Below are 115,343 nucleotides of genomic sequence, written 5' to 3' on the forward strand. Positions count from 1 at the left end.
ATCTACAACAGCATCGCCCTGTAATTGTTGCCAATATAATTCCCAAGTGTTCCGAATGACAGATTGATCAATAAACTCAACGTGAGTAGATAATTCTCTAAATAGTTGCACGTGACTTAATAATGCAAGGGAAAAAACAAACAAATAAATCCCAATAAACCGTCGATTCCACATAACAGGAATTTGTCTCTTTAACATTAAGTAGATTGAAAAAATAAACAGAGAAATAGTTAATAAAATATGCCAACTACCTAAAATGAATCGAAATAATTCTATTAATCCTTCTCCTACAATACCTAATGAAGCAAAGGTGACGATAGATATGATAAATAAGAATAGTCCTGTCAATTCAAACGTTAACTGTTTTCGCCACTTTTGTGATTTTCTTCTTTTTTTTGCCATTTCATCACCTCAAAATCAATTTCTCTATAAAAAGCTAGCTCGTTACTAGAGTTTTACTCTTGGAAAAATATTTCTCTACTACTTCTTAAAATGGAAGAAGCAGCCGATCGGACGGCTGCTATTTCCATGATTAACGAACGCTTGTTTCACTAATTATAGCATAGAGAACAGATTCATTACTAGAATTGGCAAAAAATAAATCATGTTAATTTTGCGGATTGTATGATTGACCTGGAGCATATTTCGGATCCAAGAACAAATTTGGATCAGTCGACAAAAGGCGAACGACACGAAATTCTTTACCATCTTGCTCGACCACTAGCTGACCTCCTGGAATGTCAACGACTTGTGGTTCTTGAAATTCTGTTTGATCAGGTGGAAAAACGTGATGAAGGTTTTGATACGTATACAAAATCATTGAATCACATCCTTTTGATGATTCTTCTTACCTTCTTCAATCAGTTCATTTAACTTTTTGATGGCATGTCCTAAACCTCCTACTTCGTTAATAATCCCTTCATGAACTGCGTCAATACCGATTACATTTGTTCCGATATCTCTGGTTAAGTTGCCTTTTGAAAGCATGAGGTCTTTGAAACCTTCTTCAGTAATATTAGAATTTTTTGTCACAAATCCAATGACACGATCTTGCATTTTATCTAAGTACTCAAAACTTTGAGGCACGCCAATAACAAGCCCTGTTAATCTGATGGGGTGAATCGTCATTGTTGCACTCTCAGCAATAAATGAATGGGTACCAGCCACGGCTATTGGTACACCAATCGAGTGTCCTCCTCCTAAAACAAGGGTTACCGTAGGTTTTGACATCGATGCTATCATTTCTGCTAATGCTAGCCCTGCTTCCACATCCCCTCCTACTGTGTTAAGAATCAATAAAAGTCCTTCAATTTTAGGATTTTGTTCCGCAGCTACTAACTGAGGGATGACATGCTCATACTTTGTTGTTTTATTTTGCGGTGGCAATTGCATATGCCCTTCAATTTGACCAATGATCGTTAATACATGAATGTTACTTTGTTCCATTTGCGGTATGTTTGTTTGGCCCAGTTGATTAATTTTATCTACAATACCGTCTTTTTCTGTTTTTTCCTTTTCTGGAGCTTGTTTTTCAGGATTTTGCTGATGTTGATAATCGATTGGTTCATATTGATTGTCGAATGGTCTCATAATAACTCCTCCCTTTTTATTTAGTATGCAAGGAGATTTAGTATTTCATGCAAAAAAGAAAAGTATCTTTGGAACAGATGGTAAAAGTTTGATTGACTAGCTACAGTTACAAGTGTTAGCTCTGTTTTATGCGCTCAATCTAAACGACAAAAAACCAGAAAAGAATCAGTATGCTCACTGTCTTTTCTGGCAATAAAAGAGCTAGCTATTAAGACAACCATACTATTAAACATTCTCACGACAAAGAATAAAGTGGTTGTTTATTATGAGGTAATAGAGGGCAATCTTTGGCCAGACACCCTCGAAAATGCACACGTATTTGCTATTATCACGTTTCCATAATTATCGGCATGATCATTGGACGACGTTTTGTTTTTTCATATAAGAATCGGCTAAGCTGGTCGCGAACTTGCCCTTTCATTTGTGCCCATTCTGTTTGATTCTGTTCAATTGACTTTTTCAATGTTTCCGTAACTAGTTTCTCTGCATTTTTAATTAACTCTTCTGATTCTCTCACGTAAACGAATCCTCTAGAGATAATGTCAGGACCTGATAAGATTTGACTGTGCGATTTATTCAAAGTGACAACAACAACTAAAATACCATCTTTAGATAATAATCGTCTGTCTCTTAAAACAATATTACCAACGTCGCCGACACCTAGACCGTCGATTAACACATGTCCTGCCGGTATCTTATTCGCTCTTTTTCCTTTTCGTTTCGTAAACTCAACAACTTCACCTTTTTCCAACAAGAATATTTGGCTATCGTCTACGCCAACGGATCTAGCTAAATGGCGATGAGCATATTGCATACGGAATTCTCCGCTAACTGGAATAAAGTGCTGAGGCCTTATTAAATTTAGCATGAGCTTAAGCTCTTCTTGATAGGCGTGACCAGAAACATGGACTTTTTTATTTTTTCCATAAATGACTTCAGCACCCGTTCTTGAGAGTAAGTCAACCATTTGGGTGACAAGTTTTTCGTTACCGGGATCAGGCATAGCTGATATAACAATACGGTCATCCTTTTCAATTTTCACAAGAGAATGAGAGCCTTTCGCCATTTTTGCTAGACAGCTCATCGGTTCCCCTTGGCTTCCAGTAGTTAGTACGACAAATTGGTCTCGTTGATATTTTTTTAGATCTTTTTTAGGAATAATCGTTTCTTGTTCATCATTTAAATATCCCAACTCTTTTGCAATCGTTACTGTTCTTTCAATCTCTTTACCAACAACCGCTACTTTTCGTTCTTTTTTATTAGCGGCATTAATTACTTGCTGAATGCGATGAATATGAGAGCTAAATACTGCAACGATAATACTTCCTTTCGCTTCATGGAAAGCATCTTTCAACCCTTCGGCAACCATCGACTCTGACTGAGAATTACCAGGAACTTCTGCATTGTGGCTATCAGATAATAGGCAAAGAACACCTTTATCTCCAATTTCAGAAAGCTTGCCCATTTCTGTTCTCAATCCTCCTACTGGGTTTTGATCAAATTTAAAATCCCCAGTGTATACGATAGGACCTTGTGACGTATGAACAATGACACCTAATGAGTCGGGAATACTATGAGTTGTCCCGAAAAAACTTACTGGTGTTTTACCAATTTTCAACTTCGAGTCAGAATTTATTTCAATAAAGTTTGGTTTATGACCAACTTTCACTTCGTTACACTGATCTTTCACGAGTGCAAGGGTAAATTTCGATCCGTAAACTGGAACTTTTAAATCTCTAAGTACGTATGGCACTGCTGCAATATTATCTTCATGACCGTGACTTAAAATGATCCCCTTGACTTTCTCTTTATTTTCAGTGATATAAGAAATATCAGGAATGACGATATCGACCCCTAGCATATCATCTGCAGGGTGCATACATCCCGCATCAATAATAAGCATTTCGTCATCTAATTCTATAACATACATATTTTTCCCTACTTCACCTAATCCTCCTAGGGAAAAAATGCGAATCTTTTCAGTTTGTTGGTTTGACAATGTTAATCCTCCTATTATTTATCTTTACTTTTATTAAATTTCCCCGTCCCGTTCACCCTCTAATAAACAGTATACCGTATTAATGTTTTGAACTACAAGTAAGAATGAATGAAACGAACAATCATTTTGTCGAACCCAACATTTTCTTTTACATTAATAGTGAATTAATTGTTCATATGAGTCACGATCACATTTATGTAATAAAAAAGGCTGTATGCCTTGATGCATACAGCCTAAACATCCGTTTTATAACAAGTCTTTTACAACTTGTCGTTCTTCCGCAGTTAACGGAAGAAGTGGAAGTCGAACACCGCCTACATCCATTCCTTTGAGTTGAAGAGCTGTCTTTACTGGTGCAGGACTCGGTGCCACAAACATGCCTTTCATTGTCGGTAGTAAACGTTGATGAATCGTTGCTGCTGTTTTAATATCACCTTTTTTGAATGCTTTCACCATTTCTTGCATTTCATTTCCAATGATATGACCAGAAACGGATACAACGCCATCCGCTCCTACTGCTAATGCTGGTAAAGTTAAACTATCATCACCACAATACACTTCAAAATCATCTGGTGTATTCGAAATGATCGTTGTCATTTGATCTAAGTTCCCACTTGCTTCTTTGACAGAAGTAATATTCGGAATTTTTGAAAGAGCAATGACTGTTTCTGGAAGTAAATTGACGACGCAACGCCCTGGCACATTATATAACATGACAGGAAGGGATGTCTTCGCCGCAATGGTTTTAAAATGTTCGTACATCCCTCGTTGAGAAGGTTTATTATAATATGGGGAAACGAGCATTATTCCATCTACTCCAAGTTTTTCTGCTCGAACGGTTAGTTCTGCCGTTGCATACGTGTCGTTCATTCCTGTTCCTGCGTAAACAGGAATTCGACCCGCAGAAGCTTTTACAGCATGCTCATATAGTGCCGCTTTTTCTTCGATGCTAAGTGTTGCTGATTCTCCCGTCGTTCCTCCTACAATAACACCATCTGTTCCATTTTCCATTAAAAAATTCATTAGTTTAGGGATTTTGTTAAAATCAATATTTCCTTTTGAATCAAAAGGGGTCACCATCGCTGTTAAGACATTTCCTAGTGCCATCCTAAATCACTCCTTACTTTCTCTGTTTCTATAGTCTCATTAAAAATTGGACGAGCCTCCATAGGCAAACAATCACTACTTATTCATTGCATGTGCAAGCAACTACAACCAATCAGTCGTGAGCGGAATCACCGATAAGAAACATGTCATGCAGAGCGTTCACCGCATTGATCATATCTTCTTCTTTTACTAAAACCCAAATCGTTGTGTGAGAATCTGCAGATTGTAATATCTTGATGTGACGATCGGTTAGTGCTTCGACAATTTTTGATGTAATGCCTGGTACCCCTGTCATCCCAGCACCCACTGCAGATACTTTTGCACAATCTCTTAAAACGTCAGGCTGTAAATTCATTTCTTCCAATATATCTATCGCTTTATCTGCCAATTCATTGGACACGGTATATGCCACACCGAAAGGATGAATATTAATGAAGTCTACAGAAATGCTTGCATTTGCCATCGCTTTGAAAACTTTCGCCTGAAGGTCGTACTCTCCTTCTTTTGCCGTTACTTTGATTTGCGAAACATTTTTTACATGGGCAATGCCTGTAATTGGACGTTCATCAATATCTCTGCCTAATATAGAAGATGTGCTCGTAGTGATTAATGTGCCTGTACCTCCACCTGAAGTGGAGCGAATTCTTATAGGAATTTTTGCTTGCATCGCTACTTCAACGGCTCGAGGGTGGATGACTTTTGCACCTTGATAAGCCATATTGCAAATTTCGGTGTATGTCACAACAGCTAAAGGTTTTGCTCCTTTGACGATCCGTGGATCTGCGGTCATCACACCGTCCACGTCCGTGAATATATCTACTACTTCTGCTTTTAATGCTGCTCCTAGTGCTGTCGCCGAAGTATCTGAGCCACCACGCCCCAATGTAGCTGTTGTACCTCTAGGTGTCTCTCCTTGGAATCCTGTGACGACAATCACATCGAAGTTTTCAAGTGCAGAAATAATTCCATCCACTTTCATTTCAATGATTTTTGCGTTTGTGTATTCTTCCGTTGTCCGAAACCCAGCTTGGGCCCCAGTCATTGCCAAAGACTTTACCCCTCTTTTTTGTAAAAGTGACGAAAACACAACAGATGAAATCGTCTCTCCACACGAAGCGAGTAAATCTTGCTCCCGATTAGATACAGAGGAAGGAACGCCTCCAACTAAACCTAATAATGTATCTGTGGCATATGGATCCCCTACTCTTCCCATCGCTGACACGACAACGACAACTTTGTACCCTTCTCTAACAGCTTCTAGAACATGCTGAGAAGACTGCTGACGCACTTCTTCTGACTTTAAGGACGTTCCGCCGAATTTTTGAACGACAATTTTCATCTCTATATCCATCTACCTTTACTTCAGGATCTTTTATTTTAATAAACCTAATTTAATTAGCGAAAATGCAATTTGTACAGAGTTTAATGCTGCACCTTTTAATAGATTATCTGCAACAATCCACATGTGGAAGCCTTTTTCTTGATCTAGATCCTGACGAATTCTTCCTACAAAAATATCATCTTTCCCTTTGCAATCAGATGCTAACGGGTACACTTGATTCGCAGGATCATCTTGCAACGTGATGCCTGGTGCGTTCTTAAGCAATTCACGAATCTTTGCAACATCAAGCCCCTCTTTTTCAACCTCAATATACACTGATTCAGAGTGACCTGTTTCCACTGGTAACCTTACACAAGTAGCCGCCACTTTCATCGAGTCATCATTCATGATTTTTTTCGTCTCATTGATCATTTTCATTTCTTCAAATGTGTAGCCGTTTTCTTGGAACAAATCGATTTGAGGAACGGCATTGAAGGCAATCTGGTAATGTTTCTTATCTCCTGAAACAGGTAATACTTCAGGATTGATTTCTTCTTCGTCTAAAATTTGACGAGACTGTTGATACATTTCATCAATCGCATTTACACCTGCTCCCGAAACTGCTTGATATGTAGATACGATTAAACGATCTAAACCAAAAGCTTCGCGGATCGGTTCCACTGCAGCGACCATTTGAATAGTCGAACAGTTTGGATTAGCGATAATTCCTTGATGTTTTTTCAAATCTTCTTCATTCACTTCTGGAACGATAAGTGGTACATCTTTATCCATACGGAATGCGCTTGTATTATCAACGACAATCGCACCACGTTTAACGGCTTCTGGTGCTAGAGCTTTTGAAACGGACCCTCCTGCACTAAATAAAGCCAATTGAATTCCATCAAAAGAATCGGGAGTCGCTTCTTGAACAGTAAGCTCTTCCCCTTTGAACGTAAGTTTTTTACCGGCTGATCTTTTAGAAGATAACAATGTTAATGATGCAATCGGGAATTCCATTTTTGCTAGAGTTTGCAACATTTGTTCCCCTACTGCTCCTGTTGCTCCTACAATTGCTACGTGAAAACCTTGCTGTGTCATGTTAATAGTTCTCCCTTCCTTTTTTGAACAGATAATTATTTCATCTACTTTTACTATTATATACAAAATAGGCGTTGCCGTTAAGGGGTCACCTTAACGGCAAGCACAATAACTACCTCTTTATTTTAGCAACAGTTAGGAAGAATTGCATTACTCTTTATATCTTTCTATTAAAACTGGCTGTATTTGTTCCCCCTTCAAAGCATGTTCAACTGTGTCTGGAATCCTTGTCATATCAGCAACGAGAGAGTTTGGTTTTTTGAAAGGATGATCTTGCCCTAAAGGTACAAAATAAATATTTTTGGACGTCATCAATTTCATAATATTAACACCATTTAGTCCTAATGCATCATTTGTGGAAATGGCAACAACTACCGGTTTCCCTGTGCGCATTGTTGCTTTTGCCCCCATTAAAACTGGAGAGTCTGTTAACGCATTGGCAAATTTACTCGTTGAATTTCCTGTCATGGGAGCAATTATCATACAATCTAGCGGTGTTTTCGGGCCAAACGGTTCTGCCTTCACAATTGTATCGACAATTGGTTCAGGTGTTGCTTCTTGAATTTTATTTAACCAATAAGCTGCTTCTCCAAATTTCGAATCCGTTGTCTGTAAAGTATACGATACGAATGGAGTTACTCTCGCTCCTAGAGAAACAAGTTGTTCTATTTGTGGAACAACTTCATCATACGTACAATGTGACCCTGTCATGCCAAATCCAATATGTTTTCCTTTTAATGACATTACACGTTGCCTCCTTCACTTTCTTCCCATTGCTTTTGCAACAGTGTTGATAAAAGGCTACCAAGCTGAACTCCTGCCGTTTTAGGCGCAACTAACCCCGGTAACCCTGGTGTTAAGATCGCATGAACTGCTCTTTTTTCGGCAAATTCAAAGTCTGTTCCGCCTGGACTCGACGCAATATCAAGAATTAATACGTCATTTGCCATTCGTGAAATAATTTCCGATGTTATGACTCGAGCGGGAATTGTATTGATAATCGTATCCGCATCTTCTACAATATTTTTGAACTCTGATAAAGGGTATGGTTTCAATTTCATTTCATATGCCCTCGCTCGTAACGCGTCCTCATTTGCAATAACTTTTACGTTTGCCCCCAATCCCTCAAAAACCCTTGCAATGGTTTGCCCGACCCGCCCAAAGCCAGATACAATCACATTCGATCCGTGAATCGTCACATTCGTGTGTTGAATCGCCAGAAGAAGTGCTCCTTCAGCTGTTGGAATCGAATTATAGATTGCTAAATCATCTCTTTCCATTAACGTTATAATGTTTAATTCCGCTTTACCGGCCAACTCCTTTAATTCAGCATTGCAAATACCTGTGTAAATTTTCGTGTTTTTACGAACTTTCGCTAACCACGATTCATTAACATAAACTTCACTACTAGAAAAAACACTGTCTACTTCTTTGTTTTTTTTCATGCCATTTATAGGCAAAATAATGGCATCAATATTTTCAGCTTTTAATGCTTCAAACGAAGTCTTTTCTACTCCTAAAAACCCATCATCCAATTGATCGTATCCAATGAGATAAATTGTAGCATCTAATTTACCAAGTATTCGTATCACTTCTAACTGACGTAAATCTCCACCTATAATGACCACTTTCATACCTGTTAACAAAGAACCAATCTCCCCTCTCTGTAAAATTTGAAAGGGAATTAAAGAGCCCTGCGCTTCGCTCATCATATATTATGTAGGCCATAATATTTGGTGAATTGACTATTTAAATTTTTATTTACATTGTATTTCAAGGCAACGCAGAATGGGCTTTCTAGTTACCTTTTATCTTATTTCTATACCTATTGCGCTGCTTTTTGTCGTTATACAAATCAAAACTTCAACTAAAAAAGGCCCTGAACGGATTGTTCAAGGCCCAATAACATTTTGTTTATTTAACTTCAATAATAATCATATCTGCACCAATTTTTTTGATTTGGCTCCAATAGACAGTCACTTCTTTTTCTCGTTTACCTAAACCGAACCACTTCAACGTCGGAATAACGAAAGCATTAATTTGACCAGTTTTGTCATCGATGATTAAATCTGTTTGGCCTAATACACCTAATCTTTCTCCTTTGTGATAATCAATAATTTCTTTTTGACTAATATCACTTAAACGCATCTTTCGCACCACCCTCCACTTTATTACAAGCCTATGCCTTAGTGGTTAGGTGATATGCTCACTTTATTGTAACGATTTCGGCAATTGTCCTTCCGAGCTAATAAGTGTAAGGGAAAAGTCTTTATTAAAAATTTCTTCACTTGTCTGTTTGATATCATTCATTGTCACAGCGTCGATTGAATTCGTAATTTCATCAAGAGTTCTGTGTTTGCCAAGCAACAGCTCATTTTTACCATTTCGGCTCATTCTACTATTCGTACTCTCGAGCGCAAGCATAAGCCCGCCTTTTAATTGCTCTTTACCATTTCTCAATTCTTTTTCTGTTAAACCATTATCGCGAACGGACGCTATTGTATTCATAGTCACGTCAAACACTTCATCTAACTGCTCATGAGCAGATCCTGTGTAGATCGTTAACATTCCAGAATCCTTGAATGATGAATGATAGGAAAAAACAGAATAGGCTAACCCTCGATTCTCGCGGATTTCTTGGAACAATCTGCTACTCATGGAGCCACCTAAAGCATTGTTCATTAAAATTAGCGAATAAACACGATCATCGTCAATTGGATATCCGTCATAACCTAAGCATAAATGAGCTTGTTCCGTATCTTTTTTACGAACCATCTTTTCTGGAATAAATGCTGGTTTATCAAGTGAATTCTTCGACGTATTTCTTTCTAGTGAAGAGAATAACTCTTGAACATATTCAATATAATTTTCGTCCACATTACCACAAATAGAAATGACAACATTTTCAGCATGATAATATTGATCCATATAAGCAAATAAATCTTCAGGTGAAAACGAGGCCAGCGTTTGTTCTGTCCCTAATATTGGATAAGCTAACGGATGTTCACCGTAGCTCGCTTTACTTAACAAATCATGAACTAAATCATCGGGAGTGTCTTCATACATCTTGATCTCTTCTAAAACTACCCCTTTTTCTTTCTCCAACTCTTTCTTTTCAAAAGTCGAATTAAAATACATATCTGCTAGCACGTCTGCCGCATATTTCGCGTGTGTATCTAGCACTTTGGCATAGTAGCACGTGTACTCTTTTGAGGTAAGTGCATTAACGTGGCCCCCGATAGAGTCGAATGACTCTGCAATCTCTTGGGCTGTGCGATCTTTCGTCCCTTTAAAAAACATATGTTCAATAAAATGCGACATACCGTTTTCATTCTTTTTCTCAAAACGTGATCCAGTGCCGATCCAAATTCCGATAGATACCGATCTAACGGTGTGGTTTGGTTCAAACACGACACGTAAGCCATTATGATTAACAAAACGTTTGATCAAAATAAATCCTCCTACAATCTTTCATATAGTGTTATGGTGCCACTCGATTTTCGCTTAGCACATCTGACACTGTGCCTAGTTTTAAATCTTTTTGTTGAATACCATTGATCATTTGCTCTAGTCCATTTACCGAAGAGGCAGTGGGATGCATTAGAATAAGTGAACCAGGTTCAACTTTTGATACTACTTGGTCTGCCATTTGAGACGGATTCGGTTTTTTCCAATCTACCGTATCTACCGTCCATAATACAGTATACAAGTTAAATTCTCTAGCTATCTTTACTACTTGATCATGATAGCTGCCACTTGGCGGTGCAAACCACTTCGGTTCCACTTGAAGGGTTCCATCAATTATTTCGTTCGTTCTAAGGATCTCATCACGGATTCTCTCTCTCGATAATGTTTGCATATCTGGGTGAGAATAAGCATGATTTCCGATTTCATGACCCTCTTCTTTTATCATCATAGCAAGATTCGGGTTATTTTTCACCCATGAGCCATCAAGAAAGAACGTTGCTTTCACTTGGTGTTTATCCAAAACCTTCAGCATTTTCGGAATATATTCGTTTCCCCAAGCGACATTGATCATAAATCCAGCCATTCGTTTCTCTTTATTTCCACGATATATAGGATTTGTAGGCAAATCCTGTAATGTAACTTCAGGAGTAATTTCTTCCAAAACAAGTTGGTCTTGTTGGAATTCATCCTTTTCTTTCATATTTTCAAACGACTGTTGTACATCTACCCGTAAACCATTATATCCTGGAATTGCTTTCCATACAGGGTCTACTTTAGCGTCTATAGCTGCTTCATCATATTTTTGCTTTTGACGAAGGATTTCCATATATAAAGGATTTTCTTCTTTCATCACATCTTCTGCCTGTCCTTTTAATTCAATTATATAACTGTTCGTTATCGGATTTAATCCCGTTGATAACGTCATCATTACTAACAAAAATAACGTCCCCAGTTGAATGGTTACTCTTTTTAGCATATGTCAAACCTCCCTCAGTGTTAGAAATATGCATAAAAAGGACAAGGTAGAACACGGAATCAAACACTAAAAAGGTTATAATCACTTTGCATCGTCTTTAGGGTACCAATACAAATAAAGAAGCATATGATGAGATCATATGCTTCTTAGAGTTATTATTTTTTTTCATCTTCCAAAAGAACTTTGCGTGATAAGTTGACGCGTCCTTGATTATCAACTTCCGTTACTTTTACGAGTATTTCATCACCTAATGATACAACATCTTCGACTTTTCCAACTCGCTCTTTGGCAAGTTGAGAAATATGAACAAGTCCATCTTTTCCTTTGAAGATTTCAACAAAAGCACCAAATTTCTCAATTCGTTTCACTTTTCCTAAGTAAGTAGCTCCTACTTCGACTTCGCGAACGATATCTTCTATGGTTTTCTTCGCTTTGTTGTTCATCTCTTGATCTAATGAAGAAATATACACGATGCCGTCTTGCTCGATATCGATCTTCACACCAGTATCTTCAATGATTTGGTTAATGATTTTACCACTTGGTCCAATCACGTCGCGAATCTTGTCTGGGTGAATTTTCAACGTCAAGATTTTTGGAGCATAAGCATTAAGTTCTTTACGAGGTTCAGGAATAGCTGAAAGCATGTTTTCAAGAATAGCCAAACGACCTTCTCTTGCTTGCGATAATGCTTCTACTAGTACATCTTTATTGATTCCATCAATTTTAATGTCCATTTGAATCGCTGTTACACCTTTAGATGTTCCGGCAACTTTGAAGTCCATGTCCCCAAGAGCATCTTCCATACCTTGAATATCAGTTAAGACAGCTACATCATCTTCAAATTTCACTAAGCCCATCGCAATACCTGCAACAGGAGCTGTTAATGGAACCCCAGCGGCCATCATAGCTAATGTGCTTGCACAAATACTTGCTTGAGATGTAGAACCGTTTGATTCCAACACTTCGGATACAAGACGAATCGTATATGGGAAATCATTTTCGGAAGGCATTACTTTTTCAAGGGCACGCTCTCCTAAAGCACCATGTCCAATTTCTCGACGTCCCGGTCCACGGATAGGGCCTGTTTCCCCAACACTGAATAATGGAAAATTATAATGATGCATAAAACGCTTCGATTCTTCAATTCCAAGCCCGTCCAATACTTGAACATCACCTAGAGCACCTAACGTACAAACACTTAATGCTTGTGTTTGACCACGTGTAAAGAGTCCAGAACCGTGCGTACGTTGAAGAATATCAATTTCAGATGACAACGAGCGAATTTCGTCTTTTTTACGGCCATCTGGTCGAATGTTCTTTTGAGTGATTAATTTACGAACACTCTCTTTTAACAATTTATTAAGAACTTCTTTTGCATCTTTTGTGCGGTCATTTTCTTCGTCAGCATATTGTTCCAAAATTTCATCAAATACATCTTTAATAGCTTCTTCGCGAGCTACTTTTTCGACAATAGTTGCTGCTTGAATAATGCTAGCTTCTGCTTTTTCACGAATTTCTGCCTCAAGTTCTGCATCAATCGTAACAAGCTTCACTTCCATTTTTGTTTTTCCAGTTTTTTCAATAATCTCTTCTTGGAATGCAACAAGCTTTTTGATTTCATCATGACCATACATAATTGCATCAAGAATGATTTCTTCTGAAACCTCATTGGCTCCAGCTTCCACCATGTTAATCGCATCTTTTGTTCCTGCTACGATCAATTCAATATCACTTTTCTCCATTTGATCCGTGCTTGGGTTAATGAGAAATTCACCGTCAACTCGTCCAACAGTGACACCAGCAATAGGACCATCGAAAGGAATGTCAGAAATCGACAACGCGATAGATGAACCTAACATAGCTGTCATCTCTGGTGAACAATTTTGATCATTACTCATAACCATGCTAATCACTTGCACATCATTACGGAACCCATCTGGGAAAAGTGGGCGAACGGGTCTATCAATTAAACGGCTTGTTAAAACCGCATGATCACTTGGTCGTCCTTCACGTTTAATAAATCCACCTGGGATTTTACCAGCAGCATACTTTCTCTCCTCGTAGTTCACTGTTAGTGGGAAAAAAGGCAGATCTTTTGGTTCTTTAGAACCTGTTGCTGTTGATAAAACTGAAGTATCACCATAGCGAATCATCGCAGCACCGTTTGCTTGCTTGGCATATTTGCCAATTTCAACAGTCAGCGTGCGTCCAGCCCATTCCATAGAAAAAGTTTGTTTTTCTTCGTTCATGTTATCAATTGCTCCTCTCAATTTTAAAAATCCATTTTAATGTAAAATATTATTAGCTTTTTTTTATGTACTAAACCTGATGGATAGTCAGAAATGCATAAACAAAAGTATAAATGGCCTATATTTCTAATATTGTCTATTATGACCTTATTTAAACAAAGGTAATCATAACCAAATCCCTAGCTTTTCTATCATATCAGAAAAATTCAGGTTGCGAAATAGCCTATTTATTTCATGAACAGTTCTATCAAGTAAAAGAAAGGTCGGTTGCAGAAGCTTCTATGCCTTTCTTTTAACTATTTCTCTATTCAGATATTAAATGTAAGCATAAGAAAAAGCGGGAGAATCTCCCGCTTTCGAATTTATCGACGAAGACCAAGCTTATCGACAACTTGACGGTAACGAGTAACATCTTTATTACGTAAGTACGTAAGTAGGTTACGGCGTTGACCGACCATTTTTAAAAGTCCACGACGTGAATGGTGATCCTTTTTGTGTGTACGCAAATGTTCATTTAACGTAGTGATTTGCTCAGTAAGGACAGCTACCTGAACTTCAGGAGAACCAGTATCATTCTCATGCGTTCTATACTGTGCAATAATTTCATTCTTTCTTTCTTGAGTTAATGCCATCCTGTTCCACCTCCTTCTTCTTATATCCCCAATTGCTGAGCAAACGTTGGTGAATCGTATTGCCAAGCATTGGTTCCTAACAGTATTCATCATACTAGCTTTTATAGTATATTTCAAGTTTTTTTGATAATGGCCTGTAAAAGAAGACTTTTAGTAGTTAATAGCACTCATTTCTGACTCCGTCTTTAATAGAGCCTCTTGCTTGAGTTACATCTGTACTAATTTGTTGCTTTAATTCTTCGACTGAAGCAAATTTCTTCTCTCCACGTATTCGATTGTAAAAAGCAACAATGACCTCTTTTCCATATAGATCACTTTGAAAATCAAGTATATGAACTTCGATTGTTGGTTTCACCGGTGAATTATTATGAAATGTAGGTTTAAAACCAACGTTACAAACACCAGGGAGCCACTCACCATCTACTTGTATAAAGACCGTATAAACACCAATATCAGGAAAAACTGTACGTTCCACTGGGCTAATATTAGCAGTTGGAAAACCGATCGTTCTTCCTCGTTTTTCCCCATGTTCAACTAAGCCTTCGATTTGGAACATCCTACCTAAATACGTGTTTACCTTATCTATGTTACCTTTCGATAACGCTTTACGAATTTCTGTTGAACTAATTTTTTCTTCTCCGTTGGATATTTCTTTCACCGTTGTTTGTGTGAATTGTTTTCTAGAATGAAAAGGTAACGTCTCCATCGTGCCTTTGCCTAATCTACCATATGAGTAATCAAAACCAGCAACAACATGTTTTACATTCAAGTCGATTAAATACTCATCGACAAATTGTTGTGGAGAGAGGTCTGCAAAATGACGATCAAATGTAACGATAAATAAATAATCTATCCCTAATCCTTCCATCAACTTGATCTTTTCAGGTAAAGGGGATAAATATTGAATCTCCTCTTCATTTCTTAATACTTCTTTCGGATGAGGGAAAAAAGTCATGACAGCTGACTTCAGCCCTCTATCTTTCGCTTCCGTTTTAGCCACTTCAATTACTTTTTGATGTCCTCGATGAACTCCATCAAAAAAACCTAATGCTACTGCGGTAGGCGGTAGTTTTAACAGAGGACGAGGATGTTTTAATCGAACAATTTCCAAAGGTGCCACCTCATTTATGTCATTGCTTGTTCTGAATGGTTCGTATCATTTTTTCTGGTTTCATTTTCCCCTCGCGTTTTACATCTCTTTTATATAATGCGAGACATTCCCCATGTTGATTATACAAAGCCCATATGGATTCGTCTACAGTTGATTGTTCATCTGGGATTGATAAAATCGCTCCTTGTAAAATTCGTTCCTCCATATCTTTGTTTACTTCGATTACCGGAAACATGGATAACGCTTTTTCAATCGGGATAAGAAGGTGATCTTCTTCCTCTTTTACAACGGCCTCGTCCAACTGTTCAAATGTTATACAATCTTTTTGATGAAACTCCCCTGACGATTCTCGGATCAAATGAGACATATGAGCTGGAAAACCTAGTTTTTCTCCAATCGTTACAGAAAGCGTTCGAATATAGGTACCTTTGCTACAAACGGCGCGAAAGGAGAATGAAACAGTTCCATCTTGATTTTTCACAGGAGGTGACAAGAGGTCTAATTCAAAAATTGTAATCATTCTACTCGGTCGTTCTACTTCTTTACCTTCTCTAGCATACTCATATAATTTCTTCCCTTTCACTTTTACTGCAGAATACATAGGTGGGGTTTGTTCTAATGGGCCAATAAGGTTTGATAAGACTGTCTTGGCTTCGTCTTCAGTTATGACACGATCAACAGCAGATTCGTTAACCTTCTCACCTGATGCATCTTCTGTCGTTGTCGTAAAACCTAGCGTTACCTCACCAACGTAAGTTTTATCATTTGCTGTCAAATATTCGACAATTTTAGTTGCTCTTCCTAAACAAATTGGCAAAACGCCTTCCACATCAGGATCGAGTGTTCCCGTGTGCCCTGCTTTTTTTGTTCCAAACCTTCTGCCTACTTCTCTAACCGCTGTAAAAGACGTCATTCCTTTTGGTTTCCATAAAGGAAAAACTCCCATCAATTCTTGCTTCATCTTATGTATGCCTCCATTTTTACATAGCGAAAAGGGGATAGAAATCGCTCTATCCCCTTCAAATACTATTTATCATCTTTGTTAAGATTTCGAAGTAATTCATCAATACGATTACCTCGTTCTATACTTTCATCAAACGTAAATGAAAGTTCAGGGGTTTTTCGAAGCTGAATTCTTTTACCAATTTCAGAACGAATGAAACCATTTGCTGTTTCCAACGCTTGTAATGTCTTCTTTCTTTCATCCTCTTCACCATAAACCGTGATAAATGCTGTTGCTTGTTGTAAATCACCTGTAACGTCTACGGCAGTTACTGTAACAAACCCAATACGAGGATCTTTTAATTCACGTTGAATGATATCTGTTAATTCTTTTTTGATCTGTTCTCCAACGCGATTCGCTCGAACTTTACTCATTTTACGTCACTCCTATCCTAAGAAAAAGAGAAACTTAGCTTTTTTCCACTTGTGATGGGAAGCCATGGATCAACCTTATCTTGTCTTATCCTTAATCTACCCATACTGATTTAAACCAAAATGGGGAATTTCTTCAACGACAAACTCCAAAATTTGACTATAGCCATTCCCATGAAACCTGCGTTATTTCAAGCTCATGATATGTTTCTAACACGGATATTGCTCGTTGAAGTTCTTTTTCAACCTGCTTTTTATCAGATCCTACTGATACAATAGCCCATTCTGTTCGTTGCCAAACATCTTGATGATCGGTTTCAGCAATCGAGACATTTAAACGTTGTTTTATCCTCATGGCGACACTTTTCGTTGTAGAACGTTTTTCTTTTAACGATTGAGCATTGTAAATCTGTGCCTCCACTAAAATAAGAGCTAAAATCAACGCTTAATTTCCTCCATAATGTAAGCTTCAACGATATCTCCTTCTTTGACATCATTGTAGTTTTCAAGAGTAATACCACACTCATAATTTTTCGCTACTTCTTTCACATCGTCTTTAAATCTCTTCAAATCGCGGATGCCACCTTCAAATACGACAACACTATCACGAATTAATCTAACAGACGAATCACGAGTGATTTTGCCATCTGTTACATAAGAACCGGCAATGGACCCAATTTTAGAAACTTTGAATACTTGACGGATTTCCGCTTGCCCAATAACTTTTTCTTCATATTCTGGATCAAGCATTCCTTTCATCGCTGATTCTACTTCTTCAATTGCATCATAGATAACCCGGTGTAAACGAACTTCTACTTTTTCCACATCTGCTGTTCGTTTCGCATTCACATCAGGACGGACGTTGAAACCAATAATAATCGCATTTGATGCAGAAGCTAAGATAACATCTGATTCTGCAATCGCACCTACACCTGTGTGAATAATATTGACTTTCACACCTTCTACTTCAATTTTTTCCAATGAACCTTTCATCGCTTCAGCTGAACCTTGTACGTCCGCTTTAACAATGACATTGAGTTCTTTAATTTCACCTTGTTGAATCTGATCAAATAGATCATCAAGACTCACTGTAGACTTATCTTTTCGATCTGCTTCGCGTTGTTTTGTTGCTCGAGATTCCCCAATTTGACGGGCTTTCTTCTCATCTTTGAAGACTCGGAATTGATCTCCAGCTTGCGGTACTGCATTTAAACCAGTAATTTCAACTGGCATAGAAGGTCCTGCTGTTTTCACTTTACGACCAAGGTCATTAACCATCGCACGCACTTTACCAAAAGCACTTCCAACGACAATTGGATCTCCTACTTGAAGAGTACCTGCTTGAACTAACAGTGTCGCTACAGGTCCTCTTCCACGATCTAGCTCAGCTTCAACAACTGTCCCCATTGCTGATTTGTCAGGGTTTGCTTTTAACTCTTCTACTTCCGAAACGAGTAAAATCATTTCTAAGAGCTCATCAATTCCTGTTCCATTAAGGGCTGATACATTAACAAAGATCGTCTCTCCACCCCATGCTTCAGCAACTAATTCGTGCTCTGTTAATTCTTGCATAACACGATCAGGGTTTGCGCCTTCTTTATCAATTTTATTCACTGCAACAATGATCGGAACGCCTGCTGCTTTTGCGTGATTAATTGCTTCAACCGTCTGAGGCATGACACCATCATCCGCTGCAACAACAAGAATCGTTATATCTGTCACTTGAGCTCCACGTGCACGCATCGTAGTGAAAGCTGCGTGTCCTGGTGTATCTAAAAATGTGATTTTTTTATTGTTCTCTTCTACTTGATATGCACCAATATGCTGAGTAATACCACCCGCTTCTCCGGCAGTTACTTTTGTGTGACGAATCCCATCTAACAAAGTAGTTTTACCATGGTCTACGTGCCCCATGATCGTTACAACAGGTGATCGTTCTTGGAGAAGATCTGGATCGTCTTCTTCAATAATTGATTCAAATTCTGTTTCATCAATGATCACTTCTTCTTCCACTTCTACATCAAATTCTTCAGCAAGAATTGCAATCGTATCTTTATCAATTTCTTGGTTAATGGTTGCCATCACGCCAAGAAACATTAATTTCTTAATAATTTCAGAAGGCTCTTTGTTTAACTTTTCAGCAAATCCACCAACTGTAATAGGGGTAGTGTATGTTATTTTTCCAGGCATTTCTTTATTCACTTCATTTCTTTTTCCACCTGTAGAGACGGTTTTTTGATTTTGCAGTTTATTTTGTTGCTTATTTTTTTTGTTTTTACTCTTATCTGTGTTCGCACGCTTTTTAGACTCTTCTTCTTTTTTAGGACGTTTCTTAAATTTTTCAGTTGTTGATGGCTCTTCTACCGTTTTATCCGAAGGACGTTTTTTCGTTTTTTTAGCAGAATCGGAACTTGTTTTCGCTTGAGTTCCAGTTTTGTTTTGAAGTTTTTCAATTGTTTCATCAGTAATCACACTCATGTGATTCGTTACTTCTATTCCTAACTTCTCCAACTGATTGATGACCTCTTTACTCGTTGTATTATTCTCTTTGGCATATTCATAAATACGCATTTTCTTCATATACATTCCTCCTATAATCGTCACAATGACCGTCCGCAACGTCTGTTATCTATTTATCTCTTACTCCATTAGTGAGAGGAATTTATCTGCAAACCCTTTATCTAGGATGGCAACAGTGACTCGTTCTGCTTTTCCAATCGCCTGTCCAATCTCAAACCGATTATCTAAAACAACATATGGGATGTTGTAAAAAAGGCACTTATCTGTCATTTTTTTCATTGTGTTTTCTGAGGCATCTGCTGCAATGATAACAAGGTGAGCTTTTTTACTTTGAATTGCTTTGATGACTAATTCTTCCCCTGTAATGAGTTGTCTCGCTCTTTGCATTAGTCCTAATAGAGAACTCCAAGCTTGTTTGCTCATGATAAAGACCCTTTACTATGAAAATGTAGTAATTCTTCGTATATCGTATCGGGTACTTTCGTTTTTAAGTGACGCGATAAACTGTCTTTTTTTTGTGCATCTTTGATAACAGAAGCGTCGTTAGAAATGTATGCGCCACGTCCTGATTTTTTAGAAGAAGGGTCAACAAATACTTCTCCTTCAGGCGAACGGACGATTCTGATTAACTCTTTTTTAGGTTTCATATCTTGAGTTATCACGCATTTCCGCAGGGGTATTTTCTTTTTCACTGCCATGTCGCCCCCCTCCTTATTTCTCTTCTGTATCTTCTACATCAGCATAAACGTCTTCTTCATCCATTGAAACGTCTAAATCAAGGTCATCTTCTACAAATACCTGTTCTTCTTCAGGAGCATTCGGGTCATAAAGGCCAAGTTCTTCTGCATCTGTTTGACTTTTAATATCAATTTTCCACCCTGTAAGCTTTGCAGCTAACCGTGCATTTTGACCTCTCTTACCGATAGCAAGGGAAAGTTGATAGTCTGGCACAACAACTTGTGTCATCTTATCTTCAGCATTCACTTTTACTTGCAATACTTTTGAAGGACTTAACGCATTGGCTACATAAACTTTAGGATCTTCTGACCAGCGAACAATATCAATTTTTTCACCTTTTAGTTCATTAACTATTGTTTGAACCCGTTGTCCTCTTTGACCTACACACGAACCTACTGGATCCACTTCTGGATCTTCTGCATGAACGGAAATCTTTGATCGCTCGCCCGCTTCACGAGAAACGGATTTTATTTCAACCGTTCCATCATAGATTTCAGGAACTTCGAGTTCAAATAAACGTTTAAGGAGGCCAGGATGTGAACGAGAAATCATAATTTGTGGACCTTTTGTAGTCTTTTCCACTTTTGTAATAAATGCCTTAATTCGATCATTATGTTTATAGCTTTCATTTGGCATTTGCTCTCCAATTGGCATAAGGGCTTCGACTCTTCCAAGATCAACATAGATAAAACGGTGATCTTGTCGCTGGACAATCCCAGTCATGATATCTTCCTCACGGTCTATAAAATCAGAATAAATAATTCCTCGCTCCGCTTCTCTCACACGCTGGGTTACGACTTGTTTTGCCGTTTGAGCAGCAATTCGGCCAAAGTCTCTAGGTGTGACTTCAATTTCAACGATATCATCTACCTCATAAAGTGGATTGATCGACTTCGATTCTTCCAGAGAAATTTCTAGACGAGCATCAAACACCTCTTCTACAACTTCTTTTCTTGCAAAAACCCGAATCATTCCTGATTCACGGTCAATATCCACCCTTACATTTTGAGCTGAGTTAAAATTACGTTTGTACCCCGTAATTAACGCTTGTTCAATCGCCTCTAAAATTATTTCTTTGTCAATACCTTTATCTTTCTCAATGGTTGCTAACGCATCCATAAATTCGCTATTCATGGAGTTTCGTTCCCCCTTTCGTATTTAAAAAACAATTGCTAATCTTGCTTTTGCCACTTTGTCATAAGGAATTGACTTTGTGACTACTCTCGTTTTCACTTTGGTTTCAATTGTTAACGTCGTTCCATCAAAATCAGTAAGTTTTCCTTCAAAAGCTTTTTCTCCATCGATTGGAGCATACGTGGTTACGTGAACATTTTTTCCTACCGCACTGTAAACGTCCTTTTCTTTCTTCAAAGGGCGTTCTGCGCCTGGTGAAGATACCTCTAAATAATAGGCTTGTTCAATCGGATCATGATTGTCTAATGCTTCACTTAACTTTTCACTTACAGAAGCACAATCATCTAAATCTACACCTTGATCATCTTGATCTCGATCTATATAAACACGTAAATACCAATTATGTCCTTCTTTTTTAAATTCAACATCGACTAGCTCCAATGATAAATCTTCTACTATTGGAATCGCAAGCCGTTCCACTCTTTCTTGCACATTGTCTGACATACTGAACCTCCTTTTCACCTAGAAATACTTCGTTTCATTGCATTATTGTTGTCATATTTCCTTGTTATGGAAAACCATTAAGTGCAAAGAAAAGAGTGGGTTTCCCCACTCTTTTTGCAACCGATATAATCTTAGTCCTTCCCTAATATACCACATACACAAGTGCCTTGCAAACAGGCTTGTCATGTTTGGAATGGATTAAAACAGTGACAGTTGATTTGTATCTGGCATACCTTCTAAACATCCGTGGTCGTCTAGATTCTCTAACACAGTTTTCGTGATTTTGCTTCGTTCTCGTAAATCTTGTTTTGACAAGAATTCTCCACCCTCTCTTGCATTTTCCACATTGATGGCAGCATTCGTTCCTACTCCTGTTAATGCATTAAATGGGGGAATTAATGAATCTCCGTCAACAAGAAATTCTGACGCTTTGGAACGATACAAGTCAACCTTTTGGAATGAAAAACCTCTTTCACACATCTCAAGAGAAAGTTCAAGTACAGTCACTAAACTTTTTTCTTTCGGTGTCGCTTCAAGGCCTTTGCTATAAATTTCTTCGATACGCTTTCTAATCGTTGCGGCTCCTCTTGTCATCGTTTCTAGTTCGAAATCATCTGCTCGCACTGTGAAGTAAGCTGCATAGAACAAAATTGGGTGATGAACTTTGAAGTAAGCAATGCGAATAGCCATTAAAACATAAGCAGCCGCGTGGGCTTTCGGGAACATATACTTAATTTTCAAACACGATCCGATATACCAATCTGGAACGCCGTGTTTTTTCATTTCTTCAACCCATTCTTCTTGCAATCCTTTTCCTTTACGAACAAATTCCATAATTTTAAAAGCTAATGAGTGCTCAACGCCTTTATAAATAAGGTAAACCATAATGTCATCACGACAACCAATCACGTCTTTTAATACACACGTCCCGTTAGCAATTAAATCTGCCGCATTGTTAAGCCATACATCTGACCCGTGAGAAAGTCCGGAAATCTGAACTAATTCACTAAACGTGTTTGGTTTCGTTTCTTCAAGCATCTGCCGTACAAATCTCGTACCGAATTCAGGAATTCCATATGTGCCTGTTTTACACATAATCTGTTCTTCTGTTACCCCTAATGCTTCTGTCCCTCCGAATAGCTTAAATACTTCCGCATCATCCACCGGGATATCTTTAGGATCGATGCCACTTAAATCTTGTAGCATTCGAATCACCGTTGGATCATCATGTCCGAGAATATCTAATTTTAGTAAATTATCATGAATCGAGTGGAAATCGAAATGCGTCGTTTTCCATTTTGACTCCCGGTCATCTGCTGGATATTGAATCGGTGAGAAATCGTAAATATCTAAATGATCCGGCACAACAATGATTCCACCTGGGTGTTGACCGGTTGTACGTTTCACACCTGTACAACCTGAAACAAGTCTGTCAATTTCAGCCCCTCTAAATTGAGCGTTTTCGTCTCCTTCATGACCTTTTACATAACCGTAAGCTGTCTTTTCAGCAACAGTACCGATTGTTCCTGCTTTATACACATAATCTTCACCGAAAAGCTCTTTCGTGTAATTATGGGCAATCGCTTGATAATCACCAGAAAAGTTCAAATCAATATCAGGAACTTTATCACCTTTAAACCCTAAAAACGTTTCGAACGGAATGTCATGACCATCTTTATTGTATTCCGTTCCACATTTCTCACAGTTTTTATCCGGTAAGTCAAAACCCGAACCAACAGATCCATCATTGAAAAAATAGGAGTGATGGCAACTTGGACATACGTAGTGAGGCGGTAAAGGGTTAACTTCGGTTATTTCCGTCATCGTTGCAACAAAACTTGAACCTACGGAACCACGGGAACCAACTAAATAGCCATCTTCTAATGATTTTTTAACTAGTTTTTGCGAGATTAAATAGATAACAGAAAATCCGTTATTAATAATACTAGTTAACTCTTTTTCCAATCGGTCTGTCACTAGTTTAGGAAGGTCGTCTCCGTAAATACTTCTGGCTCGGTTATAACACATCTCTCGCATTTCTTCGTCTGCTCCTTCAATGTGAGGAGTAAACAAATCATCAGGAATTGGTTTGATGTCATCGATTTCATCAGCAATCGCTTGTGAATTAGTTACAACAATTTCTTTTGCTTTCTCTTCCGGCAAAAACGAAAAGCATTCAAGCATTTCATTCGTTGTTCTGAAATGAACTTGAGGAAGCGTCTGTTTATTAAGTGGATTAGCTCCACCTTGAGAAGCAATTAAGATTTTTCGATAAATATGATCCTCTGGATGTAAATAATGAACATTTCCTGTCGCTACTACCGTTTTGCCTAAATTATCACCGATTTTGATAACATTTTTGATCATATCTTTTAATGCAAGCTCATCTCTTACAATCTCTTTTTCAATTAAATGGGCATAGTTCGCAGGAGGTTGAACTTCTAAGTAGTCGTAAAACTCTGCGATTTGTTCCACTTCTTCCGGTGACTTCTGCATAAGTGCATCAAACACTTCCCCTTTGTCACACGCAGAACCAATGAACAGCCCTTCTCTATGTTTCGTTAAAACAGACCTTGGGATTCTCGGCACTCGATAAAAATAATCAATATGAGACATGGACACTAATTTATATAAGTTTTTTAAACCGACTTTTGTTTTTGCATATATAATACAGTGATTCGGTCTCTGTTTTTTATAATCATCCGAGGTCGATTGTTCATTTAACGCTAAATGTGTATAAATCTCTTTTTCATTCGCATCTTTGACCATTTTCCAAAGGAGATGCCCTGTTGCTTCCGCATCGTAAATCGCTCTGTGGTGTGCGACCAGTTCAATATTAAACTTTTTACATAGTGTATTTAAACGATGGTTTTTAAAGTGTGGATACAACAACCGTCCTAACTCCAACGTATCAATGACCGGATTGGGAACTTTCTCATACCCAATTCTCTGATATCCAGCATTTAAAAAGGCCATGTCAAAGCTGGCGTTATGCGCGACGAGAATATCGTCTCCCATCCATTCATGGAAATCACATAATACTTTGTCCACTTCAGGTGCAGTTTCGACCATATCATCTGTAATCCCTGTTAAATCGATAATTAGGGGACTTAACTTTTCGTGCGGGTTAGCAAACGATTCAAATTTATCAATTACTTCGCCGTCTTTTATTTTTACGGCAGCAAGTTCAATGATCGTGTTATATACTGCGGAAAGACCCGTTGTTTCCACATCAAAAACAACATACGTGTCGTCCATAAGTTGTCGATCTGCTGGATTATAGGCAATCGGTACACCATCGTTTACGAGATTTGCTTCGACTCCGTAAAGAATTTTTACACCGTGTTTTGATCCTGCTCCATACGCTTCTGGAAAGGACTGTAAGACAGAGTGGTCCGTAATTCCGATAGCTTTATGGCCCCAGTCTTTTGCTTGCTTCACGTAAGAGCTCATTGATGAGACTGCATCCATTTGACTCATCGGAGAATGTAGATGAAGTTCTACTCGTTTTTCGTCTTCTGATGCTGTATCTTGCTTTAGAGTTGGTGTCATTTGTTGAACATCTTTCGCCATCATTGTTAAATCGCGAATAAACGTATCGTGTTGAACACTTCCGCGAACTTTCAACCACATACCTTCCTTGATTGCTTCTAGCATTGGAACATCTTCTTTATCGTTAGAAAATCGCTTCACTAAAATGGAATCGGTATAGTCAGTGATCTTAAAAGTAAGCAAGGATCGACCACTTTTCAATTCTCTAGTTTCTGCATGAAAGACATACCCTTGAATCGTGATAGAACGCTCTTCTTCTACAATCGTTTCGATCGGTTTTGGTTGATCTTTGATTGCCACTCCGATAGATACTGGACCGTTCGGCATATCTTTTGCTTTCTCTTGCTGTTTTTGTTTCTCAATCATCGCTTCTACGACTTTCGTTTGGTCTTCTTCTTTTTTCTGCTCAACAAATTTTTCAATTGCTTCTTTCGATTCTTTTACCTCTGTTTCTAATTGTAAGGTGCCAAATCCGACGTCAATAAAAAGCTTTTGTAGAGGTTCAAACACACGCCTTTGTATCATCTGTGCTTCCGTATCATTTAGAACAGCAATAACGACTTTGTTCCCTGTTACTGCAGGAACTTGTTCTTGTAAACGGTGGATTAACCCATTTGTTGCACTTCTTAATTTTTCTACGAAGTATGGCCAATAACTCGACAAATGCTTTTCTAGCTCTACGTTATTTTCGTATCGAATCGTTACATCCACTTCCGCAATGTGCTTTAACCCTTGTACGATTCTACTATGGAATAATTCAAATGCTTGAAAAGAAAGAACAGAAGGTAAAACAAATTGAAAATGCCACTTTTTTTGTTTCGTATAAACCTCAAGTTTTTCTATGTATGAACCTTGCAAATGATTTGAAATTAAGTCGCCAGGCATGACTACTTGCTCCATTAATAACTGAAACCGTTCTTGCCTAATTTGTATGTCTTCACTCATTGCTTTCCTCCTCAGAATAACCTAAGAGATTACTAAATAGGAGATGGTACCCCCGCACCTAACGTGAAAAGGGTACCACCAATATTAACCTACATATTTCTCAATTGTTTGTTGAAGATCATCTTTATGCACTTCAAACAGTTCTCCTGTTTTCCTTACTTTTACTTCTACAATGCCTTCACTTGCCTTTTTACCGACTGTTACTCGTAAAGGTAAACCGTATAAATCAGCATCTTTAAATTTCACGCCTGGTCGTTCCGCTCGATCATCGAACAACACATCGTATCTTTTATCATTTAAGGAGTCATACAATGCTTCAGCCAATTCCCGTTGGTCGTCTTGCTTTATATTCACTGGAATAAGATGAACGTGGAATGGTGTCACACTTAATGGCCAAACGATACCGTCATCGTCATGATGTTCTTCAATAATTGCCGCAACGGTTCTAGATACACCAATACCGTAAGACCCCATAACCATCGGTTTTGCTTTTCCTTGATCATTTAAGAATGTAGCACCTAATGCTTCACTATATTTGGTACCAAGTTTGAATACATGCCCTACTTCAATGCCTTCTTTAAACTGAATCATTCCTTGCCCATCAGGGGATGGATCTCCTATTTGAATATTTCTCAAATCTCCATAAGTAGAAACGGTAAAATCTCGATCAGGATTCACATTTTTCATATGTTTATCTTTTTCATTTGCGCCACAAACGGCATTGACCATCACTTTTACTGCATGATCGGCGACAACAGTGACTTCTTTATTTACTCCAATTGGTCCTAAAAATCCAGCTTCACTTTGAAGCGTTTGTTTTGTTTCTTCTTCACTAGCTAATTCAACAATTTCAGCATCAAAATGATGTTTAATTTTAACGTCATTCACTTCATGATCTCCACGAACCAAAGCGAGAACTGGTTTTTCGTCTACAATAAATAGCATAGATTTAATACAATCAGAAGGTGCAACAGAAAGAAAAGTTGAAACTTCTTCAATTGTTTTTGCTCCCGGTGTATCGATCGTTTCTAACTCTGCTTGTTCTTCATCCGATGTTTCATATGTAACGTTCACTGGAGCAATTTCAATGTTAGCTGCAAAATCTGACTTATCTGAGTATGCTATCGTATCTTCTCCAACATTTGAAAGAACCATGAATTCATGAGTATCTTTTCCTCCCATTGCTCCTGAATCAGCTTCAACTGCTCTGAAATTCAAGTCACAACGTGTGAAAACTTTCGTGTAAGCATCAAACATTTTTTGGTAACTTTCATCAAGTCCTTCAAAATCTTGATCAAACGAATAAGCATCTTTCATCAAAAATTCTCGTCCGCGAAGAACACCAAAACGAGGTCTTCTTTCGTCACGAAATTTTGTTTGAATTTGATAAAGCGTCATCGGTAGTTTTTTATAAGATCTAATATCGTCTCTTACAATCGTTGTGATCACTTCTTCATGAGTTGGTCCAAGAGCAAACTCTCGTTGGTGACGATCTTTAAAACGCATTAATTCTGGTCCGTAAGCATCCCAACGTCCTGATTCTTGCCATAGTTCTGCTGGTTGAATCGACGGCATGAGCATCTCTTGTGCTCCGGATCGATTCATTTCATCACGGATAATGTTCTCGACTTTTTGCAACACTTTCAATCCAAGAGGTAGGAAAGAATAAACGCCAGACGTACTTTGGCGAATTAAGCCTGCTCTTAACATTAATTGATGACTTTTCACATCTGCATCACTAGGAATATCTCGTAACGTTGGTGCTAAATAAGTATTTTGTCTCAATCTAAAGCCACCTCTACTTTCCATATTTTCTACCTTGAAAATAAACACACACATAGCAGAGAGAGTTCCAGCTATTTGCCCTCCTTTACCACGGAGGAAAGGAATCGGCAAGCCAATGCACGTCCTATTTCAATTACTAGGACGTGCTATTTTCACCGTTGAAGTCTCATTCCCTACTTTTACATAAAACTAAAATTATAAGAAAAATTTATTAATATCGTTCCATGTCACAACGAGCATTAATAACATTAATAAAGCAAATCCTACAAAGTGCACTATCCCTTCTTTTTGCGGATCAATTGGTTTTCCCCGAATGGCTTCTAATCCAATAAATATCAACCGTCCTCCATCTAATGCTGGAAGTGGAAGAAGGTTAATGATACCTAGGTTTACACTTAAGATAGCAGCCCATTGGAATAACACTAGAATTCCCATTGCTGCCACTTCTCCTGTGTAGTTATAAATGCCAACCGGACCGGCGAGATGATCTAAACTAAACTGTCCAGTGATCAACATACCTAGAGCTTCAATAATGAGCACCGTATATTCATATGTTTGCGTGAATCCAAACATAATTGCCCCACTAACACTTTTCTCCATTGGTGCTGTTACACCAATGACGCCTTGTTCTTCTTCTTCAGGGCCCATTCTTTCTTGGGTTGTCATGGCAACATCAAATTGTTCCCCATCACGCTCCACTTCGAAATCTAGAGTTTCGCTTGGGTGACTTTGAATGATCGATGTCATCTCTAGCCAAGAATCCACTTGTTCTCCGTCTATGGAGATGATTCTGTCACCACTTTCAAGACCCGCTTCAATAGCAACGCCATCGTCTGTGACATCACCAACTACAGGCTCATCTGTTGGCATTCCGGCGATCATTCCATAAGCCATCAATACGACAACAGCTAAAACAAAGTTCATTAATGGACCAGCGAAAATAGCCAACGCCCTCTGTCCAACCGTTTTTGACCCAAATTGACGATTATAGGGTGCGATTTGCGTTGCTAGTTCATCATACACGTACTCTGCTTCGTCATCTATTTCATACCGCACAAGTTCTTCTTGATCATCTACATACCCTTTAACAAACAAGTCATGTTCTAAATCAATTTTTTCTACTTGGATAATTTTAATATTTTGATGTTTAGACTTGTTATTGATAATCATTCGACTTACTTTTCCTGCATCATTGAAAAGGAGACCAATTTCATATCCTGGTTTTATTTGAACCATTTCCGGATCTTCTCCGGCCATTCGTACAAATCCACCCAGCGGAAGTAAACGAATTGTATAGACCGTTTCATTGCGTTTAAAAGAGAAAATTTTAGGTCCAAAACCTATCGCAAACTCACGGCACAAAATGCCTGCGCGTTTCGCAAATACTAAATGTCCCCACTCATGAATAAAAACAAGTAAACCAAAAATAACTATAACCGCTATTAGCGTATTCATTCTTTTCCCACACCCTTTATTAATGGCTTTGTTAAAAACAGTTGTTGATAGTAATTAAACCGACAGGGCGAGATCCAAATTTCATCAGATGAAGATTTGGCGTACCACAACAAAATTCCATAACTAAGCCTAATTTATATTTGATAATACACGATGGCGGGTCTCTTCATCAATAAAAATGATATCTTCTAAAGACGGTTCTGTTATAGGGGAGTGTGCTTGCAAAGCCCTATCTACAACATCTTCAATTTCCAAAAATGAGATTTTCCGAGCTAAGAAAAGAGCTACAGCTACTTCATTCGCTGCATTTAATACTGTCGGCGTAATCCCACCTTGTTTCCCTGCTTGGAAAGCCATATCAAGGCATTTAAAGCGGTCATAATCCATTTTCTCAAAATGAAGTGCGCCAACTTCCCATAATTTTAACCTGTCTCCGCCCTTTAAATCAAGCCTGTTCGGTTCTGAAAGAGCATATTGAATTGGCACTCTCATATCTGGTGTCCCTAAATGAGCAAGTACACTACCGTCAATGTATTCAACCATAGAGTGAATCATACTTTCTTTATGAAGAATGACCTCAATTTTTTCATAAGGCATCTGGAACAACCATTTTGCTTCAATGACTTCTAACCCTTTATTCATCATTGTAGCTGAATCAATCGTAATTTTAGCTCCCATTTGCCAGTTTGGATGCTTCAATGCATCATCTACACTAACACCTTTTAACTGTTCACGAGAATAATCACGAAAACTACCACCAGAGGCGGTTAAAATTAATTTAGAGACTTCTGACTGAGTATTTCCATGTAAACACTGATAAATAGCAGAATGCTCACTATCAACTGGAATTAATCGAACACCTTTTTTACGACTCAATTCGGTTACGATATGCCCTGCTGTGACAAGCGTTTCTTTATTTGCAATAGCAATATCTTTGCCCGCTTCTATCGCTTTTAACGTTGGTTCAAGTCCAATTCTTCCCATCACAGCATTTACAAGAATTTCTGATTCACCATATGTTGCAACTTCAATAATTCCTTCTTTTCCATTTAATACAATAGCGGAATATGTGAGCTGGCTTTTAACTTTTTCCGCTGCTTCTTTTGTTGAACAACTAATGATCTTTGGACGAAATTCTTCGACTTGATTCATCCCAATATCGACATTATTTCCAAAGCTTAAACCTTCTAATTGAAATTGATCACGGTGAGAACGAATCACATCTAATGTTTGAACGCCTATGGAACCAGTGGAACCAATAAGGTTAATTTTTTTCATATTATTAACTCCTCGCTATCATTGGTACTATTACTAGTAACTCGTTTATTATTACAGGCTATTGAGAAATGCCCTTACAAAAATCCGAGTAAATAAATAATTGGCATCACAAATATAAGACTATCAAATCGATCTAAAATACCACCATGCCCCGGTAAAACTTGTCCAGAATCTTTCACTGCATAATGTCGTTTAAAAGCAGATTCTACTAAGTCGCCTAACTGTCCTGTTAGTGATACAGCAAGCATGAATAGGACTGTCATTACCCAAGATGCAAATACAGGCACAAAGAAGGTATACACACTTCCAATAATAAGGGCTAATAGCGTACCCCCTAAAGAACCTTCAATTGTTTTTTTAGGACTTATTTCAGGCCATAACTTGCGTTTTCCAAATCGTCTACCTGCAAAATAAGCCCCAGAGTCCGTAGCCCATACTAAAATAAGAATAAAGATAATTAACGATAATCCATTGTCCAAAAATCGTGCGTACATAAAGTAATGAAAACCTAACCCTACGTATACAGAAGCTAAAATGACAAATCCTGCATCATCGAATGTAAAGGCATTTTTCGTAATAACCGTCAATGCTAATAAAACGACAATTAACAACAGAAAAGTCTCTAACCTCTCTAAATGAATCCATTCAAATGAGATATAATTCTCTGGAAGGAGAAGTAGCCACATGAAAAGCATTCCCATAGCTCCACTTAATGAGAAGGCTGATATTTGCTTCATTCTTAACAATTCCCACATCGCTATGGTTGCTAAGGCTATCATAAGGAGGGTAAATGGAATATTCCCTAGTACAATTAATGTAATAAACCCCGCTCCTGCAATAATTCCTGTTATTACTCTTTGCTTCAAAGTCCTAACTCCTCTCTAAACGCCGCCATACCTTCGTTGCCTATTTTGATAAACTCGAACGGCTTCAATAAAATGCTCTCTAGAAAAATCTGGCCAAAGTACATCTGTAAACCAAAATTCTGAGTAAGCCAGTTGCCATAGCATAAAATTACTTAAACGTATTTCACCGCTCGTTCGTATAAGTAGATCTGGATCATTTAGATTTGCTGTCATTAAATGGTCGGATAATACAGATTCAGAAATTTCATTTATATCCATCTCTCCAGCTTCAATTTCTTTATATAAAGACTTAATTCCATCTATAATCTCTGATCTACTTCCATAATTCAAAGCGAAATTTAAAATAAGTCCATTGTTTTCTTTTGTAGCCTCTACCGCTTTGTTTACTGCTCGTTTTGTGTACTCAGGAAGATTTTCGCGCTCTCCTGTAATTCTAACGACGACATTTTCTTCAATAAGTTTTGGCAATTCCACATTTAAAAAGCGCTCAGGTAGTCGCATTAAAAAGTCTACTTCTGTTTTTGGTCGTTTCCAGTTTTCTGTCGAAAATGCATAAAGGGTGAGGACTTCCACACCGATTTCATTTGACGTACTTACAATTTCTCGAATCACATTCATCCCTTCACGGTGACCTGCGACTCTCGGCAAGCCTCTTTTTTTTGCCCAGCGACCATTCCCATCCATGATGATTGCAATGTGCTTGGGGATGTTCTCGCTTGAAAAATCGAGACTTTTTTCCTTATCAACTTGTTCACTTTTTTTTCTACCCATAAGTTTATTAAGCATAATTTTCCCCCAGGATGTTCAGATGACTGAATATGTTTTGAATAGTGATTCTATTACTTACATACGTTTTTATGTATAAAGGTTTACTCTTTATTCTATCACGAACCTAACAAAGGTATAAGATAGAAATCTTTTTTTCATAAAATCCTTTTTAAAACTTCTATTTATATACTCCTTATTGCTTGATACATCAAGCATTAGCGACATGATGAAAAATATACAGTATAAAAGGCCCCCCCAATAAAGAGAGGCCTTTTAATTATGATCATTGCATTGAATGACTGTCAGGAACATTCGCTCCTTTAAATCTCGCGAATTTCTTCTTCTTTCGTTTTAGCAATATCATCAATAGATTTGATCATCGTATCCGTAAGTTTCTGGACGTCATCTTGCTCACGTCGAAGCTCATCTTCAGTAATATCTCCGTCTTTTTGTGATTTTTTCAATTCATCATTTGCATCTCGGCGAACATTTCTTACTGCTACTTTTGCCTCTTCAGCATATCGTCCAACTAACTTGGCTAATTCATTTCTTCGTTCTTCCGTCAAGGCTGGAATCGTAATACGAATAATGTTGCCATCACTTGTAGGGGTTAGACCAAGATCCGCCTTTTGAATCGCTTTTTCAATATCAGAAATGGAAGATTTATCAAATGGTTGAATGAGTAACATTCTACCTTCAGGAACAGTGATGGAAGATAGTTGGTTCAATGGAGTCATCATGCCATAATATTCGACTTGGATTTTGTCTAAAATAGACGGGTTCGCTCGACCTGCTCTTAGTGTACCGAGTTCTCTTTTGTAAGATTCTATCGATTTAGTCATCTTATCTTTTGCTTGCTTCAATACATCACTAGCCATTATTGTTTCCCCCTTATAATTGTTCCAATATCATCACCTAGGACAGCTTTTTTAATGTTGCCATTCTCGGAGATGGAGAAGACGATCAGTGGAATATCATTATCCATACAAAGAGATGATGCAGTGGAATCCATCACACCTAGTCCATCTTTTAGTAAATCTAAATATGTTAGTCTTTCATACTTAATTGCCGTTTTATCGATAGATGGATCAGCATTATAAACACCATCCACTTTGTTTTTAGCCATTAAAATGACATCAGCTTCGATTTCAGCTGCCCTTAGCGCTGCTGTCGTATCTGTGGAGAAGTAAGGGTTACCTGTTCCCGCCGCAAAGATAACGACTCGCTTTTTTTCTAAATGACGGATCGCTCTTCTTCGTATGTATGGTTCTGCAACTTGTCTCATTTCGATCGACGTTTGAACTCTTGTTTGTACACCTGCATTCTCTAAACTATCTTGTAAAGCAAGTGAGTTCATAACAGTTGCAAGCATTCCCATGTAGTCTGCTGTTGCTCGATCCATCCCTTTCGCGCTACCTGCAATTCCACGCCAAATATTACCGCCACCAACAATAATGGCTACTTCTACATCCAAAGCGATGATCTCTTTGATCTGATTTGCAATAGACTGAAGCATGGCTGAATCAATTCCAAACCCTTGCTCACCCGCTAATGCTTCACCACTTAATTTCAAAACAATACGGTTGTACTTTGGCTCCTCCATAATACCCTCCAGTTTCAAATTGCTATTCGTCATGGTGATTACTCTCCGTTTTCAAAAAAACTTTTCGGAAAAAGGGACACTATGTGCCCCTCCTAAAATAATCATTATTTTTTTACTTGAGACATAACTTCTTCTGCAAAGTTATCTTCTCTCTTTTCCATACCTTCTCCAACTTCATAACGATAAAAAGTTTTGATTTCTGCTCCTTTAGAAGCAACAAATTTCCCAACTTTTTGATCGCTATCTTTAACGAAAGCTTGCTCATTTAAGCAAACCTCTTCGAAGAATTTACCAAGACGACCTTCAACCATCTTATCAACAATCTTCTCTGGTTTTCCTTCATTCATTGCTTGTTGCTTAAGTACTTCACGCTCACGATTAACTTCTTCTTCATTCACTTCTTCACGGCGAACATACTTCGGATTAAGCGCAGCAGCATGCATTGCTACATCTTTAGCTAGTTGCTCATCTGTTGTACCTGTGAGTACTGATAACACTCCAATACGACCACCCATGTGAATATAAGCACCAAATGCTTCATTTTCTCCGCTTTCTAAAACAGCAAAGCGACGAAGGGAGATTTTCTCTCCAATTTTTCCGATTTGTGCATTAATGAAACCTTGAAGCGTATCATCACTACCTTCAAATGTTTGTTCAAGAGCTTCTTCTACTGTTGCAGGTTTATGGTTTAGAATATGTTTTGCGATTTGATCAACCATGTTGATGAAATTTTCATTTTTGGAAACAAAATCTGTTTCTGAGTTAATTTCAACAATAGCTGCTTGATTTCCTTCTGTTACAATATGAGCTAGACCTTCAGCAGCTACACGGTCAGCTTTTTTAGCTGCTTTAGCAATCCCTTTTTCTCGTAGAAAATCAATTGCGTTATCCATGTCTCCGTCTGTTTCAGTTAATGCTTTTTTGCAGTCCATCATACCTGCACCTGTTTTTTCACGTAATTCTTTAACCATCTTAGCTGAAATTGCCATAAGTAATTCCTCCTTGAGTTAGATCAAATAATCTTTACGTTTTTTAAAAAAAGGGTGATAAAGGGTCAAGCCCTCTATCACCCTTTTGGACGAACATTTTAAGCAGTTTCATCTTCGCCTTGATTAGCTTCAATGATGGCATCTGCCATTTTTGCTGTCAATAAGCGAACTGCACGAATTGCATCATCGTTACCTGGGATGACATAGTCAATCTCATCAGGATCACAGTTCGTATCCACAATACCAACGATTGGGATATTCAATTTATGTGCTTCAGCTACTGCGATACGCTCTTTACGAGGATCGATAATAAATAAAGCATCTGGTAGACGGTCCATGTCTTTAATTCCACCTAGGAATTTTTTAAGACGGTCTAATTCTTTGTTAAGAAGTCCAACTTCTTTTTTAGGAAGAACGTCAAATGTTCCATCTTCTTCCATTTTTTCGATTTGAACTAAACGTGCAATACGCTTACGAATAGTATCGAAGTTTGTTAATGTTCCACCTAACCAACGTTGATTGATGTAGTACATACCACAACGCTCAGCTTCTTCTTTAACAGAATCTTGAGCTTGCTTTTTTGTACCAACAAATAACATTGTACCACCTTGCCCTGCTAAATCTCGAACAAAGTTAAATGCTTCATCAACCTTCTTGACCGTCTTCTGTAGGTCAATAATGTAAATACCGTTTCTTTCTGTGAAAATGTAGCGATCCATTTTAGGGTTCCATCGACGTGTTTGATGTCCGAAATGTACCCCTGCTTCTAATAGTTGTTTCATGGAAATCACTGCCATTCCACTCACCTCCTCTGGTTTTTTGATCCTCCGCTTTGCGTCACCTTTTAACAAGACTTTTAGTAAGCACCTTTGTTAAAATCTGCAAGCGTGTGTAGTAACACCGAGAAATAATATACCATAATCTACCCTCGATGACAAGTCATGTCGAATATTTATTTATAAAACTTCAAAAGAAGTTCTACCTCTCCGGCTCCCATTTGTAACCTTTTTGCTATTTCCTTTTGAGAATAACCTTGTTTGCTTAAGGAAAGCACATTAGCTGTGTTAGATGAATCAAACTTTATATTGTTATTTTCATCTGGAGTCGGCGGCGAATAGTCATCGTAATCCGTACCTTCCTCTGTACCAAACTCATTTTTTTCTATTGAATCAAGATCGGAATAGTAGCTATTCCTGTTCGGACTTATCGATTTTGGGTCATGCAACGAGACGTCTTCATGCTCTTTATCATTCGACGGTTGCGGTACGTTTGTAGGAGACATCTTTTTCATTCTTCGGACGAGTCGTTCATTATTTTCTTTCATTTCTGATGTATACGATACGAGTAGATCTTCTATTTCTCTAATCGTTTTGTCTTGATCAAGTGGTTTTTGATTTTCCATCCGTTGATAAAGAAGGATAATGACAAAAAAACTGACTAAATGTAACACTAAACTAATAATAATTAAATATACCATGTTGTACTCCTTTTACCATGACGCGTCAAAACGAATCCCTTTATAAGGGTGCTTCACTAACTCTATTTCATCATATATTATATTCGGTGCTTCTTGACCTTCTTCTACAGAAGCATCTTGCTGACTTTTTGATTCACGATCTTTATCCAACTTATTTTTTTCAGCAGCATCTGATTCCGTTACCGTATTTCTCTGTCTCACTCGCTCCCTTACCTCAGATTGAGCCATTTGTTCTTGCATCACTAATGAACGTTGTTGCATTTGTTCTTGAATTTTTCCCGCTGTTTGAGAACGTGGTAAAGCAACTTGCATTTCAATTGATCGAAGTCCACTCATCACGATTCCTCCTGGAAATTAATAAAAAGTCACCCATATTATAACATGGTTCGCCTATTTACAACGTTTATTAACGAAGAATCAAACCCCTAAAGTGTATTAAATAAAATAGGACGCTCTGCAATGGTAAAGAGCCGCACTCCTAGGAATGTATAAAAAGAAGTACTTCTTTTTATACATTCCTTCTAGCTTTTCATCAATATTAACAATGTTTGCTAATGCCCTAAAGTTATAATGGCTCAAATTTGATTTCACTGTGGTCTATTAGAAACTTAACATTTTCATGTTTAGAAATGACTTTTCTTCTATATTTGCCGAAATGCAAATCTGTATTTGGATAAATAGTTTTATAGATACGAATTTGAGCTGTTTGTTGATTTTCAAATATATCGTGAAATTCTAGTAACTGTTCTTTTGCATTGTTTAATTTATCATTAGTTTCGACTAAAGACTTATGTATTCTCAATTTCATGATCTTTTCTTTCCCTGTTAAAGTCGATTGTTTCTCCTTTTCTGTTAAACGTTTCAATAATACTGCTAACTTTTGAACATCTACTTGCGCTTCATTCAACTGTTGTTTATATTTTTTTTCTGAATGTACAATTCGTTTACTTATCCCTAAAAAGAGAGTAGTAGCTGTGCTCATGTGATTCCCTACTTCATTTACTTCGATTCCTTTTCCCGAAGAAATCGTGCCACCTACAATATTCCCTCTTCCTTGCTTACAAAACACATAACCGTCCGACTCCACATTGCTATGGAGTATTGATTTTGAAACAATAATATCCCCCCCCGCGGCTACACGGGCTTGATTTAGAAAAGCTACCTTAACTTGTCCTTTTGCTTCAATCATCCCACTATTTTGTGCAACAACACCTTGTTGTATAAAAATAGAACCATCGGAATACAAACTTGCAGATTCAACAGAACCGTGAACTCGTATGTCACCTTTTGCTTTTACTTCAAATCCAGACGGTACATTTCCACGAATGTTTACGTTTCCAATAAAATCAATATTTCCTACTTTTAAGTCAAGATCACCATTTACCTCGAATACAGGAAATACATGAATCACTTTTGCTTCAACTGACACTTGGCCATCAATCGTAGAAATGATTTCTTGCCCATTTTTGCTAATACGCGTATTTTTTCCTGGTCTTAATTTGATATCCCTACCTGGTTTTGCAGGAATTCGTTCTCCATAAACAGATATTCCAGGTTCTTCCTCTGTTGCATTAATTTTTTCCCCTACAACCGTCCCTGTTGCTACGGAAGGAATTTCAATCACTTTTCGTAAATTTACTTCTCCACCGTCATCAACATCTATTTCTTCCTCATGTAACGTCCGATCTAAAATGGACCATATATATGCATCTTGCCCTGCAATCGGTCTTTTCCCTTCGGCTATAACGACAGGAAGTTCCGTTTTTTTGGTTATGACTTTCTTTATAATTTCTTCCTTAATCCCATATTGAAGCCCACATTCTTTCACAAAAGCTACTAAATCTTCGAATGTTATCTCTTCAGAAAATGGTTTATATTGTTTTAATGTTGCTTCAAGTTGATCATTTGTCACACTCACTTCAAAAATGTCATGTAAATCTTCCACAAAATCCCCCCTCCACATAAATGAAATTACCTTTTTAATTCAGTACTAAAGAATAGCTCATTCCTTTTTATCTACCCTGAAAATTAAAAATTACGGTAGCCATCCACTCGCTTTCCTGCGGGGCGATCCGCTAGCTTCCTCGGGAGTCTTTTGGAGCCTTCCTCTACTTAGCAGATATCAGATCGCCACCTCTGCATAGCGATTTTCATCCGTCATAGTCCGAAAAATAATTTCATGCGCTCTACCCTTTGAAAAAGGCAGTATCAATATGTTTTAATTTTTGCTGAAGTTTGAACAATGTCTTTGAGTGAATCTGCGATATCCTCGATGTAGACAAGTCTAAAGCTTCTCCGATTTCCGTTAATGTAAATTCTTCAAAATAAAACAAAGATATGACTAATTGTTCATTTTTGTTTAACGTTTTAATGACTTCAGCTAATTCTTCATATTGTGATTTTTTATCGATGCTTTGATCGGGTGTCAATGTTCTGTGATCAACGATCGTTGATGAATACGTATCATTTTTTTGCGAATCTTTTGTCGGTTCATCAATTGATAAGAGATTTGATAAAAAACTTTCGTTCATCGTATAAACAACATCTTCTTCTTTCATCCCTAATTCTTCAGCAACTTCGTTTGGCGTAACAAACCGTCCATGTCTTTGTTCCAAAGATTCGATCATCTGTTCTATTTTTTTTGACTTATCACGAATAGATCGAGGTAGCCAATCCTCTTGCCTTAAACCGTCAATAATCGCTCCTCGAATTCGAAAAGAGGCATACGTATCAAACTTCAGATCTCGGGAATGATCGAATTTCTCAAGTGCATCATATAGTCCAACCAACCCATGACTTCTCAAGTCATCTTGTTGAACACTGCGAGGTAAATTCACACTAATCCTTTGTACGTGATAATCTACTAAAGGTAAATATGCTTCTACTAATCTATCTCCAGCAGATGAGTCTCTCTCCTCTATCCATCTTTTCCAATTATCTTGGAGTAATTTTGTATCATTTACTCTAGGCATAGGAATCCTCCTATTCGTTCATCAAATCTTTGATGTGGTTGCTCGTTTTATTGATTTCTTTTTCGCTTAAGTTCCTATCTGTATCCCTTAGCTTTTCACCGTCTTTTACCTTCGATTGTTCAGAATCTGATGGTAAAACTTTTAAATCCATCCTGATCCACTTCCATAATTCATTAAATAAAACTCCTATGAATAAACCAATAACCAAAGCAACTACTGCTCGAAATAACGACGTTTCCCATTGATTTGTGGATAATGAACTGATGAATACAATCAAAAATGCCGTTGTTGAAAAGAACATCATCCACTTTTGTCTACTTTTATCCATTATACTTGAACCACACCTTTGTTTACGGTTCGTATTTCCAAAATTGAAGTGGCGGGGTTAAATTCAATTGTTCTTCCACTGCTCCCTCCTACATCCTCATAAACAATAGAAATATTCAATCCTTGTAATGTTTCTTTCACTGCTACCACATTTCTTGGACCTATTCTCATTGCCTCAGAATTTGAAGAAAACTTAAACATTTGTGCTCCACCCGCAATTTTTGCTTTTAATCGATACTTTGAAACACCTAAAACTATCATTTTTTTAATTAGGTCTTGGATAGCAGTGTCCGCATATTTTGCACGGTTTAGAATGCCTGATCTTGCAAAAGAAGAATCTGGAAGCATAATGTGAGCCATACCCGATATTTTCGCTTTTTCGTCATAAATAACTACGCCTACACATGAACCAAGACCTGACGTTCGAATTGTTTCCGGTGGAGTTGCCGTATTAAGGTCAGCCATTCCTACCTTGACTAAATTATTCATCCATATTAACTCCTAAAGATCGAAAGATTTTTTCTAATGAATCAGGATCTGGAAGGAGAAAGAAATGACCTTTTGATTGAATCGTGTTATCCTGGTCCTTTTCATTAATTTCTGTGTCTATCACGATCGCATAATCACCTGCTTCAGAAAGTTCTACAAGACCAGCAGATAATAACGCCATTGTCATATCGACCGCAACAGCTGGAGGGGTTGGTTGTAAGTTCAGTTTCGTAAAATCAGATAAAGAAGATAAATAAGATCCTGCTAAAATATTGCCCACTTCACATAGCGCGGATGCTCCCATCTCATCTATCGGCTCTTGCTGTAAATGAAGGGAAGGATCTCCTATTAATTGCCTAATTAGATCATTGGCTTCATTAACAGGTAGCATGAAAAACATATTTCCAGGTGCCTCTCCTTCAATGCGAAGAAAAACGGCAGCAACTACCGCTTCTTCGCCTCCAACCGCATCGCTTATTTCAGTGAAAGGAACAACCTTTACTGCAGGCACTTTCATATCAATGACTTTATGAAGCATTTGCGATAATGCCGTTGCCGCATTTCCTGCGCCGATATTCCCAACTTCTTTAAGAATATCTAGATGTTGAGACTTGATTTCACTTAAATCCTTCATCACAGTTTTCCTTCTATTTCTTGCATTTCATCCAATTCATCTGGATTTAATACTTTATCCAAATTCAGCAAGATGAGTAAACGCTTCTCCAGTTTTGCTACTCCACGAATATACTCAGCCTCAAGTCCACCTACAACAACCGGTGGCGGTTCAATCGCATCTCTAGGAATATCTATGACATCATTAGCAGCATCAACTACTAATCCAACATCCATGGCTCCTACTGTTACAATAATCACTCTTGTTGACTCTGAATGCTCGAGGCCGTCGATACTAAAACGCTTGCGTAGATCGATAATAGGTGTGACAACTCCACGGAGGTTAATAACCCCTTCCACAAAGTCAGGCGTGCTAGGGACACGCGTGATATGCTGAACTCGTTCAATTGAGCGAACTTGCTCTACTTCCACTCCGTACTCTTCATCTTTTAATTGAAAAACAATGACTTTCATATCGTCCAAAACCGTTTCATTCATTCGTAATCACTCCTTTTTAAGTGTGCATTTTAGATTAACGTTTTCTAAACTTATCTTTTATGTCATCGTTAAGATGGCATTTGTCGAAACTACTTAATTAATGCATTACAATCGATGATTAAAGCAACTTGTCCATTTCCGAGAATGGTAGCACCCGAAATAGCAAAGGCATTCGTTAAGTACTTTCCTAATGATTTTAAAACAATTTCTTGTTGTCCAATAAATGAATTAACAACCAAAGCTGCCATTTTCTCTCCTTTACGGACAATAACAATCGATAAGTACTCATCCTCTTCTTTTGTTGTTGGAACATCAAAGAAGTCAGTTAAGTTGAGTAATGGGACGACACTTCCTCTAAAGTCAATCACTTTTTGGTTGTGAGCAGCCATGATATCTTCTTTTTTTATAATAGCCGTTTCAATAATTGACGATAATGGCACAGCATAAATTTCAGCTTGAACTTCAACAAGCATGACGGAAATAATAGAAAGGGTTAATGGTAGTTGGATCGAAAATATCGTTCCTTCATTCGGAGTCGAATTAACCGAAACATTCCCACCCAATGATTCAATCTTATTTTTCACAACATCCAGTCCAACGCCACGACCGGAAACATCGGATATTTCGTCTGCTGTACTTAAACCACTTGAGAACAGTAGCTCATAAACTTGTTTGTCAGTTAGGCTTGTTCCATTCTCTTCTGATACGACCCCACTACTTACCGCTTTTTGTAACACCTTTTCACGGTTAATTCCAGCGCCATCGTCGGAAACTTCTATAAATACATGATTCCCGCTATGGTATGCCTTTAATGTGATATTGCTTTCTTCTGGCTTGCCTATTTTCAAACGATTTTCCGGTGTCTCTACTCCGTGATCCATTGAATTTCTTAATAAATGAACAAGAGGGTCGCCAATTTCATCAATAACTGTTCGATCCAACTCTGTTTCTGCACCAATAATGTCAAGGTTCACTTTTTTATTTAAATCTTTCGCCAATCCTCGAACCATTCTCGGAAAACGATTAAATACTTGCTCTACAGGTACCATCCGCATATTTAATATGATGTTTTGTAAATCACCAGAAATTCGCGACATATGTTCCACAGTTTCCGTCAACTCGCTACTTTTTAAATCCTTAGAAATTTGTTCAAGTCTTCCTCTGTCAATGACTAATTCTTCGAATAAATTCATCAAACTGTCTAGACGTTCAATATTTACTCGAATCGTTTTATTCGCTGATGGAGTGACTTTTTCCTCATGTACTTGTTTGTCGTTATTTACTTCTGTTGAGGATGTTTCTTTATCCTTCTCGGTGTTTTTCTCTTCATTATTTGATGAATTCTCTTGCACATATTTTTGTTCATCCGTGTTAATTGTAGTAATGTTTATTTGGTCTATTTCCGACACTTTCATCACTCGAGCATGAACGTCCTGTTCTGTCTCTTTTGTAACAATCGTGACGGAAAATGTTAGATCGAAATTTTCTTCTTCTAATTGGTCGACCGTTGGAGTGGATTTAATTACCTCACCAACTTGCTCAAGAACTTCAAAGACCATGAACACGCGAGCAGCTTTTAAAATAACATCTTCCCTTAACGAGATATCCAATTGATAAGCATAAAAACCTTGCTCTTTTGATTGAGTTAAGACAGTTAACTCAAAATCATCATAAACGTGAGCTTCGTTCCCATCGATTTTTTCTAGTTCCTTCGTTGCAGCAACCTCATCAACGCCTTCGCCTTTTTCTAATTTCACTAATTTTGCTACGACGAGTTGAACATCTCTTTTTCCTTCGCCACCTTCAGCAATATCATTGACCATTGCTTCCAGATCATCTACTGCTTCAAATACCACGTCTAATAATTCGCTCGACGCCGTTAGCTTGTCATTTCTAATGGCATCCAACACATTTTCCATTTGGTGTGTTAAACTTGCCAAATCTTCATATCCCATCGTTGCTGACATTCCTTTTAACGTGTGCGCTGAACGGAACACTTCATTAATGATCGAAAAATCATCCGGTGTCGTTTCTAACTTTAGTAAATGATCGTTCATCGCTTGAAGATGTTCCGTACTTTCATCAATAAACATCTCTAAATACTGATTTTTTTCCAAATAGACCCCTCCTAATTAACAATACTTCACAATTGTTGCTGCGACTTCTTTTAAATTCACAACTTCATCTACTAAACTCGTTTCTATTGCTGCTCTAGGCATCCCAAAAACAACTGAGCTAGTTTTTGATTCCGCTATCGCAATCACCTGTTTGGACTTCTTCAAATGTACCAGTCCTTTTGTTCCATCTGATCCCATTCCAGTTAAAATAACACTAATAAATTGATCAATATGAACCGAATCAAATGATCTAAATAATACATCAACTGCAGGTCGATGACCATTCACTAACGGTGATTGATCTAATTGAACCGCGACTGAAGTCCCGATAGTCCTTACTTTTAAATGGTATCCTCCTGGAGCGATATAGGCAACACCTTTTTTTAGAACTTCGCCATTTTCTGCTTCTTTCACTGTAATTTGGGAAAGAGAATTCAATCGTTCACTCAACGATTTAGTGAATCCCTTTGGCATGTGTTGCACAATTAAGATTGGATGAGGAAAATTTTCTGGAAGATAGGGTAAAACTTGTTGAAGTGCTTTTGGTCCTCCAGTCGAGGTTCCTATTAATACAACTTTTGAAATACCATTTCTTGAAGCGTGTTTATTATCTCTCATCGTTACATTCGTTTCTTGTTTTATTACTCTTAGTGGTAAGGTTTTCTTTTCTAACAACGAATGATTTTGTAAATTCTTTACTGATACGGTTGAGGCATGCAGAACTTTTTCGATAATATCTGCTTCTACTTTATGTATATCTAACGAGATGGAACCAGATGGTTTAGAAATAAAATCAAAGGCACCATATTCCATTGCTTTAATGGTTGTCTCTGTCCCGATTTTTGTCACACTCGACACCATAATTACAGGTTTAGGGTGTTCCGACATAATTTGTTTTAACGCTTCTAGACCTGACATGATTGGCATTTCAACATCCATTGTAACCACATCAGGATCGTGTTTTTTCACTTTCTCTATAGCATCTTTTCCGTTTCGGGCTTTATCGACAACGGTAATATTATCATCTTTCTCTAACATTTCTGACAGCATTTTTCTCATAAAGGCCGAATCATCTACTACTAGTACATTAACCATCTTATCCACCTCCTTTATATTATGTCTAAGTAACAACCTACTGACGAATAAATCCTTTTAATTTAGAGATAAATGAGTGAATCGTTTTTTCATTATACAAAGGTGTGTCCGCTTCATTTAGGTAATTTTTAACTGCTTTTTCGATTGCATTTGCTGGTTTTGATTTAGGTGAATATAAAATAAAAGGCTGTTGGGCGCGAACCGCTTTCCAAACGATTTCATCATCTGGTAGCGTTGCTAATAGGTGAATTTGTTTATTTAGAAACCGTTTCGCTACGTTTAAGACATTTTGTGACGTATGTTCTCCATCTTTTTTTGAATGGGCACGATTAACAATCATCGAAATTGGTAAGTTTCGATCTTTTAAATCGATATATTTTATCATTCCATATGCATCAGTCACAGATGTTGGCTCAGGGGTCGTAATTAAAAAGACTTCATGAGACGATAATAAAAAATGAAAACTACTATTCGTCACCCCAGCTCCCATGTCAAAGAAAATATAATCAAACTCATTTTCTAAAGATTCTATTTGCCGATAAAAAAAATTAGCCTTTTCCCTATTCATTTCAAATATTTGAGAAAGACCACTTCCACCTGCAATATACGATAACCCTAAAGGTCCTTTTTCTATGACAGACCATATAGACATTTCTCTTTCAATCATATCCACAATAGAATAGGAAGAGCTTTGACCTAATAATATATCAATATTTGCCATGCCGATGTCTAAATCAATAATTAATACTCTTTTATGATTTCTCTGAAGAGCTAACGAAAAATTTACAACAAAGTTAGATTTACCGACGCCACCTTTTCCACTGACGACAGAGATGATTTTTGTATCCATCTTGTCCCGCTTTGCAGATGACGACTTTGCTGAAGTCATTTTGTTTCGCAAAGCATCTGCTTGATCATTCAAAAGACATTCATCTCCTTAATAACCGCTCCGTTATTTTTTCAGGGGAAGCTTCTTCTATGTCATCTGGAACATTTTGACCGGTAGCAATGTAACTACCACCTATATCGAAGTCCAACATGACATTGACCATTGCTCCTATAGAATCCGTTTCATCTAACTTAGTGAAGATAAGCTTATTTATATCGATTAACTGGAATTGTTCAATGATCTTTTTCATATCTCTATATTTAGATGTCACAGCTAACACTAAATGAGTTTCCATCTGTTCATTAAAATCAATTACTTCGTTTAACTGTTTTACATAAAGAGGGTTTCGAAAGTTTCTACCTGCTGAATCAACTAAAACAAAATCGTAATCCTTTAAGTCATCCAGTGCTTCTTTAAAATCTTTGATAGAATAGGCAACCTTAACTGGTACATCTAAAATTTTTGCATACGTTTTAAGTTGTTCAATCGCAGCAATTCGAAACGTGTCAGTCGTAATAAAAGCTACTTTTTTATGATCTTCTAGAACGGCTTTCGCAGCAATCTTTGCGATCGTCGTTGTTTTTCCAACTCCAGTAGGACCTACAACATTCAAGTATTTCTTCTCATAGTTAAAACGTCCGAAATCATAGTTGTTTAAAAGTTGACTCGTTTCGTCTTTGACCCACTTTTCTATTTGACGCGCCCCTTGTTTTTCCCCTTCTTCTTTATACCAACGTTTCAATAGTTCTTTCATCACTTTCATTCGGTAAGAATCTGATAATTCTTGATCTAATAGGATTCCGTTAAACACTTCTAAAGAACTTGGGTAATCATCTCCTCCAAATGAAGTACTTTGCTGCATTCCTTTTACGATCGATTTCAATTCCTTTATATCATTCGACAACTTAACTGTATCTTCATTGTTTGTTGCTTTTGGTTTGCTTGGTGTTTTTGCAATAACAGATGCTGGGGCTTCCTTTTTTGGTCGCTGCAGACTTAGTTCTGGATCAATAGCAGCAATTACTTCAATACTTTTCTTCGTAAACATCCCAAGAAATCCACCAGTTTCCACACGCTTCGAATTGAGAATAACCGCCTCTTGTCCTAGTTCCGTTCGTATTTTTGTCATCGCTTCTGACATATCTTTTGCTAAATACTTTTTCACTTTCATTGACCATTCACCACCCCAACGCTTTGCACTTCTATATGTGGTTCAAGTTCATTATAGGATAAAACTGGAACTTGAGGAATATATCTGTCAATTAAATGACGAATATACATTCGTACTGCTGGTGAGCAAAGGAAAATTGGCATTTGTCCTGTCTCTTGCATCTTTTCTACTTCTCCCATCATGGATTCAATGATCGATTGTGTTGTATTAGGGTCTAAATTAAGAAATGCTCCATGCTCCGTCTGTTGAATAGAATCAGCTACGATTTTCTCCACAGATCCACTGACGGTAATAACAAACAACGGTTCCCCGTCCACGGCATACTGTTTTGAAATTTGTCGTGAGAGTGCTTGACGAACGTATTCAGTAATTAAATCTGTATCTTTGGTCATTTGACCGTAATCAGCAAGCGTTTCAAATATAACAGGTAAATTTCTAATCGAAATTTTCTCGTTTAATAGATTACTAAGTACCTTTTGGATGTCTCCAGTAGACAATGGATTAGGTGTCACATCTTCCACTAATGTTGGGTACGTTTCATTTAAGTGATCTATCAACTGTTTTGTTTCTTGTCTACCTATTAATTCATGAGCATGACGTTTGATTACTTCCGTAAGGTGTGTGGAAACAACAGATGGTGGATCCACAACCGTGTAACCTGAAAGTTCTGCTTGTTCTTTTAGTTCCTCTGAAATCCAAAGGGCTGGTAAACCGAATGCCGGTTCTACTGTTTCTATTCCAATGATGCTTTCATCTTCTACACCCGGACTCATGGCCATGAAATGATCGAGAAGCAATTCTCCCTTTGCTACTTCATTACCTTTGATTTTTATCGAATACTCATTTGGTTGCAGTTGAATGTTGTCACGAATTCGAATAACTGGAACTACCATCCCCATCTCTATGGCCAACTGTCTTCTTATCATCACGACTCTATCGAGAAGGTCTCCACCCTGATTTGCATCAGCTAGTGGGATTAGACCGTAACCAAACTCAAATTCAATCGGGTCAACTTGTAATAGATTTACGACACTTTCAGGTGATTTAATATCTTCTTCCTCGCTACCTGCTGCTTGCTCTTCTTGTTGTTCTTCCAAGTCGAGAACTTTTTGTTCATTTCTACCGATCACAAATCCACCGATACCTAGGACGACTGCAACAGACGTGGTAACAAAAGGATCAATTGGTGTGAAAATACCTAATGCAGCAATCGTTCCACCTGCTACATAAAGCATTTTAGGGTAAGCAAATAATTGTTTAGTAATGTCATGACCTAAGTTCCCCTCTGATGATGCACGGGTAACAACAATACCTGTTGCTGTTGCAATAAGAAGGGCTGGAATTTGACTGACAAGCCCGTCCCCTACTGTTAATAGGGTGTATTTATTAGCAGCTTCAGCTACAGGTAGACCTTCTTGGAGCATACCAATAACTAAACCAAAAATAATATTAATAATAACGATAACAATACCGGCAATGGCATCCCCTTTAACGAACTTACTGGCACCATCCATCGACCCGTAAAAGTCCGCTTCTTGTTCAATTTTCTTTCTTCTTTCACGTGCTTCAATGTCAGAAATCATGCCGGCATTTAAATCAGCATCAATACTCATTTGCTTACCAGGCATCGCATCTAACGTAAAACGAGCTCCAACTTCCGATACACGTTCGGCACCTTTTGTGATAACGACAAACTGAATAACAACTAAAATAACAAACACAACAAAACCAACTAGTGCGTTTCCTCCAACAACAAATTGACCAAACGTTTCAATAACGTTACCTGCGTCCCCTTGGTTACCTAGAATCGCTCGAGTTGTCGAAACGTTTAAACCTAAACGAAATAACGTAACGAGTAAGAGTAATGTTGGAAAAATGGAGAACTGTAAAGGTTCCCTCGTATTCATCGAGACTAAAATAATTAACAGCGCAAATGATATATTGATAATAATCAAAAAGTCTATCATCCCTGTTGGTAACGGGATAATTAACATAATGACGATTAAGATGACTGTTAATAATATGCTAAAATCTTTTAATGGCATTTGCGCTTCTCTCCTTTTACTAGTAAGACAGCTCGAAACAAATTATATTTTCCTTTGAATCCGATATACATAAGCTAAAACTTCCGCTACAGCCTTAAATAAATCTTCTGGCACTTGATCTCCAATTTCTGCCTGAGCATATAAGGCTCTAGCCAAAGGACGATTTTCCACCGTCATTACTTCGTTATTTTTGGCCACGTTAATCACTTTCAAAGCGATAAAGTCTACCCCTTTGGCGATAATGACAGGAGCATCCATGTTTGAATCATCATACTTTAAAGCAATAGCATAGTGTGTTGGATTTGTGATGACCACATCTGCTTTTGGTACTTCTTGCATCATTCGACTCATTGCCATTTGCCGCTGCTTTTCTTTAATTTTTGATTTAATTAGAGGGTCACCCTCTGTTTTTTTGTATTCATCTTTAACATCTTGCTTTGACATTTTAATGTTTTTTTCGTGATCGTATTTTTGATACATATAATCTAATATAGATAAAAATACGAGGAGTAAAGCAACAGCTAATCCCATGAGAACGATCAAGTTACCTATCAACCCCATCCCATCTTCTATTGAGAATAAACCTAGTTTTAATAGATCCTCCATGAAAAACCACATAACCCCACCGGTAACCAAACCAACTAAAAGTATTTTCAACATTGATTTAAGAAACTCAACCAGTGCTCTTATGGAGAATATCCGCTTAAAACCTTTGATAGGATCGATTTTACTTAGTTTGATTTTTATCGCTTCAGGTGCAAATAGAAAACCAACTTGTAAATAATTACTGAAAAAAGCAGCTAATATTGTCACAAGCATCATCGGTGCAACTGTAATAGCTAATTGATACACAAATTCAACGAGTAGGGAATGAACATTTTCATCGGATAAGTTTAATAATAAATAATCCGTAAACGTGAATTGTGCCATGGTGAACATTTGCTCGACCATATAAGAACCAATAAACATAAAAAACAAAAATACAAACAAAAGGATAAAAGCTGTGTTTACGTCAGAACTTTTGGCTACTTGTCCTTTATCTCTTGATTCTTTACGTTTTTTTGGCGTTGCTTTTTCCGTTTTTTCTTGAGCGAAATATTGTAGATCAAGGGATAAATACATCCTTTACACCCTTCCATATAACTCCATTAACGTCCGCATCGTTAACGTCATCGTTTCAACGAGATGCTCGACTAAAATAAAAAATGGTGCCATTGTTAAAAACAACATAATAAAACCTAAAAATATCTTTAATGGCAAACCAACGACAAAAACATTGACTTGCGGAACAGTTCTAGCAACCATACCTAATGCTACATCTACTAGAAATATGGAACCAACGATCGGCATCGACATTTGAAACGCAATGATAAACATCGTATTAAAACTCGAAATGACATGCTCAATGACGAGTATGTCCCCAAATGGTAAAAAAAGCTGATCTATCGGTACAAACTGATAGCTATAAAAAACACCGTCAATTAAAAGATGATGAGCATCGGTTGCTAAAATAAATAATAGAGAGAACGTATATAAATAACTCCCTATCAAAGGCGATTGGGCCCCTGTTTGTGGATCAATGACGTTCGCTATCATAAACCCTAGTTTTAAATCTATCAGACCACCCGCTACTTGAATCGCGTACAAGAGAATCGTCGCAATGAGACCAACTGATAATCCAACAAGGGCTTCCTTAATTATCAATAGAAAAAATTCATAATTAATTTCAAATACAGGCCAGTCCTCTGTGAAAAAGATGATCCATGACATAAATACCGCAATTCCTATTTTCATTTGAGAAGGAATATTTTGATAAGAAAAGAACGGCATCGTTAACAAAAAGGAACTGATTCGAACAAGAATAAGCAAATAAGCAGGAAACCATTCAAAAATCTCTAGCATACTATCAACCTACAAAGTTGTGTAAATTACTAAATATTTCTTCGGCAAGCGTGATCACTTGGGTTAGCATCCACGGACCAAAAATAACAAGAGCTACTAACACTCCGGCAATCTTTGGAATAAACGCTAACGTTTGTTCTTGAATTTGTGTCGTTGCCTGAAATATACTTACCGATAACCCTATTCCTAAAGCGGTAATAAGCAATGGCCCTGCAACCAATAATACTGTAAATACCCCTTGCTCCGCCCACGATATAACCATTTCAGGACTCATAAGGATCCTCCTCTAAAAACTAAATAATAATGAACGAACAACGAGATGCCATCCATCTACCATGACAAAAAGCAACACTTTAAAAGGCAGTGCGATCATCACAGGAGGCAACATCATCATCCCCATGGACATTAATACACTGGCTACAACCATATCGATAACTAGAAACGGAACAAAAATCATAAATCCTATCTGAAAAGCAGTTTTTAGTTCACTTATAGCAAAGGCTGGAACTAACGACGTTAACGGTATATCATCTAACGTCTCGGGTCTTTCTTGACCGGCATACCCCATAAAGAGGGCTAAATCTTTTTCCCTTGTATGTTCAGCCATAAATTCCTTCATTGGTGAAGCAGCTGAATCGAATGCTTCTTCTTGTGTAATTTCCCCATCAAATAAAGGTTGAAGTGCATTTTCATTCACTTCAGAAAAAACTGGCGCCATAATAAAGAATGTTAAAAATAAGGCTAGGCCTATTAACACTTGATTCGGCGGCATCTGCTGCGTTGCTAGTCCTGATCTCACAAAAGATAAAACGATGATGATTCTAGTAAAACTCGTCATAAGTATTAAAATTGCAGGTGCTAGTGAAAGGACCGTCAACAAGATTAATAACTGAATGGTTGCTGTTAAATTCTCAGGACTTTCACTAAAGATATCTAAGGCTGGAATTTCAATCATTGCAATCATTAATCTTTCTCCTCTAATGCAGAATGGATCTTATTCTGAGATTTCTTTACATCTTTCATTTCATTATCAAGTAAACTTCGAAACGCAAGCTCATTTGAGTTACTATTTTTATCCGATTTTTTCTTTTGCAACCATCCGGTTACCTTTGAAATCGGTTGATCAAAGAAGTCTTCTTGTTGAGTGGATTCTATCATTTCTTCAATTTCATTTGGATCTTCAATCTCTTTTAACAGTTGTACACTATCTCCCACCCCAACAACTAATACACGTTTCCCAACGCGGATAACTTGAACTGACTTATTTGAACCAACACCTGCCCCACCGATATTTTGCACCGTTGAATGGCTATTGAAGTTCTGAGCTCGTTTGTTGATAAATTTCAATAAGAAATAAATAACAAACAATACAGCCCCTAACCCTAAAAACATTTGAAAAATAAGAAACAATAAGTTTTGATTTTGCGCTGGTCCTAATTCCGAATCATCATCTTCTTCTTGATTCTTATTTTCCTCTGTATCTTCCGTTGGGTTGTAGTCTTCCTCTGCTTCGTTTGTATCTTGTAATGGAACATCATTATCTTCATCAGAATCATTCTCAACCGAATCAAGAATTTGATTTACATTACGGTTTCCCTCTCCAAAATCGTTGGCGTATGCTTCATTGGAAACGAATACCGACAGAAAAAGGAGAATAATGAATAATCGTCTTATATCTATCAATCTTGTCACTCCTCTGGAGCCATTAGCCTAAAGTTTTATTAATTGCTTCTAACACTCTCTCAGCTTGGAAAGGTTTCACAATAAAGTCTTTTGCTCCGGCTTGAATCGCATCGATAACCATCGCTTGCTGCCCCATAGCAGAACACATGATGACTTTAGCATTTGGATCGTGTTTCTTAATTTCTTTTAATGACGTTATTCCGTCCATCTCTGGCATCGTAATATCCATCGTTACGAGATCAGGTGAATGTTCTTTGTATAAGTCCACTGCTTGAGAACCATCCCCTGCTTCTGCAATCACTTCAAAATCATTTTTAACTAAAATATCCTTTATCATCATTCTCATAAATGCTGCATCATCTACTATAAGTACCTTTGTCATTACTCATATCCCCCTTGAATTCATCACTATTCGTTTAACGTAAATTATGAAGTCGTTCTTTCTGACTAACGATGTCTGTCACACGGACACCAAAGTTTTCATCGATGACAACCACTTCTCCTTTAGCAATAAGGCGGTGGTTAACCAAAATATCTACTGGCTCTCCGGCCAATTTATCTAGTTCTACAATAGAACCAGGTGCTAATTCTAAAATTTCTTTAATCGATCGTTTCGTTCTTCCTAATTCCACCGTCACTTCTAATGGAATATCCATTAACATGTCCAAGTTTTTCGCTTCGTTACCGCTCAATGACGGTGCTTCAAAATTAGAAAATGCCGCTGGTTGAACATTTGCAGAACGCTCTGCATACCTCGGTCCCGAGGACAAATGTTGTGGTTCTGACCTAGCTTCTTCACGAAACGGTCCTTGGGTATCTTGCCTATAAGGTTGAGCAGGTTCACTATAGGCTTGAGCTGGCGGTGGTGTTTTTTCAATTGTTTCCTCTAGCGTCGCTGCTGACTCTGAATGACTTTGAACTGATTGATCTTGGTCTGCATGTTCTTCTGATTTTTCAGGATTCATTAATTGCTCTACCATGTCTTTTGCAAATGACACTGTAACTAATTGCATGATTCTTGAATCAATTAAGTCGCCAATTTTTAAATCAAACGAAATTTTTACTAAAACGTCTTCTTCAGGTAGCTTCACTCGGTTTGGATTATCTGGTAGATCCAAAAGATCTATTCCTGGCGGTGAAATATCCACTTTTTTATTGAAAATTGTTGACATAGAAGTGGAAGCAGAACCCATCATTTGATTCATTGCTTCTTGAACAGCACTTATTTCCATTTCCCCTAAATTTTCTGACGCATTTTTCCCATCGTTGCCTAACATGAGATCAGCAATAATTGCTGCATCTTTTGTTTTAATAACGAGTAGATTTAACCCTTGAAATCCAGCCGTATATTCTACCGAAATCGCAACATGTGGTTTTGGAAATTCTTTATCTAATTCTTCCTTACTAACGATAGATACTTTTGGGGTTGTAATATCCACCTTTTGATTTAACAATGTTGATAATGCAGTAGCAGAACTACCAAACGAAATATTCCCAATTTCACCAAGTGCATCTTGTTCAATACCGGAAAGATAGTTTTCTATTTGTAAACCGCCTTCACTCGTATCATTTTCTTCGGAATCATCCCCTTGATCCATTCCATTTAATAAAGCATTAATTTCATCTTGTGAGAGCATATCATCGTTCATCCATCTTCCCCTCCTCTTCTATAATATCCGTAATTTGAGCTGCTACATTGTTCTTCATTTTACCTGGTTGAACTTTGTATTTTGGTTCATCACCAATCCGAAGCAAGAGCGACTCTTCAATTAACTGATCTAATTCAATGATATCGTCATTACCTAAATTCAAAAGTTCCTCAATCGTAATGACTGACTTGCCTAACTCCACCGTTAACTCGAGTGGGGCTTTTTTAATATTACTTTCTAGTGAATGAAGCTCACCAGGTTGAAGGTCTTTCTTTTTTGCTTGCATCCACAAATGAACGGATAACTTAGGTAAGATTGACTCGATCACCACATGTGGTAAACAAATATTAATCATTCCGGATGTTTCACCAATCATCGTTGAAAATGAAATGACTACAACCGTTTCATTTGGAGATACTAGTTGAAGAAATTGCGGGTTTACTTCCATGTCATCCATGACAGGATCTAATTCTTCCACCGATAACCAAGCTTCTCGAAATGTTTCTAATGTTCGTTGAAATAGTTGAGACATGATTTTTGTTTCAATTTCTGTTAAATTTTCAACTTTATTATACGCTTCACCTTGACCACCTAACATCCGATCGAGCATGGCATAGGCAATATTAGGATTCACTTCCATGACAAACCTACCGTCTAAAGGATAAGGTTCGAATACATTTAAGATGGTCATTTTCGGCACAGACCGAATAAATTCATCATAAGGTAATTGATCCACTGAGGCCACGCTGATTTGAACAAACGTGCGCAGTTGAGCCGAGAGTTGTGTCGTTAATAAACGTGCGAAATTCTCATGAATCCTCGTTAAACTTCGAACTTGATCTTTAGAAAAACGAAGCGCTCGTTTGAAATCATAAGATCGAACTTTTTTCTCTGTCTCTTCTTTTTTTAGCTCTTCTGCGTCCATCTCTCCAGTAGAAATTGCCGACAAGAGCGCATCAATTTCACCTTGTGACAGAACATCTGCCATCTAACCTCACCTCTCTTTCTATGTAACATTATTATTGAATGACCCTCTGGTTCATATAAACTTGCACAACTTGCCCTTCTTGCATAATCTGATTCACTTCGCTTCTTATACGACCTTCAAGCTCTTTTATCCCTTCAGACCCTTGAAAATCTGCGTCTCGCATATCCGAAAGTTGTTGAATGATTATATTTTCTATTTGGAAATTTCGCTTTTCTAGTTCTTGTTTCGCACCTTCATTTTCTAATTGGAATACAAATTGAGAACGGATAATATGATTGGACAATAAATTCGTCGTAATTTCTTCCGTCTCTACTGAGCGTTCTAAAACTTGATCGATTGTTGGTTCCCCTTCTGCTTCCGCTTCTTGAAATACTTGTGTATATAACACCAAAGCTATTACTCCAATGAGCGTTAAAGCAACGAGAATAATCAGCATAATGTTGATTAGTCGATTTTGAAACACGGTTATCCCTCCTCTTGTTCAAATTGTTTCGAAATAAGAGGAGTTAACCCAATGCGCTTGTAAAAATGCTCAATCTTATCAGTTAGTTCTTGTTCCGTTTCCTTCACAACGATCATCTTGCCATTTGTTAACGTGACCGTCGTATCAGGAAATGATTGAATTTGCTCTATATATATTGCATTCAATGTAAACGTTTGGTTATTCAAGCGAGTTAATGTCACCATTTTTTGCGAGCACCACTTTTATAAGCGTGACTCTTCCTCCTCCGTATCTAAAATGGGTCTGGCTTAGCGTTATTCAACGCTAAGCCAAGCCAGTCTATCGTTTCAAGTTGACAAGCTCTTGCAAGATTTCATCTGACGTTGTGATCATTCTCGTGTTAGCTTGGAAACCACGCTGGGAAACAATCATCTCAGCAAATTCCTCTGAAAGGTCGACGTTCGACATTTCTAATGCGGAACCTACCATTCCACCGCGACCACCAGTACCTGAAGAGCCTAATTCAGCTGGGCCTGAGTTATTTGATAACTCATAAGTGTTATTCCCCACTTTACTTAAGCCACCAGGGTTAGAAAAGTTTGCCATCGCAATTTGGCCTAAAACACGTGTTTCCCCATCAGAGTAAACACCATTTATTTCACCTGATTGAGAAATATTAAAACTCTCTAATGTGGCTCCACTGTCCGGGTCTATCGATCCAGCTAAAATAGTTAAATCTTCTAAATCACCACCATCAATATCACCTGTAAAACTATCTCCTACACCTTGTACTCTTAGACCATCAGCATTAACAAGGGTACCTGCTTCATCTAAGTAGAAATTACCTGCCCTTGTGTAGTAATTTGCATCACCATCTGCAACAACGAAATAACCATCACCCGAAATAGCAATATCTAAATCACGTCCAGTAGATTGAAGTGAACCTTGAGTTGAGATCGTATCAATAGACGACGTACCTCCCCCAAGTCCTACTTGCATTGGGTTCGTTCCACCTCTTTCCCCAGTTGCTGTACTTGCACCAGCCATTTGTTGACTTACTAAATCATTAAACGTTGCGCGGCCTTTTTTATATCCAAATGTATTGACATTTGCAATGTTGTTACCAATCACATCTAGCTTTGTTTGGAAATTTTTCATTCCACCTATACCTGAATATAACGAACGAATCATATTATTTGTTCCCCTTTCAATTCTTGCTGAGAGTAGTTGCTGCTTCATTCGGTCCGCAGCATGTGGCTTCCTTTCGGTCCAGCCGTGTTATTTATTGATAATAATCGCTCCATTGATGTTTGTGAAAAGCTGTGATGCTGCTTCTTCACGATCCATCGCTGTAATCACTGTGTCGTTTTTTGCACTAACGACAAAAGCGGCGTCATTTGTTAATACAAGGGAATCTTGCACCCCTTTTTGTTTTGCTTCTTTCACTTTGGAATGAATTTCATTCCACACATCCCCACTCACTTCAATCCCACGATCCATTAAACGCTGTTCTGCGTGTTTGCTTATTTTCAACTTTTGCTGTTCATCTATCTTCGAAGCCAGCATGTTTTGAAAACTGTTTTCCGCATTGTTTTGCGTGACAGGTCGTTTAACAGGTGGTTTTGGTAAAGGCTGCTGTAGGTGATGGGGCATGATTTTAGGACTCATGTATCTCACCTCACCTTTTATATTATGGGTTTGTCACAGACAAGAGGTCTTTTGCAGATACTTTCTCATCGCCATCAATGACAAGTTTCGCTTGACCATCTTTGAAAACCACGGATGTAACAATTCCGTCAAGTTTCTCTGTTTCTTTAGGTTTTCCTTGATCATCTTTTGAAAGAACCTTCTCCCATTCAACTTTCTTGCCAATTAGATCACTATGGGATACAAAATCACTTCTTTTTTGCATGTCCATAAACTTTTGCAGATTTTCGTTCATATTCGTCATTTGCTCCAAGCTAGAAAATTGGGCCATCTGTGCAATGAATTCCTGGTCTTCCATTGGATTCATTGGATCTTGGTTTTGCAATTGCGTCAACAAGATTTTTAAAAACGCATCTTTCCCTAACTCTTGACTACCTGCGTTTTTTTCTTTCTGTTTTTGCATATATTCAGCATGGTACAAGCTTTCCGTTACTTGAGTATTTATCGGCACAAGTTGCACCTCCTTTATGCTTCAGTATTAATCGTATTCTCTAAGAAGTCAGCGAAGTCTTGCTCTTCTTCCTCATCATCTTCTTGAACATTTGCTCCTTTTGTTCCTTTCTCGTGTTGTTTCCTTGCTTCTTCATGATTAGAGTCTTTTAGCAGTTGTTGTTGATTTTGCTGCTGGGTCACTTCAATTTTATCAATTGGAATGTTTTGCGACTGAAAAGCATTTCTTAGTTGCGTTAATTGTCCTTCGATTAAATCCCTTGCTACTTTTGTTGTAGTCATCAACGTTGCCATCATCACGCCGTTCACTTGTTGGATCGTTATATCCATGCGCCCAAGAGATGCTGGGTGAAGTTTCACGCTAAGTTGTTGATTACCATTCATTAATTGTTGAAACGTACTTCTAGAAAGAATGTTTTGAAACTGACGAACAAATTGCTCTTGAGATGGGCGCTCCGGTGCTGCATCTCCTGTTGTTGGCATAACCATCGTTTGAAATCTAGCCATTTGACTATTTGTCGTATCAAGCATCATCGAATTAGGTAACGGACTTGCATTTTTTGTTTGGCCTTTTTCTCCAGCAAGTTGATTCATATATGCCAACTCTGCAAATCGATTTGTATTAAATGACTGTTGTCCTTGTGGTAATACTCTCGCATCACTTGCTAGATGACGCTCCCCTTTTGAAATAAATTCTGTTAATTGCTTTAGAGTTTGTCGTACAGGTTGATGTTTGTCTTCATTAGTAAACTTCGGAAAATACTGTTGAATCATTTGTTGAAATGCTAGGTTACTTTTATCAGTATCCGTTCGATCATTAGCAGAAAATGAAGCAATCAGAGCTAGTAAATAAACAGGGTCTCCATTCATTTGAAACTCTTCGATTAACCCTTCGAGCGATGTATTGTTTACAATTAACTCCTCCATTTTTTGAGACCAATCGTCAGGTAACACTTCTAATAGTTGTTTTACCTCATCAAATTCAAACAAATCTTCAGAAAGAAAACTTTCGTCTAATGGGAGCTGTTCCAAAATTTCTACTAATTCTTTTAACGGTTCTTCAAGTGTAGAAGCTAATTCTTCTAATGATGAATTTAGTAATAGAGCTACCCACTCACTATCTAATCCGAGTTTGTCTATCAGCTCATCTTTAGAAATATCAGCACCATCGCTTCCACCCATGATCATCATCAACGCTTCCATAAATCCACTTTCTTTATCTCCACTTTCCGATGTCAATGACATTCCGCTAGGAGCTTTGCTCATGCTTACCATTGGCATTAATGCCATCATTCCGTTCATTTTTTTCACCTCCCTTCAATAATTAAATAACTTAGTTAGACATTTGAGTTAATAGTTCTGCTGCCGTTTCAGGTTCGACTCGACTTAAAATATTCGACCTATTCGTGACTCGCATCATTCTTAAATATGTTACTGCTTCGTCTTGTGGAAGTTCACTAATAATATCTGCTGCCTTTGAAGCGGTCATATCCTCTAAGGTTTTCACAATATCGTTAATGTCAGCTGTCACTTCTTCTGATTCTTCTCCAGAGATGTCATCACTATCTATCTCAAACAATTGCTCTTGCAAACTCTCTAATTCACTGTCTTTCTCTTCTAGTTCATTTTCTAGTTGCTGTATTTGTTGAATATAGGATTGATTTTCATGTTCTAATTGAGCGATATTTTCTTCATCTGTTAATTGGACTGCTTCTTCGTCCCCTTCTTCTTGCTGTTCTTCTATGAAAGGCAACATACTTGCAGCTTGTTGAAAAGTCTCTCCAACATTGAATCCAAGATAATATAGCAATACGACTGCTAAGATGACTGCAAAAATTGCTGGTATTAAAATCACCATAAAAAAGATTTGAAATTTACTTTGCCCTTTTTCTTTTTGGATGTTTTTACTCATTTCTTCACCTGATTTCATCGCCGAACAAATTGCTGAACAGAAACTTCATCTAGAAACTTTTGTTCCGTTCGTTTTTCATTTTCTGTGTATTGTTGTTGTTTGATCTCTTTCATCTTTTCATATTTTCTCAAATCGATAGACTTGTACGTTAAATAGCGCTCTTTTTCGTTCATTTTTTTCCTTGCATCTTGTGTATTTGATTGAAGTCTGTCAATCTCTTTTTGCAAATAGGCAATTGTCTTTTCGTTTAGTTGAATCACGGAAATCGTTAATCCTTTTTCTAACTTTTTTTCATTTGCAGCTATTAATTCTTCTTTTCTTTTCAAGAGGTTATAAAGTTTTGTAGCTACATCTTCAAAGTTTTTTACTGCTTCCGTATAAGCAAGTTCAGCATCAGATTTTTCAAAGTCTTTCACTTCGAGAACCTTTTCCAATGTAAATTGAAAGCTCATCATTGCCCTCCTTTACCAAACGATTGAATCATTGATTCAACGTTTTCCGAAAAATCATTTGATTCATTAAGACTTTGCTTTAAAAACGCCATAATTATTGGATACTTCTTGATTGCCTCATCAACTTCTTTATTCGAGCCTTTTTTATACGCACCGATGTTAATTAAGTCTTCCGAGTCGTGATATGTTGCAAGCATGTTCCGAATATAATCTGCCGTTTCACGGTGATCTTCTGAGACGACATCATTCATAACTCTGCTAATACTAGTTAAGACATTGATTGCTGGGAAATGCCCTTTATTTGCTAATTTTCTGTCTAACACAAGATGGCCATCCAATATTCCACGAACACTATCAGCAATTGGCTCATTCATGTCATCACCATCTACTAATACTGTATAAAACGCGGTAATGGAACCTGATTCGTTCATCCCACTTCGTTCGAGCAATCGGGGGAGCATCGCAAAAACCGATGGAGTGTACCCTTTTGTAGTAGGTGGTTCTCCTACCGCTAGTCCAATTTCTCGTTGAGCCATGGCAACTCTTGTGACAGAATCCATCATCAACGTCACGTTGAGACCTTGGTCGCGGAAATACTCGCAAATGGCTGTTGCAGTCATTGCTCCTTTAATCCTCATTAAAGCGGGTTGGTCAGATGTTGCTACAACAACAACCGTATTTTTTAACCCTTCAGATCCTAAATCTCTTTCCACGAAATCTCTAACTTCTCTGCCACGCTCGCCAATTAGTGCAATCACATTCAAGTCTGCCCCTGAGTTTTTAGCAATCATTGCCATTAATGTACTTTTACCAACACCACTCCCGGCAAATATCCCCATCCTTTGTCCTTTACCGACTGAGAAAAGACCATCAATTGCTTTTACTCCAAGGCTCAATGGTTCTTGAATTCTTGGTCTCTGTAATGGGTTTGGTGGCGAATTATCTGTAGAAAACGATTGCGCACCACCAGGTATTTCACTTCCATCAAAAGGTCTCCCTAAGCTATCAACAATCGTACCAATTAAAGCAGAACTGACTTTGATTTGAAGTGGATGGTTCATCGTTTCAACTAAACTACCTGGTGCAATTTCATCCACTCGTTCAAAAGGCATGAGCAATACATTTTGCTCTCGAAATCCAACTACTTCCGCCAATATCTTCCTTCGATTTCTTTTCCCTACAATAATCTTACATAGATCACCAACAGAAGCTTGTGGACCTTTTGATTCAATCATTAATCCAACTACTTGCGAAACTTTCCCATAGTGTTTGTAAGGAGAAATATCATCAACTTCAGAGATTAATTCATCAATGCCCATGGACTTCTCCTTCTTTCAACTTTTCAAATAACACTCGCTTCATTTCTCTTAGTTGGCTATCAACAGATGCGTCAATTTGTCCATAAGGTGTTTCAATGATACATCCTCCGTCATCCAAGGAATCATCCGGAAAAATAAGTAACTCTCTTGTATGTAGAGCAATGCTTTGTAGTTCCTTTTTCTGCTGCAATGTTGTCTCATACCAAGATGGGTGTATATATATTTTCACTTCTTCTTGTTCGCGAATTTCAGTGACAGCTTCTTTCACTAAGGTTAACCAAGCGTCCTCTTCTGATTTTAGAGTGTCCCCAACTATTTTCTTCGCTATCTTCAACGCTAACTCCAACATCACTGGTGTCGATTCATCTAACTTGTTATGATAATCAACTTTTGAATGAGCGATGGTGTCCTTCGCTAATTTAATTGACGAGGTATATTCTTGTTTCCCTTGATCCAATCCATCGTGATACCCTTGGTTATATCCTTGTTCCGCAGCTTGATTAAATCTCTGTTCTGCTTCTTGTTCCATCTCTTCTCTCTTACGATCTTGCTCCATTTTCCATTCGTTTATCTCATCTTGAAAAACTTTCTTACTCTTTTCTAGCTGTTCTTTTTCGTGATGGACGGCTTGTTCTCGTTCTCTATATTGAACTCCAACACCTGAATAGTCTTTCGATTCTGTCTCAACTTCCGCTAAATCTTCTAGTCTCATAGGTTGTTCGACCGTTCGAAGTTTAATTGTCTTTTCGCTTTCGCTAGAATGAGAGGCATAAGCAGATTTGATAAGCTTAGACAATAATATCATCTCCTCCACCGCGTGCGATGACGATTTCTCCCGATTCTTCTAATCGACGAATAACGGCAACAATTCTCGTTTGTGCTTCTTCCACATCACGTAAGCGGACAGGTCCCATAAATTCCATTTCTTCTTTAAATGTTTCTGACATTCTTTGTGACATGTTATTAAAGACAATCTCTTTTACTTCATCACTAGCTACTTTCAGTGATAATTGTAAATCTTCGTTTTCAACGTCTCGAATGACTCGTTGAATCGATCGGTTGTCCAATGTAACGATATCTTCAAAGACAAACATTCTCTTTTTGATTTCTTCTGCAAGTTCAGGGTCTTGAATTTCCAACGCATCTAATATGGTTCTTTCTGTGCTTCTATCAACGCTGTTCAAAACCTCAACAACTGACTCTATACCGCCCGCTTGTGTATAGTCTTGAGTGACTGTAGCCGATAACTTTCTTTCTAATATACTTTCTACTTCATTTACAATTTCAGGTGATGTGCTATCCATAATAGCGATCCTTTTTGCCACATCTGCCTGTACCTCTTGTGGTAAAGCTGATAGTATTTGGCCTGATTGCTCACTATCTAAATAAGATAAGATGAGTGCAATCGTTTGTGGATGTTCATTTTGGATAAAATTAAAGATCTGTGCGGCATCTGTTTTTCTAGCAAAGTCAAAAGGTCTTACTTGCAATGTTGATGTTAGACGATTAATAATTTCCATTGCTTCATCAGAACCTAACGCTTTCTCTAGAACACTTTTCGCATAACCTATTCCGCCTTGAGTAATGTAATCTTGTGCAATAGCTAATTGGTGAAACTGATCAATGATTTCCTCTTTTGTATCTTGTTCTACACGTTTAACCCCAGCAATTTCTAATGTGAGCTTTTCAATCTCTTCTTCAGATAAATGTTTGTAAACTTGCGCCGAGACATCTGGACCTAAAGAGATTAATAAAATGGCGGCTTTTTGTTTGCCAGTGAGATTTTTTCGTTTCGCCACTCTCTTCTCCTCCTTCTAGTCCTCTGACAACCATGTTCGAACGAGTTTCGAAAATTCTTCTGGTTTATCTTTGGCTAATTTTTCTAGTTGTTTACGACGGGCTCTCTCTTCTGTATCAGCCTCTTCATCAATTGGAGGTAAATCATACTGAGAACGTTCATCTAAAGAAAATTCTTCAAATTCTTCTGTTTTTCTTCGGTTTCTCATTAACAAGAAAATTAACACAATTACAGCAAGAATTAACGCCCCAACAATGTAATACCAGAAAGGAGTACCTGTAGCTGGTTCTTCAAACTCTACTTTTCCGAAAAACTCTTGAGAAGAAACAAGAACTCTTTCTTCTATTTCTTCATCTTCCCATTCTGCTGTTACATCAGCATCAATGGACGTTCTTACAATTTGGCCTAACAGTTGTTGAATATCATTTAATCGATCTTGCGGTAATGATGTTGGATCTTCAGGATCAGGTGGTTCAATCATAACTTGAATCCCAATGTCGCGAATTTTATAAGGGCTTTCAACGATGTCCCGTGAAATTCGGTTTACATCATTATTAATTCTTTCTTCAATTCGTTCATAATCACCTTGTCCTCCACCAGCTGCTCCAGGGAAGTTAGGAATGTCATCTTCACCAGCGCCTGCTATTCCGCCAGCTTCCATGTCTTCCCCTTCAAAGGTTTCCGTGATTCTTTCCACACTCACAGCTAAACCTTCCATATTTTCTTCATCTGGGGCTTCAACCAACTCTTCTTGTCTGTTCTCTTGAGTGAAATCTAAATCCGTTGAAATGGATACAAGCACTTTATCAGGACCTACCATGGTACCTAACATTTGTTGTAAATCTCGTTGTATCTCTCTCTCAATATCTCGTTGAATGTTTCTATGTTGCTCATATACAGAAAGGGTTGAATCTGCCATTCCTGGTTGATTATGAAGTTCCAAATACCGAGACATTTGATCCATGATCACAATATTTTCAACAGGTAGATTTGGTACACTTTGAGATATAAGATGATATAGTGAACGCACTTGATTTTCATCTAATGCGTATCCTGCTTGCATATTCAGTAATACGGATGCCGTTGCCTCATTTGGCTCATCCCCTAGCCAAATACTTTCTTCCGGCAGAGTAATCATTACTTGAGATCCCTGTACTCCGTCGACACTTCGAATTAAGTCTTCTAATGATGTTTGAATCGCTGCTCTTTCTAATAGTTGAAATTCACTGTCTGTCGTTCCGAATCCCATATTATCTCTGAATGTTCCATAGTCAATTCTTCCTGTTTGAGGAATTCCTTCTGCTGCTAAACTCACTTTCAAATCATCAACAAGCGCTTCTGGAACAAGAATAGATGTTCCATCACTACTCACTTCGTTTGACACATTACGACTATCTAACGTCGCTTTGATTTCCCCCGTCTCTTGAACGGTTAAGTTCGAGTAAAGAGGAACGTGATTTGTACGAGACCCAAGCAAAGAAAATAACAGGAGTAGAACTAAGATAAGTATGATTGACCCTACTAGCAACCCTTTTTGTTTTTTCGTTCTTGATTGCCAAAATTCAGTTGTTTTATTTTTATATTCAATCAGTTTATCGTTCATTTTTCCTCCCACATCGCCACTTCATTTAAAATAGCTTTCCGTTTGAGAGATTCTCATTAGCTAAGGTAACTTAGCTGGAAACTCTAATAATATCGTTACTAATTAAGTTAAGATGACGGAAACAAGTGTTTAATCTTTCATCTGTTAATTTTGTGCCTTTTTCCAACTTATAAAAATTACATTTACAAAAGTCTTTTATCTTTTTTTTACTAGGACTATTAACATTTTATTTTTTTTACCGATAAAATTTATAATAACCCTCATAAATCAAAAAAACGTTCGAATTTATTGTATGTACTAAATCTTCCGGCTTAGAAAATCCTTCAAGATTAAACTTGCATTCTCATAATCTCTTGATATGCTTCAATTGCTTTATTTCTAACTTCCATAGTAGTTTGTAAGGTCACACTTGCTTTTTCAGCTGTAATCATAACGTCATGTAAATCTACTTTTTCACCTCTAGCCATTTGTTCTGTGATATTAGCTGAATCGACTTGCGCCTTGTTAACGTCTGCAATCGCCTCGTTCATCCAAGTTTTAAACGATTGCTGCGCTTCATGTGGAGTCGATCGATTAGAAGAAATTGGTTGTTGTGGTCTCATAATAGAGTTCATTTGTTGAATTCCATTGATATCCATTTGTTTCCCCCTTTAATTTAATTAGCGACCTATTTCAAGTGCTTTCAATAACATGTTCTTTTGTGCATCTAATGTCGTTACGTTCGCCTCATACGAACGGGTTGTACTCATTAAGTCAACCATTTCTTTAAGAGGATCTACGTTAGGCATTTCTACATACCCTTCGTCATTAGCATCCGGATGATCCGGCTGATACACTTGACGGAACGGCGATTGATCTTCAATTATATTACCTATTTTCACACCTTGACCAATATCGTCATTTGATTTCATTGCTCTTTGTAATTGGTTCCGAAATCCGCCAGATTGGTTTGGTTCCATCGTGACCATCTTTCGGCGATAAGGTTCCCATTCCCCATCCACTAATCTACCTCTTGTTGAATCAGCATTCGACATATTGCTTGAGACAACATCCATTCGTAATCGCTGAGCAGTTAGTGCTGATGCTGAGACATTCATTCCATGAAACATTGACATATGTCATTTACCTCCCTTGACCTAATACAGTACGAACACTATTAAATCTTCCGTTTAGTCGATCTACAAGCGTATTGTAGTAAATTTGATTTTTCGCCAATTCGCTCATTTCATGATCAATATCAACATTATTGCCATTATGGTTATACATTGTATTTGTCCGTCTAGTTACAAAACCTGCGTCATCTGCTGGGCGACCACCAAATTCTATGTGACGCTCATCTAATCGATTAGCATTTAAGCGTTGACCTTCTTTTGCACGATTTAATTCGTGAGAAAAGACTGTTTTTTGCGCTTTATAGTTTGGTGTGTCTACATTTGCAATATTTTGGGAAATAGTGTTCTGTCTTGTAGAAGCTGAAGACATAGCAGTCTCTAATAATTGAGTTGTGGAGTTATTAATCAAATTCATTATTATTCCCCTTTTTATGAATAAATAAACAAGTAATTTTTTCCTCTTTAACCACTGTCTAGATTGTATTTTATATAATAAAGCGAATTTTGTCTAACAGTCTCAGAAATTGACTATACTTCAATGAAAAAGACCTATAAAAAATTGAGGATATAGTCGTGATATGTAGCCCAAAAGACCTTTCGACAAAATTATACAAAATACAAGTTCTTTTTAACTAATAGAACTTTATCATATTTTTACATGTTTCTGTTGCTTTATTTCATAATGCATTAAAAAGAGGCTAATCATTGATTAGCCTCTCCTAGTTATATTCCATTATTTGTATATTAGTTTTTGTGCTTTTCCAACTCTACTAAAAACTTATCATTTAAAACTTTAATATACGTTCCTTTCATTCCTAAAGAGCGAGACTCAATAACGCCCGCACTCTCGAGTTTTCTCAGTGCATTAACAATCACCGAACGGGTAATTCCAACTCTATCAGCAATTTTACTTGCTACGAGTAACCCTTCATTACCATCTAATTCTTCAAAAATATGATCAACAGCTTCTAATTCACTATATGATAATGAACTAATAGCCATTTGAACGACAGCTTTACTTCTTGCTTCTTGTTCAATTTCTTCTGCTTTCTCATGAAGAATCTCCATTCCAACAACAGTAGAACCATATTCAGCAAGGATCAAATCATCATCATCAAATGAATCATCCAAACGAGCAAGGATTAGTGTCCCTAATCGCTGGCCTCCACCTTGAATTGGAACGATCGTCGTCAGTCCGTTTGCAAAAAGGTCTTTATTTTCTACTGGAAATGCAGTGAATTCACTATTAATATCTAAATTCGAAGATGTTTCGTCAAGTTTAAATAAGCCTGCTGTATACTCTTCAGGAAACCGTCTTTCTTCTAGCATTTGTTTCATCCGACTATTTTCAATCTCTTGCTTGATTGAATAACCGAGTAACTTTCCACGACGGCTTACGATAAAAATATTCGATTCAATGACATCACGAAGCGTCACCGCCATATCTTTGAAATTGACAGATTGTCCTGCACTTTTTTGAAGCATTTCATTAATTTTTCTTGTTTTTGTTAATAAATCCATTGTATTTCCTCCTGTTTTATAAAATATATTGACTTAAATCGCGATTTTTCACGACGTCTTGTAATTTTTCTTCTACATATGCTGGCGTAATGAGAATCTCTTCCATCGTAATTTCAGATGCTTCATACGAAAGGTCTTCTAGCAATTTTTCTAAAATCGTATGAAGTCTTCGAGCACCAATATTTTCTGTCTCCTCATTTACTTCCGCAGCAATTTCTGCAATTCTACGAATAGCATCGTCAGAAAATTTCAATTTTATTCCTTCTACTGCCAATAATGCTTGATACTGTTTGGCTAATGCATGTTTTGGTTCTATAAGAATTCGAACGAAATCATCCACATTTAAACTGCTTAACTCTACTCGAATTGGAAATCTACCTTGAAGCTCCGGTATTAAATCGGAAGGTTTTGAAAAGTGAAACGCTCCTGCTGCCACAAAAAGCATATGGTCTGTTTTTACTGGACCGTATTTTGTAACAACTGTCGACCCTTCCACAATAGGTAAAATGTCGCGTTGTACGCCTTCTCGAGAAATGTCTGCAGACTGTTGTTTGCTTTTTCCAGCCACTTTATCTATTTCATCAATGAAAATCATTCCAAGTTGCTCTGCCTTTTGAATGGCTTCTTGAGTAACCTCATCCATGTCAATTAGCTTTTGTGCTTCATCTTCTCTCAATAGTTTCCTAGCTTCTTTCACCTTTAATTTGCGCCTTTTCTTTTTCTTTGGCACCATGCTTCCAAGCATGTCTTGCATATTCATGCCCATTTGTTCCATTCCTGAGCCTTGGAACATATCCATAAAGTTCGACTGTTGCTCATCTACTTCTATATTGACATCCTCATTTTCCAGTTCACCCGCTGCAAGTTTTTGTGCAATTTGTCGTCTACGATCTCTTGTCGATGTCTCTTCTTGTTCGTTCTCTGATTCATCTTGCTCGTTGTCCTGATTCCCTTGGAACAACATTTCAAACGGGTTTCGGTAATTCGATTCTTTTTTTTGTGAAGGAACAAGGTATTCAACTAGTCGATGATTGGCATTTTGTTCTGCTCTTTCCATAACGCTAGCCATCTTCTCTTCTTTTACAATTCGGATCGAGGTTTCGATTAAATCTCGTACCATCGATTCTACATCTCTACCCACGTAACCTACTTCCGTAAACTTCGTAGCCTCCACTTTAACGAATGGCGCTCCAATAAGTTTTGCTAATCGGCGAGCTATCTCCGTTTTACCTACACCTGTTGGTCCAATCATTAAAATGTTTTTCGGCGTAATTTCTTCTTTTAACATATCATCTAGTAAGTTGCGCCTATATCGATTACGAAGTGCTATTGCTACAGACTTTTTTGCTTGCGTTTGACCAACGATCGATTGGTCAAGTCTTTCTACAATTTGTTTTGGTGTTAAAGAACTACTCATGTTACGCATCCCTCACTTATACAATCAGGTTTGATTTCACTTCTACATTAGTCATTTGCTAATTTTTCAACGATAATTTGGTGATTCGTGTACACGCAAATGTCTGCTGCTACTGTTAAACTTTCTTTTGCAATGTCAGCTGCAGACAAGTGATCAGCATGTTTTTTCAAAGCCCGTCCTGCAGATAACGCATAACTTCCTCCTGAACCAATCGCTAAAATTCCGTCATCAGGTTCTATTACTTCCCCTGTTCCAGCAATCAAGTAAAGGTTTGACTTATCCATCACTACAAGCATCGCTTCAAGTTTTCTTAAAACACGATCACTTCGCCATTCTTTTGCAAGTTCTACGGCCGCACGCTGAAGATTTCCATTGAATTCTTCGAGCTTCCCTTCGAATTTTTCATAAAGGGTAAAAGCATCAGCTACTGAACCAGCAAATCCTGCTATGACTTTTCCTCTATACAAACGACGAACTTTTTTCGCAGAATGTTTCATGACTACCGCATTTCCGAACGTAACTTGCCCATCACCAGCAATTGCCGATTCTCCGTTGTGTTGGACTGCGAGTATCGTTGTTCCTTTAATTGGCTCCATTCTTTAACTCCTTTCCCTTCCCATTACTATGCCCTAGGATGTGAAGATCGGTAAACTTCTCTTAAACGATCTTTCGTAACATGTGTATACACTTGCGTAGAAGATAGTTCACTATGGCCTAATAACTCTTGAACTGTTCGGAGGTCAGCCCCCTCATTCAATAAATGTGTTGCGAAACTATGACGTAAAGAGTGAGGACTCATTTTTGACGAAACCGCAGCATCGTTAACTATTTTATTTAAAATTTTTCTAATGCTTCTAGCTTCCAGTTTCCATCCGCGATAGCTTAGAAATATAGCATCTGTAGGTGCGTTTCCTTTTGCTATTAGTTTAGTCCTCGTTTCAGATAGATAAACATCTAATGCGCCAATGGCGTAACTGCCAACTGGTACATATCTCTCTTTGCGTCCCTTCCCTTGAATGAGGAGTGTTCCTAACTCTTTGTCATAATCCTCTATGTTCAAACCTACACATTCGCTCACACGAATCCCCGTTCCATAAAGAACTTCCACTAATGCAAGATTACGTTTTCCTAAATCAGTTTTAACATTTATAGAATCAAAGATCGTTTGCATTTCGTTTTCATAAAAAAAAGACGGGAGTTTCTTTTCCAACTTCGGTGTCGTAACCACTTGGAATGGGTTTTTGTCCACAAGATTTTCTCGAACTAGAAAAGACCAAAAAGAACGGAGAGAAGAGATTTTTCTAGCTACTGTTTTTCTTGCATAACTTTTATTATGTAGTGACGTTAAATAGCTTCGAATGTCTACATACGAAACAACAGCGATTGATTTTCTCAACTGCTGCATTACAAATCGATCAAAGTCTTCAATGTCTTTCTGATAATTATTGATCGTATGGATAGACGCTCGTTTTTCTATTTGTAAATAATCCATAAATTTTTTTACCCAATCATTTGACATTCTCGTCACCTTTTTTGAAAAAGATTATAGTTACTGACTTAATCAAGTTTCCCAACACGTTAAGAGCTACTAAATCTTATCACAGTTTAGTAGCTCTTTCAATAAACTTTACATTTTTTTCATAAAATTCTGAATTGTATTCAATCCTCGATCAACGAATAATCATTCTTTCTTTTAAATATAACTTATTACGGTCAATAGAATCAACTTCCATCATTTGTCCTAGTTGCGCTAGATAGAAACAAGCTCTCTTTTTCAGTCTGTTCTATTAACTGAGCAAATAATTAATCAGAATTCTATAAACAAAATAGCTGAGTTCTTAAAGATAATAGAAGTGATAACGAACAGCAATTTCACTCCCCGTTATCATCGTTTCCATTATAGACTCGTTAATTACCCTCTTCTTTATAATCGCATTCGGTGCATTGAACATGAACACCTTTTTTCGATTTCTTTTCCACTAGTAAGCTTTCACACTTAGGGCATGGTCGTGAAATTGGTTTATCCCAAGAGATAAAATCACACTCTGGATAACGATCGCAGCCGTAAAAAATTCTTTTCTTCTTGCTTTTACGTTCAACGACATTTCCTTCCGAACACTTAGGGCACTTCACACCAATTTCTTTAATAATTGCTTTTGTATTTCTGCAATTTGGAAAGTTGGAACAGGCCATAAATTTACCATACCGGCCCATTTTATAGACCATTTCATGGCCACATTTCTCACAGTCTTCTCCAGCAGGTTCATCTTTAATTTCCACTTCTTTCATTTCTTCTTCCGCTGTCTTCAATCGAATTTCGAAGTCTTTGTAAAAATGATCAATGATGTGAACCCACTTCTTTTCTCCATCTTCTATGGAGTCTAAATTCGATTCCATTTCTGCCGTAAATTCGACATTAAGAATCTCTGGGAAAAATTCTTCGATCAACTCTAGGACAATTTCTCCCAATTCCGTTGGAACGAATCTTTTCTCATCTAATGCGACGTATCCTCTTCGTTGAACTGTATCCAACGTTGGTGCGTATGTTGACGGTCGACCAATACCAAGTTCTTCCATCGTCCTTACTAGTCTTGCTTCTGTATATCTTGGTGGTGGTTGAGTAAAATGTTGATTTGGATCTATTTTAAGACTAGTCGCTTCTTCCCCTTCTTTCAAGTCAGGAAGAAGCCGGTCTTTTTCTTCTTTTCCGTCGTCATTTCCTTCAATATAAACTTTCATAAAACCTGAAAATTTCAACTTAGAACCTGTTGCCCGAAACATAACTCCGTTATTAGTTAAATCAACAGACATCGTATCCATCACTGCTGGAGCCATTTGACTTGCAACCATCCGCTCCCAAATCAATTTATACAATCGATACTGATCACGGCTCAAGTGCGGTTTCATCGATTTAGGATCCATCATCACAGAAGTTGGGCGAACTGCTTCGTGAGCATCCTGTGTCTTAGCCCCTTGTTTAGACTTTAATTCAACTGTGTTGTGGTACTCTTTTCCGTAATGAGTTTCAATATAATCTTTTGCTTCTGCTTTTGCCGTATCGGAAAGTCTCGTTGAATCTGTTCTCATGTAAGTAATCAAACCTACCGTTCCAGATTTCCCAAGGTCAATCCCCTCGTACAATTGCTGAGCTAGCATCATCGTTTTTTTCGCTCTAAAATTCAGTTTTCTAGCTGCTTCTTGTTGCAATGATGAAGTAATAAAAGGTACCACTGGATTTCGTTTTCTTTCTCTTTTCTTCACTTGATCAATCTGAAACTCATCGCCTTTGATTTTTCCGAGAACTTTATCCACGTCTTCTTGTGACTTTAATTCTGTTTTCTTCCCATCTAACGACATAAACTTTGCTTCAAATTCTTGATCGTCTTTTGTCAAAGAAGCAACAATTGACCAATACTCTTCAGGATTAAACGCTTTAATTTCATTTTCACGATCAATAATCATTTTCACAGCTACAGATTGAACGCGACCTGCACTTAAACCTTTTTTTACTTTCTTCCATAGTAATGGACTAATGTTATAACCGACTAATCGATCTAGAACTCTTCTAGCTTGCTGAGCATCGACTAAATTAGTATTAATTGTTCGTGGGTTTTTAAAAGAGTCTTTAATTGCTTGTTTTGTAATTTCATTAAATACAACACGACATTCAGAGTCTTTATCAATATTTAAACTGTCAGCTAAATGCCATGCTATCGCTTCTCCTTCGCGATCCGGGTCAGCCGCCAGATAAACGCGTTTCGCTTTTTTGGCAGCTTGTTTCAATTCTTTTAATATCGGGCCTTTCCCGCGAATGGTAATATATTTAGGTGAATAATCCTGTTCTACATCGACACCCATTTGACTTTTAGGTAAATCAATTACGTGTCCCATCGATGCTTTCACTGAATATTTTTTCCCTAAATATTTCCCAATTGTTTTTGCTTTAGCGGGAGATTCCACGATTACTAAGTAATCGGACATACAGTATTTCCTCCCCTTCAGAGGTAAGTTAAATCTTCCCTATTATTAAACACTCTTTTACCTTTTGTCAAACATACTTTTAAAAAAAGTTGTGTTTTTCAGCTTGAAAAATCTGAAAATACAAGTTATTTAAGTAAATCTCATACGTATTATGAAGCGATTTCATGTCAATCAAAATTTTTTGATTCATTTTATTTACGAGACTTTCTAAAGGATAACACATAGAAGGGAAGAATACATCGAACATGTCCTATACATACTCGTCTAAAATATCTTCTGATGTCAAAATTATTTTCGCTCCTTGCTGAATTAAACGGTTCGTTCCAGCTGATTCTGCTTGTGAAATTCTGCCTGGTATAGCAAAAACATCTCTATTTTGTTGAAGTGCACAATCACTTGTAATTAATGATCCACTTCTTTCTCTTGCTTCCACGATTAGTGTCGCTTGAGCTAGCCCACTAATGATTCGATTACGTTCTGGAAAATTCCATTTTTGTGGTTTTACGTAGGGAGGATATTCGGTGAGTACTAATTGTGTTTGTTCTAACAAGTGTTTTAAATCTTTAAGACTGTTTGGATAAAGGTGATTTAAACCATAAGCCAAAACAGCAATCGTTTTCCCTTTAGAATAAAGGCTTAACTCATGGGCTAATGTATCGATTCCTAACGCCATTCCACTTACGATCGTGATCGGTTTGTTTATGACTGGAGATAGAATAGTCTCCATTTCTTTTTTTATCCACTCAGAAGGGTGTCTCGTTCCTACTACACCTAACCGTTGAGGTGGATGAAGAATAGTCAAGTCACCTTTTACATAAAGAATCCATGGTGGATCATAAATTTCTTTTAAAAGAGTTGGATATTGATCATCAAATACATGGAAGTAGGAAATATTTTGCTGAAAAAATTCTTCCTTTAAATAATCAACATTCACTTGTTGCATATGACTATAAATCGTTGCCGCTTTTTTTGCTGATCGTGGAAATAATTGTTGAAACTCTCCAACACCCATTTCATATAAAGACGTTAAGTTATTATCGTATGTAAAGCACGTTTTTAAAAAAGAGTAATTACCGTAGGAGGAGTAATGGAGATGAAGAAGCCTGTCACCAAATGTTCGAGGGATAAACACGTAGCATGTTCCTTTCTCAGTAAACGTATTTTTTCAGGGTCTACTTTTAACAGCAGACCCTGAGTAGGTTTTAAACGTTATGAGTGAGACATTTGTTATATAAATCTTTTTCTTTTAAAACAGATATGAGCGTTTCGCCCATAACAGCAGGAGTTTCAGCTACTTTCACGCCAGCTGCATTTAATGTTTTGATCTTTTCGTCTGCGGTACCTTTACCACCAGAGATAATTGCCCCCGCGTGGCCCATACGTTTACCTGGAGGTGCCGTTTGTCCACCGATAAATCCAACAACTGGTTTTGTCATGTTTTGTTTGATCCATTCGGCCGCTTCTTCTTCAGCAGTTCCACCGATTTCACCAATCATGATAACAGCTTGGGTATCTGGATCTTCGTTAAACAAATGCAAGACATCGATAAAGTCCGTTCCATTTACCGGGTCTCCGCCAATACCTACAGCTGTCGATTGACCAATACCATTTGTAGATAATTGATGAACCGCTTCATACGTTAACGTACCAGATCTCGAAACAACACCGACGTGTCCTTTATTATGAATATACCCAGGCATGATTCCTATTTTGCACTCGTCTGGCGTAATAACACCAGGACAGTTTGGTCCAATTAAACGAGTTTTCTTGCCTTCCATATAACGTTTCACTTTAATCATATCAACAACTGGGATACCTTCGGTGATCGTGATGACAAGGTCTAATCCTGCATCAGTTGCTTCAATAATGGCATCTGCTGCAAACGGAGGTGGAACATAGACTACAGAAGCATTAGCACCCGTTTTTGCTACAGCGTCTGAAACCGTATCGAATACAGGGATACCTTCAATTTCTGTACCTCCCTTGCCTGGCGTGACACCACCGACAATATTTGTACCATATTCAACGGCTTGTTTCGTATGGAATAAACCTGTTGAACCGGTAATTCCCTGAACAATGACTTTTGTATCTTTATTGATCAAGATGCTCATTTATATCCCGCCTTTCTTACGCTTTAACTAGCGATACGATTTTTTCTGCACCATCAGCCATGGAATCTGCTGCAGTAATATCTAAACCAGACTCTTTGAGAATTTTCTTACCTAACTCAACATTTGTCCCTTCAAGACGAACGACGAGTGGAATCGTTAAGCCAACTTCTTTTGTTGCAGCAACAACACCGTCTGCAATGATGTCACACTTCATGATTCCACCAAAAATGTTGACGTAAATTCCTTTTACGTTTTTATCTGAAAGAATGATTTTAAACGCTTCCGTTACTTTCTCTTTCGTAGCACCGCCACCTACGTCAAGGAAGTTAGCCGGATCACCTGAATAATGTTTAATAATATCCATTGTAGACATAGCTAAACCAGCGCCATTTACCATACAACCAATATTTCCTTCAAGTGAAATGTAACTTAAGTCATATTTGGAAGCTTCAATTTCTTTTTCGTCTTCTTCATCTAAATCACGAAATTCGACAATATCTTTTTGACGGAATAGCGCATTGGAATCAAAGTTGAACTTTGCGTCTAATGCCATGACTTTTCCATCTCCAGTAGTAACGAGTGGGTTAATCTCAGCAATCGAGCAATCTTTCGCTTCAAATACTTTGTATAATCCCATCATAAATTTCACAGCTTCTTTCAACATTTCTTTCGGAATGTTGATATTAAAAGCTAGTCTTCTTGCTTGATAAGGCATTAACCCTGTTACAGGATCAATCACTTCTTTGAAAATCTTTTCGGGAGTTTTTTCTGCAACTTCTTCAATCTCTGTTCCACCTTCTTCAGAGGCCATCATAACGATGCGAGATGTTGCGCGGTCAACGACAAGACCAACATAATATTCATTTTTAATATCACAGCCTTGTTCAATTAACAAACGGTTGACTACTTTCCCTTCTGGACCAGTTTGATGAGTTACGAGAGTTTTCCCTAGAATCTCGCTTGCATATGTACGAACCTCATCAAGATTCTTCGCAATTTTCACTCCACCCGCTTTACCACGTCCACCTGCATGGATTTGGGCCTTGACAACGGTTACATCTGTTCCTAAAGATTTAGCAGCATCAACAGCTTCAGTAGCTGAATAAGCAACCTTCCCATCAGGAACAGCTACGCCATACTTTCTTAACAACTCTTTACCTTGATACTCATGGATATTCATAGCCATCCTCCTTACTGAGTCAAAAATAATGTTTTGTCGCGTGTTTTACTTCGCTACAACTTTCACAAATTCCTTTATTAGAATATAATTTTCTAAAAAAGGGATGCATAAAAAGTCAGAGATATTCGCCCTTATCTTTTCACACAATGTTCATTTTACTATACATTCCGACAATTTTGTGAATAAAACGCTTATTTTTTTTATTTTTTATAAAAATCATTGATTCTTCGAAATGCTGATAATCATTTTTAATTTGCTTCTTGTTAAAATATAGAATGGAAATCCATAAAAAATAGCATAGGAGATTACCTATGCTCTCGTTTTGCACGTTTCATAAATATAACCAATCGTCACTTCATTAAATTGTTTTGGTTGATCAATATTACAGACATGGCCTGAATCTTTAATACAACGAAACGACAAGGTTTGATTTTCTTCCACTAATTTTTTCACAGAGGGTAAAAACAAATAGTCCTCTTCTCCCATTACAAAAAGGGTCGGAATTTCGTTAAAATTATTCTGCAATCTGTTTAAAAGTGGATTCAACGCTTTTGTTAAAGTGAACCAGCGAATGAATTCTTTTTGGCACATCTTTTTTGCTTGATTTACAAAAGCAACTCTTGATTCTAAATGATTACTTTTCGGCATAATTATCCATGCTAGAAAACGATATAACCACATATAAGGAATAAAATATTTACTAATATCACCCAAAGTAATCAAAAACTTTGTTCTAATATTCAATTTAATAATAGCTCCACCTAATATCATTGAATCCATTCTCTCAGGATATTTTTGAGCGATTGTTTGGATAATAATTGTACCTAATGAGATACCAATAAAGTGGGAAGATCGAAGCTTTAAGTGATCAAGTATATGGATTACTTCTGTAGCCACATCAACAAAAGTATCGCCTTTATTCCATGTAATTTCACTAGATTTTCCATGGCCTCTCAAATCTATTAGTAACACATTAAAATGCTTTTTATATTCTTTCATTTGTTTAAACCATGTATTCGAGTTCCCACCCGCACCATGTATAAATGTGACCCATTCCAAAGATGGATCTTTTAAGTATTCTCGATAGTATAACACTGGGTCAACTTCCTTTCTGTATCAACATTAAATATCCTATTTTTACAAAATCTTCACATCTATTCTAGTATTTTTGATTATACCAAACTATGAATATAAAGAATAATTTTTTAACTTTTAATGCCTAAACTTTCTTGTATCACTGATACTCCATTTTTTGAAGAAAGGCAATTGTTTCGGCTGTCGATAGATATACCGCTTCCCTGACTTTGCTTTCCGCGGAGGTGGGAGTCTTCACCAATGCATTGCGCATCTCTGTTCATCTCATTAGGTTTCCATTGAAATTTCATGCGTTTTTTACTACAGCATTTCATTACATTTCTAATTACCGACAATCATTATTTACAAACATTTCGAAAACAACCTAATAAAAAGACCTGTAACACGATCACAGGTCTTTTTCAGAGTTATCATCTTCATTTTTTGTTCTTTTTTTGTTTTTCTTTTTCTGTTCGAGTATTTTCTTAATTACATGATGCACACTTCCGCTCTTCGAAGCTTGATCTGATGAATAGTAAATACCAAATTCATGTGCAATTTCATTCTTATACTTTTCTAAATATTCTTCTACTTTAGGAACAACTAATGGGGATCTTTTTTTCATAACAACAACCTCCTTAACGTTAAGGTTGCCTGATTCTTATTCATTCATGAATCTGATCATTCCTCTTTTTTAATTGCTCTTGATCAACTTTATAAATAAACGCAAATACTTCTGCTACAACTTCATATAAGTTCTCAGGTATACGCTCATTCACTTCAAGTTGAGAAAGGATTTCTACTAAAGAAGAGTCTTCTTGAATAGGGATATTATTTTCTTTAGCTCGTTGGATAATTTCGTCTGCAACGTATCCTTTTCCTTTTGCTTTTACAGTCGGCGAATGATCTTTTGTCACATCATACCCTAAAGCAACCGCTCGCTTTCGTTGATGTTCTTCTTTCTCAAGTCGATCATTATCATTCATATTCGAACATCCACTCCTTTGTAGCCATACTCATCCTTTTGATATCCCTTACCTAATTGTTGAAGAGGTCCATCTTCGTTTTTGGTTGCTGGCTGCTTCCACTTTATCGCCGATAATTGGTAATCAAGCGTAGCTAATTTTTCTTTTAACAAAGGGTACCAGATGGCTTGAACAGAAGAAGGCTTTTCGTTTTCATTATAAATCGTAAGAGTCGTAATACGATTCTGGATTTGCACATCGACGACAGTCTCATCTATCGCTTCTAACGTTAAATAAAACAAAATACGACAGTGTGATTCATCTATAGATCCGTTTTTTGTTTGTCTCCCTTCCCATTGAATTGTCATATCTTCGTATTTACTTGTCATTTTCAACGGGACTTGAAACAGTGTATGTTGCATCGGACCATGCTGTTCAGAAGAGATCAACTGATAACCGGTAAGTCGTTGCAAAAGAAATTCCGCTTGATCTCTTGCTCCTTGCGGAATATTTTGTGGTTGCTGTAAAAATTGTAATAGAGAAGCTTTTAAATTTTGCGTACGGATAGATTCTTGAGCTGCGGACGCTCCTTTAAGGTCACTTTCATGTTGAAGACCTAGCTGTTGTAAAAACATTTTTAATGGGGATTCGCCTTTTTGACTGTTCATCAATGAAAATGAATCCACTCTTGATTCACTCACCATCGTCCAAAGAGCTCTTGAGGCATCTGTTGGTTGATTCGTTAACCATTGATCCAGTTGCCCCGTAACATAGTTTGTTGAAGCTTGTGGATTCATTAAAGATAATAGCTGTTGTGTCGATTGAGGTTGATCTAAACGAACCGTATTTATTAAATATGAGAATAACGCCCTAGATGGAATTTCTTGTAAATTAAAACCTTGGTTCCTTTGAAGTTGCGGCCATAATTGACGAACGGCTTCTTGATTTTCCGGTCGTAAAATAGCTGCTTTAAACTCATTAAAAAACTGTGTTTCACTCATACTCTGTGGCATAACCCCTAATTGTCTAGCCATTTGAACTGCTTGCTGTTGCAGCGATCCATCAGATGAATTCATTTGTTGTAAAAGACCTTGAAGCGTTCCACCTTGTCTCAGTGGATCCGATTGGGCCATCATTTGTGAAAGCACCTGTTGAAGTTGTTGATTTGCTCCGGAGGAATATTGAGCAGTATTTAATTGTGACTGTAACTGTTGCATTGTCTCAGAAAAGCTTCGATTCGATTGGATTGCTGCAAGGGCTTGGAACGTGTCTTTTGTAAGTGGCATACCTCTTTGAATCATATTTGAAATCAAATCAAGTGACGTTTGCCTTGGCAAGGAGGACTGTTGCAAAACCCTTGCACCATCTTCTATGTTATCTCTAGTAAAAGGTTGATTCAGTTGATTTAGCTGTTGTAAAAGTCTTTCTTGCGCACTTCCTTGACTAACGCCCATTCTTTGTAAGATTGATTGTGCATTTGCCGCTTGGTTTGAAGACGATTGCGAAGGTGGGAGGTTTTCGATTACCTTTAATTTAGGAATACCTTCGCCTGCCATTACTCGAAACCAATAACGTTCTCCTTTTTCTAATTGTGCCTCTAATCTCGCTGATAAACTCATATTGCCTAACTTAAGCTGAGCCAATTGGCCAGGATAGAGGTTTGTTATCGTCCCTTGAAATACTTGGCCAGGCCTTAAGTTGATCGTTTTTGAATGAACAGGGTCCAAACCACGAACTAAGTTATTTAGCATTCTTGTTTCAAACATGTTTCGTTCCCCTTCCACCAATATGTGCAAAAACGTTTATAAATGAGCCCTCACCGGCGCAAAACTTCTTCGATGTTCATCTAACACTCCATACTCTTTCATTGCACGTAAGTGAATTTCCGTACCGTAGCCCATATGCTTATCAAAATGATACATTGGGTATTCATTATGTAATCTCTCCATGTATCGATCTCTCGTTACCTTTGCAATAACAGAACTCGCTGCTATCGAAATCGACTTTGCGTCCCCTTTAATTAAACTTTGCTGCGGAATATTCATTGGTAATTCCATCGCATCCACTAATAAGAAATCAGGAGTGACGTCTGATAATTGTTCAATCGCTCTGATCATGGCTTTTTTAGAAGCTTGTAAAATATTAATCTCGTCAATCTCTTTTGCAGAAGCTTCACCAATTCCAACTGCAACCGCACCATCGATGATTTTGTCATAAAAGAGATCGCGATTTTTTGCAGATAGTTTCTTTGAATCTGTTAAACCAAGAAGCTTAAAGTCTTCTGGTAAAATGACACATGCTGCAACGACTGGACCAGCTAACGGGCCTCTTCCTACTTCATCTAATCCAGCAATTTTCATAAAACCTCTCTGGCGATTCTCTCTTTCATAGTGCATCATTCGTATAAATTGATGTTCCAACTGATCTTGTTTCTTTTGTTGGTTATGCCAACTTTTAATCAATTGCTGGACTCCTTTTCTCTCATCTACTAGAAGGTCTTTCATCATTGGATCCTCATCTGAAGATATATTAGTCAGCAATTGTTTGATTTCTTTCATCGTTTTTTTCTTCATATTCCATTCCTCTCTATTAATATCGGAGATAGATCTCCCCATTTCCACAAAAATAAATAAATTGCGATTTTTCTTTCAGAAAAATATAAACATTCACGAAAAAGAAAAGATACGCACCCCTGCGTATCTTTTATCTTTCATCTGGACGTTCTAAGCTAATTTTCCCTAATTTCCCTTGACGGAAATCTCGAAACACAATTTCTGCTACTCTGTCGTAATCGACGATTCCACCCGAGACTAAACATCCTCGACGAGTTCCGATCGCGTCAAATAAGTCTGCCACGTCTTCTGGTAATTCCGTTAAGTTATAACGATGCTTAAGCATCGTTGGATATGCTTCTCTTAAATAATTCAGTAAAAATACGACTGTCTCTTGAAAGTCAAAAATTTCTTCTTTAATGGCTCCTGTAAGGGCTAGTCGAAAACCTACGTCTTGATCCTCAAACTTTGGCCATAAAATTCCTGGGGTATCCAATAATTCTATTTCTTTACCGACTTTTATCCACTGCTGCGCTTTCGTCACACCAGGTCGGTCACCAATCTTTGTAATCCTTTTATTGGCAATACGATTAATAACCGTTGATTTCCCCACATTTGGGATACCTAAAATGAGCGCTCTCAGTGCTCTTGGTCTGATTCCTTTTTTTTCAAACTTATCTAATAGCGGTTGACAGAGTTCTTTCACTTTAAGAGGAATATCGTTCATTCCTTTTCCTTTTTGAGCATCAATGACAAGACTTGCCCAACCTCTTTTTTCAAAATATTGTGCCCACTTTTCTGTAGCTCCAGGGTCTGCTAAATCTGATTTATTTAATAAAACTAACCTTGGTTTTTGCGATGCTAATTCATCTACCATTGGATTTCTTGATGAAAGTGGAATTCTTGCATCAACGATCTCAATAACTACATCGATGAGTTTAATTTTTTCTAACACTTGCCGTTTGGCTTTCGCCATGTGGCCGGGATACCACTGTATTGTCATGCTTATCACTTCCTCCTAATCTACAAGTCGCACATCCTGAACAGGCCAGAAGACGAAGTTTGCTTTGCCTACCACTTCATCATAAGGGATGACACCTATATGTCGGCTATCTTTACTATGTTGACGATTATCGCCTAAAACAAATACATGTCCTTCAGGGATCGTCTCGTAGCCCGTCACTTCAGATAAATCAAAATTACCTGTGAAAGGTTTATTGTCTGTTTCTGCTTTGAAATCGTCTAAATATGGCTCTTCATAAGCCTCTCCATTGATATATAACATATCATCCTCATAGTGAATCGAGTCTCCTGGGAGTCCAATCACTCGTTTAATGTAATCTTTATTTTGAGGGGCATGAAATACAATGATATCAAACCGGTCAGGCTCTGAAATATTATAGCCAATTTTATTTACAATCATTCTGTCATTATGTCCAAGAGTTGGCATCATCGATTGGCCATCTACAACAATAGGAGCAAAGAAAAAATAACGAATAACAATTGCTAAAACGAGAGCTACTACAACTGCTTTTACCCATTCCCATGATTCTGATTTCGCCATTTGTCATCCATCCTTTAAAGATATATATGAAAAGAATTTAGTTTATCTAGTCAATCGAACTTTATTTTACCACACATTATTGATCAAATGTTCTATCACTACTACAATTATCAATGCTGGTCATCAGATCTTTTATGTACGTACGAAAAAAGGAGCTTGAAACCAAGCTCCTTTTAAATCACTTTAATTATGAACGTAAATTATCTCCAAGCCTTTTCTTTAATACGAGCCGCTTTACCGCGAAGTGCACGTAAGTAATAAAGTTTGGCACGACGTACTTTACCAAATCTAACTACTTCAAGCTTATCGATACGTGGAGAATGTACTGGGAATGTACGTTCAACACCAACGCCGTAAGAAATCTTACGAACAGTGAAAGTTTCGCTGATTCCAGTTCCTCGGCGTTTAATGACAACACCTTCAAAAAGCTGAATACGCTCACGAGTACCTTCAACTACTTTTGCGTGTACACGAAGTGTATCCCCTGGACGGAATTCTGGAAGATCAGTTTTCAATTGCTCTTTTGTAATATCACGAATGATTTGTTCCATTATCTGTTCGCCTCCTTCCCTACAGGTCTTCTTGTCTCAAAAAATGGACAGCGGAACACCTTGATCTGGCCAAAGCCACAAAAGATATCATATCATATATACCTTAGGTTCTCAACCATTTTCTTCATTCGATTTCATCTTTTGAAGATAGTCTTTATCATTTTTAGACAATTCTTGTTTTTCAAGCATATCTGGACGTCTATCATACGTTCGTTTGAGCGCTTGTTCATGTCGCCATTCATCAATACGTTTATGGTGACCAGACAAAAGAATATCAGGCACTTTTAATCCCCTAAATTCAGCAGGACGAGTATAATGAGGGTATTCTAAAAGGCCCGTACTATGAGAGTCTGTAATCGAAGACTGTGCATTACCAAGAGCACCTGGGAGAAGTCTCGTTACACTATCAGCTATGACCATGGCGCCGATTTCACCACCAGTTAAAACATAGTCACCAATTGAAATTTCATCGGTAATAACATGCTCTCTAATTCTCTCATCATAGCCTTCGTAATGACCACAAATTAAAATAAGATGATCTTCTTGCGATAGTTCTTCTGCTTTTTTCTGAGAGTAAGGCTCCCCTTGAGGACATAGAAGAATTACCCGTGTTTTTTTACAATCATCATTCATATTATTTTTAACCGAATCAACGGCGTCAAAAATCGGTTGTGGGGTCAAGACCATTCCTCCCCCCCCACCATAAGGATAATCATCTACCCGTTGATGACGGTCCTCAGAAAACTCTCTAAAGTTTATAACTTGATAGTCCACTACCTTTTTCTCTTGAGCTTGTTTTAATATAGATTGAGAAAATACGCCATGAAACATTTCAGGGAATAATGTTAAGATGGAAATTTTCATTAATCTAACAGTCCCTCCATCGGAGTGATAACAACTTTCCCTTCATTGGTATCAACATGCTTAACAACAGAATCAATGTAAGGAATCAATATATCTTTTCCTTTATTAGCTGGTTCAACAACCCAAACATCATTGGCTCCAGGCGAAAGTATTTCTTTCACCTTCCCAATCTGTTCACCGTCATCGGTATAAACAGTTAGGCCAATAATTTCGTGATAATAGAATTCACCCTCTAAAAGGTCATCATTTAGTTTTGCCGAATCAACTTTAAGCACACTGCCTTTGAATTTCTCAACCTCTGTTAAATTTTCGAAACCATCAAAAGTGATTAAATCAAATTGTTTATGTCTGCGCCAAGAAGAAACCTTTACTGGGGTAATGTTCTTTTTATCATCCATGATCATTAATTCATTTCCGGTTGCATATCTTTCATCTGGGAAATCCGTGCTAGATATCACACGAACTTCTCCTCGAATGCCATGAGTGTTGACAATCTTACCTACATTCAACCACTCAGTCATCCTCCATGCCTCCTTGGCGAAGTTCGTAAACTAATCCATCTTTAATGACGATTTCTGTTCCTTTCATAATTTCTTCCCAATTGTCGCCTTCTTCTACTTGTTCAATCATTTGAATTGTACCTTCACGAAGTTCAGCACCTAAATCCAATTCATCTAATTGACCAAGTTTTAACTCTAATTGTCGAAGACGATCTTTTCGCTTTGCTACTTCTTTATTAAAACTTTCTTTCAACGAAGTTTGATAGCTTGTACTTTTATTTTCTTTCATTTTTTTATGTAATACAAATTCTAATTGCTTTAATTCTTTTGTGATTTGATATTGGCGTGAAAGAAATTGCTCTTTCAACTTTGTGCGGCTCTCTTCAGTTAATATTTGCTTAACAACTACTTTTTTAATAATTTCCATAGAAGCACCTCCAAGAATATACTATAGATAGTTTATCATAAATTTATGTTTACATACGGAAAAAGGGAGAGGATCTCCCTCACCCTTTTAACCGATTTCTAGCTGAATACGTTTGTTTTGATTGGCACCTGCTGCGTTAACTACGGAACGAATAGCTTTAGCAATTCGCCCTTGTTTCCCAATCACTTTCCCCATGTCATCCGCGTGTACTTCCAGCTTCAGTGTGAGTGAACGACCGTTTTCCACTTCAGTTACTCGGACATCATCGGGGTGATCTACAAGCGCTTTTGCAATCGATTCAACGAGTTCTTTCATGTCACTCACCTACTTGGATTATTTCCACACGAAGGACTATTTAGCGTTCTTCGCGTTGTGAAGTTTTTCCATTAAGCCAACGTTTGAGAACAAATTACGAACTGTATCGGACGGTTTCGCTCCATCTAACATCCACTTCAACGCTTGCTCTTCATTTACGCTGAATTCTACTGGATTTTTCAATGGGTTGTAAGTTCCTAGTTCTTCAATTAAACGACCATCACGTGGGGAACGGGAATCCGCTACAACCACACGATAGAACGGAGATTTCTTTGCTCCCATTCGCTTTAAACGAATTTTAACTGCCATGTGTTTCACCTCCATAAATCTTTCACACAATTAATTATATTATCATAAAAGGTACAAGGGATCAACCCTAGTAAAGTAAAAAAACTTTACACCTCTTAATTTTTCTTCAAAAGCTGTTACATCAGCTTTGTTTGGCGGATATTTTTACTAAAATGGAAAATTCATTCCACCTAAGCCGCCTTTTTTCTTCCCTTTTCCTTTTTGCATACCAGACATTTGCTTCATCATCTTCTTCATTTCATCAAACTGTTTAATTAATCGATTGACTTCTTGAATCGATGTTCCGCTTCCTTTTGCAATACGTTTCTTTCGACTTGCATTTAATAGTGAAGGTTCATCTCTCTCTGCTTTCGTCATTGATTTGACAATTGCTTCGATATGACCGATCTGTTTCTCATCCACTTGAACATTTTTTAGTCCTTTCATTTTGCCTGCACCAGGCATCATATCAAGGAGTTCATCTAAAGGTCCCATACTGCGAACCTGCTGAAGTTGTTCAAGGAAGTCATCGAAAGTTAAATCATTTGTTCTCATTTTTCGTTCAAGTTCTTTTGCTCGATCTTCATCTACATTCGTTTGGGCTTTCTCGATTAAAGAGAGAACATCTCCCATTCCCAAAATTCTTGATGCCATTCTTTCTGGGTGAAAGGCTTCTAGTGCATCGATTTTTTCTCCCATACCAGCAAATTTAATTGGCATACCAGTAACAGCTTTAACAGAAATTGCTGCACCACCGCGGGTGTCTCCGTCTAATTTTGTTAAAACAGCTCCTGTGATATCTAGTTGTTCATTAAAGCTTTCTGCCACGTTAACCGCATCTTGCCCTGTCATCGCATCAACAACTAGCAAAATTTCATCTGGAGAGGTTGCTTTTTTGATTTGTACCAGTTCATCCATCAACTCGTTATCCACATGTAAGCGGCCCGCTGTATCGATTATCACATAATCGTGATGCTCTTCTTTTGCTTTTTCTAATGCTTTCTTGGCAATTTCTACCGGGCTGATTTGATCTCCTAAGGAAAATACAGGCATATCAAGTTGTTTACCTAATGTTTCAAGCTGTTTAATTGCAGCAGGTCGATAAATATCGGCTGCCACTAACAGTGGGTTTCGGTTATGTTTTTTTCTTAAATGGTTGGCGAGTTTGCCACTTGTTGTTGTTTTACCAGCACCTTGAAGCCCGACCATCATAACAACCGTTGGTGGTTTTTGCGACACCGCTATTTTGCTTTGCTCGCCCCCCATCAATTTTGTCAATTCTTCATTAACAACTTTGATAACTTGTTGTCCTGGTGTCAAACTATCAAGCACTTCTTGTCCGACGGCTCGCTCTTTCACATCGGAAACGAATTTTTTTACAACTTTAAAGTTCACGTCTGCTTCTAAAAGGGCTAGACGAACTTCACGCATCATTTCTTTTACATCTTGTTCATTCACTTTTCCTTTTCCACGCATTTTTTTCAGCGTGCCTTGCAGTCGTTCTGCTAATCCTTCAAATGCCATTTCTTCTGCCCCCTATTCCAGTTTCTCGAGAGATTTAACAATCTGGATGAATCTATCGGGACTTTCATTCTCTTGAGCCATCGACTTCAATGTGGTTAATAATTTACGGCGTTCTTCATATCGAGTGAGTAACTGTAACTTTTGCTCATACTCCTCTAATAAGGCTTCTGTGCGTTTAATATTATCATAAACTGCTTGTCGACTTACATCGAAGTTCTCGGCTATTTCACCAAGTGACCAATCATCTAAATAGTACATACTCATATACTGATTTTGTTTAGTCGTTAATAACGATTGATAAAAGTCATACAAGTAATTCATGCGGATTGTCTTTTCAATCACGAAGCCCACCGCCTTGTTAAGGTATTTTCCTTTACGATTGCTAATGATACAAGAGCAACGAAAGTCTGTCAAGTTTTTATCTTGTCAATTATATTCTATCCAATAAGTTCACCATTCTTCAATCTTCTTCCGCTATCTCCTCTGCCTGTTCTAACACATCGGAAAATAATCCATGGACATATTGATCCGCTTGGAATTCTTGGAGGTCATCCATTCCCTCACCTAAGCCAACAAGCTTCACAGGGATATCTAACTCGTGACGAATGGCGAGGACAATTCCACCTTTGGCTGTTCCATCAAGCTTCGTTAATACAATACCTGAGACGTCCGTAGCTTTACCAAATGTTTTGGCTTGGCTCATTGCATTTTGCCCCGTTGTTGCATCCAACACGAGCAGAACCTCATGAGGGGCGTCTGGTACTTCTCGCGTTAAAACTCTTTTTACTTTCTCTAACTCATTCATTAAGTTTACTTTATTTTGCAAACGTCCAGCTGTATCACATAACAGGACATCCGCTTTTTTAGACTTTGCCGATTGAATTGCATCAAACATAACAGCTGCAGGATCTGATCCAGCTTGTTGTTTAATCACATCAACACCAACTCGTTCTCCCCACACTTCCAATTGTTCAATCGCACCAGCGCGGAATGTGTCTCCCGCAGCTAATAAAACGTGTTTTCCTTCTTGCTTAAATTTATGGGCTAATTTACCAATGGAAGTTGTTTTACCGACCCCATTTACTCCCACAAAAAGAATCACTGTTAAGTCATTTTCTTTCATGTTTAATTTCGTTTCTGCTTCAGATTTCTGTAATAGTTCTGCTAATTTTTCCGAAATGACCGGTTGAATCTGTTTCGCATCTTTAATATTTCTTGTTCTAGCTTCATCTTTCAACTCATCAATCAGTTCCATGACCGTATGAACACCGACATCCGCTGAAATAAGAATTTCTTCTAGTTCCTCAAAAAACTCTTCATCTACGGTGCGGTAATCTTTCACTAAATCATTCATCGCACCTACAAAAGAATCCCGTGTTTTCGACAAACCGTCTCGGAATTTATCAGTCACCGAATCTGTTTGATCCGTAATTTTTTCTTTCAATTTTTTAAAAAAACTCATGTTAACTCCTCCACGTCATTGATTTATGCTTTTACACCTATTAATTCTTTTGTCTCTTCTAATCTAACGGAAACTAAATTGGACACACCTGACTCTTGCATCGTCACACCATATAACACATCTGCTTCTTCCATCGTACCTTTTCGGTGAGTCACGACAATAAATTGTGTCTCTTGACTGAAATCTTTTAAATAATGGGCAAAACGAGCAACATTTGCTTCATCAAGTGCTGCTTCGACTTCGTCTAATACACAAAATGGAACAGGGCGAACCTTTAAGATAGAAAATAATAGGGCAATCGCTGTTAATGCTCGCTCTCCTCCAGATAAGAGAGATAAATTTTGTAAGTTTTTGCCTGGTGGCTGCGCAACAATTTCAACCCCTGTGTAAAGTAGGTCATCCGGGTTCGTTAATTCTAGAGACGCATTTCCACCACCAAATAACTCTTTGAAAACTTCATGGAAATGACTTTGAATGTCGTCAAATGTCTCTTTAAATCGTCGCGTCATTTCATCGTCCATTTCAGAAATGACTTGATGTAACGTTGCTTTTGCTTCTTCTAAATCTTCTTTTTGATCCGACAAGAAATCAAACCGTTCTTTCACTCTTTCATATTCTTCAATAGCACCTACATTGACGGTACCTAGTTCTTCGAGAGCCATTTTAATGAGTTTCACCTGATTTTTTGCATCATCTAAATCTATTTCAAGTTCATAAGTTCCTTTTGCCCCTTCAAAACTCACTTCATACTCTTCTTGTAATTTATGCAGACGAGTATCTAATTCAACATCAAGTCTGTTAACCATCACTTCTTTTTCATGGAGGGTTTGTGAAACAAATTTTAACTGTCTCTTTTGCTCTTTAAGCTCTTGTTCTCGGTCGTCATGATTTTGCTGAACGGTTAAACGCTCCGCTCGGCGTTTCGAGATTAAGTCAATTGTTCGTTCTTTTTCTACTCTTCTTTTTTCTATTTGTTCTTCTATTGCCGATGCATCGAGTGCCTGATCTGACAAGTCCTTTTCTAATTGCGTAAATTCAGCATCTTTTTCATTGATTCTTTCACTAATCGAATACATTTCTGCTGATAAGCGGTCATGTGTTTGTTGTGCATGAGAAAGCTGTTCCGCTTCTTGAGCAAAACGAATTTTCACTTCCGTCAGTTCATCAGTGATTTCCTGTCTTGCAGATTGATCTTCCTGCTTTTGACGAGATAGTTGCTCTATTTCGTCGTTGATCTTTATGACTACTGATTCGGAATGTTTGATTTTCTCGGTTAATTCACCGATCCTATTTTTCTTATTATCTAAATCTTGCTTATACTCATCATATTCCAAATCGTATACTTTCAAACGTTCATTTATATTTTCTTCTGATAACTGAATTTCTTGTAAACCTGACTTTTTATCTTGTTCTTCAGAACGTAACACTTCTCCTTCTTTCGTCAGTTGCCTGATATTTTCTTGAAGAGATGTTCGTTCTTCCTTTAAAGTTGAGACCTCTCGCTGCAAATCGTTCATTTGTTGATCTAATTGGTTATACTTCGCAATCACTCGATCTAGCTCTTGCTGGCGCCCGAGAATTTGACTTTGTTTTTGTTTGATACTTCCACCGGTCATGGCACCACCAGGATTCACGACATCCCCCTCAAGTGTTACCACACGAAAACGGTAATTTAATAATCGTGCAATTTCTTGGGCTGCTTCCATATCTTTCGCAATGACAACATTGCCGAGAACATGCCGAATAACGGGGGTATAAGCACTATCAAACTTTATTAACTCACTAGCGACACCTACGAAACCACTTAACGACTGAATCTTTTCCACATCGTATCCGGGGATGGAACGTGGTTTCACAACATTCATCGGAAGAAAGGTCGCCCTTCCAAGACGACGTTGTTTCAAAAATTGGATCGCTTTTCTTCCTGTCGATTCATCTTGAACAATGACATGTTGTTGCGCGGCACCTAAAGCAATTTCAATAGCTGTTTGAATTTCTTGTTGCACTTCAATCACTTCAGCAACAGCTCCATGAATTCCGATAAACCGTTGATCACGCTCCTTTAATATTTCTTTTACTCCTTGAAAAAATCCTGAGTAGTCTTGTTGCATTTCTTCTAAAACTTCTTTACGAGATTTTAACTGTTGCAAATGACGCATTGCTTCATAGAGCAGTTTTTCTTTTTTCTCATACTCTTTTTCTTTTTGCTCTTCATAAGCTTTTACTTTCTGGTATTCCCCGTACAAATCATTAATTGCTTCTTTCGCTTTCTCCCAAGCATGGCGAGCGCTGTCACGGTTTTGTTCTATTTCTTGTCTTCGTTCAACTAATTCGCGATTATCTTTTTCTAACCTTGATCTTTTTTCTTCATTTTTAGATACTTGCTCCTTTAAATAGTTCTGTTCGTTTGTTTGTGACGCTTTTTCATTAAGCCACTCTATGTAGTCCGCTTTAAGACGTTCTAGTCGTTCTTCTGAGCCTTCTTCAACTTTTGCTAACTGCCTTTCTAAACCTTGCTGTACTACTTTGGTTTGAGAACACTTCTTCTTTGTTTTTTCCAATTCGATCGACTGCTCTTCCAAAGTAGATTGAAGCTCTTGCTTTTTCTTTTTTAGCTGAAAAAGTTCTTCTCGAAACTGATCTTTGTTTTGAGAATAGTTTTTTCGTCGCTCTTTCCACACTTCTTTTTGTCCTTCTTGTTTTTCTAAGTCTTCACTTGTGGAAAGGAGAATATTTTGCAAGTCCTCAATCGATTCATCCATTGCTTGCATGTCTGCTCTAGCTCGCTGGATTTTCGCTTCTTGACTTTGAACTTCTGAGTGCAACTGACCTTCTTTATCTTGCAACTGTTCCGATTCTGTTTTTCCATCGGTCCAATCTTCATGTAACTGCTCAATTTCTTTTACTAAAACGCCTACTTCTACTTTTTTCAATTCATCCTTTTTTTCAAGGTATTCTGTCGCAATAGATGCTTGCTCTTTTAAAGGCTCTACTTGGCCTTCCAATTCATAGAGAATATCTTTGACTCGATTTAAATTATCTTGTGTGTCGTCTAATTTTCTTTCCGACTTTTGTTTTCGATGCTTATATTTTAATACCCCAGCGGCTTCTTCAAAAATCATCCGTCGGTCTTCAGACTTACTACTAAGAATTTCTTCTACTCTTCCTTGTCCTATAATAGAAAAAGCTTCTTTCCCTAATCCTGAATCCATAAATAAATCAACAATGTCTTTCAATCGACAAGGTTGTTTATTTATTAAATATTCACTATCACCAGATCTATACACTCGCCTTGTTACAGCAACTTCACTGTAATCAATCGCTAAATGCTGGTCTTCGTTATCTAACACAAGAGAAATTTCCGCCATGTTTAAGCGTGATCGACTGTCACTTCCTGAAAAGATGACATCCTCCATTTTTCCTCCTCGGAGATTTTTAGCAGACTGCTCACCTAACACCCAGCGAATCGCATCTGATATATTACTTTTTCCACTTCCGTTTGGTCCAACAACAGCAGTGACACCTGGAACAAAATCAATGGATAAGCGTTCTGCAAACGATTTAAATCCGACAAGTTCAAGACGCTTTAGGAACAATGTCATTCACCTCAATTTATATTAATCCTCAACTGTCTTTAAGACAGACCTTAACTTGTTTATTTTATCATACCTTTACTCGAGGAATAAACGACTTTTCTATCGGGGTATGGTCTTTTTATTGAAGCATGTTAAAATAATAACGTAACCACTATTTATAGGAAGGGTGTTTCCATTGTCAACCAATGAAAAAAATAGAGAAAATTTATCTAAAATGATTGAAGATATCAAAAAACAATTGAACATCGTAAATGGTTCTGCTATTAAAGCAGAAGATTTTTCTTATGAAAAATATGATGATATTGAAGAAATTCATACGATGGTAATGAAAAAAAGTCATTTTAGTGTAAGTGAAATGGATGCGCTCATCTCTGAATTAGGTACGATGCGAGATAAGACACCAGAAGAATAATATAAAAAGGAGCCTTTCTAAAGATTCTAAGAAGGCTCCTTTTTTATGGCTATCCTGATAATAGACTCATACGAAAAATTTAACACATGCATTCATTAAAAATAAAACCGATTAACAAGTTTCTTTTCTTTTGCCGATAACGTTGTTTCTGTATCAACAATTGTCACCGTCAACTGTTTATTTAAATCCACATAATAAGGACGACTAACTTTTTCGTTATTCTCTTCAATAATTCTCACAACAGGTCGTTCACTATTTAATTTATGCTGCTGAACAACGAGAGCTTTTCTCCCGTCATTTAATATAACCGTTAATCCAACAGGATAAATCGCCACTGTTTTCCGAAAAGCTTGTATCATTTTTAAATCAAACTGCGTCCCTGCCCCAGCGAACATTAATTCCATGCCTTCGTGTGGCAAAATTGCTTTAGAATACACACGATTTGAAGTCACTGCTCCAAAAACATCTGCAATAGCGATGATTTTTGCATAAGGATGGATATCATTCCCTTTAATGCCTCTCGGGTATCCGTTTCCATCTATTCGTTCGTGATGTTGAAAAGCACAGTGAGCACTCACGGTCGATAGTTCGAAACATTTCCGTAAGATATCAAAACCTATCTCAGGGTGTTTCTTTACTTCTGTCATTTCTTCTGGCGTCAATTTATCCGCTTTTTGCAAAATCTTCGAAGAAATTTCTGTCTTACCAATATCATGTAATAACGCCCCAACACCAACTGTCAGCTGCTCTTCTTCAGAAAATTTCAATTCTCTAGCCATTGCAATCGAATAAATCGCTACATTCAATGAGTGATAAAACGTATATCTGTCATGGCCGATCGTATCAGATAATAATGAAATCGTTTCATCACTTTCTCTTACATCCATCAATATATTTTTTACTGTTTTTTTGAAATTACGACCGAGTCGATCTAAGATAAATGATTTCGACAAGCTAGACTCTTCCCCTAATGAGCCAAAAGCTTGTTTAATATCTTGAATCGCTTCGGTTTTTGTTTGATCATGTAACGTACTCGTAGGTTCAATTCCTTCTGATTCCTCATCCTCTATGTAAATAAAGGTAATATTTAAGATTTTTAAGCGATTGATCATTCTCGTCGTTAAGTTTACTCCCTCCTGAACTAGAATTTGACCTTGATCATTTGTAATAGGTTTACCAATCTTTTCTCCTGATTGTAAAGAATGGGTAGATACTAGTCTCATCGATTCGCTTCCTCTCTAACACTCAATACATCTTTAGACCTAATTTATTCCTATTTATCGTTAATTAAAGTTACTCAATACAGACTATTTTAACAATATTTTTATCATTTGGATACAACTCTAAACATTTTATAATTGTTTTGTCCTATAAAAGTTTATTAAGATGGAAACCTTTTCAATCAATAAAATTAATTTGGTCAATAAATCAAGCACAATATGTTAAGCTTGAAAAAAAGCTTTATTAAAACTTGGTTGATTTTAGAAAAATCAATATCAGAAGTGATGATTTCTAAAATGAAGACGAAATGATAACAGACACCTAAAAAGAAAGGATGAGCAAGAATCATGCAAGACGAACTAAGCATCGGTCAAAAAGTTACAGGAATATATAAAACGGGTAAATATGTAGGTGAACTCATTGATATTAATGCTAATAAAGGATTAGGTGTATTGAAAGTCCTCGGAGTATTAAAACACCCCCTACAAGGAGACCTTCATCATCCAAATCATACGGACGTACCGTTGTTTCATGAAAGAAAAGCGTTAAGCAAGTTTGAGAAGACAAACATTCCCCTCTCTCATCTAAAAGCCTTCCATGAGGAAGTACCTGAATATGAGAAATCGTTAAAACAAGCACTGAAAGAACAAAAGCTTTCTTTGAAAGAAGATGAGAGTGCTTGGGCTACTAAGTCACTTGAAGCAATTGCCTCCTTAGAAAAAGATTATTTTAAATAAAGTAAAGGTTAATCTTTAAAGTAAAAAAACTTGGCGCAGATTCGCCAAGTTTTTTGTTAGTTATATTAATCTTCATCTTTCACATCTATATCTTCTGGAATCGGTTCATTTTTCCATTCTTCAATGAGTTCTTTCACTCTATCCATTTGATCTAGATGCGTGTTGAACTGGTCTCCGTTAACTAAATATCCTTCGCCATCATGCACCGCTCGGATACGCTTTGTATGAACGAGGTGAAGCAACGTTGTTTCTGGCATTGATAGATACTCTGATGCTTCTTTTAATGTTAAATACATACTAGTTACCACCTTATGTTTACCATGTTCTGATTAGTCAACGTCTATTTTTTCACTCAGGACTTTCTTTTTGTTTATGGAGTGTTTTCGTAAAAACATAACTCACTTTATCATAATCCATTTTTTCTTCATAAAAACGGTGCGTTTCTGTCTGATCCACTCCAGAAGACAGAGCAACAGAACGATATTTGTGATCTTCTGCCCACTGATGAACATAATTCAGTAATTGCTCCCCATAACCTAAATGGCGCTGCTTTTCATCGGTAACAAGATCACATACCCATATGAACCTACCATAATTCAAAGTAATCATTGGCATAAAGCCTATAACTGCAACGATCTTATCCTCTTCATACAAGGCACACAAGCGGTATTGCTCCTTGATTTGCGCTTCCAATACTAATTCAACATAGGTGTTTTCATCTAAATGATTCCGCAATTGATGCATGATCGAAAACGCCGATTCAATTTCCTCTTGACTGCGCAATTCCTTCACCGTTGCCATTTTGTTACCACCCCTTCCATACTACTCCTGTACAAAATATTTCCGTTGGTGAACTATTAAATCATCGTATATTATTACATTCATTTCTGAACCAGGCAATATCTTATCATGAAACTGCAAGTAATTATTACTCATATATTATCCTTCTAATTATAATTATGCAACTGCCATAAACATATATGAAAAATCATTCCTACCCTATCAAGGACTTTATACAGGTTGCTTTGCATAGCTTACTAATTACTAATAGACGAAAAACCACCCGCATTCACATTTCCTTTACTAGACGTAATGGGAAAAATGAAAGCGGGCGCTTATAAATGTTAGCTTATTAGTTTGAATTTAATTTTTCTAACGCTTTTTGAGCAGCCATTTGTTCCGCTTCTTTTTTAGATTTGCCGGTTCCGACTCCTAATTGTTCCTTGTCAAGAGACACCTCTGATACAAATTCACGGGCGTGTGCAGGTCCTTTTTCTTGTATAATTTTATACTGAACCTGTCCTTGATTTTCTCGTTGAATTAATTCTTGAAGCTGACTTTTGAAATCCATCATATGTGAAAAGGCCCCATTATGGATTTTCGGATATACATACTCTTCTAAAAAAAGATAAACAGCATCCATTCCTCGATCTAAATATAACGCACCGATAAAGGCTTCAAATACATCGGCTAATAGTGCTGGTCGTTTTCGACCACCTGTCATTTCTTCCCCTTTACCGAGCAACACGTAGTCTCCAAATTTTAACTCATCTGCATTCTTGGCCAATGATGGCTCGCATACGATTGCAGCTCTGAGTTTGGTCATCTCTCCCTCGCTCATATGATCAAAGAGCTTAAAAAGGTATTGTGAGATGGCCAATTCCAAAACTGCATCGCCTAAAAATTCAAGCCTTTCATTGTCATCATGTGGACGGATTCTGTGTTCATTTACATAGGAAGAGTGGGTAAAAGCTTGAATAAATAAATCTTCATTTTCATATTTGACATGAATGCTTTTTAAAAAATTGCGATATTTGGTTTTTTGAGCGTTGGTCATTTGCATTTTCTTAGCTTGACGCTTCATTCCCCTTCTATATATCTTTCTAGATTGTTGCATGAGAACCCCCATCACTTGTCTGATTTGATATCCAGACGTGTACGCTGTTATTTACTAATCAAGTGCTTCATTCATAATATTAATGCTTCATTTTAATCTAAGCATCAATCCCTCAAATTTCACTCTTATTAGTTAATGTTTCCCAAGGTCCATGATAAAATCCAAGCCCTCCCCTCCGTTGGTGAGGACTTGGTCCTATTCTATTATTGATGACGTTCTATGTATTCAATCACGTCACCGACCGTAGCAATTTTCTCAGCATCCTCGTCGGAAATTTCTAAGTCGAACTCATCTTCAAGTTCCATTACTAATTCAACAACATCTAAAGAGTCAGCTCCCAAATCTTCTTTGAAAGTTGCTTCTTTTTTGACCTCTGTTTCATCAACACCGAGGCGCTCGGATACGATTTTTGTAATTCTTTCGTTAATCGTTGCCATTTTTACTTCACCTCCTCTCAATTATTATAGGATAAACGAAACAAAAATACTAGCTTTTATGGCATAACCATTCCGCCATCTACATGCAAGGTCTGCCCCGTCATGTAAGAAGCAGCGTCACTAGCTAGAAAACTCACTACTTTAGCTACATCTTCTGGTTTACCAAGAGCAGCTAATGGAATCTGTTTTAACAGTTCTTCTTTCGTTTCAGCTGGAAGATCATCTGTCATCTCTGTTTCAATAAATCCAGGTGCAATGGCATTTGCTCGAATATTACGATTAGCCAATTCTCTTGCTAATGATTTAGTTAATCCTATCACACCGGCTTTACTTGCTACATAGTTTGCTTGTCCTGCATTTCCTAAAACTCCAACTACAGACGAAATATTGATAATGCGACCGTAACGCTGTTTCATCATTTGGCGACTGACAGCTTTAGCGCAATTAAATACACCTTTTAAGTTCGTATCAATTACGGCATCAAAATCCTCTTCTTTCATGCGCATGATCAACGTATCTCTTGTAATTCCCGCATTGTTAACAAGAATCTCAAGCGAACCAAATGTCTCAATAACGGATTTCACCATCGCTTGAACACTGGCAGAATCGGCAACATTACCTTGAATTGCCAAAGCGTCCACACCAAAGCTTTGACATTCTTTCGCCACGTCTTCTGCTTTTTCCTTGTTACCAGAATAATTCACTGCTACGTTAACTCCTTGCCTAGCTAACTCCAAGCAGATCGCTTTTCCGATTCCTCGTGATCCCCCTGTGACGAGGGCGTGTTGTCCTTTCATGAGATCACTCTCCCTTACTTTCTAAAAGATTCATCGCTTTCGTTAAACTTTCTTCGTCAAATACTGGTAAAACCGTTGCTCTTCTAGATACTTTTTTCACGAGTCCACTTAGTACTTTTCCAGGACCCACTTCAATAAAAGTATCAACTCCATCTTCCACTAACTTGTTGATTGTATCCTCCCATAAAACGGGTGAATAGATTTGTTCAATCAATAGTGATGGAATTTCTTCAGCAGTTTGAATCGTTGATGCTGTTACATTGGCAATCACTTTAAGTTTCGGGTCGCTAAATGTGATATTATTTAATGCTTTCATCATGTCTGTAGAAGCAGGTTTCATCAAAGAAGAGTGAAATGGACCACTAACAGATAAAGGCAATGCTCTTTTGGCACCAGCCTCTTTTGCCAATTCAATCGCTCTTTCTACACCGGAAACTGTTCCAGAAATAACAATTTGTCCAGGACAGTTAAAATTTGCTGGTTGAACGTCTCCTCTTTCTTCCGTAGCTTGTTTCGTTACTCGCATCAAGGTTTCTCGATCCATTCCAAGAATCGCAGCCATCGTTCCTTTTCCTTTTGGAACAGCTGCTTCCATCAATTGACCGCGTAGACGAACAGCTTTTACAGCATCTGTAAAACTCATGGCCTCACTAGCAACTAAAGCGGAGTATTCGCCTAAACTATGTCCTGCAGCATACTCTGCATGAATATTCTTTTCTTTTAAAATTTGCAAAATAGCAATACTTGTCGTTAATAACGCCGGTTGCGTATTTTCTGTCTTTTTTAATTCTTCTTCTTCCCCATGAAAAACAAGATCACTAAAATTTTCTGCAAGTGCTTCATCCGCTTCTTTAAATATAGCAGAACATGAAGGATAGGTTTCAGCAAGTTCTTTTCCCATTCCTACTTGTTGGGAACCTTGTCCTGGGAATAATAAGGCAATCTTAGTCATTCGTGCTCTCCTTTCTGAGAGGGTAGTTGTTCAATCTCTTTTTGAATCGTCTCGATAACATTTTCTTCATGCATCATCTTTGCTTGCTTAATTGCACTGAAAAATGCATGAGCATCTGAAGAACCATGAGCTTTTATGACAGGTGCTTGTAACCCAAACAACCCAGCACCACCATATTCAGAGTAATCCATTTTTTGTTTCACTCGTTTAAAAGCTGGTTTTAATACACCTGCTGCTAATTTATTTTTAAACGAAGATGTGAGCTCTTTTTTCAATATAGAAAACAAGGAAATAGCTGTTCCTTCAATCGATTTAAGGACAAGATTTCCTGAAAAACCGTCACATACGACCACATCTGCTACACCATTTAATAAATCTCTTGCTTCTACATTACCGACAAAGTTCATAGAACTTTCTTGCAACTGAGTAAACACATGTTTCGTTAAATCCGTCCCTTTACCAGCTTCTGAACCAACGTTTAGCAATCCAATTCTTGGTTTTTCAATTCCACGTACTTTTCTCATATACACTTCACCCATTAACGCATATTGAACAAGGTGAGATGTTTTTGCATCCATATTTGCTCCTACGTCCAAAAGTAGAAATCCGTCCCCTTCAAGAGTTGGTAGCATTGGAGAAAGGGCTGGTCGTTCTATTCCTTTCGTTCTACCAACAACGAGAAGACCTGCAGTCATTAACGCCCCCGTATTTCCTGCTGAAACTGCAGCATCGGCGTTCCCTTGTTTTACTTGTTGCACAGTGAGCACCATCGATGAATCCTTTTTTCTTCTGACCGCTCTTACTGGAGAATCATCGCCATCAATGACCACTTCTGTATGGACAATTTCTGTCCGATCTTTTGTTTTAATATAGGGACTCATTTTTTTCTCGTCCCCTACAAGGATTATATGTAAATCTTTATACGTTTGAAGAGCTTTTTCGCAGCCTTGGATAATACTCTCAGGCGCGTTGTCGCCTCCCATAGCATCTACTGCCAACCTCATACGTTTGTTTCCTCCTCTTCACTGACACCATCACGGAACATAGAGAATTTACCTCTGAAAACAAGTTTTTGTTCCACATAACTATATACTTCAACAAGCGTTCTATTTTCATGAATTTCTGTCACTTTAGCTTTTGCTACAACTCTTTCACCAACATTTACTTGGCTTTTAAAAGATACATCTGCTTGGGCAGTTAACGCTAATTCATCATCAATGATAGCAACAGCTAATGAATTAGCTTGGGCAAACAAATGATGACCGCGGGCGATCCCAGTTCGAGAAAACACATGTTCATCTCTTATATCTAATAACGAAATGGCATGGTGATCTAACTCTAAATCAATAACTTCTCCAATTACTTCTTCAATAGGAAGAGCCTTAACCGTATCATACTGTTGCTTTGCTACGTGTTTAATCCGCGCCCTAACTTCTGGTATATTTAATTCTAATCGATCAAGTCGAATTGTTTGGACACTAACATTAAACGCTACAGCAAGAGCATCATCCGTGACAAAAGGGTTCTCTTCTATTTTTTCTTTTAGCATAGGTTGACGCTGCTTCTTAGATAATTTCATCTGATCACATCCACACTCATATGACTAGGTACTAATAGTAGTATATAGCTCGTAGATCATGTTTTCAACCGAAAATTTAATTAATCAAATTTTGATTCTTGAAAGGCACCTTGTTTTTCGAGTGCTTCTCTTAATAATCTGTAATCTTCAGAAGACCAAAAAGCCTTGGAATTTGCGAGTTTTGTTGCGTCTTGTCTTGCAATTTCTAACACTCGGTAATCTTCCACAATATCTGCTATTTTAAATTGAGGAAGCCCACTCTGTTTCACCCCGAAAAAATCTCCCGGTCCTCTTAACTCTAAATCTCGTTGTGACAATTCAAAGCCATCATTTGTTTCTGTCATAATCGACATTCGCTCTTTTCCTACATCCGTTTTTGGATCTGCAAGAAGAATACAATGGGATTGATCTGAACCTCTACCAACTCTGCCTCTCAGCTGATGAAGCTGGGATAAACCAAACCGGTCTGCATCATAAATAACCATCACTGTTGCATTCGGTACATTCACGCCCACTTCTACTACCGTTGTTGACACGAGTACTTGAGTTTCATTTATTGCAAAGGAGTGCATCGTAGTATCTTTTTCCTCATGGTGTAGCCGTCCATGCATTAAACCAACATTAATTTCGGGTAGAGCTTGTGATAATTGAAAGTGAACGTCAATGGCATTTTGCACGTCTAACGTTTCAGACTCTTCAATAAGAGGACAAATCACATACACTTGGTGGCCATTTCCTAACTCTTTTTTCATGAAATCTATCACTCTAGGAAGCATGTCATGTTTTGCCCAATGCGTTTTTATCGGCTTCCGCCCTTTCGGCATTTCATCAATAGTAGACACATCCATATCACCAAAAGCAGATATTGCTAACGTTCTTGGAATCGGTGTCGCTGTCATAAATAAAACGTCAGGTTGTAGCCCTTTATTTTTTAGAACGCGACGTTGTTCAACACCAAAGCGATGTTGTTCATCTGTGATAACAAACCCAAGTCGATCAAAGTCGACGCCTTCTTGAATAAGCGCATGAGTTCCAACAATGATATCAATCTGTCCATCTCTTAATTGCTGTAAAGTTTCTCTTTTCTCTTTTGCTCTAGCCGATCCTGAAAGTTGTGCAATCTTTACACCCATTCCCTCAAACAAATCTTTCAAAGATGCAAGGTGTTGCTCTGCTAGTATTTCGGTGGGAACCATCATCGCTCCCTGATAGCCAGCTAGGACATTGGCATACAAAGAAATAGCAGCTACGATTGTTTTACCTGATCCGACATCCCCTTGTAAAAGTCGATTCATTTTATATGGAGAAGAAAGATCATCGATAATCTCATTTAATACCCGTTTTTGCGCGCCAGTAAGGGGAAAAGGAAGCCCTTCGATGAACGTTGTTACTTCTTTTTCTTGGAACACTTTTCCATTACCTTTTTCTTCTTCTCTCCGCTGTTTTCGAAATAACTGCATTTTCATTTGAAAAAGCAATAATTCTTCATAAATCATTCGACGTTTTGCTTGACGAAATGTATCAAGATCAGCTGGAAAATGCAAATGATACAATGCACTTCTTCGTTCCATCAAACGATACGTTGCTAGTAGTTGCTCTGGTAAAATTTCTTTTACTTGTTCTCCATATTCGGAAAAAGCCAGATCAATCCATTTTTTCAACATTTGAACTTTAATATCGCCTTTGACTGAATAAACTGGTTCTAATCCACTTTCTCTGTCTATCGACTTAGGTTTCACCGTGCCACCTGTAACTGCTAGTCTATTTCGATCTAATTTACCTGAAAAAACGAGGTGGTCGCCGAGATTAATTTGTTTTTTCAAATAAGGCTGATTGAAAAAGATCGCTTGCACTAAGAGACCGTCCACGAGAACGCGAACGGTCAATCTAGATTTCTTCTTTCCAAAAAAACGCAAGTCAGGTTCACTATGAACTTTGCCTTGAAGAGTTACACGTTCGTCGTGTTGTACTTCGTTTATTGGCCTGATCGCATGGTCTTCATAACGAAATGGAAAATGTTCAAATAAATCTTGAATTGTTGAAATTCCCATTTGTTGAAGTTGTTCCATTGCTTTAGGTCCTACACCAGATAATGATGATACTGACTGAATCATCTCATTCACACCTTACTTGGAGCCTGATCCGAAGATTTGCTCCTGATATCTTCTTCCTGTTGGTGTTGCTGCTAAACCACCTTCTCCTGTCTCACGTAAGCTGGATGGCATTGTTTCTCCAATGCGATACATCGCATCAATAACTTCATCACACGGAATACGACTTTCGATTCCAGCAAGAGCCAAATCAGCTGCGACAAGGGCATTTGATGCACCAAATGCGTTCCGCTTCACACATGGCACTTCAACCAAACCAGCAACAGGGTCACACACTAATCCTAGCATATTTTTAAGTGCCATCGCCATAGCTTGCCCTGACTGTTTTGGTGTGCCACCTGCCATTTCTACAATTGCAGCTGCTGCCATTCCTGTAGCAGAACCTACTTCAGCTTGACATCCCCCAGCAGCACCTGAAATAGACGCATTGTTTGCAATAACATATCCAAATGCTCCACTAACGAACAAGTAGCGAATCATTTGTTCTTTTGAAGGGTTTAATTTTTCTTTCATAGCAAAAAGCGTTCCAGGCACGACACCAGCTGAACCTGCTGTAGGGGTTGCGCAAATAGTCCCCATAGCAGCATTCACTTCGTTGGTTGCCATCGACTTACTAACGGCATCTAACATGACGTGACCTGACAGTGTGTCGTTTAGCTGCATATATTCATGAAGTTTTTTTCCATCTCCACCAGTTAATCCTGAAACGGATCTGACTTGTTCTATAATTCCTCTATTTGCAGCTCGCTCCATCACGTCCAAGTTTTTTTCCATTTGAGCGATAATATCTTCGCGACTTCTTTCATGGACTTCCATCTCTTGCTTAATCATGACCTCTGAAATGGAACAATTTTTATCTTCACATAGTTGAATAAGTTCTTCTACGTTTCGAAACATATGACTTCCTCCTTTGATGCTGGCTCTGTTAGTATTTTATTAAATACTTTCGTAACAAACTGAAAGCGAAATGAGTTAATGGACAAAAGAAAGTCCAAGTCAATTTCGAAAAAATTCTACCATGAGTTTACTTGACTCAAGTGAACAGAACTTTTATTGCTCTTGATCTAACTACTCGTGGATTTTTGTCACTTTTTTTACGTGCTCAAGTTTTGTTAAGTCTGATATCGTATATTCATCAATGTTTTCATCAACTTCAATGACCATAAGTGCTTCTTTTCCTTGTTCTTTTCGAGATACTTCCATATGACCAATATTTATTTCATTTTGTGCAAGTTTCGTTGCTACCGATGCAATCGTCCCATAACGGTCATCGTGCACAACTAAAATAGCAGGATGGTTCCCACTCAGCCTTAAATCAAAGCCGTTTAATTCTTTCACTTCAACCTTACCTCCACCAATAGAAATACCTATCAGTTCCATTTCATCGTCTTCATTACCTAAACGAATTTTTACAGTATTCGGATGATCTAGGTGAGCCTCTTCTTCATGGAAAGAAAAAGACAGATCATTTGCTTTAGCATGTTCAAATGAGTTTGTAATTCTTTCATCATGCGTATCATAACCGAGAACGCCTGCAACAAGAGCTACATCTGTACCATGTCCTTTATACGTTTTCGCAAAAGAGCCGTAAAGATGAAAAGCTACCCACGTTGGTTTTTTTTGAAATAGTTGTCTAGCTACTAATCCAATTCTTGCTGCACCTGCTGTATGTGAACTTGATGGTCCTATCATAACCGGACCAATAATATCGAAAACACTTCTAAACTTCATTTGATGTCCTCCTAATGTCGAGGTCGTTTGATGATCCTCAATTTCTAATAGATTCATTGACTAGACTGACGTGTTAGCGCTTTCTTTCAAATAACGTATTATAAAGTCTTCCTTCTATTTGTCTTTTCTTACTCTTCGGTGGTTAAAATCATTACCACCATGATCATCTTAACAAATTCACTCTCGATCGGCTATCAGAATTTATAGAAGAGCAAAAAGTAGGCATATAGTTAGTAGTTATTCTGTAGTTAAGAGGTGGACCCGCACTGAACCGAAACCCGACTATTTCAACCACTTTCTTCAAACTCATGGATCTATCATTTTCAACCAAAAAAACTGTCCCAAAATAACCGGGACAGTTTAAAAAAGTTTATTTCACACGAACAAGAGGTCTTATTTTCTCATTTTCGTAACAGAAACGGCTATTGTTCCTGGTCCAACATGGGTGCCAATTACCGGTCCAATATTAGTGAGAACTTCTTTTTTTACAGTAAAATGATCATTCATTTGAGTCATCAGAGATTTTGCCTCTGATTCCGCTTTTGCGTGAGAAATACCAACATGAATATCATCCTTACCGTAGCGGTTTTCGAACTCCTGAATCATTCTATGAATCGCTTTCTTTTGACCGCGTACTTTCTCGAAAGGAAAAACCTCACCTTCCTCTGTTAAGGATAAGATTGGTTTTATTTTCAGTAACGAACCTAACACAGCAGAAGCTTTTCCAATACGCCCATTTTTCTCAAGATACTCTAACGTGTCTACCATGAAAAAAACAGTTGTATCTTCTAGTAGCTCATCCACTCTTTTTAAACAGTCTTCTTTCGTTGCGCCAGCTTTCGCCATCGTTGCAACTTCAACTACGATAATGCCTATTGCATAAGACGCGCGTTTTGAATCGACAACGGTTACTGGAATATCATCTCCTAGCGTTTGAGAAGCAATATAAGCAGACTGAAATGTACCGCTTAATTTTGATGACAAATGTATAGATATGATATCAGGAGAATCATTTGCTTCAAACAACTGACGATATTCCGTTTCAAATTGATGGGGGGTTGGTTGAGATGTTGTTGGAATGCTATCTGCTCCACCCAATTTTTCATAGAATTCATTAGACGTTAAATTAACACCGTCTTCAAATGTTTCTTCTCCGAAATGCACTTTTAATGGAACAACTGAAATATCTAACTCTTGTTGCAAATCAAAAGGAATATCAGCCGTAGAATCTGTAACGATTTTTACAATACTCATGAAAACAACCCCCAGTTTCATAGTGATAATAGAAGTACAGTAAAGAGGATGTCTAAAAATTCTTCGTAGATCTATTTTTCCTGCCCCTCACTTGCTTTCCCAAGTGCTAAACTTTCTCATTAAAGAATCGAGAACTTTTTGACAGAAAAGAGTGGATCCCAGAATTTTCTACTCTACAGACAAAATATAAGAGTATAGTGGTTGATTCCCTAAATGAACTTCTACCTCAACATCATCGTGTTGTTCTTCAATGTATTGGACTATTTCATCTGATTCTGACTCTGTTCGGTCTTCACCTCTGATGATCGTTAAAATTTCACTCTCATCATCTACCATTTCAGCAATCAGTTCTTTCGCAACTTCTTGAACAGAAGAACCTGTTGATACGATATTTTTCTCATAAATGCCCATGAAATCGCCTTTCTTAATAGCCACTCCATTTAAACTTGTATCACGAACAGCGTATGTTACCTCGCCGGTTTTCACTTCTTTCATGATTTCATTCATTCCATCTGCATTTTCATCTAACGATTGTTCTGGATTAAATGCAAGCATCGCAGCTAAACCTTGTGGCACCGTTTTGGAAGGCACAACGATGACATCCAAATCCGACACATCGGCAGCCTGATTTGCAGCCATTACAATATTACTATTGTTAGGTAAAAGAATGATTTTATTCGCATTACTTTCGTCAATCGCTTTAACAAAGTCTTCTGTTGATGGGTTCATTGTTTGCCCACCTTCAATGACTGTTTTCACACCTAATCCTTTGAAGAGGTCGGCAATACCCGTTCCTAATCCAACAGTTATAACAGCATACTCTGTTTTCTTATTAGATTTAGAAGGTTTAGGTGCTGTAGGTTCGCTACCTTTTTCGTTTAAAATTGTCGTATGTTGTTCACGCATATTTTCAATTTTTACGTTGACTAGCGAACCAAACTTTTGCGCTTCTGAAATGACATTACCAGGATATTCAACATGAATATGGATTTTTAATAGTTCTTCATCTGCAACGACTAATAGAGAATCACCGTATTGGTCTAACTGCTGACGAAACCCATCTTCACTGAACGGATTTTCAGCCATTTTTTCTTCTTCAAATTTAACCATCACTTCTGTACAATAGCCAAATTCGATATCTTCCGTAGCAAGGTGGCTTTGTGCAGATTGGTGGTGCTCTAATTTAACAAGCTCGTCCATATGTGGTTCGTCTTGTTGAACAGAATCAGCAACTTTCTCTCCTCTTAAAATAGCAAGGAAACCTTCATAAATCGTTACTAATCCTTGCCCACCTGAATCCACCACTCCAACTTCTTTTAATACAGGGAGTAGATCGGGTGTTCGTTCTAAAGAAGCTTTAGCTTCTTCAAGAACGACAGCCATGAGTTCATTGACATCTTCATTATGTTTACTGAAGTCATTCCCTTTTTTAGCTGCATCTTTGGCTACTGTAAGAATCGTACCTTCTACTGGCTTCATGACCGCTTTATAAGCCATTTCTACGCCGTAGTCTAACGCTTTACTCAAATCTTTTGCTGTAATGGTTTCTTTTCCTTCTACAGATTTCGAAAAACCACGAAACAGCTGAGAAAGAATAACGCCTGAGTTTCCTCTTGCGCCCATCAACAGCCCTTTAGCAAAGCTCGAAGAAATCGCCCCAACGTGGTTCTTTGTTTGTGCTCGTACTTCTTTCACCCCGGATGTAATCGTAAGGTTCATGTTTGTCCCTGTATCTCCATCTGGCACAGGGAACACATTTAATGCATCAATTTTTTTTGAATTACTGGAGAGATTGTTTGCGCCTTCAACAAGCATCTGCGCAAACTTTTCCCCTTCGATAATATTGACAGTCACGAATGTTCCTCCTAACTATGAACTTCTAAAGGTTGGTTACGCGAACGCCTTGAACGAAAATGTTAACAGAGTCAACTTTCAATCCAAGCATTTGCTCTAACTGATATTTCACTTTGGATTGTACATTATGGGCTACTTCAGAAATTTTAGTGCCGTAGCTAACAATAATATACATATCAATATGAACTTCTTCGTTTTCTTGTTCACGGATGACCACACCGCGTCCTAAATTCTCTTTTCCTAAAAGGTCTGTAATGCCATCTTTTAACTGTTTTCGTGATGCCATGCCAACAATGCCATAGCAATCAACTGCTGCGCCTCCAGCTATAACTGCAACTACTTCTTTTGATACATCAATATTTCCAAACTTTGTTTTCATTTCTATGGTCATAGGAAATATGCCTCCTTAATAAGGTATTTTACCTTTATGGCTATCGTCATTTTACTATAAAATAACAAAATTTAAAAGAAAACTTAAGTTGAAGCCAAAAGCAATTTTACCATACTTGGTTTAAAAGATGCTGTCAAGCTTCATTACTTGATAAAAATTTCTAAATAACTTGAATTCTTTCACTTGCTATGCTAATATAACCAAGTGTCTCATTTGAATTTTAAATAGCATACGAATGATTGTTTTCATCGTGAAACAGAAGGAGGGATATTTATGGCACGTAAATGTGTTATAACGGGTAGAGGCCCTAGAACTGGAAATAAACGTTCTCATGCGTTGAACTCTACAAAGCGCCGTTGGGGTGCAAACGTACAAAAAGTACGCATTTTAGTTGATGGCAAGCCGAAGCGTGTATATGTTTCAGCTCGCGCTCTAAAATCTGGTAAAGTTGAACGAGTATAATTTTACAAGGATAAAAAACGGCGCACCCTGCGCCGTTTTTTTACTTTTTGGGCTCTGTATTAAGATGGCAGAACGTTTTTTCTGTCGGTTACTCTTTACGAAAGGTCCCAAGTACCGCGCGCACAAATCCTCCAATAAATCTAGGTAATTTAATCGTATAAAATTTCATGCTTTCCCCTCCCCGAAAGAACATTCGAAGCGAATGAATCTTATGATTGAGAAATCACTTATCAGTACCTCGTTATTACACATTATATTCAGAAGCGGAGAAATAGTACCAATTTTTTCTTTATTCTTTATGATTTCTCTCATCCACGGACTCAAAAGCATATACTTGGCCTTGAGAAAACGAGATGATTCCATACTCTTCTATGATTTCATTACTTAAACTAAGACTAGATCCTTGTTTTATCGTTGCATTGTCAAGTGGATACCTAAAACCTTTCAAGGTTAAACCTATCACCTCATTCGTTAATGGAATAAGAGAAACATAAGAATAACTACTTCTATTCACTCTGTAAGTTCCAGGTCCCCAAATCGTAAATTTATTCCAACGGTCTTGAATGTAAATAGAAATTCCTTTTCTAACTCCTAACAAAATCAGGTGGGCGTTCATAAATAAGTGATCTAATCTTCCCCCAGTTGCTCCTAAAAGAATGACTTGATCAGGCTTTTGTTTTAGTACCCAATTTAATCCGATTTCCATATCTGTTTCATCTTTTTCACAAGGATAAACACTAAGTTCCATCTCCTTGTCGTCAACCCAACGACGTTCATCATCTGATAAAGAGTCAAAATCACCAAAAGCTTTTACGGGGATAATCCCTGCTTTCAAAAGCAAAAAAACACCTCGATCTACACCAACCCATTTAGCATTAGGATACTGCTTTTGAATGGTAATTACGGAAGGGACATGGTGAGTTGGCCCACCTGCCATTAATATATATGTCAATAAACTCGCTCCTTCATATGAACCTCCCGATTTACTTGTAGCCTATTCAATAGGATAACGAAGGTTGAACGATTTTTTTGCTAGCATTACTTAAAATGATCACAACCGCTAAACACACGAGGAGTGACGGGAATAAATAAGATAAATTATATGTGAACGCATATGCTGCTACAGGTGTTCCTTCAGGAGCAAATTCACCAAACCAGATAACACCTGCTGTAAAGTGCGAAACAAATCGTAACCCTACTCCCAATATAACTCCAAAAACAATCATCATCGCTTTCCGACCTTTTGTTTGACTTTCTTTTATCGCAAAAACACCTGCTAAACCAACAACAGCAAAAGCAATAGGATAATCTAAAAGTGCTTGTAGCCAGTGCACGATGAACGAGTTGTACATCATGTTAATTGAACCAAAAATCAGTCCAGTCAATACACCCGCTTTCACACCTCTTCGAAATGCCATAATGATTATTGGCACCATTGCTAAAGAGACAGAACCCCCTTGTGGCCAAAATCTTAATAAAGTCATTAAGTCTAAAATAACAGCTAGTGACGCCATGATAGAAATTTCAGCCATCAACAATGTCGGTCTTACATTATTCATCTAACTTCCTCCTTCGTTATTCTCGAACCACAAGTTGGAGGAACGAGCACGCAAAAAAACGGCTGTTGTAGGCAACAGCCGTTTTTATCGGCTCCACATCCCTACGCAAGTGCTAACTTACAGGTTCAAAGGGTCGAAGCGGTAAAGCTCCCTCTCAGTCCTTCTTCGGACTCCCCTCGTGGTTCATATATTATTTTCGTGCGTCTTCTATTCTACCTTGCTTGTCGAATGCTTTCAATAGCTTCTTTTCGATTCGTTTTACCATATATCGCTGAACCAGCAACTAATACATTCGCGCCAGCATCCACACAAAGTTTTGCGGTTTCAGGGTTTACACCACCATCGATTTCTATATCAATGTCTTTTCCAGTCGCATCAACAAGTTCTTTTACTTCTCTCACTTTCGTCATCACGTCTTCAATAAATGACTGACCACCAAATCCAGGGTTCACCGTCATCAATAAAACTAAATCAACGTCAGCAATAATATGTTTGATTGCATCAACTGGTGTTGCAGGATTTAACACGACACCAGACTTCACACCAAGATTATTAATCATATGTATCGTTCGATGCAGATGCGGACATGCTTCTACATGGACACTAATGATATCAGCACCTGCTTTTACAAAGTCAGGAATATACTGATCTGGATTTTCAATCATTAAATGAACATCTAATGGTAACGTCGTCAAGGGTCTAATCGCATCAACAACAAGAGGTCCAATTGTAATGTTAGGAACAAAATGACCGTCCATTACATCCACGTGGATGTAATCCGCACCGCCTTGATCTACTTCTTTAATCTCTTCCCCTAACTTAGAAAAATCTGCTGACAAAATCGATGGTGCTATTTTTATCATCTCTAATACCTCCGCTTTTGATTTTTAATTTCTTCTAAAAATTGCACATAGTGCTTATAACGATGAGGAGCGATATCTCCGTCTTCCAGCGCTTTTTTAACGGCGCAATTAGGTTCGTTGACATGCGTACATTGACGGAACTTGCATTCGTTAATTCGTTCCCGCATCTCAGGAAAAGTTAGTGACAAATTTTCTGGCAAAATATCTTGAAAATCAAGGGAACTAAAGCCAGGGGTGTCTGCCACATAGCCACCTCCATCTAGTGGAATTAATTCCACATGTCTTGTCGTATGTTTGCCACGCCCTAAACTTTTCGATATTTCATTCGTTTCAATATTAATACCTGGCTTCAAAGCATTAAGAAGAGATGACTTACCAACACCAGATTGACCAGCGAAAACAGATACTTTATCGTTGATAAATGGTTCTAAACTTCTTAGCGTTTCATCTATATAGATCGATGTTTTTAACACTTCGTATCCTAAATTTTTATAATCCTCAACGTAGCTTATCATTGCCGCCTTTTCTTCGTCTTTCTCTAAATCAATCTTAGACAAACAAATGATCGGTTCTATCTTACTCGCTTCCACATGAACAAGGAATCGATCAAGTAAAACGGGATTGAACGAAGGTTTTTCCACAGAAAAAATAAGGATGGCTTGTTCAACATTCGCAATCGGTGGACGAACCAACTTATTTTGTCTATCTTCTAAAGCCATGATGTACCCATCTGTTCTATTTTCTGCTTCGAACTCAACCCAATCTCCAACTAGTGGGGTAAGCTTCCGTTTCCGGAAGTTACCCCTAGCTCTACACTGAAAAATACCATCTTCATTTTCTACATAATAAAAACCACTGAGTGCTTTGACAATTCGTCCTTTTGCCATCCTAACCTCCTTCAATCATTTCGTTGACCATTTGTAGTTATTGTTCTTTTAACTGCTCATACGTATATTCATAAGGTGATTCCTCAAATTCATCCTCTCCAACAAATAAGATAAGAAATCCAGAGTCGCCAGGTGCAACAGTCATAGGAACATTAAACGTCGTATCTTCACTGATTTCTTCGTCAATGACTTGATTTGGCGTTCGATTTTCCATATCTGTAACAGAAATACGGATTCGATAACTAGCATCTTCATTTTCATTTTCATTGTCTCCGTTATCACTTTCGGGAACTTCGACAGTAAACGCCACTTCAGTAGAAATAGGTTCTTCTTCTTCTTCCTCAGGTGGCTCTTCCACTGGTTCAGGACCTCTAGAAAACACAACGTTGACAGTCGTTCTTTCTCGAATTTCATCACCTCTAGATGGCGATTGAGAGATGACTCTACCTTCTTCTATACTAGGATGATATTCTTCTTCCGTCTCTAAGTCTAGCAGTGGTTGACTGGAAATCGTTTCTAGTACTTCATCCCTAGTCATATTAGATAGATTACTCATAATAAATGTTGGTCGCTCACTAACTGTCAATCTTACAACCGTTTCTTGTGGTTGCACCATCTCCCCAGCCTCAGGACTCTGCTCGAGAACGGTGTCATCAGTATAATCTAACGTTTCTTCATATTCAATCTCAATATCTTGATAGTCAGCTAAATTCTGTTCAGCAAAGTCTTTCGTTTCCCCGATAAAATCTGCCATTTCAACTGGCTCAATTCCTTCACTTACAACTAACGTAACAACAGTTCCTTCTTTGACGAACTGCCCTGCACTCGGTCGATGAGAAATGACATGATCTTCTTCTATTTCATCATCAAAACGAACATCTTGCTCAACTTCCAAATTTAATTCAGTCAATGTTTCAAAAGCTTCGTCATAGTGCATCCCTACTAACCCTTCCGGAATCTCTACATCATCCACATGAAGCCAGCTTGGAATAAGGAAAAACACAACGAAAATCAACCCAACAAAAAATACTAGCGCTAAAAGAGAGATCTTCACCCAAAATTTTGTCCCTCGTTTTTTAGGAGGGTTCTCATTTTTATTCTCAAACGTCGCTGTTTCTCTCATTTTCGAATTAGGGTGCATCATCGTCTGATCATGATCCGTTGTGGAGTCTGCTCCAACAATCGGTACAGCTTTAGTCATCTCTTCGTCAGGGAATTGGTTCATAAATGGTTTTTCATTTGCTCTACTCGGGTCTAAAATTGTCTGTAAATCATTAATCATATCCTCAGCTGATTCATATCGTAGTGACGGATCTTTTGCTGTTGCTTTCATAACTAGATTTTCTACACTTTGCGGAATATCAGGCAGCTGCTCTCGCAATGCTGGCAGTGGTTCTTGTAGATGTTTAATCGCTACTGATACCGCAGTGTCTCCACTGAAAGGGACTTCCCCTGTGAGCATTTCATACGTCACAACTCCTAATGAGTATAGATCGGACTTATACGTAACTTGTCCACCTCTCGCTTGTTCTGGAGACAGGTAATGGACAGACCCTAATACAGAATTTGTGTGGGTAATGGTTGCTTCGCTGATCGCTCTTGCTATGCCAAAATCAGTGACCTTTGCAGTTCCATCCACACTGAGCAAGATATTATGAGGTTTTAAATCCCTGTGAACAATATGATTATCATGGGCATGCTCTACAGCCGCAGTCATTTGCTTTAATATCCGAACAGTTTCATGAACGGTCAGTTTACCTTGCTCTTGAATATAGTCTTTTAATGTTTGCCCTTCCACATATTCCATCACAATATAGTAAAGATCTTCTTCTTCCCCTACATCATATATATTGACCACATTTGGATGAGATAAACTCGTAGCCGATTGCGCTTCTCGTCTGAAGCGACGAATAAATTCATCATCTTTGGAAAACTGAGATTTAAGCATTTTCACAGCAACGGAACGATCTAATATTAAATCTTTTGCTAAATATACGTCAGCCATTCCACCGCCACCTATAGGACGGTCTATTTCATAACGGTCATTAATTCTCTTTTTACTCATGAAAGACTCACATCCTTGGTCTCATGACGAACTAATGAAATTGTAATATTATCTTCACCGCCATTATCATTCGCTTGTTCCACTAATTTTTCAGCAACGGTTTCAAGTGGTTGATTCGTAGCTATTTGGCTTTGGATATCTTGATCAGACAATTTATTAGTCAGACCATCGGAACAAAGAAGTAACACGGATCCATTTTTCCAGCCGACAGTTTCTACATCCACTTCGATCGTTTCCTCTGTCCCAAGTGCTCGTAATAAGACATTTTTTCTCGGGTGGTGTTCGGCTTCCTCCTCTGAGAGTTGGCCTTTGCGAACCAGTTCACCAACTAAAGAATGATCGTCTGATAATTGTCTTAACACTTCTTCTTCATATAAATAAACTCGCGAATCGCCTACATTGGAATAGGTAACGAACTCATCTGAACACAAGGCTGCGACTAAGGTTGTCCCCATGCCTTCGCATTGTGGATGACTTTGTGAGTAGCTAAACAATTCTTTATTCACTTTTGAAACGGTCTCTAATAACCACTTTTCTGCTTCTTTCGGTGTAAAGTGACCGCTAATTTCTTGCCAATGTTTCAACATGGCTTCTTTTGCCATCTCGCTCGCCACGTCCCCAGCTTGGTGTCCACCCATACCATCTGCAACGAGCGCTAACATTTGACCAACTTCACCTTCTGAAATAGCACCATTATCTTCATTATGAGCTCTTAATTTACCGATATCTGTACGGAAAATACCTTCCATATCTCTAATCCCCTCATTTCTTTCACTTTTTCCTCTCTAACTCCCTCAAGCTTAAATACTACAATTAGTGATTACATCTGCTTCATGACCGATGAGATAAAAAAACCATCCGTATCAAATTCACCAGGGAATAGCTGAATTTTACCAGGTGTTGCTTCCGTTTTTTCTCTCATCACTTTAGGCAAGCGATCAATAAATCCCTCTTCAAAACTAGCGTCTTCATGTTCATTAACAAAGGTCGTAATCACCCGATCGTTCTCCTCATTATCGATTGTACACGTACTATATACTAATCGTCCCCCTTTTTTCAAAAGGGGCCAAACTGATTCTACAATCTCTTGTTGTATTGTTGATAGCCTCTCAATGTCCGATTCACGTTTCGCCCATTTTAAATCAGGTTTACGTTGAATAACACCTAAACCAGAACAAGGAGCATCGACTAAAATACGATCAAACGTTTCAGATTTATATTCGTCATTCAACTGTCTGGCATCAAATACTTGACCATCAATGATCGATAATCCTAAACGCTCTTGTTGATTTAAAATCAACTTTACTTTATGTGGGTGTATATCGATACTTTTAATATCACCACGATTCTCCATAAGCTCTGCAATATGAGTCGACTTTCCGCCAGGTGCGGCACACGCATCTAAAACAATTTCTCCTGGTTCAGGAGCAAGTACGTGAGAAACAAGCATAGAACCTTCGTCTTGAATCGAAAGCCATCCTTTTTTAAAAGCTTCTGTATTTACGATAGAACCTCGTTCAATTCGTAAACTTTCTTCCAAGTTTGGACTTTCTACTACTTCAAGCCCATCTTCTTGCAATGATTCAATCACTTCTTGTTTTGAAACAACAGTTGTGTTCACTCGTACGGAATGAATAGGTGTCGTTAGATTCGCGTGGGCTATTTCTTCTGTTTTTGTATAACCGTATTGGTTTATCCATCTTGTTAGCAGCCATTCAGGATGACTTGTTTCCACTGCCAGTCTCTCTACTTTATTTTCGATCGCATCTACACGAGGTAACTCCCCTCGTAGCATCGATCGTAAAATACCGTTCACCATTCCTGAAATACCTTTATGGCCTCGCCGTTTTGCAATTTCTACAGCTTCGTTAATTGCAGCATGATCTGGTATTCTATCTAAAAAAACGAGTTGGTAAACAGTTAATCGAAGCAAAAGGTGAACCCATACTTCTAATTTAATTAACGGCTTCTTTGAATAGGCTTCAAGATAAAAATCTATCTTTTTTTGCTGTTGAATGGTTCCATATACGATTTCAGTCAGCAATGGAACGTCTTTTGTTGAAACGGTTAATTTTTTGATCGTATCATTTAACAGTAAATTACTATAAGCTTGGTTTTTTTCAATTTTTAATAAAACATCTAACGCCGCTTCGCGTACATTCCCTTGAGGCTTTTGTTTACTCATGTGCATCTTCTCCTAACCTCATTCCAACGGTCCACGTATTTCCAGCGCCTCTTACAAACGTGGAAACATCCATCGGCTTCTTTCCTGATGGTTGTACTTTTGTTAATGCAAGAACTGTCCCTTTTCCACAAGCAATACGAATAGACTCGTTAGTCATCTCAACAACCGTACCTGGTTCAGCATCCGTCTGTTTTGATACAACGACCGATTCCCAAATTTTAAATCGTTTACCATGAACCGTTGTGAATCCTACAGGCCAAGGGTTTAACCCACGAATTTGATTAAA

Annotated in this window: 121 protein-coding genes and 1 riboswitch (2 of these 122 cut by a window edge); of the genes, 3 read left to right on the forward strand and 118 right to left on the reverse strand. The window is 37.8% G+C overall.

From position 1 onward, the window contains the following. The 94 genes from QDN89_RS04630 to smc all read right to left on the reverse strand — a co-directional run. A protein-coding gene (locus QDN89_RS04630; protein ID WP_280768920.1) for an FtsK/SpoIIIE family DNA translocase crosses the window boundary here: on the reverse strand, positions 1-402 show its beginning. Its footprint begins 1,998 nt before the window's first position; only the first 402 of its 2,400 coding nucleotides appear in the window; it begins with the start codon at positions 400-402; the stop codon falls past the left edge of the window. A gap of 205 nt (positions 403-607) precedes the next feature. Further along, positions 608-820, reverse strand: coding sequence for a YlzJ-like family protein (locus QDN89_RS04635; protein ID WP_280768921.1), 213 nt, complete (start codon positions 818-820; stop codon positions 608-610). Further along, a complete protein-coding gene (locus QDN89_RS04640; RefSeq protein WP_280768922.1) occupies positions 817-1,590 on the reverse strand; it encodes a ClpP family protease in 774 nt (257 codons plus the stop codon). The genes QDN89_RS04635 and QDN89_RS04640 overlap by 4 nt, the downstream gene beginning before the upstream one ends. 328 nt (positions 1,591-1,918) lie before the next feature. Then, positions 1,919-3,589, reverse strand: coding sequence for a ribonuclease J (locus QDN89_RS04645; protein ID WP_280768923.1), 1,671 nt, complete (start codon positions 3,587-3,589; stop codon positions 1,919-1,921). A 246-nt stretch (positions 3,590-3,835) separates the two neighbouring features. Next, entirely contained in the window at positions 3,836-4,696 is an 861-nt protein-coding gene (gene dapA, locus QDN89_RS04650) for a 4-hydroxy-tetrahydrodipicolinate synthase (RefSeq protein WP_280768924.1), read from the reverse strand. A gap of 112 nt (positions 4,697-4,808) precedes the next feature. Then, positions 4,809-6,035: an aspartate kinase gene (dapG, locus tag QDN89_RS04655; protein WP_280768925.1), complete on the reverse strand. Its 1,227-nt coding sequence runs from the start codon at positions 6,033-6,035 to the stop codon at positions 4,809-4,811. A gap of 33 nt (positions 6,036-6,068) precedes the next feature. Beyond that, positions 6,069-7,115 carry an aspartate-semialdehyde dehydrogenase gene (asd, locus tag QDN89_RS04660; protein ID WP_280768926.1) on the reverse strand — a complete coding sequence of 349 codons (1,047 nt, stop codon included), beginning with the start codon at positions 7,113-7,115 and terminating at the stop codon, positions 6,069-6,071. 150 nt (positions 7,116-7,265) lie between these two features. Beyond that, complete coding sequence (locus QDN89_RS04665) at positions 7,266-7,859, reverse strand: dipicolinate synthase subunit B (RefSeq protein ID WP_280768927.1); 594 nt, start codon at positions 7,857-7,859, stop codon at positions 7,266-7,268. Next, entirely contained in the window at positions 7,859-8,761 is a 903-nt protein-coding gene (gene dpaA / locus QDN89_RS04670) for a dipicolinic acid synthetase subunit A (protein ID WP_280768928.1), read from the reverse strand. The genes QDN89_RS04665 and dpaA overlap by 1 nt, the downstream gene beginning before the upstream one ends. A gap of 268 nt (positions 8,762-9,029) precedes the next feature. Further along, positions 9,030-9,263 carry a YlmC/YmxH family sporulation protein gene (locus tag QDN89_RS04675; protein ID WP_280768929.1) on the reverse strand — a complete coding sequence of 78 codons (234 nt, stop codon included), beginning with the start codon at positions 9,261-9,263 and terminating at the stop codon, positions 9,030-9,032. 63 nt (positions 9,264-9,326) lie between these two features. Further along, on the reverse strand, positions 9,327-10,565 hold the full coding sequence (locus QDN89_RS04680) for a M16 family metallopeptidase (RefSeq protein ID WP_280768930.1): 1,239 nt from the start codon (positions 10,563-10,565) through the stop codon (positions 9,327-9,329). Positions 10,566-10,596: 31 nt separating this feature from the next. Beyond that, on the reverse strand, positions 10,597-11,559 hold the full coding sequence (locus QDN89_RS04685) for a polysaccharide deacetylase family protein (RefSeq protein WP_280768931.1): 963 nt from the start codon (positions 11,557-11,559) through the stop codon (positions 10,597-10,599). A gap of 155 nt (positions 11,560-11,714) precedes the next feature. Then, complete coding sequence (gene pnp / locus QDN89_RS04690; protein WP_280768932.1) at positions 11,715-13,808, reverse strand: polyribonucleotide nucleotidyltransferase; 2,094 nt, start codon at positions 13,806-13,808, stop codon at positions 11,715-11,717. 362 nt (positions 13,809-14,170) lie between these two features. After that, positions 14,171-14,440, reverse strand: a complete 270-nt coding sequence (gene rpsO / locus QDN89_RS04695; RefSeq protein WP_280768933.1) for a 30S ribosomal protein S15 — start codon at positions 14,438-14,440, stop codon at positions 14,171-14,173. Positions 14,441-14,597: 157 nt separating this feature from the next. Further along, entirely contained in the window at positions 14,598-15,551 is a 954-nt protein-coding gene (locus QDN89_RS04700) for a bifunctional riboflavin kinase/FAD synthetase (RefSeq protein ID WP_280768934.1), read from the reverse strand. A gap of 19 nt (positions 15,552-15,570) precedes the next feature. Continuing rightward, positions 15,571-16,500, reverse strand: a complete 930-nt coding sequence (gene truB, locus QDN89_RS04705; protein ID WP_280769367.1) for a tRNA pseudouridine(55) synthase TruB — start codon at positions 16,498-16,500, stop codon at positions 15,571-15,573. 77 nt (positions 16,501-16,577) lie between these two features. Further along, entirely contained in the window at positions 16,578-16,928 is a 351-nt protein-coding gene (rbfA, locus tag QDN89_RS04710) for a 30S ribosome-binding factor RbfA (RefSeq protein ID WP_280768935.1), read from the reverse strand. A 157-nt stretch (positions 16,929-17,085) separates the two neighbouring features. Then, positions 17,086-17,367, reverse strand: coding sequence for a DUF503 domain-containing protein (locus QDN89_RS04715; protein WP_280768936.1), 282 nt, complete (start codon positions 17,365-17,367; stop codon positions 17,086-17,088). Beyond that, complete coding sequence (infB, locus tag QDN89_RS04720) at positions 17,364-19,505, reverse strand: translation initiation factor IF-2 (protein WP_280768937.1); 2,142 nt, start codon at positions 19,503-19,505, stop codon at positions 17,364-17,366. The genes QDN89_RS04715 and infB overlap by 4 nt, the downstream gene beginning before the upstream one ends. Before the next feature lie 60 nt (positions 19,506-19,565). Further along, a complete protein-coding gene (locus tag QDN89_RS04725; RefSeq protein WP_280768938.1) occupies positions 19,566-19,868 on the reverse strand; it encodes a YlxQ family RNA-binding protein in 303 nt (100 codons plus the stop codon). Next, positions 19,865-20,143, reverse strand: a complete 279-nt coding sequence (gene rnpM, locus QDN89_RS04730; RefSeq protein WP_280768939.1) for an RNase P modulator RnpM — start codon at positions 20,141-20,143, stop codon at positions 19,865-19,867. The genes QDN89_RS04725 and rnpM overlap by 4 nt, the downstream gene beginning before the upstream one ends. A 13-nt stretch (positions 20,144-20,156) precedes the next feature. Further along, the gene (gene nusA / locus QDN89_RS04735; RefSeq protein WP_280768940.1) at positions 20,157-21,317 is read right to left on the reverse strand and encodes a transcription termination factor NusA; all 1,161 of its coding nucleotides are present in this window, start codon (positions 21,315-21,317) and stop codon (positions 20,157-20,159) included. Between the two features lie 24 nt (positions 21,318-21,341). Then, complete coding sequence (rimP, locus tag QDN89_RS04740) at positions 21,342-21,821, reverse strand: ribosome maturation factor RimP (RefSeq protein ID WP_280768941.1); 480 nt, start codon at positions 21,819-21,821, stop codon at positions 21,342-21,344. A gap of 198 nt (positions 21,822-22,019) precedes the next feature. Further along, positions 22,020-26,318: a PolC-type DNA polymerase III gene (locus tag QDN89_RS04745; protein WP_280768943.1), complete on the reverse strand. Its 4,299-nt coding sequence runs from the start codon at positions 26,316-26,318 to the stop codon at positions 22,020-22,022. 84 nt (positions 26,319-26,402) lie between these two features. After that, positions 26,403-28,103: a proline--tRNA ligase gene (locus tag QDN89_RS04750; protein WP_280768944.1), complete on the reverse strand. Its 1,701-nt coding sequence runs from the start codon at positions 28,101-28,103 to the stop codon at positions 26,403-26,405. A gap of 195 nt (positions 28,104-28,298) precedes the next feature. Next, positions 28,299-29,558 carry an RIP metalloprotease RseP gene (gene rseP / locus QDN89_RS04755; protein WP_280768945.1) on the reverse strand — a complete coding sequence of 420 codons (1,260 nt, stop codon included), beginning with the start codon at positions 29,556-29,558 and terminating at the stop codon, positions 28,299-28,301. A 129-nt stretch (positions 29,559-29,687) separates the two neighbouring features. Next, positions 29,688-30,836, reverse strand: coding sequence for a 1-deoxy-D-xylulose-5-phosphate reductoisomerase (locus QDN89_RS04760; protein ID WP_280768946.1), 1,149 nt, complete (start codon positions 30,834-30,836; stop codon positions 29,688-29,690). A gap of 74 nt (positions 30,837-30,910) precedes the next feature. Further along, the gene (locus tag QDN89_RS04765; RefSeq protein ID WP_280768947.1) at positions 30,911-31,702 is read right to left on the reverse strand and encodes a phosphatidate cytidylyltransferase; all 792 of its coding nucleotides are present in this window, start codon (positions 31,700-31,702) and stop codon (positions 30,911-30,913) included. A 15-nt stretch (positions 31,703-31,717) separates the two neighbouring features. Continuing rightward, positions 31,718-32,488: an undecaprenyl pyrophosphate synthase gene (locus QDN89_RS04770; protein WP_280768948.1), complete on the reverse strand. Its 771-nt coding sequence runs from the start codon at positions 32,486-32,488 to the stop codon at positions 31,718-31,720. Between the two features lie 302 nt (positions 32,489-32,790). After that, the gene (frr, locus tag QDN89_RS04775) at positions 32,791-33,348 is read right to left on the reverse strand and encodes a ribosome recycling factor (protein WP_280768949.1); all 558 of its coding nucleotides are present in this window, start codon (positions 33,346-33,348) and stop codon (positions 32,791-32,793) included. After that, positions 33,348-34,073, reverse strand: a complete 726-nt coding sequence (gene pyrH / locus QDN89_RS04780) for a UMP kinase (RefSeq protein ID WP_280768950.1) — start codon at positions 34,071-34,073, stop codon at positions 33,348-33,350. The genes frr and pyrH overlap by 1 nt, the downstream gene beginning before the upstream one ends. A 104-nt stretch (positions 34,074-34,177) precedes the next feature. Continuing rightward, a complete protein-coding gene (gene tsf / locus QDN89_RS04785) occupies positions 34,178-35,062 on the reverse strand; it encodes a translation elongation factor Ts (RefSeq protein ID WP_280768951.1) in 885 nt (294 codons plus the stop codon). 98 nt (positions 35,063-35,160) lie between these two features. Next, a complete protein-coding gene (rpsB, locus tag QDN89_RS04790) occupies positions 35,161-35,859 on the reverse strand; it encodes a 30S ribosomal protein S2 (RefSeq protein ID WP_280768952.1) in 699 nt (232 codons plus the stop codon). Between the two features lie 155 nt (positions 35,860-36,014). Then, the gene (locus tag QDN89_RS04795; protein ID WP_280768953.1) at positions 36,015-36,539 is read right to left on the reverse strand and encodes a DUF6115 domain-containing protein; all 525 of its coding nucleotides are present in this window, start codon (positions 36,537-36,539) and stop codon (positions 36,015-36,017) included. A 12-nt stretch (positions 36,540-36,551) separates the two neighbouring features. Beyond that, on the reverse strand, positions 36,552-36,875 hold the full coding sequence (locus tag QDN89_RS04800) for a hypothetical protein (RefSeq protein WP_280768954.1): 324 nt from the start codon (positions 36,873-36,875) through the stop codon (positions 36,552-36,554). Positions 36,876-37,104: 229 nt separating this feature from the next. After that, positions 37,105-38,484 (reverse strand): flagellar assembly protein A, encoded by a 1,380-nt coding sequence (locus tag QDN89_RS04805; protein WP_280768955.1) that lies wholly within the window; start codon positions 38,482-38,484, stop codon positions 37,105-37,107. Positions 38,485-38,725: 241 nt separating this feature from the next. Next, complete coding sequence (locus QDN89_RS04810) at positions 38,726-39,511, reverse strand: FliA/WhiG family RNA polymerase sigma factor (protein ID WP_280768956.1); 786 nt, start codon at positions 39,509-39,511, stop codon at positions 38,726-38,728. Between the two features lie 10 nt (positions 39,512-39,521). After that, a complete protein-coding gene (locus QDN89_RS04815) occupies positions 39,522-39,839 on the reverse strand; it encodes a hypothetical protein (protein WP_280768957.1) in 318 nt (105 codons plus the stop codon). Further along, a complete protein-coding gene (locus QDN89_RS04820) occupies positions 39,839-40,327 on the reverse strand; it encodes a chemotaxis protein CheD (RefSeq protein WP_280768958.1) in 489 nt (162 codons plus the stop codon). The genes QDN89_RS04815 and QDN89_RS04820 overlap by 1 nt, the downstream gene beginning before the upstream one ends. Continuing rightward, a complete protein-coding gene (locus QDN89_RS04825; protein ID WP_280768959.1) occupies positions 40,320-40,961 on the reverse strand; it encodes a chemotaxis protein CheC in 642 nt (213 codons plus the stop codon). The genes QDN89_RS04820 and QDN89_RS04825 overlap by 8 nt, the downstream gene beginning before the upstream one ends. Next, positions 40,961-41,437 carry a chemotaxis protein CheW gene (locus QDN89_RS04830; RefSeq protein WP_280768960.1) on the reverse strand — a complete coding sequence of 159 codons (477 nt, stop codon included), beginning with the start codon at positions 41,435-41,437 and terminating at the stop codon, positions 40,961-40,963. The genes QDN89_RS04825 and QDN89_RS04830 overlap by 1 nt, the downstream gene beginning before the upstream one ends. Positions 41,438-41,526: 89 nt before the next feature. After that, positions 41,527-43,554, reverse strand: coding sequence for a chemotaxis protein CheW (locus tag QDN89_RS04835; protein ID WP_280768961.1), 2,028 nt, complete (start codon positions 43,552-43,554; stop codon positions 41,527-41,529). 15 nt (positions 43,555-43,569) lie between these two features. Continuing rightward, positions 43,570-44,649, reverse strand: coding sequence for a protein-glutamate methylesterase/protein-glutamine glutaminase (locus tag QDN89_RS04840; protein WP_280768962.1), 1,080 nt, complete (start codon positions 44,647-44,649; stop codon positions 43,570-43,572). A gap of 37 nt (positions 44,650-44,686) precedes the next feature. Next, positions 44,687-45,571 carry a MinD/ParA family protein gene (locus QDN89_RS04845; protein WP_280768963.1) on the reverse strand — a complete coding sequence of 295 codons (885 nt, stop codon included), beginning with the start codon at positions 45,569-45,571 and terminating at the stop codon, positions 44,687-44,689. A 7-nt stretch (positions 45,572-45,578) separates the two neighbouring features. Then, on the reverse strand, positions 45,579-46,709 hold the full coding sequence (gene flhF, locus QDN89_RS04850; RefSeq protein WP_280768964.1) for a flagellar biosynthesis GTPase FlhF: 1,131 nt from the start codon (positions 46,707-46,709) through the stop codon (positions 45,579-45,581). Then, on the reverse strand, positions 46,706-48,754 hold the full coding sequence (flhA, locus tag QDN89_RS04855) for a flagellar biosynthesis protein FlhA (protein WP_280768965.1): 2,049 nt from the start codon (positions 48,752-48,754) through the stop codon (positions 46,706-46,708). Before flhA ends, flhF begins: the two co-directional genes overlap by 4 nt. A gap of 42 nt (positions 48,755-48,796) precedes the next feature. Further along, entirely contained in the window at positions 48,797-49,876 is a 1,080-nt protein-coding gene (gene flhB, locus QDN89_RS04860; RefSeq protein ID WP_280768966.1) for a flagellar biosynthesis protein FlhB, read from the reverse strand. A 3-nt stretch (positions 49,877-49,879) separates the two neighbouring features. Then, complete coding sequence (gene fliR / locus QDN89_RS04865) at positions 49,880-50,656, reverse strand: flagellar biosynthetic protein FliR (protein WP_280768967.1); 777 nt, start codon at positions 50,654-50,656, stop codon at positions 49,880-49,882. Between the two features lie 4 nt (positions 50,657-50,660). Further along, positions 50,661-50,930: a flagellar biosynthesis protein FliQ gene (gene fliQ / locus QDN89_RS04870; protein WP_280768968.1), complete on the reverse strand. Its 270-nt coding sequence runs from the start codon at positions 50,928-50,930 to the stop codon at positions 50,661-50,663. Between the two features lie 12 nt (positions 50,931-50,942). Next, positions 50,943-51,611 (reverse strand): flagellar type III secretion system pore protein FliP, encoded by a 669-nt coding sequence (gene fliP, locus QDN89_RS04875; RefSeq protein WP_425335376.1) that lies wholly within the window; start codon positions 51,609-51,611, stop codon positions 50,943-50,945. An 8-nt stretch (positions 51,612-51,619) separates the two neighbouring features. Beyond that, positions 51,620-52,339 (reverse strand): flagellar biosynthetic protein FliO, encoded by a 720-nt coding sequence (locus QDN89_RS04880; RefSeq protein ID WP_280768970.1) that lies wholly within the window; start codon positions 52,337-52,339, stop codon positions 51,620-51,622. A gap of 22 nt (positions 52,340-52,361) precedes the next feature. After that, complete coding sequence (locus QDN89_RS04885) at positions 52,362-52,721, reverse strand: response regulator (protein ID WP_280768971.1); 360 nt, start codon at positions 52,719-52,721, stop codon at positions 52,362-52,364. 34 nt (positions 52,722-52,755) lie between these two features. Next, positions 52,756-53,988, reverse strand: a complete 1,233-nt coding sequence (gene fliY, locus QDN89_RS04890; RefSeq protein WP_280768972.1) for a flagellar motor switch phosphatase FliY — start codon at positions 53,986-53,988, stop codon at positions 52,756-52,758. Beyond that, entirely contained in the window at positions 53,978-54,976 is a 999-nt protein-coding gene (gene fliM / locus QDN89_RS04895) for a flagellar motor switch protein FliM (protein WP_280768973.1), read from the reverse strand. The genes fliY and fliM overlap by 11 nt, the downstream gene beginning before the upstream one ends. A gap of 31 nt (positions 54,977-55,007) precedes the next feature. Further along, positions 55,008-55,439 carry a flagellar basal body-associated protein FliL gene (gene fliL, locus QDN89_RS04900; protein ID WP_280768974.1) on the reverse strand — a complete coding sequence of 144 codons (432 nt, stop codon included), beginning with the start codon at positions 55,437-55,439 and terminating at the stop codon, positions 55,008-55,010. A gap of 2 nt (positions 55,440-55,441) precedes the next feature. Continuing rightward, entirely contained in the window at positions 55,442-55,663 is a 222-nt protein-coding gene (locus QDN89_RS04905; protein WP_280768975.1) for a flagellar FlbD family protein, read from the reverse strand. A 94-nt stretch (positions 55,664-55,757) separates the two neighbouring features. After that, positions 55,758-56,609, reverse strand: a complete 852-nt coding sequence (flgG, locus tag QDN89_RS04910; protein ID WP_280768976.1) for a flagellar basal body rod protein FlgG — start codon at positions 56,607-56,609, stop codon at positions 55,758-55,760. 87 nt (positions 56,610-56,696) lie between these two features. Then, on the reverse strand, positions 56,697-57,086 hold the full coding sequence (locus tag QDN89_RS04915) for a TIGR02530 family flagellar biosynthesis protein (protein ID WP_280768977.1): 390 nt from the start codon (positions 57,084-57,086) through the stop codon (positions 56,697-56,699). 22 nt (positions 57,087-57,108) lie between these two features. Next, positions 57,109-57,576: a flagellar hook assembly protein FlgD gene (gene flgD / locus QDN89_RS04920; protein ID WP_280768978.1), complete on the reverse strand. Its 468-nt coding sequence runs from the start codon at positions 57,574-57,576 to the stop codon at positions 57,109-57,111. Between the two features lie 14 nt (positions 57,577-57,590). Then, positions 57,591-58,877 (reverse strand): flagellar hook-length control protein FliK, encoded by a 1,287-nt coding sequence (locus tag QDN89_RS04925; RefSeq protein WP_280768979.1) that lies wholly within the window; start codon positions 58,875-58,877, stop codon positions 57,591-57,593. A gap of 31 nt (positions 58,878-58,908) precedes the next feature. Beyond that, complete coding sequence (locus tag QDN89_RS04930) at positions 58,909-59,487, reverse strand: MotE family protein (RefSeq protein ID WP_280768980.1); 579 nt, start codon at positions 59,485-59,487, stop codon at positions 58,909-58,911. A 14-nt stretch (positions 59,488-59,501) separates the two neighbouring features. Further along, positions 59,502-59,939: a flagellar export protein FliJ gene (fliJ, locus tag QDN89_RS04935; RefSeq protein WP_280768981.1), complete on the reverse strand. Its 438-nt coding sequence runs from the start codon at positions 59,937-59,939 to the stop codon at positions 59,502-59,504. Next, positions 59,939-61,258, reverse strand: a complete 1,320-nt coding sequence (gene fliI / locus QDN89_RS04940; RefSeq protein ID WP_280768982.1) for a flagellar protein export ATPase FliI — start codon at positions 61,256-61,258, stop codon at positions 59,939-59,941. The genes fliJ and fliI overlap by 1 nt, the downstream gene beginning before the upstream one ends. Continuing rightward, on the reverse strand, positions 61,248-62,054 hold the full coding sequence (gene fliH / locus QDN89_RS04945) for a flagellar assembly protein FliH (RefSeq protein ID WP_280768983.1): 807 nt from the start codon (positions 62,052-62,054) through the stop codon (positions 61,248-61,250). Before fliH ends, fliI begins: the two co-directional genes overlap by 11 nt. Beyond that, positions 62,047-63,057, reverse strand: a complete 1,011-nt coding sequence (gene fliG, locus QDN89_RS04950) for a flagellar motor switch protein FliG (protein ID WP_280768984.1) — start codon at positions 63,055-63,057, stop codon at positions 62,047-62,049. The genes fliH and fliG overlap by 8 nt, the downstream gene beginning before the upstream one ends. A 15-nt stretch (positions 63,058-63,072) precedes the next feature. Beyond that, positions 63,073-64,659, reverse strand: coding sequence for a flagellar basal-body MS-ring/collar protein FliF (gene fliF, locus QDN89_RS04955; protein WP_280768985.1), 1,587 nt, complete (start codon positions 64,657-64,659; stop codon positions 63,073-63,075). A gap of 329 nt (positions 64,660-64,988) precedes the next feature. Beyond that, positions 64,989-65,297, reverse strand: coding sequence for a flagellar hook-basal body complex protein FliE (gene fliE, locus QDN89_RS04960; protein ID WP_280768986.1), 309 nt, complete (start codon positions 65,295-65,297; stop codon positions 64,989-64,991). Positions 65,298-65,318: 21 nt separating this feature from the next. Then, entirely contained in the window at positions 65,319-65,774 is a 456-nt protein-coding gene (gene flgC, locus QDN89_RS04965; RefSeq protein WP_280768987.1) for a flagellar basal body rod protein FlgC, read from the reverse strand. A 7-nt stretch (positions 65,775-65,781) separates the two neighbouring features. After that, positions 65,782-66,186: a flagellar basal body rod protein FlgB gene (flgB, locus tag QDN89_RS04970; protein WP_280768988.1), complete on the reverse strand. Its 405-nt coding sequence runs from the start codon at positions 66,184-66,186 to the stop codon at positions 65,782-65,784. A 329-nt stretch (positions 66,187-66,515) separates the two neighbouring features. Further along, positions 66,516-67,292 (reverse strand): GTP-sensing pleiotropic transcriptional regulator CodY, encoded by a 777-nt coding sequence (gene codY / locus QDN89_RS04975; RefSeq protein ID WP_280768989.1) that lies wholly within the window; start codon positions 67,290-67,292, stop codon positions 66,516-66,518. 16 nt (positions 67,293-67,308) lie between these two features. Continuing rightward, positions 67,309-68,709, reverse strand: a complete 1,401-nt coding sequence (hslU, locus tag QDN89_RS04980) for an ATP-dependent protease ATPase subunit HslU (RefSeq protein ID WP_280768990.1) — start codon at positions 68,707-68,709, stop codon at positions 67,309-67,311. A 47-nt stretch (positions 68,710-68,756) separates the two neighbouring features. Then, entirely contained in the window at positions 68,757-69,305 is a 549-nt protein-coding gene (gene hslV / locus QDN89_RS04985; RefSeq protein ID WP_280768991.1) for an ATP-dependent protease subunit HslV, read from the reverse strand. 26 nt (positions 69,306-69,331) lie between these two features. Beyond that, positions 69,332-70,228, reverse strand: a complete 897-nt coding sequence (xerC, locus tag QDN89_RS04990) for a tyrosine recombinase XerC (protein WP_280768992.1) — start codon at positions 70,226-70,228, stop codon at positions 69,332-69,334. 389 nt (positions 70,229-70,617) lie between these two features. Continuing rightward, on the reverse strand, positions 70,618-72,690 hold the full coding sequence (topA, locus tag QDN89_RS04995) for a type I DNA topoisomerase (RefSeq protein ID WP_280768993.1): 2,073 nt from the start codon (positions 72,688-72,690) through the stop codon (positions 70,618-70,620). A 250-nt stretch (positions 72,691-72,940) separates the two neighbouring features. Beyond that, on the reverse strand, positions 72,941-73,822 hold the full coding sequence (dprA, locus tag QDN89_RS05000) for a DNA-processing protein DprA (protein ID WP_280768994.1): 882 nt from the start codon (positions 73,820-73,822) through the stop codon (positions 72,941-72,943). Between the two features lie 70 nt (positions 73,823-73,892). Further along, a complete protein-coding gene (gene sucD / locus QDN89_RS05005; RefSeq protein WP_280768995.1) occupies positions 73,893-74,801 on the reverse strand; it encodes a succinate--CoA ligase subunit alpha in 909 nt (302 codons plus the stop codon). Between the two features lie 16 nt (positions 74,802-74,817). Beyond that, the gene (gene sucC / locus QDN89_RS05010; RefSeq protein ID WP_280768996.1) at positions 74,818-75,981 is read right to left on the reverse strand and encodes an ADP-forming succinate--CoA ligase subunit beta; all 1,164 of its coding nucleotides are present in this window, start codon (positions 75,979-75,981) and stop codon (positions 74,818-74,820) included. A 309-nt stretch (positions 75,982-76,290) separates the two neighbouring features. Beyond that, the gene (locus QDN89_RS05015) at positions 76,291-77,076 is read right to left on the reverse strand and encodes an alpha/beta fold hydrolase (RefSeq protein ID WP_280768997.1); all 786 of its coding nucleotides are present in this window, start codon (positions 77,074-77,076) and stop codon (positions 76,291-76,293) included. A gap of 388 nt (positions 77,077-77,464) precedes the next feature. Next, the gene (locus tag QDN89_RS05020; RefSeq protein WP_280768998.1) at positions 77,465-77,680 is read right to left on the reverse strand and encodes a small, acid-soluble spore protein, alpha/beta type; all 216 of its coding nucleotides are present in this window, start codon (positions 77,678-77,680) and stop codon (positions 77,465-77,467) included. Positions 77,681-77,720: 40 nt separating this feature from the next. Further along, on the reverse strand, positions 77,721-78,041 hold the full coding sequence (locus QDN89_RS05025) for an EscU/YscU/HrcU family type III secretion system export apparatus switch protein (RefSeq protein WP_280768999.1): 321 nt from the start codon (positions 78,039-78,041) through the stop codon (positions 77,721-77,723). Next, on the reverse strand, positions 78,038-79,786 hold the full coding sequence (locus QDN89_RS05030) for a hypothetical protein (protein ID WP_280769000.1): 1,749 nt from the start codon (positions 79,784-79,786) through the stop codon (positions 78,038-78,040). Before QDN89_RS05030 ends, QDN89_RS05025 begins: the two co-directional genes overlap by 4 nt. A gap of 36 nt (positions 79,787-79,822) precedes the next feature. Further along, a complete protein-coding gene (locus QDN89_RS05035; RefSeq protein WP_280769001.1) occupies positions 79,823-80,593 on the reverse strand; it encodes a ribonuclease HII in 771 nt (256 codons plus the stop codon). 130 nt (positions 80,594-80,723) lie between these two features. Then, the gene (gene ylqF / locus QDN89_RS05040) at positions 80,724-81,575 is read right to left on the reverse strand and encodes a ribosome biogenesis GTPase YlqF (RefSeq protein WP_280769002.1); all 852 of its coding nucleotides are present in this window, start codon (positions 81,573-81,575) and stop codon (positions 80,724-80,726) included. Positions 81,576-81,590: 15 nt separating this feature from the next. After that, entirely contained in the window at positions 81,591-82,136 is a 546-nt protein-coding gene (lepB, locus tag QDN89_RS05045; protein WP_280769003.1) for a signal peptidase I, read from the reverse strand. Between the two features lie 200 nt (positions 82,137-82,336). Continuing rightward, positions 82,337-82,687 carry a 50S ribosomal protein L19 gene (gene rplS, locus QDN89_RS05050; protein ID WP_280769004.1) on the reverse strand — a complete coding sequence of 117 codons (351 nt, stop codon included), beginning with the start codon at positions 82,685-82,687 and terminating at the stop codon, positions 82,337-82,339. Positions 82,688-82,798: 111 nt separating this feature from the next. After that, positions 82,799-83,551, reverse strand: coding sequence for a tRNA (guanosine(37)-N1)-methyltransferase TrmD (gene trmD / locus QDN89_RS05055; RefSeq protein WP_280769005.1), 753 nt, complete (start codon positions 83,549-83,551; stop codon positions 82,799-82,801). After that, a complete protein-coding gene (gene rimM, locus QDN89_RS05060; protein WP_280769006.1) occupies positions 83,551-84,072 on the reverse strand; it encodes a ribosome maturation factor RimM in 522 nt (173 codons plus the stop codon). The genes trmD and rimM overlap by 1 nt, the downstream gene beginning before the upstream one ends. Then, positions 84,065-84,478 (reverse strand): YlqD family protein, encoded by a 414-nt coding sequence (locus QDN89_RS05065; RefSeq protein WP_280769007.1) that lies wholly within the window; start codon positions 84,476-84,478, stop codon positions 84,065-84,067. The genes rimM and QDN89_RS05065 overlap by 8 nt, the downstream gene beginning before the upstream one ends. 87 nt (positions 84,479-84,565) lie before the next feature. Then, the gene (locus tag QDN89_RS05070; RefSeq protein WP_280769008.1) at positions 84,566-84,793 is read right to left on the reverse strand and encodes a KH domain-containing protein; all 228 of its coding nucleotides are present in this window, start codon (positions 84,791-84,793) and stop codon (positions 84,566-84,568) included. A gap of 36 nt (positions 84,794-84,829) precedes the next feature. Next, the gene (rpsP, locus tag QDN89_RS05075; protein ID WP_280769010.1) at positions 84,830-85,102 is read right to left on the reverse strand and encodes a 30S ribosomal protein S16; all 273 of its coding nucleotides are present in this window, start codon (positions 85,100-85,102) and stop codon (positions 84,830-84,832) included. Positions 85,103-85,249: 147 nt separating this feature from the next. Continuing rightward, positions 85,250-86,605, reverse strand: a complete 1,356-nt coding sequence (ffh, locus tag QDN89_RS05080) for a signal recognition particle protein (protein WP_280769011.1) — start codon at positions 86,603-86,605, stop codon at positions 85,250-85,252. Between the two features lie 12 nt (positions 86,606-86,617). Further along, entirely contained in the window at positions 86,618-86,947 is a 330-nt protein-coding gene (locus QDN89_RS05085) for a putative DNA-binding protein (protein ID WP_280769012.1), read from the reverse strand. A 118-nt stretch (positions 86,948-87,065) separates the two neighbouring features. Beyond that, positions 87,066-88,067, reverse strand: a complete 1,002-nt coding sequence (gene ftsY, locus QDN89_RS05090) for a signal recognition particle-docking protein FtsY (protein WP_280769013.1) — start codon at positions 88,065-88,067, stop codon at positions 87,066-87,068. A gap of 23 nt (positions 88,068-88,090) precedes the next feature. Then, positions 88,091-91,663 carry a chromosome segregation protein SMC gene (smc, locus tag QDN89_RS05095; RefSeq protein ID WP_280769014.1) on the reverse strand — a complete coding sequence of 1,191 codons (3,573 nt, stop codon included), beginning with the start codon at positions 91,661-91,663 and terminating at the stop codon, positions 88,091-88,093. A gap of 175 nt (positions 91,664-91,838) precedes the next feature. On the opposite strand from smc, the gene QDN89_RS05100 reads away from it, so the two are divergent. Then, positions 91,839-92,075 carry a DUF1128 domain-containing protein gene (locus QDN89_RS05100; protein WP_280769015.1) on the forward strand — a complete coding sequence of 79 codons (237 nt, stop codon included), beginning with the start codon at positions 91,839-91,841 and terminating at the stop codon, positions 92,073-92,075. A gap of 95 nt (positions 92,076-92,170) precedes the next feature. On the opposite strand, the gene QDN89_RS05105 is transcribed toward QDN89_RS05100, so the two are convergent. Next, positions 92,171-93,298, reverse strand: a complete 1,128-nt coding sequence (locus QDN89_RS05105; RefSeq protein WP_280769016.1) for an HD-GYP domain-containing protein — start codon at positions 93,296-93,298, stop codon at positions 92,171-92,173. Between the two features lie 345 nt (positions 93,299-93,643). On the opposite strand from QDN89_RS05105, the gene kapB reads away from it, so the two are divergent. Then, positions 93,644-94,033, forward strand: a complete 390-nt coding sequence (gene kapB / locus QDN89_RS05110; RefSeq protein ID WP_280769017.1) for a kinase-associated lipoprotein KapB — start codon at positions 93,644-93,646, stop codon at positions 94,031-94,033. A gap of 65 nt (positions 94,034-94,098) precedes the next feature. Here kapB and QDN89_RS05115 read toward each other — a convergent pair whose 3' ends face one another. From QDN89_RS05115 to QDN89_RS05180, 14 genes are all read right to left on the reverse strand, one after another. Then, complete coding sequence (locus tag QDN89_RS05115) at positions 94,099-94,329, reverse strand: excisionase family DNA-binding protein (protein ID WP_280769018.1); 231 nt, start codon at positions 94,327-94,329, stop codon at positions 94,099-94,101. Between the two features lie 52 nt (positions 94,330-94,381). Continuing rightward, complete coding sequence (locus QDN89_RS05120; RefSeq protein WP_280769019.1) at positions 94,382-94,834, reverse strand: GNAT family N-acetyltransferase; 453 nt, start codon at positions 94,832-94,834, stop codon at positions 94,382-94,384. Positions 94,835-95,165: 331 nt separating this feature from the next. Further along, entirely contained in the window at positions 95,166-95,930 is a 765-nt protein-coding gene (rnc, locus tag QDN89_RS05125) for a ribonuclease III (RefSeq protein ID WP_280769020.1), read from the reverse strand. Positions 95,931-96,133: 203 nt separating this feature from the next. Then, the gene (gene acpP, locus QDN89_RS05130; RefSeq protein WP_280769021.1) at positions 96,134-96,367 is read right to left on the reverse strand and encodes an acyl carrier protein; all 234 of its coding nucleotides are present in this window, start codon (positions 96,365-96,367) and stop codon (positions 96,134-96,136) included. Between the two features lie 56 nt (positions 96,368-96,423). Continuing rightward, positions 96,424-97,164, reverse strand: coding sequence for a 3-oxoacyl-[acyl-carrier-protein] reductase (fabG, locus tag QDN89_RS05135; RefSeq protein WP_280769022.1), 741 nt, complete (start codon positions 97,162-97,164; stop codon positions 96,424-96,426). A 4-nt stretch (positions 97,165-97,168) separates the two neighbouring features. Next, positions 97,169-98,116 (reverse strand): ACP S-malonyltransferase, encoded by a 948-nt coding sequence (gene fabD, locus QDN89_RS05140; protein ID WP_280769023.1) that lies wholly within the window; start codon positions 98,114-98,116, stop codon positions 97,169-97,171. After that, positions 98,113-99,120 (reverse strand): phosphate acyltransferase PlsX, encoded by a 1,008-nt coding sequence (gene plsX, locus QDN89_RS05145; protein WP_280769024.1) that lies wholly within the window; start codon positions 99,118-99,120, stop codon positions 98,113-98,115. Before plsX ends, fabD begins: the two co-directional genes overlap by 4 nt. Continuing rightward, entirely contained in the window at positions 99,117-99,695 is a 579-nt protein-coding gene (gene fapR / locus QDN89_RS05150; RefSeq protein ID WP_280769025.1) for a transcription factor FapR, read from the reverse strand. Before fapR ends, plsX begins: the two co-directional genes overlap by 4 nt. 80 nt (positions 99,696-99,775) lie before the next feature. Further along, positions 99,776-101,818, reverse strand: coding sequence for an ATP-dependent DNA helicase RecG (recG, locus tag QDN89_RS05155; RefSeq protein ID WP_280769026.1), 2,043 nt, complete (start codon positions 101,816-101,818; stop codon positions 99,776-99,778). A 3-nt stretch (positions 101,819-101,821) separates the two neighbouring features. Then, entirely contained in the window at positions 101,822-102,703 is an 882-nt protein-coding gene (gene sdaAA, locus QDN89_RS05160; RefSeq protein WP_280769027.1) for an L-serine ammonia-lyase, iron-sulfur-dependent, subunit alpha, read from the reverse strand. 171 nt (positions 102,704-102,874) lie between these two features. Then, complete coding sequence (gene sdaAB / locus QDN89_RS05165) at positions 102,875-103,537, reverse strand: L-serine ammonia-lyase, iron-sulfur-dependent subunit beta (RefSeq protein WP_280769028.1); 663 nt, start codon at positions 103,535-103,537, stop codon at positions 102,875-102,877. A 393-nt stretch (positions 103,538-103,930) separates the two neighbouring features. After that, positions 103,931-104,791: a DegV family protein gene (locus QDN89_RS05170; RefSeq protein ID WP_280769029.1), complete on the reverse strand. Its 861-nt coding sequence runs from the start codon at positions 104,789-104,791 to the stop codon at positions 103,931-103,933. A 168-nt stretch (positions 104,792-104,959) separates the two neighbouring features. Beyond that, a complete protein-coding gene (locus QDN89_RS05175) occupies positions 104,960-106,645 on the reverse strand; it encodes a DAK2 domain-containing protein (protein ID WP_280769030.1) in 1,686 nt (561 codons plus the stop codon). Between the two features lie 25 nt (positions 106,646-106,670). Further along, the gene (locus QDN89_RS05180; protein WP_280769031.1) at positions 106,671-107,036 is read right to left on the reverse strand and encodes an Asp23/Gls24 family envelope stress response protein; all 366 of its coding nucleotides are present in this window, start codon (positions 107,034-107,036) and stop codon (positions 106,671-106,673) included. A 273-nt stretch (positions 107,037-107,309) separates the two neighbouring features. On the opposite strand from QDN89_RS05180, the gene rpmB reads away from it, so the two are divergent. Further along, positions 107,310-107,498 carry a 50S ribosomal protein L28 gene (rpmB, locus tag QDN89_RS05185; protein WP_280769032.1) on the forward strand — a complete coding sequence of 63 codons (189 nt, stop codon included), beginning with the start codon at positions 107,310-107,312 and terminating at the stop codon, positions 107,496-107,498. Positions 107,499-107,586: 88 nt separating this feature from the next. On the opposite strand, the gene spoVM is transcribed toward rpmB, so the two are convergent. From spoVM to fmt, 9 genes are all read right to left on the reverse strand, one after another. Beyond that, positions 107,587-107,667, reverse strand: a complete 81-nt coding sequence (spoVM, locus tag QDN89_RS05190) for a stage V sporulation protein SpoVM (protein WP_280769368.1) — start codon at positions 107,665-107,667, stop codon at positions 107,587-107,589. Between the two features lie 120 nt (positions 107,668-107,787). After that, positions 107,788-108,450, reverse strand: coding sequence for a thiamine diphosphokinase (locus QDN89_RS05195; RefSeq protein WP_280769033.1), 663 nt, complete (start codon positions 108,448-108,450; stop codon positions 107,788-107,790). A gap of 46 nt (positions 108,451-108,496) precedes the next feature. After that, on the reverse strand, positions 108,497-109,057 hold the full coding sequence (thiT, locus tag QDN89_RS05200) for an energy-coupled thiamine transporter ThiT (RefSeq protein WP_280769034.1): 561 nt from the start codon (positions 109,055-109,057) through the stop codon (positions 108,497-108,499). Positions 109,058-109,138: 81 nt separating this feature from the next. Then, positions 109,139-109,244: riboswitch (TPP riboswitch) on the reverse strand. A 25-nt stretch (positions 109,245-109,269) separates the two neighbouring features. Next, positions 109,270-109,920 (reverse strand): ribulose-phosphate 3-epimerase, encoded by a 651-nt coding sequence (gene rpe, locus QDN89_RS05205; RefSeq protein ID WP_280769035.1) that lies wholly within the window; start codon positions 109,918-109,920, stop codon positions 109,270-109,272. 2 nt (positions 109,921-109,922) lie between these two features. Next, on the reverse strand, positions 109,923-110,807 hold the full coding sequence (rsgA, locus tag QDN89_RS05210) for a ribosome small subunit-dependent GTPase A (RefSeq protein ID WP_280769036.1): 885 nt from the start codon (positions 110,805-110,807) through the stop codon (positions 109,923-109,925). Positions 110,808-110,844: 37 nt separating this feature from the next. Beyond that, positions 110,845-112,872, reverse strand: a complete 2,028-nt coding sequence (gene pknB, locus QDN89_RS05215) for a Stk1 family PASTA domain-containing Ser/Thr kinase (protein ID WP_280769037.1) — start codon at positions 112,870-112,872, stop codon at positions 110,845-110,847. After that, complete coding sequence (locus QDN89_RS05220) at positions 112,869-113,621, reverse strand: Stp1/IreP family PP2C-type Ser/Thr phosphatase (RefSeq protein ID WP_280769038.1); 753 nt, start codon at positions 113,619-113,621, stop codon at positions 112,869-112,871. Before QDN89_RS05220 ends, pknB begins: the two co-directional genes overlap by 4 nt. A gap of 71 nt (positions 113,622-113,692) precedes the next feature. Further along, complete coding sequence (gene rsmB / locus QDN89_RS05225; protein WP_280769039.1) at positions 113,693-115,057, reverse strand: 16S rRNA (cytosine(967)-C(5))-methyltransferase RsmB; 1,365 nt, start codon at positions 115,055-115,057, stop codon at positions 113,693-113,695. Then, positions 115,050-115,343: the 3' portion of a methionyl-tRNA formyltransferase gene (fmt, locus tag QDN89_RS05230; protein WP_280769040.1), read on the reverse strand. 660 nt of this gene lie beyond the right edge of the window; 294 of the gene's 954 nt are visible here — the last part of the coding sequence; its start codon lies beyond the right edge, outside the window; it ends in the stop codon at positions 115,050-115,052. Before fmt ends, rsmB begins: the two co-directional genes overlap by 8 nt.

It is taken from the genome of Salipaludibacillus daqingensis (genome assembly GCF_029891575.1).
In the GTDB taxonomy this organism is placed as follows: Bacteria; Bacillota; Bacilli; order Bacillales; family Salisediminibacteriaceae; genus Salipaludibacillus; species Salipaludibacillus daqingensis.

Excerpts from the sequence above, each read along its gene's own strand:
- tsf (WP_280768951.1), bottom strand. The coding sequence starts at position 35,062 with ATGGCAATTTCAGCTAAGATGGTTAAAGAATTACGTGAAAAAACAGGT.
- rimP (WP_280768941.1), bottom strand. The coding sequence starts at position 21,821 with ATGTCAGACAATGTGCAAGAAAGAGTGGAACGGCTTGCGATTCCAATA.
- hslU (WP_280768990.1), bottom strand. The coding sequence starts at position 68,709 with ATGAGTAGTTCTTTAACACCAAAACAAATTGTAGAAAGACTTGACCAA.
- QDN89_RS04635 (WP_280768921.1), bottom strand. The coding sequence starts at position 820 with ATGATTTTGTATACGTATCAAAACCTTCATCACGTTTTTCCACCTGAT.
- fapR (WP_280769025.1), bottom strand. The coding sequence starts at position 99,695 with ATGAAATTATCTAAGAAGCAGCGTCAACCTATGCTAAAAGAAAAAATA.
- QDN89_RS04770 (WP_280768948.1), bottom strand. The coding sequence starts at position 32,488 with ATGCTTAATAAACTTATGGGTAGAAAAAAAAGTGAACAAGTTGATAAG.
- infB (WP_280768937.1), bottom strand. The coding sequence starts at position 19,505 with ATGAAGAAAATGCGTATTTATGAATATGCCAAAGAGAATAATACAACG.
- QDN89_RS04915 (WP_280768977.1), bottom strand. The coding sequence starts at position 57,086 with ATGAGTCCTAAAATCATGCCCCATCACCTACAGCAGCCTTTACCAAAA.
- QDN89_RS04930 (WP_280768980.1), bottom strand. The coding sequence starts at position 59,487 with ATGAGTAAAAACATCCAAAAAGAAAAAGGGCAAAGTAAATTTCAAATC.
- QDN89_RS04640 (WP_280768922.1), bottom strand. The coding sequence starts at position 1,590 with ATGAGACCATTCGACAATCAATATGAACCAATCGATTATCAACATCAG.
- kapB (WP_280769017.1), top strand. The coding sequence starts at position 93,644 with ATGCAAGACGAACTAAGCATCGGTCAAAAAGTTACAGGAATATATAAA.
- ftsY (WP_280769013.1), bottom strand. The coding sequence starts at position 88,067 with ATGAGTTTTTTTAAAAAATTGAAAGAAAAAATTACGGATCAAACAGAT.
- QDN89_RS04675 (WP_280768929.1), bottom strand. The coding sequence starts at position 9,263 with ATGCGTTTAAGTGATATTAGTCAAAAAGAAATTATTGATTATCACAAA.
- fliM (WP_280768973.1), bottom strand. The coding sequence starts at position 54,976 with ATGGCAGATGTTCTGTCACAAGGTGAAATTGATGCGCTCTTGTCGGCA.
- QDN89_RS05180 (WP_280769031.1), bottom strand. The coding sequence starts at position 107,036 with ATGACCATAGAAATGAAAACAAAGTTTGGAAATATTGATGTATCAAAA.
- flhA (WP_280768965.1), bottom strand. The coding sequence starts at position 48,754 with ATGCCATTAAAAGATTTTAGCATATTATTAACAGTCATCTTAATCGTC.
- QDN89_RS04815 (WP_280768957.1), bottom strand. The coding sequence starts at position 39,839 with ATGGATAAAAGTAGACAAAAGTGGATGATGTTCTTTTCAACAACGGCA.
- fliR (WP_280768967.1), bottom strand. The coding sequence starts at position 50,656 with ATGCTAGAGATTTTTGAATGGTTTCCTGCTTATTTGCTTATTCTTGTT.
- fliJ (WP_280768981.1), bottom strand. The coding sequence starts at position 59,939 with ATGAGCTTTCAATTTACATTGGAAAAGGTTCTCGAAGTGAAAGACTTT.
- QDN89_RS04925 (WP_280768979.1), bottom strand. The coding sequence starts at position 58,877 with ATGAACGGAATGATGGCATTAATGCCAATGGTAAGCATGAGCAAAGCT.
- xerC (WP_280768992.1), bottom strand. The coding sequence starts at position 70,228 with ATGTCAAATGATTGGGTAAAAAAATTTATGGATTATTTACAAATAGAA.
- pknB (WP_280769037.1), bottom strand. The coding sequence starts at position 112,872 with ATGAGTAAAAAGAGAATTAATGACCGTTATGAAATAGACCGTCCTATA.
- hslV (WP_280768991.1), bottom strand. The coding sequence starts at position 69,305 with ATGGAGCCAATTAAAGGAACAACGATACTCGCAGTCCAACACAACGGA.
- fliI (WP_280768982.1), bottom strand. The coding sequence starts at position 61,258 with ATGGGCATTGATGAATTAATCTCTGAAGTTGATGATATTTCTCCTTAC.
- fabG (WP_280769022.1), bottom strand. The coding sequence starts at position 97,164 with ATGAAAGGACAACACGCCCTCGTCACAGGGGGATCACGAGGAATCGGA.
- QDN89_RS05115 (WP_280769018.1), bottom strand. The coding sequence starts at position 94,329 with ATGTATTTAACATTAAAAGAAGCATCAGAGTATCTATCAATGCCAGAA.
- fliQ (WP_280768968.1), bottom strand. The coding sequence starts at position 50,930 with ATGAGTCCTGAAATGGTTATATCGTGGGCGGAGCAAGGGGTATTTACA.
- rimM (WP_280769006.1), bottom strand. The coding sequence starts at position 84,072 with ATGACTGAGTGGTTGAATGTAGGTAAGATTGTCAACACTCATGGCATT.
- fabD (WP_280769023.1), bottom strand. The coding sequence starts at position 98,116 with ATGACTAAGATTGCCTTATTATTCCCAGGACAAGGTTCCCAACAAGTA.
- flhF (WP_280768964.1), bottom strand. The coding sequence starts at position 46,709 with ATGAAAGTGAAAAAGTATTTAGCAAAAGATATGTCAGAAGCGATGACA.
- plsX (WP_280769024.1), bottom strand. The coding sequence starts at position 99,120 with ATGAGGTTGGCAGTAGATGCTATGGGAGGCGACAACGCGCCTGAGAGT.
- pyrH (WP_280768950.1), bottom strand. The coding sequence starts at position 34,073 with ATGGAGGAGCCAAAGTACAACCGTATTGTTTTGAAATTAAGTGGTGAA.
- fliP (WP_425335376.1), bottom strand. The coding sequence starts at position 51,611 with ATGATTGAAATTCCAGCCTTAGATATCTTTAGTGAAAGTCCTGAGAAT.
- QDN89_RS04745 (WP_280768943.1), bottom strand. The coding sequence starts at position 26,318 with ATGAGTGAAGACATACAAATTAGGCAAGAACGGTTTCAGTTATTAATG.
- QDN89_RS04795 (WP_280768953.1), bottom strand. The coding sequence starts at position 36,539 with ATGGTATATTTAATTATTATTAGTTTAGTGTTACATTTAGTCAGTTTT.
- QDN89_RS04830 (WP_280768960.1), bottom strand. The coding sequence starts at position 41,437 with ATGAATGAAACGGTTTTGGACGATATGAAAGTCATTGTTTTTCAATTA.
- QDN89_RS05025 (WP_280768999.1), bottom strand. The coding sequence starts at position 78,041 with ATGAATGATAATGATCGACTTGAGAAAGAAGAACATCAACGAAAGCGA.
- QDN89_RS05170 (WP_280769029.1), bottom strand. The coding sequence starts at position 104,791 with ATGAGTATTGTAAAAATCGTTACAGATTCTACGGCTGATATTCCTTTT.
- acpP (WP_280769021.1), bottom strand. The coding sequence starts at position 96,367 with ATGGCAACGATTAACGAAAGAATTACAAAAATCGTATCCGAGCGCCTC.
- flhB (WP_280768966.1), bottom strand. The coding sequence starts at position 49,876 with ATGTATTTATCCCTTGATCTACAATATTTCGCTCAAGAAAAAACGGAA.
- sucC (WP_280768996.1), bottom strand. The coding sequence starts at position 75,981 with ATGAATATCCATGAGTATCAAGGTAAAGAGTTGTTAAGAAAGTATGGC.
- QDN89_RS05065 (WP_280769007.1), bottom strand. The coding sequence starts at position 84,478 with ATGGAAATTATTAAAAAAGTAGTTGTTAAGCAAATATTAACTGAAGAG.
- rplS (WP_280769004.1), bottom strand. The coding sequence starts at position 82,687 with ATGGAACAAATCATTCGTGATATTACAAAAGAGCAATTGAAAACTGAT.
- QDN89_RS04885 (WP_280768971.1), bottom strand. The coding sequence starts at position 52,721 with ATGACAAAGGTACTTATAGTAGATGATGCAGCATTTATGAGAATGATG.
- flgG (WP_280768976.1), bottom strand. The coding sequence starts at position 56,609 with ATGATTCGTTCGTTATATTCAGGTATAGGTGGAATGAAAAATTTCCAA.
- rbfA (WP_280768935.1), bottom strand. The coding sequence starts at position 16,928 with ATGAGTAAAGTTCGAGCGAATCGCGTTGGAGAACAGATCAAAAAAGAA.
- dapG (WP_280768925.1), bottom strand. The coding sequence starts at position 6,035 with ATGAAAATTGTCGTTCAAAAATTCGGCGGAACGTCCTTAAAGTCAGAA.
- QDN89_RS04820 (WP_280768958.1), bottom strand. The coding sequence starts at position 40,327 with ATGAATAATTTAGTCAAGGTAGGAATGGCTGACCTTAATACGGCAACT.
- QDN89_RS05030 (WP_280769000.1), bottom strand. The coding sequence starts at position 79,786 with ATGTTTGAAACAAGAATGCTAAATAACTTAGTTCGTGGTTTGGACCCT.
- sdaAA (WP_280769027.1), bottom strand. The coding sequence starts at position 102,703 with ATGTTTCGAAACGTAGAAGAACTTATTCAACTATGTGAAGATAAAAAT.
- rpmB (WP_280769032.1), top strand. The coding sequence starts at position 107,310 with ATGGCACGTAAATGTGTTATAACGGGTAGAGGCCCTAGAACTGGAAAT.
- QDN89_RS04760 (WP_280768946.1), bottom strand. The coding sequence starts at position 30,836 with ATGAAAAAAATTAACCTTATTGGTTCCACTGGTTCCATAGGCGTTCAA.
- frr (WP_280768949.1), bottom strand. The coding sequence starts at position 33,348 with ATGGCTAGTGATGTATTGAAGCAAGCAAAAGATAAGATGACTAAATCG.
- flgB (WP_280768988.1), bottom strand. The coding sequence starts at position 66,186 with ATGAATTTGATTAATAACTCCACAACTCAATTATTAGAGACTGCTATG.
- flgC (WP_280768987.1), bottom strand. The coding sequence starts at position 65,774 with ATGTCAATGTTTCATGGAATGAATGTCTCAGCATCAGCACTAACTGCT.
- rseP (WP_280768945.1), bottom strand. The coding sequence starts at position 29,558 with ATGAATACGCTAATAGCGGTTATAGTTATTTTTGGTTTACTTGTTTTT.
- QDN89_RS04905 (WP_280768975.1), bottom strand. The coding sequence starts at position 55,663 with ATGGTGACATTAACTCGCTTGAATAACCAAACGTTTACATTGAATGCA.
- ylqF (WP_280769002.1), bottom strand. The coding sequence starts at position 81,575 with ATGACAATACAGTGGTATCCCGGCCACATGGCGAAAGCCAAACGGCAA.
- rpe (WP_280769035.1), bottom strand. The coding sequence starts at position 109,920 with ATGATAAAAATAGCACCATCGATTTTGTCAGCAGATTTTTCTAAGTTA.
- QDN89_RS04685 (WP_280768931.1), bottom strand. The coding sequence starts at position 11,559 with ATGCTAAAAAGAGTAACCATTCAACTGGGGACGTTATTTTTGTTAGTA.
- lepB (WP_280769003.1), bottom strand. The coding sequence starts at position 82,136 with ATGGCGAAATCAGAATCATGGGAATGGGTAAAAGCAGTTGTAGTAGCT.
- rnpM (WP_280768939.1), bottom strand. The coding sequence starts at position 20,143 with ATGGCAGTGAAAAAGAAAATACCCCTGCGGAAATGCGTGATAACTCAA.
- fliE (WP_280768986.1), bottom strand. The coding sequence starts at position 65,297 with ATGGATATCAATGGAATTCAACAAATGAACTCTATTATGAGACCACAA.
- QDN89_RS04665 (WP_280768927.1), bottom strand. The coding sequence starts at position 7,859 with ATGTCATTAAAAGGAAAACATATTGGATTTGGCATGACAGGGTCACAT.
- pnp (WP_280768932.1), bottom strand. The coding sequence starts at position 13,808 with ATGAACGAAGAAAAACAAACTTTTTCTATGGAATGGGCTGGACGCACG.
- QDN89_RS04800 (WP_280768954.1), bottom strand. The coding sequence starts at position 36,875 with ATGAGTGGACTTCGATCAATTGAAATGCAAGTTGCTTTACCACGTTCT.
- dapA (WP_280768924.1), bottom strand. The coding sequence starts at position 4,696 with ATGGCACTAGGAAATGTCTTAACAGCGATGGTGACCCCTTTTGATTCA.
- rpsO (WP_280768933.1), bottom strand. The coding sequence starts at position 14,440 with ATGGCATTAACTCAAGAAAGAAAGAATGAAATTATTGCACAGTATAGA.
- fliF (WP_280768985.1), bottom strand. The coding sequence starts at position 64,659 with ATGAACGATAAACTGATTGAATATAAAAATAAAACAACTGAATTTTGG.
- sdaAB (WP_280769028.1), bottom strand. The coding sequence starts at position 103,537 with ATGAAGTTTAGAAGTGTTTTCGATATTATTGGTCCGGTTATGATAGGA.
- QDN89_RS04810 (WP_280768956.1), bottom strand. The coding sequence starts at position 39,511 with ATGCCTAGAGTAAATGATACAAAATTACTCCAAGATAATTGGAAAAGA.
- QDN89_RS04840 (WP_280768962.1), bottom strand. The coding sequence starts at position 44,649 with ATGGTTAATGTACTAGTAGTAGATGATTCGGCCTTTATGAGAAAAATG.
- rsgA (WP_280769036.1), bottom strand. The coding sequence starts at position 110,807 with ATGGCAAAAGGACGAATTGTCAAAGCACTCAGTGGTTTTTATTATGTA.
- QDN89_RS04825 (WP_280768959.1), bottom strand. The coding sequence starts at position 40,961 with ATGAAGGATTTAAGTGAAATCAAGTCTCAACATCTAGATATTCTTAAA.
- fliY (WP_280768972.1), bottom strand. The coding sequence starts at position 53,988 with ATGAACGATGATATGCTCTCACAAGATGAAATTAATGCTTTATTAAAT.
- rpsB (WP_280768952.1), bottom strand. The coding sequence starts at position 35,859 with ATGGCAGTGATTTCCATGAAACAACTATTAGAAGCAGGGGTACATTTC.
- spoVM (WP_280769368.1), bottom strand. The coding sequence starts at position 107,667 with ATGAAATTTTATACGATTAAATTACCTAGATTTATTGGAGGATTTGTG.
- rsmB (WP_280769039.1), bottom strand. The coding sequence starts at position 115,057 with ATGAGTAAACAAAAGCCTCAAGGGAATGTACGCGAAGCGGCGTTAGAT.
- rpsP (WP_280769010.1), bottom strand. The coding sequence starts at position 85,102 with ATGGCAGTTAAAATTCGTTTAAAGCGAATGGGAGCAAAGAAATCTCCG.
- QDN89_RS04725 (WP_280768938.1), bottom strand. The coding sequence starts at position 19,868 with ATGAGCAAACAAGCTTGGAGTTCTCTATTAGGACTAATGCAAAGAGCG.
- thiT (WP_280769034.1), bottom strand. The coding sequence starts at position 109,057 with ATGAATAATGTAAGACCGACATTGTTGATGGCTGAAATTTCTATCATG.
- QDN89_RS05020 (WP_280768998.1), bottom strand. The coding sequence starts at position 77,680 with ATGAAAAAAAGATCCCCATTAGTTGTTCCTAAAGTAGAAGAATATTTA.
- QDN89_RS05105 (WP_280769016.1), bottom strand. The coding sequence starts at position 93,298 with ATGAGACTAGTATCTACCCATTCTTTACAATCAGGAGAAAAGATTGGT.
- trmD (WP_280769005.1), bottom strand. The coding sequence starts at position 83,551 with ATGAAAATTTCCATCTTAACATTATTCCCTGAAATGTTTCATGGCGTA.
- ffh (WP_280769011.1), bottom strand. The coding sequence starts at position 86,605 with ATGGCATTTGAAGGATTAGCAGAACGACTGCAAGGCACGCTGAAAAAA.
- QDN89_RS05070 (WP_280769008.1), bottom strand. The coding sequence starts at position 84,793 with ATGAAAGAACTCGTTGAATCGATTGCAAAAGCGCTTGTAGATCACCCC.
- QDN89_RS05220 (WP_280769038.1), bottom strand. The coding sequence starts at position 113,621 with ATGGAAGGTATTTTCCGTACAGATATCGGTAAATTAAGAGCTCATAAT.
- sucD (WP_280768995.1), bottom strand. The coding sequence starts at position 74,801 with ATGAGCATCTTGATCAATAAAGATACAAAAGTCATTGTTCAGGGAATT.
- codY (WP_280768989.1), bottom strand. The coding sequence starts at position 67,292 with ATGGATTTATTAACAAAAACAAGAAAAATTAATGAAATGCTTCAAAAA.
- QDN89_RS05035 (WP_280769001.1), bottom strand. The coding sequence starts at position 80,593 with ATGAAGAAAAAAACGATGAAAGAAATCAAACAATTGCTGACTAATATA.
- topA (WP_280768993.1), bottom strand. The coding sequence starts at position 72,690 with ATGTCCGATTACTTAGTAATCGTGGAATCTCCCGCTAAAGCAAAAACA.
- rnc (WP_280769020.1), bottom strand. The coding sequence starts at position 95,930 with ATGCAACAATCTAGAAAGATATATAGAAGGGGAATGAAGCGTCAAGCT.
- asd (WP_280768926.1), bottom strand. The coding sequence starts at position 7,115 with ATGACACAGCAAGGTTTTCACGTAGCAATTGTAGGAGCAACAGGAGCA.
- QDN89_RS05120 (WP_280769019.1), bottom strand. The coding sequence starts at position 94,834 with ATGGCAACGGTGAAGGAATTGCGCAGTCAAGAGGAAATTGAATCGGCG.
- nusA (WP_280768940.1), bottom strand. The coding sequence starts at position 21,317 with ATGAATAGCGAATTTATGGATGCGTTAGCAACCATTGAGAAAGATAAA.